Origin of the sequence: Stenotrophomonas sp. BIO128-Bstrain (genome assembly GCF_030128875.1) — a bacterium.
GTDB lineage: Bacteria > Pseudomonadota > Gammaproteobacteria > Xanthomonadales > Xanthomonadaceae > Stenotrophomonas > Stenotrophomonas bentonitica_A.
In genome coordinates this window covers 3,076,925-3,187,050 of the sequence record NZ_CP124620.1, presented here as the reverse complement: position 1 = coordinate 3,187,050, position 110,126 = coordinate 3,076,925, and the positions used below count along the sequence as shown (strand labels likewise).

General features: G+C 66.3%; 116 protein-coding genes and 5 tRNA genes (2 of these 121 running past the window's edge). 82 read left to right on the top strand and 39 right to left on the bottom strand.

Going from position 1 to position 110,126, the window contains the following annotated elements:
* The 3 genes from POS15_RS14660 to POS15_RS14650 form a co-directional block, all read left to right on the top strand.
* Window positions 1-742, top strand: the 3' portion of a protein-coding gene (locus POS15_RS14660; protein WP_019182449.1) for an aldo/keto reductase. It extends 227 nt beyond the left edge of the window; the window shows 742 of its 969 coding nt (coding positions 228-969); the start codon falls outside the window, past its left edge; it ends in the stop codon at window positions 740-742.
* Between the two features lie 267 nt (window positions 743-1,009).
* The gene (locus POS15_RS14655; protein ID WP_019182448.1) at window positions 1,010-1,207 is read left to right on the top strand and encodes a hemin uptake protein HemP; all 198 of its coding nucleotides are present in this window, start codon (window positions 1,010-1,012) and stop codon (window positions 1,205-1,207) included.
* Between the two features lie 172 nt (window positions 1,208-1,379).
* On the top strand, window positions 1,380-1,970 hold the full coding sequence (locus POS15_RS14650) for a hypothetical protein (RefSeq protein ID WP_019182447.1): 591 nt from the start codon (window positions 1,380-1,382) through the stop codon (window positions 1,968-1,970).
* Between the two features lie 92 nt (window positions 1,971-2,062).
* Here POS15_RS14650 and POS15_RS14645 read toward each other — a convergent pair whose 3' ends face one another.
* The 3 genes from POS15_RS14645 to POS15_RS14635 all read right to left on the bottom strand — a co-directional run bounded on the left by POS15_RS14645 (window position 2,063) and on the right by POS15_RS14635 (window position 5,575).
* Complete coding sequence (locus tag POS15_RS14645; protein ID WP_019182446.1) at window positions 2,063-2,416, bottom strand: DMT family protein; 354 nt, start codon at window positions 2,414-2,416, stop codon at window positions 2,063-2,065.
* A gap of 73 nt (window positions 2,417-2,489) precedes the next feature.
* Complete coding sequence (locus POS15_RS14640; RefSeq protein WP_284128355.1) at window positions 2,490-4,976, bottom strand: FtsX-like permease family protein; 2,487 nt, start codon at window positions 4,974-4,976, stop codon at window positions 2,490-2,492.
* Complete coding sequence (locus tag POS15_RS14635; protein ID WP_026069657.1) at window positions 4,973-5,575, bottom strand: ATP-binding cassette domain-containing protein; 603 nt, start codon at window positions 5,573-5,575, stop codon at window positions 4,973-4,975. Before POS15_RS14635 ends, POS15_RS14640 begins: the two co-directional genes overlap by 4 nt.
* A 120-nt stretch (window positions 5,576-5,695) precedes the next feature.
* Between POS15_RS14635 and POS15_RS14630 the strand changes: the two genes are divergently transcribed.
* The 3 genes from POS15_RS14630 (at window position 5,696) to POS15_RS14620 (ending at window position 8,575) form a co-directional block, all read left to right on the top strand.
* Complete coding sequence (locus POS15_RS14630; RefSeq protein WP_026069656.1) at window positions 5,696-6,346, top strand: arylesterase; 651 nt, start codon at window positions 5,696-5,698, stop codon at window positions 6,344-6,346.
* Window positions 6,347-6,423: 77 nt separating this feature from the next.
* On the top strand, window positions 6,424-7,137 hold the full coding sequence (locus POS15_RS14625) for a response regulator transcription factor (protein WP_019182442.1): 714 nt from the start codon (window positions 6,424-6,426) through the stop codon (window positions 7,135-7,137).
* A 166-nt stretch (window positions 7,138-7,303) separates the two neighbouring features.
* Window positions 7,304-8,575, top strand: a complete 1,272-nt coding sequence (locus tag POS15_RS14620) for a HAMP domain-containing sensor histidine kinase (RefSeq protein WP_019182441.1) — start codon at window positions 7,304-7,306, stop codon at window positions 8,573-8,575.
* Between the two features lie 31 nt (window positions 8,576-8,606).
* Here POS15_RS14620 and POS15_RS14615 read toward each other — a convergent pair whose 3' ends face one another.
* On the bottom strand, window positions 8,607-9,314 hold the full coding sequence (locus POS15_RS14615; RefSeq protein WP_019182440.1) for an SGNH/GDSL hydrolase family protein: 708 nt from the start codon (window positions 9,312-9,314) through the stop codon (window positions 8,607-8,609).
* A gap of 231 nt (window positions 9,315-9,545) precedes the next feature.
* Between POS15_RS14615 and POS15_RS14610 the strand changes: the two genes are divergently transcribed.
* The 8 genes from POS15_RS14610 to POS15_RS14575 all read left to right on the top strand — a co-directional run bounded on the left by POS15_RS14610 (window position 9,546) and on the right by POS15_RS14575 (window position 15,118).
* Window positions 9,546-9,926 carry a diacylglycerol kinase gene (locus POS15_RS14610; protein WP_019182439.1) on the top strand — a complete coding sequence of 127 codons (381 nt, stop codon included), beginning with the start codon at window positions 9,546-9,548 and terminating at the stop codon, window positions 9,924-9,926.
* A gap of 42 nt (window positions 9,927-9,968) precedes the next feature.
* Window positions 9,969-10,718 (top strand): TerC family protein, encoded by a 750-nt coding sequence (locus tag POS15_RS14605; RefSeq protein ID WP_019182438.1) that lies wholly within the window; start codon window positions 9,969-9,971, stop codon window positions 10,716-10,718.
* A 94-nt stretch (window positions 10,719-10,812) separates the two neighbouring features.
* The gene (locus tag POS15_RS14600) at window positions 10,813-11,463 is read left to right on the top strand and encodes a LemA family protein (protein WP_019182437.1); all 651 of its coding nucleotides are present in this window, start codon (window positions 10,813-10,815) and stop codon (window positions 11,461-11,463) included.
* A 4-nt stretch (window positions 11,464-11,467) separates the two neighbouring features.
* The gene (locus tag POS15_RS14595; protein WP_284128354.1) at window positions 11,468-12,361 is read left to right on the top strand and encodes a TPM domain-containing protein; all 894 of its coding nucleotides are present in this window, start codon (window positions 11,468-11,470) and stop codon (window positions 12,359-12,361) included.
* Entirely contained in the window at window positions 12,361-12,849 is a 489-nt protein-coding gene (locus POS15_RS14590) for a TPM domain-containing protein (protein WP_284128353.1), read from the top strand. Before POS15_RS14595 ends, POS15_RS14590 begins: the two co-directional genes overlap by 1 nt.
* Before the next feature lie 84 nt (window positions 12,850-12,933).
* Window positions 12,934-13,824, top strand: a complete 891-nt coding sequence (gene lgt / locus POS15_RS14585) for a prolipoprotein diacylglyceryl transferase (RefSeq protein WP_019182434.1) — start codon at window positions 12,934-12,936, stop codon at window positions 13,822-13,824.
* A complete protein-coding gene (locus POS15_RS14580) occupies window positions 13,821-14,615 on the top strand; it encodes a thymidylate synthase (protein WP_019182433.1) in 795 nt (264 codons plus the stop codon). The genes lgt and POS15_RS14580 overlap by 4 nt, the downstream gene beginning before the upstream one ends.
* Window positions 14,616-14,626: 11 nt before the next feature.
* Window positions 14,627-15,118 (top strand): dihydrofolate reductase, encoded by a 492-nt coding sequence (locus POS15_RS14575; RefSeq protein ID WP_019182432.1) that lies wholly within the window; start codon window positions 14,627-14,629, stop codon window positions 15,116-15,118.
* Window positions 15,119-15,161: 43 nt separating this feature from the next.
* Here POS15_RS14575 and POS15_RS14570 read toward each other — a convergent pair whose 3' ends face one another.
* From POS15_RS14570 to POS15_RS14530, 9 genes are all read right to left on the bottom strand, one after another.
* On the bottom strand, window positions 15,162-16,193 hold the full coding sequence (locus POS15_RS14570) for a symmetrical bis(5'-nucleosyl)-tetraphosphatase (RefSeq protein ID WP_284128352.1): 1,032 nt from the start codon (window positions 16,191-16,193) through the stop codon (window positions 15,162-15,164).
* 13 nt (window positions 16,194-16,206) lie between these two features.
* Entirely contained in the window at window positions 16,207-16,590 is a 384-nt protein-coding gene (apaG, locus tag POS15_RS14565; protein ID WP_284128351.1) for a Co2+/Mg2+ efflux protein ApaG, read from the bottom strand.
* Between the two features lie 120 nt (window positions 16,591-16,710).
* Window positions 16,711-17,547 carry a 16S rRNA (adenine(1518)-N(6)/adenine(1519)-N(6))-dimethyltransferase RsmA gene (rsmA, locus tag POS15_RS14560; RefSeq protein ID WP_284128350.1) on the bottom strand — a complete coding sequence of 279 codons (837 nt, stop codon included), beginning with the start codon at window positions 17,545-17,547 and terminating at the stop codon, window positions 16,711-16,713.
* Window positions 17,544-18,524 carry a 4-hydroxythreonine-4-phosphate dehydrogenase PdxA gene (pdxA, locus tag POS15_RS14555; protein WP_284128349.1) on the bottom strand — a complete coding sequence of 327 codons (981 nt, stop codon included), beginning with the start codon at window positions 18,522-18,524 and terminating at the stop codon, window positions 17,544-17,546. Before pdxA ends, rsmA begins: the two co-directional genes overlap by 4 nt.
* 3 nt (window positions 18,525-18,527) lie before the next feature.
* Window positions 18,528-19,874, bottom strand: a complete 1,347-nt coding sequence (locus POS15_RS14550) for a peptidylprolyl isomerase (RefSeq protein WP_019182427.1) — start codon at window positions 19,872-19,874, stop codon at window positions 18,528-18,530.
* Window positions 19,871-22,324 carry an LPS-assembly protein LptD gene (gene lptD, locus POS15_RS14545; RefSeq protein WP_019182426.1) on the bottom strand — a complete coding sequence of 818 codons (2,454 nt, stop codon included), beginning with the start codon at window positions 22,322-22,324 and terminating at the stop codon, window positions 19,871-19,873. The genes POS15_RS14550 and lptD overlap by 4 nt, the downstream gene beginning before the upstream one ends.
* Window positions 22,325-22,440: 116 nt before the next feature.
* Window positions 22,441-23,352: a histone deacetylase family protein gene (locus POS15_RS14540; protein WP_019182425.1), complete on the bottom strand. Its 912-nt coding sequence runs from the start codon at window positions 23,350-23,352 to the stop codon at window positions 22,441-22,443.
* 34 nt (window positions 23,353-23,386) lie between these two features.
* A complete protein-coding gene (locus POS15_RS14535; RefSeq protein ID WP_070426656.1) occupies window positions 23,387-23,941 on the bottom strand; it encodes a cob(I)yrinic acid a,c-diamide adenosyltransferase in 555 nt (184 codons plus the stop codon).
* An 18-nt stretch (window positions 23,942-23,959) separates the two neighbouring features.
* Window positions 23,960-24,544 carry a hypothetical protein gene (locus tag POS15_RS14530; RefSeq protein WP_284128348.1) on the bottom strand — a complete coding sequence of 195 codons (585 nt, stop codon included), beginning with the start codon at window positions 24,542-24,544 and terminating at the stop codon, window positions 23,960-23,962.
* Window positions 24,545-24,630: 86 nt separating this feature from the next.
* Here POS15_RS14530 and ubiH point away from each other — a divergent pair, with 86 nt between their 5' ends.
* Window positions 24,631-25,836, top strand: coding sequence for a 2-octaprenyl-6-methoxyphenyl hydroxylase (gene ubiH, locus POS15_RS14525; RefSeq protein ID WP_284128347.1), 1,206 nt, complete (start codon window positions 24,631-24,633; stop codon window positions 25,834-25,836).
* Complete coding sequence (locus POS15_RS14520) at window positions 25,833-27,008, top strand: UbiH/UbiF family hydroxylase (protein WP_284128346.1); 1,176 nt, start codon at window positions 25,833-25,835, stop codon at window positions 27,006-27,008. The genes ubiH and POS15_RS14520 overlap by 4 nt, the downstream gene beginning before the upstream one ends.
* A gap of 9 nt (window positions 27,009-27,017) precedes the next feature.
* Here the strand turns inward: POS15_RS14520 and POS15_RS14515 are convergent, their stop codons facing one another.
* The 4 genes from POS15_RS14515 to POS15_RS14500 form a co-directional block, all read right to left on the bottom strand.
* Complete coding sequence (locus POS15_RS14515) at window positions 27,018-27,413, bottom strand: hypothetical protein (protein ID WP_019182420.1); 396 nt, start codon at window positions 27,411-27,413, stop codon at window positions 27,018-27,020.
* A gap of 112 nt (window positions 27,414-27,525) precedes the next feature.
* Window positions 27,526-28,572, bottom strand: a complete 1,047-nt coding sequence (gene rlmM / locus POS15_RS14510) for a 23S rRNA (cytidine(2498)-2'-O)-methyltransferase RlmM (RefSeq protein ID WP_019182419.1) — start codon at window positions 28,570-28,572, stop codon at window positions 27,526-27,528.
* A gap of 24 nt (window positions 28,573-28,596) precedes the next feature.
* The gene (locus tag POS15_RS14505) at window positions 28,597-29,157 is read right to left on the bottom strand and encodes a nucleoside deaminase (RefSeq protein WP_019182418.1); all 561 of its coding nucleotides are present in this window, start codon (window positions 29,155-29,157) and stop codon (window positions 28,597-28,599) included.
* Between the two features lie 202 nt (window positions 29,158-29,359).
* Window positions 29,360-31,108 (bottom strand): glutamine--tRNA ligase/YqeY domain fusion protein, encoded by a 1,749-nt coding sequence (locus tag POS15_RS14500; RefSeq protein ID WP_019182417.1) that lies wholly within the window; start codon window positions 31,106-31,108, stop codon window positions 29,360-29,362.
* 145 nt (window positions 31,109-31,253) lie between these two features.
* On the opposite strand from POS15_RS14500, the gene POS15_RS14495 reads away from it, so the two are divergent.
* Entirely contained in the window at window positions 31,254-31,520 is a 267-nt protein-coding gene (locus POS15_RS14495) for a DUF2007 domain-containing protein (protein ID WP_019182416.1), read from the top strand.
* A 30-nt stretch (window positions 31,521-31,550) separates the two neighbouring features.
* A complete protein-coding gene (gene msrA / locus POS15_RS14490; RefSeq protein WP_284129654.1) occupies window positions 31,551-32,204 on the top strand; it encodes a peptide-methionine (S)-S-oxide reductase MsrA in 654 nt (217 codons plus the stop codon).
* 260 nt (window positions 32,205-32,464) lie between these two features.
* Here the strand turns inward: msrA and POS15_RS14485 are convergent, their stop codons facing one another.
* The 5 genes from POS15_RS14485 to ahpC all read right to left on the bottom strand — a co-directional run bounded on the left by POS15_RS14485 (window position 32,465) and on the right by ahpC (window position 37,381).
* A complete protein-coding gene (locus POS15_RS14485; protein WP_046271992.1) occupies window positions 32,465-33,427 on the bottom strand; it encodes a transaldolase in 963 nt (320 codons plus the stop codon).
* 53 nt (window positions 33,428-33,480) lie between these two features.
* Window positions 33,481-33,888, bottom strand: a complete 408-nt coding sequence (gene rnk, locus POS15_RS14480; protein ID WP_019182413.1) for a nucleoside diphosphate kinase regulator — start codon at window positions 33,886-33,888, stop codon at window positions 33,481-33,483.
* A 138-nt stretch (window positions 33,889-34,026) separates the two neighbouring features.
* Window positions 34,027-34,983 carry a DNA-binding transcriptional regulator OxyR gene (oxyR, locus tag POS15_RS14475; protein WP_019182412.1) on the bottom strand — a complete coding sequence of 319 codons (957 nt, stop codon included), beginning with the start codon at window positions 34,981-34,983 and terminating at the stop codon, window positions 34,027-34,029.
* A 91-nt stretch (window positions 34,984-35,074) separates the two neighbouring features.
* Window positions 35,075-36,667 (bottom strand): alkyl hydroperoxide reductase subunit F, encoded by a 1,593-nt coding sequence (gene ahpF / locus POS15_RS14470; RefSeq protein ID WP_019182411.1) that lies wholly within the window; start codon window positions 36,665-36,667, stop codon window positions 35,075-35,077.
* A gap of 150 nt (window positions 36,668-36,817) precedes the next feature.
* Window positions 36,818-37,381, bottom strand: coding sequence for an alkyl hydroperoxide reductase subunit C (gene ahpC / locus POS15_RS14465; RefSeq protein WP_019182410.1), 564 nt, complete (start codon window positions 37,379-37,381; stop codon window positions 36,818-36,820).
* 428 nt (window positions 37,382-37,809) lie between these two features.
* Between ahpC and prmC the strand changes: the two genes are divergently transcribed.
* A complete protein-coding gene (prmC, locus tag POS15_RS14460) occupies window positions 37,810-38,658 on the top strand; it encodes a peptide chain release factor N(5)-glutamine methyltransferase (RefSeq protein WP_019182409.1) in 849 nt (282 codons plus the stop codon).
* Between the two features lie 102 nt (window positions 38,659-38,760).
* A complete protein-coding gene (gene pip, locus POS15_RS14455) occupies window positions 38,761-39,705 on the top strand; it encodes a prolyl aminopeptidase (RefSeq protein ID WP_284128345.1) in 945 nt (314 codons plus the stop codon).
* Window positions 39,706-39,843: 138 nt separating this feature from the next.
* Here pip and POS15_RS14450 read toward each other — a convergent pair whose 3' ends face one another.
* Window positions 39,844-40,731: a LysR family transcriptional regulator gene (locus POS15_RS14450; RefSeq protein ID WP_046271989.1), complete on the bottom strand. Its 888-nt coding sequence runs from the start codon at window positions 40,729-40,731 to the stop codon at window positions 39,844-39,846.
* 110 nt (window positions 40,732-40,841) lie between these two features.
* On the opposite strand from POS15_RS14450, the gene POS15_RS14445 reads away from it, so the two are divergent.
* Window positions 40,842-42,287, top strand: a complete 1,446-nt coding sequence (locus POS15_RS14445) for an MFS transporter (RefSeq protein WP_019182406.1) — start codon at window positions 40,842-40,844, stop codon at window positions 42,285-42,287.
* Window positions 42,288-42,302: 15 nt separating this feature from the next.
* On the opposite strand, the gene POS15_RS14440 is transcribed toward POS15_RS14445, so the two are convergent.
* From POS15_RS14440 to POS15_RS14425, 4 genes are read right to left on the bottom strand one after another with little or no spacing between them, the layout of a single operon-like run.
* Window positions 42,303-43,112 carry an N-formylglutamate amidohydrolase gene (locus POS15_RS14440; protein WP_284128344.1) on the bottom strand — a complete coding sequence of 270 codons (810 nt, stop codon included), beginning with the start codon at window positions 43,110-43,112 and terminating at the stop codon, window positions 42,303-42,305.
* The gene (locus POS15_RS14435; RefSeq protein WP_019182404.1) at window positions 43,105-43,656 is read right to left on the bottom strand and encodes an NUDIX hydrolase; all 552 of its coding nucleotides are present in this window, start codon (window positions 43,654-43,656) and stop codon (window positions 43,105-43,107) included. Before POS15_RS14435 ends, POS15_RS14440 begins: the two co-directional genes overlap by 8 nt.
* A complete protein-coding gene (locus POS15_RS14430) occupies window positions 43,653-44,618 on the bottom strand; it encodes a 5'-3' exonuclease H3TH domain-containing protein (RefSeq protein ID WP_235318831.1) in 966 nt (321 codons plus the stop codon). Before POS15_RS14430 ends, POS15_RS14435 begins: the two co-directional genes overlap by 4 nt.
* Before the next feature lies 1 nt (window position 44,619).
* A complete protein-coding gene (locus tag POS15_RS14425) occupies window positions 44,620-45,195 on the bottom strand; it encodes a nitroreductase (protein WP_284128343.1) in 576 nt (191 codons plus the stop codon).
* A 331-nt stretch (window positions 45,196-45,526) separates the two neighbouring features.
* On the opposite strand from POS15_RS14425, the gene POS15_RS14420 reads away from it, so the two are divergent.
* Window positions 45,527-47,848: a DUF1631 domain-containing protein gene (locus tag POS15_RS14420; RefSeq protein WP_284128342.1), complete on the top strand. Its 2,322-nt coding sequence runs from the start codon at window positions 45,527-45,529 to the stop codon at window positions 47,846-47,848.
* A 72-nt stretch (window positions 47,849-47,920) separates the two neighbouring features.
* A complete protein-coding gene (locus POS15_RS14415; protein WP_019182400.1) occupies window positions 47,921-49,003 on the top strand; it encodes an NAD(P) transhydrogenase subunit alpha in 1,083 nt (360 codons plus the stop codon).
* A gap of 81 nt (window positions 49,004-49,084) precedes the next feature.
* Here POS15_RS14415 and POS15_RS14410 read toward each other — a convergent pair whose 3' ends face one another.
* From POS15_RS14410 to POS15_RS14400, 3 genes are read right to left on the bottom strand one after another with little or no spacing between them, the layout of a single operon-like run.
* Entirely contained in the window at window positions 49,085-49,510 is a 426-nt protein-coding gene (locus POS15_RS14410; RefSeq protein WP_152663641.1) for a DUF3106 domain-containing protein, read from the bottom strand.
* Window positions 49,511-49,512: 2 nt separating this feature from the next.
* Window positions 49,513-49,824: a hypothetical protein gene (locus tag POS15_RS14405; RefSeq protein WP_037552967.1), complete on the bottom strand. Its 312-nt coding sequence runs from the start codon at window positions 49,822-49,824 to the stop codon at window positions 49,513-49,515.
* A 20-nt stretch (window positions 49,825-49,844) separates the two neighbouring features.
* Window positions 49,845-50,420 (bottom strand): RNA polymerase sigma factor, encoded by a 576-nt coding sequence (locus POS15_RS14400; protein WP_019182397.1) that lies wholly within the window; start codon window positions 50,418-50,420, stop codon window positions 49,845-49,847.
* Window positions 50,421-50,550: 130 nt separating this feature from the next.
* Here POS15_RS14400 and POS15_RS14395 point away from each other — a divergent pair, with 130 nt between their 5' ends.
* Both POS15_RS14395 and POS15_RS14390 read left to right on the top strand, forming a co-directional pair.
* Window positions 50,551-50,859 carry an NAD(P) transhydrogenase subunit alpha gene (locus tag POS15_RS14395; RefSeq protein WP_019182396.1) on the top strand — a complete coding sequence of 103 codons (309 nt, stop codon included), beginning with the start codon at window positions 50,551-50,553 and terminating at the stop codon, window positions 50,857-50,859.
* Window positions 50,856-52,310 carry an NAD(P)(+) transhydrogenase (Re/Si-specific) subunit beta gene (locus POS15_RS14390; RefSeq protein ID WP_019182395.1) on the top strand — a complete coding sequence of 485 codons (1,455 nt, stop codon included), beginning with the start codon at window positions 50,856-50,858 and terminating at the stop codon, window positions 52,308-52,310. Before POS15_RS14395 ends, POS15_RS14390 begins: the two co-directional genes overlap by 4 nt.
* Before the next feature lie 267 nt (window positions 52,311-52,577).
* Here POS15_RS14390 and POS15_RS14385 read toward each other — a convergent pair whose 3' ends face one another.
* Entirely contained in the window at window positions 52,578-52,997 is a 420-nt protein-coding gene (locus POS15_RS14385) for a hypothetical protein (protein ID WP_019182394.1), read from the bottom strand.
* A 118-nt stretch (window positions 52,998-53,115) separates the two neighbouring features.
* Here POS15_RS14385 and sufT point away from each other — a divergent pair, with 118 nt between their 5' ends.
* The 3 genes from sufT to POS15_RS14370 all read left to right on the top strand — a co-directional run bounded on the left by sufT (window position 53,116) and on the right by POS15_RS14370 (window position 57,143).
* The gene (gene sufT / locus POS15_RS14380) at window positions 53,116-53,667 is read left to right on the top strand and encodes a putative Fe-S cluster assembly protein SufT (RefSeq protein ID WP_019182393.1); all 552 of its coding nucleotides are present in this window, start codon (window positions 53,116-53,118) and stop codon (window positions 53,665-53,667) included.
* Window positions 53,668-53,724: 57 nt separating this feature from the next.
* The gene (locus POS15_RS14375) at window positions 53,725-54,822 is read left to right on the top strand and encodes a branched-chain amino acid aminotransferase (RefSeq protein WP_019182392.1); all 1,098 of its coding nucleotides are present in this window, start codon (window positions 53,725-53,727) and stop codon (window positions 54,820-54,822) included.
* Between the two features lie 575 nt (window positions 54,823-55,397).
* Window positions 55,398-57,143: a S8 family peptidase gene (locus POS15_RS14370; protein WP_284128341.1), complete on the top strand. Its 1,746-nt coding sequence runs from the start codon at window positions 55,398-55,400 to the stop codon at window positions 57,141-57,143.
* Window positions 57,144-57,219: 76 nt separating this feature from the next.
* Here the strand turns inward: POS15_RS14370 and POS15_RS14365 are convergent, their stop codons facing one another.
* From POS15_RS14365 to wrbA, 3 genes are all read right to left on the bottom strand, one after another.
* Window positions 57,220-57,705 carry an asparaginase domain-containing protein gene (locus tag POS15_RS14365; protein ID WP_026070231.1) on the bottom strand — a complete coding sequence of 162 codons (486 nt, stop codon included), beginning with the start codon at window positions 57,703-57,705 and terminating at the stop codon, window positions 57,220-57,222.
* Window positions 57,706-57,808: 103 nt separating this feature from the next.
* Window positions 57,809-58,156, bottom strand: a complete 348-nt coding sequence (locus tag POS15_RS14360; protein ID WP_019186095.1) for a DUF2069 domain-containing protein — start codon at window positions 58,154-58,156, stop codon at window positions 57,809-57,811.
* The gene (gene wrbA, locus POS15_RS14355) at window positions 58,153-58,743 is read right to left on the bottom strand and encodes an NAD(P)H:quinone oxidoreductase (RefSeq protein WP_019186096.1); all 591 of its coding nucleotides are present in this window, start codon (window positions 58,741-58,743) and stop codon (window positions 58,153-58,155) included. The genes POS15_RS14360 and wrbA overlap by 4 nt, the downstream gene beginning before the upstream one ends.
* 132 nt (window positions 58,744-58,875) lie before the next feature.
* On the opposite strand from wrbA, the gene POS15_RS14350 reads away from it, so the two are divergent.
* A complete protein-coding gene (locus POS15_RS14350) occupies window positions 58,876-60,150 on the top strand; it encodes a YihY family inner membrane protein (RefSeq protein ID WP_019186097.1) in 1,275 nt (424 codons plus the stop codon).
* A complete protein-coding gene (locus POS15_RS14345; protein ID WP_019186098.1) occupies window positions 60,147-60,710 on the top strand; it encodes a TlpA disulfide reductase family protein in 564 nt (187 codons plus the stop codon). Before POS15_RS14350 ends, POS15_RS14345 begins: the two co-directional genes overlap by 4 nt.
* 86 nt (window positions 60,711-60,796) lie before the next feature.
* On the opposite strand, the gene ppk2 is transcribed toward POS15_RS14345, so the two are convergent.
* The 4 genes from ppk2 to hemA are packed head-to-tail and all read right to left on the bottom strand — an operon-like array spanning window position 60,797 to window position 65,723.
* Entirely contained in the window at window positions 60,797-61,576 is a 780-nt protein-coding gene (ppk2, locus tag POS15_RS14340; RefSeq protein WP_284129652.1) for a polyphosphate kinase 2, read from the bottom strand.
* Between the two features lie 50 nt (window positions 61,577-61,626).
* Window positions 61,627-63,336: a tetratricopeptide repeat protein gene (locus POS15_RS14335; RefSeq protein ID WP_284128340.1), complete on the bottom strand. Its 1,710-nt coding sequence runs from the start codon at window positions 63,334-63,336 to the stop codon at window positions 61,627-61,629.
* Between the two features lie 25 nt (window positions 63,337-63,361).
* Window positions 63,362-64,447, bottom strand: coding sequence for a peptide chain release factor 1 (gene prfA, locus POS15_RS14330; RefSeq protein ID WP_019186101.1), 1,086 nt, complete (start codon window positions 64,445-64,447; stop codon window positions 63,362-63,364).
* Window positions 64,425-65,723, bottom strand: a complete 1,299-nt coding sequence (gene hemA / locus POS15_RS14325; protein ID WP_019186102.1) for a glutamyl-tRNA reductase — start codon at window positions 65,721-65,723, stop codon at window positions 64,425-64,427. Before hemA ends, prfA begins: the two co-directional genes overlap by 23 nt.
* A gap of 65 nt (window positions 65,724-65,788) precedes the next feature.
* Between hemA and POS15_RS14320 the strand changes: the two genes are divergently transcribed.
* The 8 genes from POS15_RS14320 to ychF all read left to right on the top strand — a co-directional run bounded on the left by POS15_RS14320 (window position 65,789) and on the right by ychF (window position 72,712).
* Window positions 65,789-67,477 (top strand): tetratricopeptide repeat protein, encoded by a 1,689-nt coding sequence (locus tag POS15_RS14320; protein WP_174704368.1) that lies wholly within the window; start codon window positions 65,789-65,791, stop codon window positions 67,475-67,477.
* The gene (gene lolB, locus POS15_RS14315; RefSeq protein WP_284128339.1) at window positions 67,474-68,133 is read left to right on the top strand and encodes a lipoprotein insertase outer membrane protein LolB; all 660 of its coding nucleotides are present in this window, start codon (window positions 67,474-67,476) and stop codon (window positions 68,131-68,133) included. The genes POS15_RS14320 and lolB overlap by 4 nt, the downstream gene beginning before the upstream one ends.
* Complete coding sequence (gene ispE / locus POS15_RS14310; protein WP_284128338.1) at window positions 68,130-68,999, top strand: 4-(cytidine 5'-diphospho)-2-C-methyl-D-erythritol kinase; 870 nt, start codon at window positions 68,130-68,132, stop codon at window positions 68,997-68,999. Before lolB ends, ispE begins: the two co-directional genes overlap by 4 nt.
* A gap of 9 nt (window positions 69,000-69,008) precedes the next feature.
* A tRNA-Gln gene (locus POS15_RS14305) sits at window positions 69,009-69,085 on the top strand.
* 136 nt (window positions 69,086-69,221) lie between these two features.
* Window positions 69,222-70,181: a ribose-phosphate diphosphokinase gene (locus POS15_RS14300; protein ID WP_026070235.1), complete on the top strand. Its 960-nt coding sequence runs from the start codon at window positions 69,222-69,224 to the stop codon at window positions 70,179-70,181.
* Between the two features lie 112 nt (window positions 70,182-70,293).
* Window positions 70,294-70,908 (top strand): 50S ribosomal protein L25/general stress protein Ctc, encoded by a 615-nt coding sequence (locus POS15_RS14295; RefSeq protein WP_019186107.1) that lies wholly within the window; start codon window positions 70,294-70,296, stop codon window positions 70,906-70,908.
* 80 nt (window positions 70,909-70,988) lie between these two features.
* Window positions 70,989-71,567 (top strand): aminoacyl-tRNA hydrolase, encoded by a 579-nt coding sequence (gene pth, locus POS15_RS14290; protein WP_019186108.1) that lies wholly within the window; start codon window positions 70,989-70,991, stop codon window positions 71,565-71,567.
* 53 nt (window positions 71,568-71,620) lie between these two features.
* Window positions 71,621-72,712 (top strand): redox-regulated ATPase YchF, encoded by a 1,092-nt coding sequence (gene ychF / locus POS15_RS14285; protein WP_019186109.1) that lies wholly within the window; start codon window positions 71,621-71,623, stop codon window positions 72,710-72,712.
* A gap of 489 nt (window positions 72,713-73,201) precedes the next feature.
* Here ychF and POS15_RS14280 read toward each other — a convergent pair whose 3' ends face one another.
* Window positions 73,202-75,949, bottom strand: coding sequence for a TonB-dependent receptor (locus POS15_RS14280; protein WP_284128337.1), 2,748 nt, complete (start codon window positions 75,947-75,949; stop codon window positions 73,202-73,204).
* Window positions 75,950-76,177: 228 nt separating this feature from the next.
* Here POS15_RS14280 and POS15_RS14275 point away from each other — a divergent pair, with 228 nt between their 5' ends.
* From POS15_RS14275 to rpsD, 44 genes are all read left to right on the top strand, one after another.
* On the top strand, window positions 76,178-77,134 hold the full coding sequence (locus POS15_RS14275; RefSeq protein WP_284129651.1) for a cyanophycinase: 957 nt from the start codon (window positions 76,178-76,180) through the stop codon (window positions 77,132-77,134).
* A gap of 109 nt (window positions 77,135-77,243) precedes the next feature.
* Entirely contained in the window at window positions 77,244-78,254 is a 1,011-nt protein-coding gene (locus POS15_RS14270; RefSeq protein WP_284128336.1) for an isoaspartyl peptidase/L-asparaginase, read from the top strand.
* A 138-nt stretch (window positions 78,255-78,392) separates the two neighbouring features.
* Window positions 78,393-78,478, top strand: a tRNA-Tyr gene (locus POS15_RS14265).
* A 28-nt stretch (window positions 78,479-78,506) separates the two neighbouring features.
* Window positions 78,507-78,580 (top strand) — tRNA-Gly (locus POS15_RS14260).
* Window positions 78,581-78,627: 47 nt separating this feature from the next.
* Window positions 78,628-78,703: transfer RNA gene (locus tag POS15_RS14255), tRNA-Thr, on the top strand.
* 41 nt (window positions 78,704-78,744) lie between these two features.
* Window positions 78,745-79,935, top strand: a complete 1,191-nt coding sequence (tuf, locus tag POS15_RS14250) for an elongation factor Tu (protein WP_019186113.1) — start codon at window positions 78,745-78,747, stop codon at window positions 79,933-79,935.
* 102 nt (window positions 79,936-80,037) lie between these two features.
* Window positions 80,038-80,113: transfer RNA gene (locus POS15_RS14245), tRNA-Trp, on the top strand.
* A gap of 44 nt (window positions 80,114-80,157) precedes the next feature.
* Entirely contained in the window at window positions 80,158-80,565 is a 408-nt protein-coding gene (gene secE, locus POS15_RS14240; protein ID WP_019186114.1) for a preprotein translocase subunit SecE, read from the top strand.
* A 10-nt stretch (window positions 80,566-80,575) separates the two neighbouring features.
* A complete protein-coding gene (nusG, locus tag POS15_RS14235) occupies window positions 80,576-81,136 on the top strand; it encodes a transcription termination/antitermination protein NusG (protein ID WP_019186115.1) in 561 nt (186 codons plus the stop codon).
* Window positions 81,137-81,379: 243 nt separating this feature from the next.
* Entirely contained in the window at window positions 81,380-81,808 is a 429-nt protein-coding gene (rplK, locus tag POS15_RS14230; protein ID WP_019186116.1) for a 50S ribosomal protein L11, read from the top strand.
* Between the two features lie 4 nt (window positions 81,809-81,812).
* Window positions 81,813-82,511 (top strand): 50S ribosomal protein L1, encoded by a 699-nt coding sequence (gene rplA, locus POS15_RS14225; RefSeq protein ID WP_019186117.1) that lies wholly within the window; start codon window positions 81,813-81,815, stop codon window positions 82,509-82,511.
* A gap of 387 nt (window positions 82,512-82,898) precedes the next feature.
* On the top strand, window positions 82,899-83,432 hold the full coding sequence (gene rplJ / locus POS15_RS14220) for a 50S ribosomal protein L10 (protein WP_019186118.1): 534 nt from the start codon (window positions 82,899-82,901) through the stop codon (window positions 83,430-83,432).
* A 62-nt stretch (window positions 83,433-83,494) separates the two neighbouring features.
* The gene (gene rplL / locus POS15_RS14215) at window positions 83,495-83,863 is read left to right on the top strand and encodes a 50S ribosomal protein L7/L12 (protein ID WP_019186119.1); all 369 of its coding nucleotides are present in this window, start codon (window positions 83,495-83,497) and stop codon (window positions 83,861-83,863) included.
* Window positions 83,864-84,159: 296 nt separating this feature from the next.
* Window positions 84,160-88,314, top strand: a complete 4,155-nt coding sequence (gene rpoB, locus POS15_RS14210; RefSeq protein WP_019186120.1) for a DNA-directed RNA polymerase subunit beta — start codon at window positions 84,160-84,162, stop codon at window positions 88,312-88,314.
* An 89-nt stretch (window positions 88,315-88,403) separates the two neighbouring features.
* Entirely contained in the window at window positions 88,404-92,651 is a 4,248-nt protein-coding gene (gene rpoC / locus POS15_RS14205) for a DNA-directed RNA polymerase subunit beta' (RefSeq protein ID WP_046272763.1), read from the top strand.
* A gap of 346 nt (window positions 92,652-92,997) precedes the next feature.
* Window positions 92,998-93,372: a 30S ribosomal protein S12 gene (rpsL, locus tag POS15_RS14200; RefSeq protein ID WP_017356008.1), complete on the top strand. Its 375-nt coding sequence runs from the start codon at window positions 92,998-93,000 to the stop codon at window positions 93,370-93,372.
* A gap of 12 nt (window positions 93,373-93,384) precedes the next feature.
* Window positions 93,385-93,852, top strand: a complete 468-nt coding sequence (gene rpsG / locus POS15_RS14195; protein ID WP_019186122.1) for a 30S ribosomal protein S7 — start codon at window positions 93,385-93,387, stop codon at window positions 93,850-93,852.
* Window positions 93,853-93,988: 136 nt separating this feature from the next.
* Window positions 93,989-96,130, top strand: coding sequence for an elongation factor G (gene fusA, locus POS15_RS14190; RefSeq protein WP_019186123.1), 2,142 nt, complete (start codon window positions 93,989-93,991; stop codon window positions 96,128-96,130).
* Between the two features lie 53 nt (window positions 96,131-96,183).
* The gene (gene tuf, locus POS15_RS14185; RefSeq protein WP_019186113.1) at window positions 96,184-97,374 is read left to right on the top strand and encodes an elongation factor Tu; all 1,191 of its coding nucleotides are present in this window, start codon (window positions 96,184-96,186) and stop codon (window positions 97,372-97,374) included.
* Window positions 97,375-97,707: 333 nt separating this feature from the next.
* On the top strand, window positions 97,708-98,019 hold the full coding sequence (rpsJ, locus tag POS15_RS14180) for a 30S ribosomal protein S10 (protein WP_010341589.1): 312 nt from the start codon (window positions 97,708-97,710) through the stop codon (window positions 98,017-98,019).
* Window positions 98,020-98,030: 11 nt separating this feature from the next.
* On the top strand, window positions 98,031-98,681 hold the full coding sequence (rplC, locus tag POS15_RS14175; RefSeq protein ID WP_019186145.1) for a 50S ribosomal protein L3: 651 nt from the start codon (window positions 98,031-98,033) through the stop codon (window positions 98,679-98,681).
* A gap of 12 nt (window positions 98,682-98,693) precedes the next feature.
* Complete coding sequence (rplD, locus tag POS15_RS14170) at window positions 98,694-99,299, top strand: 50S ribosomal protein L4 (RefSeq protein WP_019186146.1); 606 nt, start codon at window positions 98,694-98,696, stop codon at window positions 99,297-99,299.
* Window positions 99,296-99,595 carry a 50S ribosomal protein L23 gene (gene rplW / locus POS15_RS14165; RefSeq protein WP_019186147.1) on the top strand — a complete coding sequence of 100 codons (300 nt, stop codon included), beginning with the start codon at window positions 99,296-99,298 and terminating at the stop codon, window positions 99,593-99,595. The genes rplD and rplW overlap by 4 nt, the downstream gene beginning before the upstream one ends.
* 10 nt (window positions 99,596-99,605) lie before the next feature.
* Window positions 99,606-100,433, top strand: a complete 828-nt coding sequence (gene rplB / locus POS15_RS14160) for a 50S ribosomal protein L2 (RefSeq protein WP_017355408.1) — start codon at window positions 99,606-99,608, stop codon at window positions 100,431-100,433.
* Window positions 100,434-100,439: 6 nt separating this feature from the next.
* Entirely contained in the window at window positions 100,440-100,709 is a 270-nt protein-coding gene (gene rpsS, locus POS15_RS14155) for a 30S ribosomal protein S19 (protein ID WP_019186148.1), read from the top strand.
* Window positions 100,710-100,721: 12 nt separating this feature from the next.
* Window positions 100,722-101,057, top strand: coding sequence for a 50S ribosomal protein L22 (gene rplV, locus POS15_RS14150; RefSeq protein WP_017355410.1), 336 nt, complete (start codon window positions 100,722-100,724; stop codon window positions 101,055-101,057).
* 17 nt (window positions 101,058-101,074) lie between these two features.
* Window positions 101,075-101,809, top strand: coding sequence for a 30S ribosomal protein S3 (gene rpsC, locus POS15_RS14145; protein ID WP_019186149.1), 735 nt, complete (start codon window positions 101,075-101,077; stop codon window positions 101,807-101,809).
* Window positions 101,810-101,814: 5 nt separating this feature from the next.
* The gene (gene rplP, locus POS15_RS14140; RefSeq protein WP_019186150.1) at window positions 101,815-102,228 is read left to right on the top strand and encodes a 50S ribosomal protein L16; all 414 of its coding nucleotides are present in this window, start codon (window positions 101,815-101,817) and stop codon (window positions 102,226-102,228) included.
* The gene (gene rpmC, locus POS15_RS14135) at window positions 102,228-102,413 is read left to right on the top strand and encodes a 50S ribosomal protein L29 (protein WP_019186151.1); all 186 of its coding nucleotides are present in this window, start codon (window positions 102,228-102,230) and stop codon (window positions 102,411-102,413) included. Before rplP ends, rpmC begins: the two co-directional genes overlap by 1 nt.
* A gap of 11 nt (window positions 102,414-102,424) precedes the next feature.
* Window positions 102,425-102,694 (top strand): 30S ribosomal protein S17, encoded by a 270-nt coding sequence (gene rpsQ, locus POS15_RS14130; RefSeq protein WP_019186152.1) that lies wholly within the window; start codon window positions 102,425-102,427, stop codon window positions 102,692-102,694.
* Between the two features lie 13 nt (window positions 102,695-102,707).
* The gene (gene rplN, locus POS15_RS14125; protein WP_019186153.1) at window positions 102,708-103,076 is read left to right on the top strand and encodes a 50S ribosomal protein L14; all 369 of its coding nucleotides are present in this window, start codon (window positions 102,708-102,710) and stop codon (window positions 103,074-103,076) included.
* A 16-nt stretch (window positions 103,077-103,092) separates the two neighbouring features.
* A complete protein-coding gene (rplX, locus tag POS15_RS14120) occupies window positions 103,093-103,410 on the top strand; it encodes a 50S ribosomal protein L24 (protein WP_017355416.1) in 318 nt (105 codons plus the stop codon).
* Window positions 103,411-103,421: 11 nt separating this feature from the next.
* Complete coding sequence (rplE, locus tag POS15_RS14115; RefSeq protein ID WP_019186154.1) at window positions 103,422-103,964, top strand: 50S ribosomal protein L5; 543 nt, start codon at window positions 103,422-103,424, stop codon at window positions 103,962-103,964.
* Window positions 103,965-103,982: 18 nt separating this feature from the next.
* Window positions 103,983-104,288 (top strand): 30S ribosomal protein S14, encoded by a 306-nt coding sequence (gene rpsN, locus POS15_RS14110; RefSeq protein WP_019186155.1) that lies wholly within the window; start codon window positions 103,983-103,985, stop codon window positions 104,286-104,288.
* A gap of 263 nt (window positions 104,289-104,551) precedes the next feature.
* Complete coding sequence (gene rpsH / locus POS15_RS14105) at window positions 104,552-104,950, top strand: 30S ribosomal protein S8 (protein WP_019186156.1); 399 nt, start codon at window positions 104,552-104,554, stop codon at window positions 104,948-104,950.
* An 18-nt stretch (window positions 104,951-104,968) separates the two neighbouring features.
* Window positions 104,969-105,496: a 50S ribosomal protein L6 gene (gene rplF / locus POS15_RS14100; RefSeq protein WP_019186157.1), complete on the top strand. Its 528-nt coding sequence runs from the start codon at window positions 104,969-104,971 to the stop codon at window positions 105,494-105,496.
* Between the two features lie 31 nt (window positions 105,497-105,527).
* Window positions 105,528-105,881, top strand: coding sequence for a 50S ribosomal protein L18 (gene rplR / locus POS15_RS14095; RefSeq protein ID WP_019186158.1), 354 nt, complete (start codon window positions 105,528-105,530; stop codon window positions 105,879-105,881).
* Between the two features lie 158 nt (window positions 105,882-106,039).
* On the top strand, window positions 106,040-106,579 hold the full coding sequence (rpsE, locus tag POS15_RS14090; protein WP_019186159.1) for a 30S ribosomal protein S5: 540 nt from the start codon (window positions 106,040-106,042) through the stop codon (window positions 106,577-106,579).
* Window positions 106,572-106,763 carry a 50S ribosomal protein L30 gene (rpmD, locus tag POS15_RS14085; RefSeq protein WP_019186160.1) on the top strand — a complete coding sequence of 64 codons (192 nt, stop codon included), beginning with the start codon at window positions 106,572-106,574 and terminating at the stop codon, window positions 106,761-106,763. Before rpsE ends, rpmD begins: the two co-directional genes overlap by 8 nt.
* Window positions 106,764-106,767: 4 nt before the next feature.
* Complete coding sequence (rplO, locus tag POS15_RS14080; RefSeq protein ID WP_019186161.1) at window positions 106,768-107,211, top strand: 50S ribosomal protein L15; 444 nt, start codon at window positions 106,768-106,770, stop codon at window positions 107,209-107,211.
* A gap of 3 nt (window positions 107,212-107,214) precedes the next feature.
* A complete protein-coding gene (secY, locus tag POS15_RS14075; RefSeq protein WP_019186162.1) occupies window positions 107,215-108,570 on the top strand; it encodes a preprotein translocase subunit SecY in 1,356 nt (451 codons plus the stop codon).
* Window positions 108,571-108,915: 345 nt separating this feature from the next.
* The gene (gene rpsM / locus POS15_RS14070) at window positions 108,916-109,272 is read left to right on the top strand and encodes a 30S ribosomal protein S13 (RefSeq protein WP_019186163.1); all 357 of its coding nucleotides are present in this window, start codon (window positions 108,916-108,918) and stop codon (window positions 109,270-109,272) included.
* A 12-nt stretch (window positions 109,273-109,284) separates the two neighbouring features.
* Window positions 109,285-109,674, top strand: coding sequence for a 30S ribosomal protein S11 (gene rpsK, locus POS15_RS14065; protein ID WP_017355427.1), 390 nt, complete (start codon window positions 109,285-109,287; stop codon window positions 109,672-109,674).
* A 14-nt stretch (window positions 109,675-109,688) separates the two neighbouring features.
* Window positions 109,689-110,126, top strand: the 5' portion of a protein-coding gene (gene rpsD, locus POS15_RS14060) for a 30S ribosomal protein S4 (RefSeq protein ID WP_019186164.1). Its footprint extends 192 nt past the window's final position; only the first 438 of its 630 coding nucleotides appear in the window; the start codon lies at window positions 109,689-109,691; its stop codon lies beyond the right edge, outside the window.

Genomic DNA, 110,126 nt, shown 5'->3' with positions numbered 1-110,126 from the left:
CTTCTGTGTCTCCAGCAAGGTGTTCTTCGGGGCGGTCGACGACCCGCGCCCGACCCAGCAGGGCCTGTCGCGCAAACACGTCACCGATGCCTGCCACGCCGCGCTCAAGCGCCTGCGGGTGGACTATCTGGACCTGTACTACTGCCATCGTCCGGATCCGGACACCCCGATCGCCGAGACCGTACAGGCCATGGATACCCTGATCCGCCAGGGCAAGGTGCTGTATTGGGGCACGTCGGAATGGTCGGCCGCGCAGATCCAGGAAGCGGTCGATATCGCCCGTGCACGCCATCTGCATGCCCCGTCGATGGAGCAGCCGCAGTACAACCTGTTGCACCGCGAGCGGGTCGAGCGCGAGTACGCGCCGCTGTATGCCGAGGCGGGGCTGGGCACCACGATCTGGTCGCCGCTGGCCTCGGGCCTGCTGACCGGCAAGTACAACGCCGGCGTCGACCCGCAGTCGCGGCTGGGCCAGGAACAGCTGGGCTGGTTGAAGGCGCAGGTGCTCGAGGACGGCAGCGACCGCCTGGAGCGGGTCCGCCGCTATACCGCGCTGGCCGCGCAGCTGGGGGTCTCCCCGGCGCAACTGGCGATCGCCTGGTGCCTGCGCAACCCCAACGTGTCCAGCGTGATCCTCGGCGCGAGCCGGGTCAGCCAGCTGGAAGAGAACCTGGGCGCACTGGCGCTGTTCGAGCAGCTCGATGAAAGCGTCTGGCAGCAGGTGGACGCGGTCTTTGGTTGATCGGCCAGTTGGGTGCAGGGCGCCGGCCAGCGGCCGGCGCTACGACCCGTGGCAGGGACATAGAGGTACCCGACCGGTGGAAGGTAGTGCCGGCGGCTGGCCGACTCCGCAATCCCGTATAGCGGGACGCTCCCCTCTGTTCGATTGACAAAACCTATTGATAGATGAAGTTCGATCATTAATGCCATCTATCAAATTGAGAATGGTTGTTGATTGTCAACTGAGAATCATTATCATTTGACTCGCCCCTCGCAACGAGTCCAGACGATGAACACTCAAGCTGCTGTACTGCTGCGCCCCGAAACGCTGACCCTCCGCGACCGTCCGGTCCGCGTGGTCCCGCCCGAAGAAGTGATCGACAGCGAAGCCCTGCTCAAGGGCCGCCGTGAAATCCTGATCCAGCACGGCGACCGCTTCTATCGCCTGCGCCATACCAGCAACGACAAGTTGATCCTGACCAAGTAACGGCGGTGCCTCCCCCGCGGGGAGGCACCGATGACCGCGTGGCTACGCGATCCGTGCCTTCCCTGGGCAGGCCGTTATCCCAGCTCTCTCCCCCTCGACACTCCGCCGTCGGCTCCGGCCCGCGGCGTGGGTCGAGGGTCTCCCCCGCAACCGCCGATTGCAGGTAGATCCCATGAGCCGCGCCCTTTCCGTCGGCCGCCCACCGGGCCGCCATCCCATCGCCGGCCTGCCATCGGCCGCACAGCTGGCCTCACTGGGCACCGTGCTGTGCCTGTACCGCCCGGACAGCAGTGAACTCGGCGGTTGGAAGCACGCCGTGTCTGCCCACGCCTGCCAGGGCATGGACAGCGAAGGCATCCGCGAAAGCCTGTGCTTCGTCGATGCCCGCGGCCGCTGCTGCTGGCGGCTGTACCTGCTGCCGGACAGCGATTTCCTCGCTTGGGACCGCCTGGTTTCCGCCTTCCCCGCACGCCCCGAGCCGGTCAACGACGCCGGCGTCGCCGAGCGCCTGTGGCGGCGACTGGCCGTGCGCCTGGGCAACGACGCCTGGCGCATGTGCGCACTGCGCCTACAGGTCGGCGAAGGCCGCGAACTCGCCGCCAGCCTGGCCTCGTTGTCGGCCCTGGGGGCGACCACCGCACGCCGGATCGGGCACGTCGAAGGGGCCGAAGGCGAGCTCTGGGTCGACGACTGCTGCTGCGCCACCGCCGCTCGCCGCGGCGGTGCGTGGGCAGCCGACGGCATGCCGGTGATCCAGCTGTAATCTGAAACGACGGGCCGGCCCGGCGACGATGCGGGGGCATCGCAGCTGTCACCGACTCGCAGCCGGTGGCGACCCGAATGCGGGCGTCGCCCTCATTCCTTGAACATCAGGAATGCCGCTACCAGGATCAGCCCGAACGCGGCCCAGTGGTTCCACTTCAGCGGCTGATCCAGGTAGAACGCCGAGAAGGCCGCGAACACCACCAGGGTGATCACCTCCTGCATGCCCTTCAGCTGCGGCGCCGAATACACCGCACTGCCCAGGCGGTTACCCGGTACCTGCAGGCAGTACTCGAAAAACGCGATGCCCCAGCTGACCAGGATCACCGTCATCAACGGCGCACTCTTGTACTTCAGATGCCCGTACCAGGCGAAGGTCATGAAAATGTTGCTGCCCAGCAGCAGTAGTACGGGATACAGATAGGCAGTGAACGGGGTGCCGGGCATCCGGGCGATCTCAGGGGGGCAGGGGCGTGCAGCATACCGAGGCACGCCCCGTGCCCGTGTCATCGCCGCGTGCTCATGCCTCCCGCAGGGCCAGCGCCGGCGGGGTATGCAGGATCCGCCGCGTGCCCCACCAGCCGGCCAGCATGCTCAACAGCACGCCCAGCCCACCGCCAAGCAGCAACGGCCCCCAGGGCGGACTCAGCGTCAACTCGAACACCTGCCGCGCCACCACGCTGCCCAGCAGCGCCGCCGTGCCCACCGCGAGCAACGCCGACAACAGGCCCAGCGCCCCGAACTCGACCAGCACCGCGCCCCGCAGCTGGCGCCGCGTGGCCCCCAGCGTGCGCAGCACCGCACTGTCATAGCGGCGCTCGCCGGCCGTGGCCTGCAATGCCGCCAGCAGCACCAGTAGACCGGCCAGCAGGCTGAAGCCCATGACCAGCTGCACCGCCTGCGTCACCCGGTTGATCACCTCGCGCACGCGCTCGAGGATGCCGTCGATGTCCAGCAGCGAAATGTTGGGGTACGCCCGGGTCAGCCCGGCCAGCGCCGGTGCCTGCGCGCGCGGCAGGTGGAAGGCGGTGATCAGGTTGTAGGGCGCATCGGCCACCGCACCTTCGTTGAGCAGCAGGAAGAAATTGACCCGGAACGAATCCCAGTCCGCCTTGCGGATGCTGGTGACCGTGAAGCTGCGCTCCTGATCGCCCATCTGCAGCGTGACCGTGTCGCCCAGCTTCATCCCGTAACGCTCGGCCCAGCCCTGTTCGATCGAGGCTTCCGCCGCGGTACTGCCGGCCTTCCAGAAGGTTCCGCCGAGCAGCGTGTTGGCCGGCGGGAAATCATGCCGCCACGAGAAGTTGACCGGGCGGTTGGCATCGTCGTCCTCGTTGCTGTTGTCCTCGCGCGCCTGCCGCTGCGGCGGCCGCGCGTTGACCGCCAGCAGACGACCGATACTGAACGGCTCGATGCCCGGCGAGACCACGCCCAGCCCGGCCAGGGTCGAGAGCACCGCATCGCGCTGCTCCGGCTGGATGTTCATCAGGAAGTAGTTCGGCGTATCGGTCGGCAGGCGGTCGCGCCACTGCGCCAACAACCCCGGGCCGATCACCGACAGCAGCAGCAGCGAACACAGCGACAGCGACAGGCCGACCAGCTGCATCACCGCCAGCCCGCGCCGCCGCGTCAGCGAGGCCAGGCCCAGTTTCCAGCGCCCGCGCAGGCGCGGTTGCACGCCACGCAGCAGCCACAGCAGCAGCGCACCGAGCGCACCGGCCAGTGCCGCCAGCGCGGCCAGCCCGCCCAGCACCCACGCAGCCAGCTTGACGTCGCCGGTGGCCTGCACCGTGAGCGCGACGGTGGCCGCCAGCGCGGCCGCATAGACCAGCATGGAACTCGGCGGCAACGCCGCGAAGCTGCGGTTGAGCACGCGCATCGGCGGCACGCTGCGCAGGCGCAGCAGCGGCGGCAGGCCGAAGCCGAGCAGCAGCACCAGGCCGATGCCGGCACCACTCAGCGCCGGCGTGGCCTGCGGCAGGGGCAGGCGGTTCGGAATCAATCCACCCAGCGCCTGCACCAGCCCGGCCTGCGCGGCCATGCCCAGGCCGATGCCGACCAGGCAGGCGGGTACGGCCAGCATGACCAGCTGCAGGGCCATCGCCGCGAGAATGTCGCGCTGGCGCGCGCCCAGGCAGCGCAGGATCGCGACCTGGTCGATGCGCCGCATCGCGAAGCGGTTGGCGGCCAGTGCCGTGGCGACACCGGCCAGCAGCACCGCCAGCAACGCGGCCAGCGACAGGAAACGGCCGGCCAGATCGAATGCGCCGCGCACCCCGCGCTGGGTATCGTCGATGCCGACGATCCGGTAGCCCTTGGCCTGCGGCGTCAGCCACTCGCGGAAGGCGGCGATCTGCGCCGGCTCGCCCGCGAACATCATTCGGTACGAGGCGCGGCTGCCCGGGCCGAGCAGGCCGGCACGGTCCACATCCATGCGATTGACCAGCAGCGGCGGCGACAGCTGCATCAGCTCACCGGAGGTATCCGGCTCGGCCTGCAGCACCCGCGTCACGGTCAACGTGCCTGCGCCGAATTCCAGGGCATCGCCCACCTGCAGGCCAAGCGCCTGCATCAGCCGCGGATCGGCATAGGCCTGGCCGGGCGGCGGCGTGCCCGCGGTCTCGCTGGCGGTGTCATGCGGGGTGCGGCTGACCCGTAGTTCGCCGCGCAGCGGATAGCCGTCGGCGACTGCCTTGATGTTGGCCATCTGGCTGTCATCGCCATGGAACAGCACGCTTGGGAAACTGACCATGCGCGTATGGGCCAGGCCGCGTTCGCGCGCTGCCTCGGCGAAATTCTGCGGCACATCCTCGCGTCCGCTCAGGCCCAGATCACCGCCAAGCATTTCCGCCGCGCTGCTGGTCAGTGCCAGCGTCACCCGGTTGACCAGCGTGCCCACCGCGGTCATCACCGCCACGCCCAGCACCAGCGCGGCGAACACGGTCAGCAGATCCCCCGCCAGGAACTCGCGGCGCAGCGCACGCGCCGCGTGGCGCACGACGTTCATGCGCCCACGCCGGCAACGGTATCGGCCAGGCGGCCACCGTCGAGCTGGTAGATGCGCTCGCAGCGCTGGGCCAGGCGCAGGTCATGGGTGACCAGCACCAAGGTGGTATCACTGGTGGCATTGAGCGCGAACAGCAGGTCGCTGATCTGCTGCCCGGTGGCCTGGTCCAGGCTGCCGGTGGGCTCATCGGCGAACAGGATGCGCGGCCGTGCCACGAAGGCGCGGGCGAGCGCCACACGTTGCTGCTCGCCACCGGAAAGCTGGCGCGGGTAGTGACGCGCACGGTGGCCCAGGCCGACCTGCTCCAGCACCTCGCGTACCCGCGCGGCATCCTCGCGGCCGGCCAGCTCCAGCGGCAGCGCGATGTTCTCTTCGGCGGTCAGGGCCGGCAGCAGATGGAAACTCTGGAAGACGAAACCCACTTCGCGCGCGCGCAGCTGCGCGCGGGCTTCCTCATCGAGCGTGTTGAGATCGGCACCGGCCAGCGCGATGCTGCCGTGGCTCGGCAGGTCCAGCCCGGCGAGCAGGCCGAGCAGGGTGGTCTTGCCCGAACCTGAAGCGCCGACGATGGCCACGCTCTCGCCTTCATGGACGGTCATGTCAATGTTGTCCAGTATGTGGACTTCACCCTCCGGGCCACGTGCGGACTTGCCCACGTTGTGGGCGGCGATGGCGACGGGCGCGCTGCGGGGGGACAGGCTGTCGATGAGGATTCTCCAATGAACCAAGCAAGTGGAAAGGGCCGTGCGGCCCCGATGGGCTGGCTGCTGGCATGGTTGCTGCTGATGCCGATGCTGGCCTGTGCCAAAGGTCCGGACACCCGTGCAGCGGTGCTGGTGGTCGGCGACAGCCTCAGTGCCGCCCACAATATCCCGGCCGCGTCGGGCTGGGTAAACCTGCTTCAGCAGCGGGTCAAACAACAGATCAAGCCGCCGCCGGCGATCATCAATGCCAGCATCAGTGGCGAAACCACCGCCGGCGCGCTGACCCGCCTGCCGGGCCTGCTGGAGAAGCACCGCCCTTCGGTGGTGGTGATCGAGCTGGGTGGCAACGATGCGCTGCGCGGGCTCACTCCGGCCCAGCTGCGCGGCAACCTGGAAAAGATGATCGTGGCCAGCCAGAAGGCCGGCGCCAAGGTGCTGCTGCTGGGCATCGACGTGCCGCCCAACTACGGGCCGGCCTACCGCCAGCGGCTGAAGCAGACCTACGCCGAGCTGGCCAGCCAGTACAAGGTGCCACTGCTGCCGTTCCTGCTCGAGGGCGTGGCGCTGAAGCCCGACCTGATGCAGGCCGACGGGCTGCACCCCACCGCAGCTGCGCAGCCGCAGGTGCTGGACAACGTCTGGCCGCTGCTCAAACCCCTGCTTTGATCGGTGTGTGAGGAACTTCACGCCGCGTCCACTGGTGATGCGGCATGTTTCACAAAGCTGAAGAAAGAGGGAATCCCATGCGTCAGACAAAGGAGACCTCCGGCCTGGTGCTGGTGGTCGAAGACAACCGTAATATTTCCGAGATGATCGGCGAGTACCTGGAAGGGCGCGGCTTTGAAGTCGACTACGCCCAGGATGGGCTGGACGGTTATCGTCTGGCGGCCGAGAACAGCTACGACGTGGTCGTGCTGGACCTGATGCTGCCGCGTCTGGACGGCATCGAGGTCTGTCGCCGCCTGCGCAACGACGCCCGCAAGTCGACGCCGGTGCTGATGCTGACCGCGCGCGACACGCTGGACGACAAGCTCACCGGCCTGGGGTTCGGCGCCGATGACTACCTGACCAAGCCGTTCGCGATCCAGGAACTGGAAGCCCGCCTGCGCGCGCTGATCCGCCGCGAGCGTCGCCAGGTCGGCTCGGAAGTGCTCAAGGTCGCCGACCTCGTGCTCGATCCGGTCAGCATGCGCGCCACCCGTGCCGGGACCGAACTGCAGCTCTCGCCGATCGGCCTGCGCCTGCTGACGATCCTCATGCGCGAATCGCCGCGTGTGGTGACCCGCCAGGAAATCGAACGCGAGATCTGGGGCAATGGCCTGCCCGACTCGGACACCCTGCGCAGCCATCTGTACAACCTGCGCAAGATCATCGACAAGCCGTTCGACCGCCCGCTGCTGCACACAGTGCAGAGTGCCGGTTACCGCATTGCCGATATCGCCCAGCCGATGAGCTGACAGGGGATCCATCGCCGCTCGGCCACCTGCCGGTGACCTGGGCGGCGATCCTCCGGCACCCTCTGGAGCATGACGGCCCGGCGCTTGCCGGGCCGTTGTCATGGTTTGCACGATGGAATCACGGCAAGCTTTCCTATAATCGCCGCGAACCGCCCTGGACCCCGTAATGCCGCACGGTCTGCCGCGCAAGATCCGCATCGTCTTCATCCTCCAAGCCGTGCTCGCCAGCCTGGGCATCCTGCTGGGCGCATGGCTGGTGTCGTTGGTGATCAAGCACAGCCTGGTCAGCAGCGCGCTGCAGGAAGAGGCCAGCTATTACTGGCAATTGCACGAGGCCTCGCCGGTGCAGCCGCCGCCCAACACCCAGAACATCCGCGGGTATCTGCTCGAGACCGGGCAGTCGCCGCTGAGCCTGCCAGCCAACCTTCGCACGCTCCCTCCCGGCTTCCACGAGCTCAAGGACGACGACCAGCTGGTGCTGGTCGATGCGCGTCCGGAAGGCCGCCTGTACCTGGTGTTCCTGCGCTCGCGCGCGGAGATGCTGGCGTTCTGGTTCGGCGTGGTGCCGGTGCTGCTGACCCTGCTGGCCGTCTATGGCGCCTCCTGGATCACCTACCGCGCCTCCAAACGCCTGGTCTCGCCGGTCAACTGGCTGGCCAGGCGCGTGTCGCGCTGGGATCCCGGGCACCCGGAGGCGGCCGATCTGGCGCCGGCCAAACTGCCGGCCGACATGCAGGGCGAGACCCGCCAGCTGGCCGCCGCGCTGCACTCGTTGGCGACCAAGGTCACCGCGCACGTCGCGCGCGAACGCAACTTCACCCGCGATGCCAGCCACGAGCTGCGCACCCCGCTCACCGTGATCCGCGTGGCCAGCGACATGGCACTGGGCGACCAGGACATGACGCCACGCCTGCGCCGTGGCCTGCAGCGCATCCAGCGCGCCGGGCGTGACATGGAAGCGGTGATCGATGCCTTCCTGATCCTGGCCCGCGAGGCCGATGTCGAGCCGCAGGTCGAGCTGTTCGACGTCAATGAGATCGTCCGCTACGAGGTCGACAACGCCCGCGAGCTGATCGCCGGGCGACCGGTCGAGATCCACCTGCACAGCCACGGCCCGGTGATGCTGCACGCCCCGCCGCGGGTACTGCAGGTGGTGGTCAGCAACCTGCTGCGCAACGCCTGCAGTTACACCGACGAAGGCCGGATCGATGTCGATGTCGAAGACGACCGGGTGGTCGTGCGCGATACCGGCATCGGCATGTCGCCCGAAGCGCTCAGCCGCGCGTTCGAGCCGTTCTACCGTGCCGAACCCAGCCGCCCGCAGGGCACCGGGCTGGGGCTGTCGATCGTGCGCCGGCTGTGCGACCGCTTCGGCTGGAAGATCGGCCTGAGCAGTGCGCCCGGGCAGGGCACCCAGGCCACGATCCACTACCGTTGAGTCGGGGAGGCGTGGCGCCTCCCCGCCTGGTTCAGTCGCACTGCACCTTGGGCGCCAGCGCCTTGCGCCAGATCGCATAGCCTTCCGGGGTCATGTGCAGCATGTCCTCGCGGAACAATGCGGCGCGTGGCTGGCCATCGGCACCGAGCATCGGCGTGTAGACATCGGTGTAGCCGGTGTTGGGCAGCGAGGCCAGGGCCTTCTGGATCAAGCCGTTGGCTTCCACCACCGCGGGTAGCAGGTTCGCGCGCGACGGGCTGGGCTTGATCGAGATGATCTCCACCGTCGTCTTGGGCAGGTCGCGGTGCACGCGCTGCACGAAGGCCACCACGTCATCGCGGACCTGGGCGGGGCTGCGGCCGCTGTTGAGGTCGTTGTCGCCGGCGTAGAAGAACACCTTGCACGGCGCATATGGAATCACGATGCGGTCGGCATACCAGGTGCTGTCGCGCACTTCCGAGCCGCCGAAGCCGCGGTTGAACACCGGCTGGCCCGGGAAATCGGTGGCCAGGCTCTCCCACATGCGTACCGAGGAGCTGCCGATGAACTCGATGCCGCCGCGCGGCGGTGGGCTGGCCGCGTCCTGCGCCGCGAACTGCGCCATGTCGCCGGCCCACGCCACGTTGGAGACCTGGGTCGGCACCTGCGGTGCGGCAGGGGCGGGGGAGCGCGCCAGCGCGGGCAGGGCGGCCCCCAGGGCAAGAGCGAGCAGAAGGGGGCGGGCACGACGGTGCAGCATGGACGACTCCTGTGGTGGGGCGCCTGGGGCGCCCGGACGGGTAGACGTTCATCATAGAAGTTGCGGCCCGGCCGCGCTTTACCACGGACGGGCGTTGGCCGCCTTCGACAATGCCCCGACCGGCTTATGGCAAAATGAGGGATTGCCTGCCCCATTCAGCGATGCCCATGACTGTCTGCCGTGTGCTGTTCCTGCCGTTCCGGCGTGCGTTGCCGACCGGGGTGCCTGCCCATGGCCGATGAAATCGGCCACCTGCCGCGCGGCCCCAAGCGCATCTTCAAGGCCGCGGTGTGGTCCTGGCAGGGGTTGCGTGCAGCCTGGCTGCACGAGTCCTCGTTCCGGCTGGAGGTCTACCTGCTGATCGTGCTCGCGCCGCTGGCACTCTGGCTCGGCCAGACCCCGGTGGAACGCGCGCTGATGATCGGCTCGGTGCTGCTGGTGCTGGCCATGGAACTGGCCAATTCGGCGATCGAGGCGGTGATCGAGCGCTACGGCGCGGAGTTCCACGAGCTCGCCGGTCGCGCCAAGGACATGGGCTCGGCCGCGGTCTTCGTGCTGATGATGAACGTACTGGTGTGCTGGGTCCTGATCCTGCTGCCGCAAATCTTCTGACGCGGGCCTGCCGCGTCATCCCCCCTGTAAGGATGGAAGTCCATGTTCCTTGAGTTGTTGTCCGACCCCAATGTCTGGTTGACCCTGTTCACGCTGAGCGCGCTGGAAATCGTGCTGGGCATCGACAACCTGGTCTTCATCTCGATCGCGGTGAGCAAGCTGCCCGAAACGCGCCGCCCGTTCGCGCGCAAACTCGGCATCGCGGTGGCCTGCATCACCCGCATCCTGCTGCTGGTCTCGCTGGCCTACCTGGCCCACATGGAAGCCAACCTGTTCACCATCGCCGGCATGGGCATCTCCATCCGCGATCTGGTGCTGATCCTCGGTGGCCTGTTCCTGATCATCAAGGGCACCATGGAGATCCGCGAGCTGATCACCGGCGGCGAAGACGAAGACCCGACCACCACCAAGGCCTCGGCCGTGTTCGGCATGGTGATCGCGCAGATCGCCGTGATCGACATCGTGTTCTCGCTGGACTCGGTGATCACCGCCGTCGGCATCGCCGACCACATCCCGGTGATGGTCGCCGCGATCCTGCTGTCGGTGGCCGTCATGCTGCTGGCCGCCAACCCGCTGGGCCGCTTCATCGACGCCAACCCGACCGTGAAGATGCTGGCCCTGGCCTTCATCCTGCTGATCGGCGTGGTCCTGATCCTGGACGGCCTGGGCGTGCACGTGCCCAAGCCCTACATCTATGCCGCGATGGGCTTCTCGGTGCTGGTGGAATGGCTGAACCTGCTGATGCGCCGCCGCGCCGTGGCGCACAACGTGCCGGGTGCCGGCAACTGGTAAGGGGGTAGGTGCCGACCTTTGGTCGATACCCACATCCGCTTTACCCGGAACATGGCATGCTCCGGATCCCGTTCATCGAGATCCGGAGCCGGCCATGCGATCGTTCTCCCGTTTGTTGTGCCTGGCCGTGCTGGCCTCCCTGTTGTCCGGTTGCGGCTACAACGCCATCCAGCAGAAGGATGAGCAGGTCAAGGCGGGCTGGGCCGAGGTGCTCAACCAGTACAAGCGCCGCGCCGATCTGATCCCCAACCTGGTGCAGACCGTGGAAGGCTATGCCAACCAGGAACGCCAGGTCCTGACCGACGTCACCAACGCCCGTGCACGCGTGGGGCAGGTCAACGTCAACGCCGACGATGCCGACTCCCTCAAGCAGTTCCAGCAGGCCCAGGGTGAGTTGAGCGGTGCGCTGTCACGCCTGCTGGTGGTCACCGAGAATTACCCGAACCTGAAGTCCGACCAGGGTTTCCGCGATCTGCAGGCCCAGCTGGAAGGCACCGAGAACCGGATCACCGTGGCGCGCGGCCGCTATATCCAGATGGTGCAGGACTACAACACCTACATCCGCCAGTTCCCGCAGGTGATCACTGCCAAGCTGTTCGGCTATGCGACCAAGCCGAACTTCACGGTGGAGAACGAAGCGCAGATCTCGCAGCCGCCGGCGGTCAAGTTCGGTTCGCAGCAACCGGCCCCGGCGCCTGCGCCGCAGCCGCAGGCCCCGCAGCAGCAGCCACAGCCGGCGAACTGAGCCCGTGACCATGCGCCTGCTGCGCTGCCTGTTGCTGCTCTGCCTGGCGCTGGCGCTGCCTGCCTGGGCGCAGACCCAGGCGGCGATCCCGGCGATGTCCTCGCCGGTGGTGGATACCACCGGCACATTGGATGCAGCGCAGATCCAGGCGCTGGAGGCGCAGGCGCTGGCGCTGCAGCAGCGCAAGGGCAGCCAGCTGCAGATCCTGATGGTGCCGAGCACCGCGCCGGAAACCATCGAGCAGTACACCCAGCGTGTGTTCGAGCAGTGGTCCATCGGCCGCAAGGGCGTGGACGACGGCGTCCTGCTGGTGGTGGCCAAGGACGATCGCCGGGTCCGCATCGAGCCGGGCTACGGCCTGGAAGGCGCGATTCCGGATGCGATCGCCAACCGGGTGATCCAGGAATACCTGGCCCCCCGGTTCCGCAGCAACGACTACGCCGGTGGGCTCACCGATGCCAGCGCTGCACTGGTCAAACTGATCGACGGCGAGGCCTTGCCCGCGCCGGTCAGCACGCATCGCGTCCAGGACGCCCCGGCGGGGGGCAACTGGACGATGGCGCTTGGCATCGGCCTGTTTGCCGGCCTGTTCCTGCGCGGCATGCTGGGCTGGCTGCCGCGACCGCTGCGCGCGCTGGCCAGCGGTGCCGGGGCCGGGGTGGCCGCGTTCCTGTTCACCTCGCTGGTGGTCGCCAGTGGCGCGGCCGCCGTGGTGGGCCTGCTGGTCGGCCTGACGTCGGCCGGTCGCGGCGGCGTGTTCGCGCGCAGTGGCGGCTGGGGTGGCGGTGGCTGGGGCGGTGGCGGCGGGTTCGGTGGTGGCGGTGGCTTCGGCGGCGGTGGCGGCTGGGGCGGTGGTGGTGGGCGTTCGGGAGGCGGTGGCGCCTCGGGAGGCTGGTGATGCGCTGGCTCCGGCACGTGTTTTCTCCTTCGGTGCGGCGCGCCTTCCCACCGGCACATCTGCAGGCGATCACCGATGCGATCAGCGCCGGCGAGCGGCGCCACGGTGGCCAGGTGATGTTCGCGGTGGAAGCGGATCTGCCGCTGGCCGCGTTGTGGCAGGGCGTCTCGCCCCAACAGCGCGCCGAACATGCCTTCGCCCAACTGCGCACCTGGGATACCGAACACAACAACGGTGTACTGATCTACCTGCTGCTGGCCGACCATGCCATCGAGCTGGTCGCTGACCGCGGCCTGCGCGGGCGCATCGGCGAGGCGCAGTGGCAGGCGATCTGCGCGCACATGCAGCAGCGGCTGCGTGAGGGGGCCCTGCAGGCGGGCGTGCTGCTGGCGATCGAAGAGGTGTCGGACCTGCTGGCCGGGCACTATCCGCCCCTTCCGGGGTCACAGGAGGACGGCCTGCCGGACACGCCGCAGATCCTGGGCTGAAGCCTGGCAATCGCGCGGTCGGGGCCGCCGCGAGGCCGCTCCCGGGCGGCGCTAGAATATCGGCATCCCTGCAAGGCGCCCTTCATGATCTATTTCCACGACATCGACCCCATCGCCATCTCGCTCGGGCCGATCAAGGTGCATTGGTACGGCATCATGTACCTGCTCGGCTTCACCGCTGCCTGGTGGCTGGGGCGCAAGCGGATCGCCGCCGGTCGCCTGCCCGGGGTCGATGCCAACGGCTTCTCCGACCTGCTGTTCTACGCGATGCTCGGCGTGGTTGTCGGTGGCCGCGTGGGCTACATGCTGTTCTACGCGACCGCCGAATTCCTGCACAACCCGCTGCTGTTGTTCAAAGTGTGGGACGGCGGCATGAGCTTCCATGGCGGCCTGCTCGGCGTGCTGTTCGCCTCGTGGTGGTGGTCGCGCAAGCACCGCCTGCACCTGTTCGACACCCTCGATTTCATGTCCCCGCTGGTGCCGCTGGGCCTGGGCTTCGGCCGCATCGGCAACTTCATCGGCGCCGAGCTGTGGGGCAAGTACACCGACGGCACCTGGGGCGTGGTGTTCCCGAGCGGCCTGCCGGCGCCGTTGAACGGTCTGGACCTGGCCACGCTCAAGGCCGAGTTCGCCACCGGCGCGCTCAACCAGTACGCGCGCCATCCTTCGCAGCTGTATGAAGCGCTGCTGGAAGGCCTGGTGATGTTCGTGGTGCTGTGGGCGGTCTCCGCCAAGCCGCGCCACCGCTATGTGATCGCCGGCCTGTTCGCGCTGATGTACGGCATCTTCCGCTTCGCAGTGGAGTTCGTGCGCATGCCCGACAACGGCGTCTACCTCGCCTTCGACTGGTTCACCCGTGGCCAGCTGCTCAGCCTGCCGCTGGTGGCCTTCGGCCTGGTCCTGCTGGCGCTGTCGCGTCGCGCGCCGGTGCTGCAGCCGGTGCTGCCGGTCGCCCCGGCAGGAGCCAAGGCATGAAGGCCTACCTGGCGCTGCTCGAGCACGTGCTGGAGCACGGCACGGAAAAATCCGACCGCACCGGCACCGGCACGCGCAGCGTGTTCGGCTGGCAGATGCGCTTCAACCTCAATGACGGCTTTCCGCTGGTCACCACCAAGAAACTGCACCTGCGCTCGATCATCCATGAGCTGCTGTGGTTCCTGAAGGGCGATACCAACATCGGGTACCTGAAGGACCACCAGGTGCGGATCTGGGACGAATGGGCCGATGCCAACGGCGACCTCGGCCCGATCTACGGCAAGCAGTGGCGCAGCTGGGGCACTGCCGATGGCGGGGCGATCGACCAGATGCAGTGGCTGGTGGACGAGATCAAGCGCAACCCCGATTCGCGCCGGCTGGTGGTCAGTGCCTGGAACGTGGGCGAGCTGTCGCAGATGGCGTTGATGCCGTGCCACAACCTGTTCCAGTTCTATGTGGTGGACGGCAAGCTCAGCTGCCAGCTCTACCAGCGCAGCGGCGACATCTTCCTGGGCGTGCCGTTCAACATCGCCAGCTACGCGCTGCTGACCCACATGGTGGCGCAGGCCACCGGGCTGGGCGTTGGCGATTTCGTGCACACCCTGGGCGATGCGCACCTGTACTCGAACCATGTCGAGCAGGCCCGCGAACAGCTCGCCCGCGAGCCGCGCGCGCTGCCGACGCTCTGGCTGAACCCCGAGGTGACCGATCTGTTCGGGTTCCAGTTCGAGGACATCCGCATTGATGGGTACGACCCACACCCGGCGATCAAGGCTCCGGTGGCCGTGTGAGTGGCCCGCGCATGAAGCTCTCGCTGATCGCCGCGCTCGACACCCGCCACGGCATTGGCCGTGACAACGACCTGCCGTGGAAGCTGCCGGATGATCTCAAGCGCTTCAAGGCGCTGACCGTCGGCAAGCCGATCCTGATGGGGCGCAGGACCGCGCAGTCGCTCGGTCGCGCCCTGCCGGGCCGCCTGAACCTGGTGCTGACCCGCCGTGGCCAGGTGCCGTTCGAGGGCATGCAGGCGGTGGCTTCGATCGAGCAGGCGCTGCAGGCTGCAGGCGATGCGGGGGCACAAGAGTTGTGCGTCATTGGTGGCGGCGAAATCTATCGCCTGGCCATGGACCAGGCCACCGATCTGCACCTGACCTGGGTGAACACCACCGTCCCTGCCGATACCCACTTCCCGCCGGTCGATCCGGCGCTATGGGTGGAAGTGGCGCGGGAACACCACGCGGCCGATGAGCGGCACGCGTTCGCGTTCGATTTCGTCGATTACCGCCGCGCCTGAGCCGGCGGTGCAGGCAGGCCGGTCGTGTTGACCGGCCTGCGGATCACTCCGCGTCGCTGGTGACGTCGCTGTGCTGCGGCTGCGATTGCGGCTGTGTGCTTTGTGCGGGCCTGGTGCCGCCGCCTTGGCGGCCTTGGCCGCCCCGGCCACGGTCGCGCCCCTGGCCTTGGCCCTGGCGCGGCGGGCGCCCGTTCGGCGGCGTGCCCTCGGCGGCCGGCCGGCGTGCCGGCGGACGCGGCGCGGAGACCGGCTTGGGCACGTCGCGGCCCGGCACCTGCACCACGCGCAGCTCGTCGGTATCCAGCTGAAGGGCGGTGAGCTTGCCGCCCCACACCGCGCCGGTATCGATGGCGTGCACGCCCTGGGTGATGGTCAGGCCCAGGGCGGACCAGTGCCCGCAGACGATCTTCAGATCGCGCTCGGCGCGACCCGGCACTTCGAACCAGGGATACAGCCCCTGTTCCTGCGTACCCGGCGTGCCTTTGTCCTCGATCCCGATCCGGCCACGCGGCGTGCAGTAGCGCATGCGGGTGAACAGATTGATGATCGCGCGGGAGCGGTCGTAGCCGGCCAGGCCGGGCGACCAGCTCGGCTTGTCGCCGTACATGTTGCGGAACAGCTTGCGGTAGCCGCTGCCATGCAGCTGCTGCTCGACCTCGCGGGCGTGCTTCTCGGCCAGCTGAGTGGTCCATTTCGGGGCCAGGCCGGCGTGGATCATCATCCAGCCCAGCTCACGGTCCACATGGGCCAGCTTCTGCATGCGCAGCCATTCCAGCAGCTCGTCGCGGTCCTCGGCCTGCACGATGCGCAGCAGGTCCGGGTTGACCTTGCGCTGCTCTTCCTCGGTGCGTGCACCGACCGCGAGCAGCGACAGGTCATGGTTGCCCAGCACGATCACGCTGCTGTCGCGCAGCGAATGGACCAGGCGCAGGGTTTCCAGCGACTGCCCACCGCGGTTGACCAGGTCACCGCAGAACCACAGTTTGTCGACCGCGGGGTCGAAGTTGATCTTTTCCAGCAACCGCTGGGTGACGTCGTAGCAGCCCTGCAGGTCGCCGATGGCCCAGACACTCATGCGTGCGCCTCCATCAGTGCAGTGTGCGCGGAACGGTCAGGACGAACGGCGCGATGGGGGCGGCGAACTCGGTGCCATCATCGGCCACCATGTCGTAGTGCCCCTGCATCGTGCCGTGCTCGGTCTCCAGCATGACACCGGAGGTGTAACGGAAGTCTTCACCGGGGCGCAGCCGCGGCTGCTCGCCGATCACCCCGTCGCCGTCGACCCGCTCGGTGCGGCCATTGGCATCGGTGATCCGCCAGTGGCGGGCCACCAGGCGTGCGGCGACGTGCCCCTGGTTGAGGATGCGGATCGTGTAGGCGAACGCGTAGCGCCCGTCCTCCGGCGTGGACTGGTCATCGAGGAAGCGGGGGGCGACCTCGACGGAGATCGCGTAATTTGCAGCGTCGTTCATGCAGGCAGTGTAGTAAAAGTTGTGCACGATGAGATGAGTGCTGCCCGGCTGGCAGCGCCCCGTCATGAAGGTCAGGCGGTTCCACGTGCGCGCGGCGCCCGGGGGCCGCGGGCGAGGCGCTCATCCCTGCGCGGCGTCGTCAACGTCGGTGTACGGCACGTTCGCCAGCGCGATGAACTGCGCCACGTCCAGCTGCTCGGCACGGGCATCGCTGCGCACCCCGGCTGCTTCGAACTGCTCGGGCGTGCATACGTTCTGCAGTGCATTGCGCAGCGTCTTGCGGCGCTGCCCGAAGGCGGCCTTGACCACGTGGGCAAATCGCTTGCGGTCCAGGATGCCGACCGTGGCCGGATCGCGCGGGACCAGCCGCACCACGGCCGAATCGACCTTCGGCGGCGGCCGGAACGCACCCGGCGGCACCACGAACAGCGAGGTCACCTTGCAGAACGCCTGCAGCATCACGCTCAGCCGGCCGTAGACCTTGCTGCCCGGATCGGCGGCCATGCGGTCGACCACTTCCTTCTGCAGCATGAAGTGCATGTCGGTGATCACCGCCGCGTGGTCCAGCGCATGGAACAGGATCGGCGAGGAGATGTTGTAGGGCAGGTTGCCGACCAGGCGGATCGGACTACCGGCGGCCAGCTCGGTGAAATCCACCTGCAGCACGTCGCGGTGGATGATGGTCATCTCACCCAGCGGTTCGGCGGCGGCGGCCAGCGGCCCGACCAGGTCGCGATCGAACTCGATCACGGTCAGTTTCGGGTGGCGGCGCAGCAGTGGCAGGGTGATGGCGCCCTGGCCGGGGCCGATTTCGACCAGGCGGTCGCCGTCCTTCGGGTTGACCGCCAGGACGATCTTGTCGATGTAGCTGCGGTCGGCGAGGAAGTGCTGGCCGAGCTGCTTCTTGGCGGGGCCGGAGAAACCGGGCGCGCCGGAGGAGGAATACGAAGAAGTCATGGCACCAGTGTACGTTGGCGCGCCAGCCGGGCACACAGCGCGGTGGCAGCGAGGAGGCTGGAGGGGTCGGCGATGCCGCGGCCGGCCAGGTCCAGGGCGGTGCCGTGGTCGACCGCGACGCGCGGGTAGGGCAGGCCCAGGGTGATGTTGACGGCCTGCTCGAAGCCGCTGTACTTGAGCACCGGCAGGCCCTGGTCGTGGTACATGGCAAGCACCGTGTCGAAACCGGCCAGCTTGGCCGGCAGGAACGCGGTATCGGCCGGCAGCGGGCCGACCAGGTCCATGCCCCGGGCGCGCAGGCGCTCCAGCAGCGGGATGATCAGGTCCAGCTCTTCGCGGCCCAGATGGCCGTCTTCGCCGGCATGCGGGTTGAGCCCGAGCACGGCGATGCGCGGCGAGGCCAGGCCGAAATCGCGCTGCAGGGCGTCGTGGACGATCTGCAGGGTCAGGGCCAGGCCCTCGGCGGTGATCGCATCGGCGACCGAGCGCAGCGGCAGGTGGGTGGTCGCCAGGGCGACCCGCACGATCTCGTTGGCCAGCATCATCACCACCGGGGTGCGGGCCTGGTCGGCCAGCAGTTCGGTGGTGCCGCTGTAGGCGATGCCGCCTTCATTGATGACCGCCTTGTGCACCGGGCCAGTGACCACGCCCGCCAGCTCACCGGTCAGGCAAGCCTGGCCGGCCTGGCGCAGGGCGCCGATCACCGCGCCGGCATTGGCCGGGTCGGGGGTGCCGAAACGGGATGGCACTGCATTGGGCACCACCCGCAAGGGCAGATCGCCCGGCTGGCGGGCGATCGCGTCTTCAGGCAGGAGCTGCAGCGGCAGCGACAGCGCCGCGGCGGCGGCGTGCAGGGTATCCGGGTCGGCGAAGGCCAGCAGCCGGCAATCGGCGCGCGGCTGCTGGATCAGGCGGAGGCAGAGCTCCGGGCCGATCCCCGCCGGCTCGCCCGGTACCAGCGCGAGCTGCGGGAGCATGGTTCAGGACTGCGGCGGCGTGGTCGCCGCGGCACCCGGCGCATAGCCGCGCATGTCCACGTAGGCTTCGCCACGCAGTTCCTGCAGGAAGCGGTTGTACTCTTCCTCCAGCTTGCGACGGCCGATCGTTTCACGGATCTGGGCACGCTGGTTGTCGGTGGTGGCATCGGTCTGGCGCGTGGCAACGCGCTGGACGATATGCCAGCCGGCATCGGTGCGGAACGGCTGGCTCACGCCGCCGTCGGCCACGCCTTCGACCTGCTTGCCGAAGTCCGGGCCGAATGCATCGACCGGGAACCAGCCCAGATCGCCGCCCTGGCCCTTGCTGTTGTTGTCTTCCGAGGATTCCTTGGCGACCGCGTCGAACTCGGCGCCACCGGCGATGCGGGCGCGCAGCGTGTCGATCTTGGCCTTGGCCGCCGCGTTGTCCTGCTGGTCGGTGATGCGGACCAGGATGTGACGGGCGTGGTACTCGGTGATGGTGTGACCGCCGGCGGCGGCCGCGCTGGCATCACGCACCTCCACCAGCTTCAGCAGCTGGAAGCCGCTGGGGCCACGCAGCGGACCGACCACGTCGCCGGTCTTCATTTCCTTCATCATCTGCGCGAAGGCATTGGGGATCTCATCCAGCGAACGCCAGCCCAGGTCGCCGCCTTCCAGCGCGTTCGGGCTGTCCGAATAACGGACCGCCGCGGCGTTGAAGTCGATCTCACCCTTGTCCAGCAGTGCCTTGACGCCATCGGCCTTCTTCTGGCCGGTGGTGATCTGCTCGGCGGTGGCACCTTCGGGCAGGCCGATCAGGATGTGGGCCAGGTGATACTGGGTGCCCACGGTGGCCTGCTGCTTGAGCGCGCCGTCCACTTCGCCTTCGCTGACGGTGATGCGGCTCTGCGCGAAGCTCTGGCGCAGGCGCTGGACAGTGATCTCGTCACGCACCGAATTGCGGAAATCGTTGAAATCCAGACCGTCGCTGGCCAGACGCTGGCGCAGGGCATCCAGGGTGGAGCCGTTCTGCTGGGCGATGGCGTTGATGGCCTGGTTCAGTTCCTGGTCGCTGACCTTGATGCCGCTGCTCTCGGCACGCGCCACCTGCAGCTTGACCAGGACCAGACGCTCCAGCACCTGGCGGCTGAGCACATCATCGGGCGGCAGCTGGTTTTCGCGACCGGCGTACTGCGCCTTGATGTTCTGGACGGCACGGTCCAGTTCGCTCTGCAGCACGACGTCCTCATCGACGATCGCCGCGATGCGGTCCAGCGGCTGACTCTGCTGGGCCAGCACCTGCAACGGGGCCGTCGCGGAGGAGACCGCCAGCAGGGAGGCGAGGAGTACGGGAAGGGTCTTGGTCATGGGATCTGATTCGGATCGTAGTCGTCGCGGGCTGCACCGGTGTTGCTGGGCGGCACCAGATAGAGGTCGTCTCGGTAGTACCCGAGAATAGCACGGCGCAAGGTGCGGTCCGTGTTCTGGCCGATGGAGCTCAGGCCCTTGAGCACGAACTCGATCTGGAAGGAGTTGTTGAGTTCACCCTCGCGGTTGCGCACGTAGCGGCGGGCAATGGCGCGAACGGCGAGGCAGCAGCTGTCCCACTGCACACCGCCGATGATTTCCAGCGGGGCGCGGTCCTGGATGGAGTAGTAATAGCGGCCGACCAGGCTCCAGCGCTCATTGAGCGGGTACAGGAAGGACAGGTCGGCCTGCTCCAGCAGGGTCCGGTCACGGCGGGTCGCCGTGGTCGAGGCCTGCGGATTCAGACGGCTGCGGTAGGTCAGATTGACGATGCCGTCGTTGGACATCAGGTAGCGCGCGCGCACGCTGGCCAGGTCCTCACGCTTGTACTTGGGGTCCCACTGGTAGGTGGCGCCCAGCGTCCAGCGGTCGTTGATCATGTAGTTCGTATCGGCGATCCAGGCCGACTTGCCCTGCTCGACCGGGGTTTCACTGCTGTTGAGCGTGACCCGCGAATCATCGAAGTACAGGATCTGGCCGATGCTGCCCGAGAAGCGCTCTTTGCCGGTGTCCTGGTCGATGAAGCGGGTGCTCACCGCCATGGTCAGCTGGTTGGCATCGTTCTGCCGATCGGCGCCGGAATAGCGCGAATCGCGGAACAGCTGGCCCCAGCTGAAGGTGAAGTCACGCGTATCGAACACCGGCAGATCGCTCTGGTCGCGGTACGGCGTGCGCAGGTAGAACAGGCGCGGTTCCAGGGTATGCAGGAAGCGGGTATCGCCGATTTTGGTCTCGCGATCGAAGAACAGGCCGGCGTCGATGGTGCCGATCGGCAGGCTGCGGCTTGGCGAGGTATTGCCGCGCAGCTGGTCCGGGGTGGCGGTGGCCGGATCGATACCGGCGGCGATCAGGTTCTGCCGGCGGATGTCGTCGGCCAGGCCGCGCTCCAGGTCGTACCCGGTGTAGCGGTAGGCCAGGGTCGGGGTGACGTACCAGGCCGCGCCACTGAAGGGCATGGACACATACGGCTTCACGTCCAGGCGCGAACCGCCGTCCATGCTGCGTGACACGCCGGTGCGCTCGTACTCCTGGTCGGCGCCGAACTTCTCATGCACATCCAGGTGCGTGAAGTTGACGGCTTCGGCGTACACGCCGGTTTCCAGCCAGGGCAGCAGCGGCTTGTCCCAGTTGACGAACAGGCGCGGCTGGCGGGCGTAGGGCAGGGACGCTTCGGTCAGGGTGTAATCGGTGAGCTGCCAGTAATCGGCCATCAGGCCGCCGGTCCAGTTCTCGCCGGTGCCGTAGATGCCGATCTGGCTCTGCAGGTTGGAGGTGGTCACGCCGAGCAGCCGGTTGGAGAAATCCTCCAGATAGCGCTCATCGCTGACCCAGGCCAGGCTGGCACGGGCCTGCCAGTTGGCGTTGATGTTGTGGTACCCGCTGAACTCCACGCGGCCGCGATCCTTGTCGCGCAGCTTGTCGTTGGGCAGGTAGGCGGTCAGCAGTTCGCCGCGGCCACCGTCGTAGAGGTAGCGGAATTCGTTGTCGAGCATGAAACCGCGCTTGCTCATGTAGCGCGGCATCAGGGTGTCGTCGAAGTTCGGCGCCAGGTTCAGATAGATCGGCTGGGTGTAATCGAAGCCGTTGCGCCCGGACAGGCCCACCTGCGGATAGAGGAGGCCGGTCTGGCGACGATCATCGATCGGGAACTTGAAGTAGGGCGCCCACAGGATCGGCACCTTGCCGATCCGCAGCACCGCGTTGCGTGCGGTGCCGAAACCGGCGTCGTTATCGACCTCGATCTGCGGTGCCGACAGCTTCCATACCGGCTGCGAGGGATCGCAGGTGGTGTAGGTGGAGCGGTGCATCTGGCCGACCGCACCCTGCAGGTCGATCGACTCGGCGCCACCATTGCCGCGGCGGGACACCAGCTGATACTGGATATCGCTGATCTTGTGGGTGTCGCTTTCCTGGTTGCCCTCGGCGCGACGGGCCTTCATCCGGATCGAGGAGTCCTGGTAACGGACATTGCCCTCGGCGATGTAGTTGCCGCTTTCGGTATCGAAGCTCAGGTTGTCGGTGCCCAGGAACTGGTCGCCGCGTTTGAGCGCGACATTGCCCTGGTAGTTGGGCACCACGGAGGTACCGGTCAGTTGGTCGCCTTCGATGTCCGTCGGCTGCTGGTCACGCGTCGCGGCCGCGGCTTTGTCGGCCTTGGGCGCGTCGTCGAACACGGGCAGCACGTCGGTCACCGGGCACAGGCCCCAGTTCACCGGCTTGTCGTCGGCCAGGGCCGGCAGGCAGATGGCGATACTGAGGGGGAGGGGCAGCAGGCGGAGGGCTCGGCGCACGCGGTATCGGATTCGGACGAAAACGGATCGTAGCTTGCCCCATCCCTTGCATAGGGGCAATGAAGGTCCGGCCCAGGCAGGGGGCCGGGTTCATTCGCCGGGCGGCCCCGCGCGGCTCAGCGCAGCTGGCCGACGTGGGCCACGCTGCACTCGGCCAGGGCCTGCAGGTCGTAACCGCCCTCGAGCATGGAGACGATCCGGCCGGCCCCGTGGCGCCGGGCCAGGCCGCGCAGCTCGGTGGTGATCCAGGCGAAATCCTCGGTTTCCAGCATCAGGTCGGCCTGCGGATCGCGCATGTGCGCATCGAAGCCGGCCGAGATCAGCAGCAGTTGCGGGCGGAAATCATCGATGGCCGGCAGCATCTCGTCGGCCCAGGTGTTGCGGAAGCGGAAGCCGCCGCTGCCCGGCGGCAGCAGGATGTTCATCAGGTTGCCGGCCCCGCGGTCGCGGCGCAGGCCGGAGTTGGGGAACAGCCCGGCCTGGTGGGTGCTGTAGTAGGCCACGCCGGGATCGGCGATGAAGATGTCCTGGGTGCCGTTGCCGTGGTGCACATCGAAATCGACGATGGCGATCCGCTCCAGCCCATAGCGGTCACGCGCGTAGGCCGCGGCGATGGCGATGTTGTTGAACAGACAGAAGCCCATGGCGGTGCTGGCGCTGGCGTGGTGGCCGGGCGGGCGCACCGCGCAGAAGGCGACCGGGTCGTCGCCGAGCATCACCGCATCCACGGCGGCGACGCCGGCACCGGCTGCATGCAGGGCCGCGCTGGCCGAGCCGGGCGAGGTCATGGTGTCCATGTCGATCAGGCGCAACGGCTCGGTCTGCGGCTTGAGCACCAGGTCGATCAGTTCGCTGTCGTGGACCCGGGCCAGCTCGCCGAGCTTGGCGGGCGGTGCTTCGCGCCAGTCCAGCTGGTCCGGATAGGCCGCCTTCAGCGCATCAAGTACCCCCTGCAGGCGCGCCGGGCATTCGGGATGGCCGCGGCCGGGATCGTGTTGCAGACAGGCGGGGTGGGTGAAAACCAGCATGCGGGCAGGATATCCGGTGGGGCGGCGGGGCCGCTCAGGCGTGGCGGCGCTCGTGGCGCCAGAGCACCTCGCCGTGGCCGTCGGCACGGGCCAGTACGCGCGCAAGCACGAACAGCAGGTCCGACAGGCGGTTGAGGTAATGCAGCGCTTCCGGGCGGACCGTCTCCCGGCGCGCCAGGGTGACGGTCTCGCGCTCGGCGCGGCGCACGATGGTGCGGGCCAGGTGGCAGCGCGCGGCGGCTTCGCCACCGGCGGGCAGGATGAACTCCTTGAGCACCGGCAGATCGGCGTTGTAGTGATCCAGCTGCTGCTCCAGGGCCTGGATATCGGCGGCGTGGATGGCGGCATGGCCGGGGATGCACAGCTCGCCGCCCAGATCGAACAGCTGGTGCTGGATCACCGTCAGCAGGGTACGCACATCGGCCGGCAGCGGCACCGCAAGCAGCACGCCCAGCGCCGAGTTGGCTTCATCGACGGTGCCGTAGGCGGCCACCCGGGCGTCGTCCTTGGCCACGCGGCTGCCATCGCCCAGGCCGGTGCTGCCGTCGTCACCGGTGCGCGTATAGATGCGGGACAAGCGGTTGCCCACGGTCGCCTCCGGCCGCGGTCAGCGCAGCACGTCGCGGCGCGCCTGCAGCAGCTTGCCGACCTGTTCGGTCGCCAGCTGCAGGGCGGCGGCCAGACCGACGTAGACCGCGGCGGTACGCAGGTAGGGCAGGAACCAGTCGCCGTAGTTCTTCGCCCAGCCGCTGAAGGTGGGCGTGGCGACGTTGTCGCTGGTCCAGTAGAAACCGCCCTGGGCGAACAGGTGGCAGACCGCTACTGCCGCGACCAGCAGCAGCGCGCCCTTGCCCAGCGCGGCCCAGCTGGCGCCGTGATAGCCGGCGCGCAGGAGCATGCCGCCGCTCCACATGGCGAAATAGGCCGGCAGCAGCATCCAGTAGCCCGGTGACACGCAGTAGTGCTGCCAGAAGTCCAGGCCGCTGCGGCGGATGACGATCCAGTCGACCAGCACCGCCACCGCCATCAGCAGCGGAAACGCCCCGCGGGTCCACGCGCGCAGGTAGAAGCCGCCGATGAAGAATACCGCCCAGGACGCATCCGGAATCGCCGCGAAATGGTTGACCCGCGTGGCCGCCATCAGCAGCACGAGCACGGACAGGACGAAGGCGCGGTGGGCAGTGGAGGTCATGGCGGTGACGGGTGGGGGCAGGCATTCATTCTAGCGCCTGCTGCGGCACCCCGCCGCACGCCGCCCGAACCCTTATCATGGCGGGCATGAGTGAACGACATGATGTAGTGATCGTAGGCGGCGGGCTGGTCGGTGCCAGCCTGGCCATCGCCCTGGACCGTGCCGGCCGTGATGTCGGCCTGGTCGAGGCTTCGCCGCTGGGCACGCTGCCGGCAGTGTTCGACCAGCGCAACCTCAGCTTCGCGGCCGCCACGGTCAACGCGCTGACCGCACTGGGCGTGATGCAGAAGCTGGCTACTGCGCCCGGCCCGATCACCCGCATCCATGTCAGCCGCGCAGGCGATTTCGGTCGGGTGCAGATGGCGGCCGCGCAGTACCAGCGCCCGTGGTTCGGCCAGGTCGTGGTCGCCCGCGATTTCGGCCAGGCGCTGGAGGCGCGGCTGGACACGCTGGCCCACCTGACCCGCTATCGCCCGGCCCGGTTCGTGCGCCTGGGCGCCACGGTGGACGGGTATCGCCAGGTCTTCATCGCCGATGACAGCGGTGAGCGCTGCCTGCTGGCGCGCCTGGTGGTCGGTGCCGACGGCACCCGCAGCGGCGTGCGCGAGGCGCTGGGGATCGAGGTGGACGAGCATGATTTCGAGCAGACCCTGTTCGTCTCGCGGGTGCGCGCCGCACGTGCGCCGGACGGCGCCGCGTACGAGCGCTTCACCGACACCGGCCCGACCGCGTTGCTGCCGCGTGGCGACCGCCACTTCGGTGCGGTGCACGGCGTTGCCCGCGAGCAGGCCGAGGCGGTGATGGCGCTGGACGATGCGGCCTGGGTGAGCCGGCTGCAGGGGGCCATCGGCTGGCGTGCCGGCCGCCTGCTGGAGAGTGGGCCACGCAGCGCGTACCCCTTGATCCAGGTGCTGTCGCGCGCGCTGGTCGGTGAGCGCACGGTCCTGCTGGGCAATGCCGCGCAGACCATCCATCCGCTGGGCGCACAGGGCTTCAACCTGGGCCTGCGCGATGCGCTGACCCTGGCCGAACTCGTGGCCGACGCCGACGATGCCGGCAGCGATGCGCTGCTGCGCGAACACGTGGCCCGACGTCTTGAAGACCGCGAGCAGACCATCGCCTTCTCCGGTGGGCTGGCGCGCCTGACCAGCAACCCGGCGCCGCTGATGCGGCCGCTGCGGTCGCTCGGCCTGCTGGCGGCACAGGCGACGCCGATGCAGTCGATGCTGGTGGGGGGCGCGATGGGCTTCCGTGGTCAGGTGCCGGCGCTGTGCCGCGGAGCCGGCCTGTGAGCCGGCGCCCGCAGGACGTGGTGGTGGTCGGCGGCGGCGTGGTCGGTGCGGCCTGCGCCCTGGCCTTGGCCGATGCCGGATTGACGGTGACGCTGGTCGAAGGCCGCGAGCCCGCCGCGTGGCAACCGCAGCAGCCGGACCTGCGCGTGTATGCGTTCGCGCCGGACAATACGCAGCTGCTGGCCTCGCTCGGCGTGTGGCCGGCGGTGAGCACGGCGCGGGCGTGTGCCTACCGCCGGATGCGGGTCTGGGATGCGGCCGGTGGCGATGAACTGCGCTTCGATGCCGACACGCTAGGCCGCGAACAACTGGGCTGGATCGTGGAGAACGATCTGCTGGTGGACCGCCTGTGGGCGGCGCTGCCGGCGGCCGGCGTGCAGCTGTGCTGCCCGGCGCGGGTGGAAGCCCTGGAGCAGGACGCCAACGGGGTGCGCCTGCGCCTGGATGACGGCCGCAGGCTCGAGGCGTCGCTGGCGATTGCCGCGGACGGGGCCGAATCCACCCTGCGCCGGCTGGCCGGGCTGGAGGTCACGCGCCAGGAGTACGGCCAGCGTGGCGTGGTCGCCTACGTGGATACCGAAAAAGCCAACGAAGCCACGGCCTGGCAGCGCTTCCTGGTGACCGGCCCGCTGGCGGTGCTGCCGATCGGCACGCACCGCAGCTCGATCGTGTGGACCCTGCCCGACGCCGAGGCCGAGCGCGTGCTGGCGCTGGATGATGCGGCGTTCGGTCGCGAGCTGACCAACGCCTTTGCCGGCCGCCTGGGCGCGATGACGCTGGCCTCCAGGCGCGCGGCCTTCCCGCTGCGCCGACAGCTGGCGACCGGTTACGTCGCCGGCCGCGTGCTTGCGCTGGGGGATGCGGCCCACGTGGTGCATCCGCTGGCCGGGCAGGGCGTCAACCTCGGCCTGCGTGATGTGGCTGCGTTGCGGGCAATGGTGCTGGCTGCACAGCAGCGCCGCCAGGACTGGATGTCACCGCACCGCCTGCAGCGCTGGGCGCGCGAGCGCCGCAGCGAGAACACCGTCGCTGCGTACAGCTTCGATGCGATCAATACGGTGTTCTCCAACGATGAAATGCACCTGACCCTGGCGCGCGGGCGCGCGCTGGGCTGCGCCGGCAAGCTGCCGCCGCTGGTGTCGATGTTCTGGAAGCGCGCCGCGGGGCTGTGACCCGCGCGCTCAGTCGATCAGCCAGCCGGCCAGGTCGGCGCGGTCCAGCTTGCCGCGCCGCTTCACGTCCAGCGCGTTGAACTCATCGGCCAGGGTCGGGTTGGCCTGCGCTTCGGTACGGCTGATGAAGCCGTCGCCGTCGACATCCAGCGCCGCGAACGCGATCCGGTACTGACCGACCACGCTCACCGGCTGCACCGAACGCACCGTTACCGCAGCTTCGCCTGCCGGCGCCGCCAGGGTGACCTGATGGGTCACCTCGCCCTGCGACAACGGCTGTGCGCGCACGCTCGCGGGGACCTCGCGCAGCGGTTCGCTGACCGCCGGTGACGGCGGGCGGACCTGGGCCAGGGCAAGCGTGGGCAGCAGCGTCAGCAGCAGGATGAGGTTTGATCGGCGTCGCATGGAATCTCCGTTCTTGACGTAGTGGCGCCGGGCGACCGGCGCGTGCTTCGATCATTGCCGCGCGTTGCGCGCCAGCCGGGCATGGCCCGGCTCTACCGGCGGTGCGCGTGGGTCAGCGCAGCGGCGAGGCCAGCACCGTGATTTCTTCGCGGTCGTGGTACAGCTGCTTGGCGCGTAGATGCAGCGGCCTGCCGGCCTGTTCCTGGAACAGCTCCAGGCACATGCGGGTTTCATCCCAGCGCTTTTTCATCGGCAGCTTGAGGTTGAAGATCGCATGCTTGCACCAGCCCTCGCGGAACCAGGTGGCCATGCGTTCGGCCACGCGGCGGGGCTGTTCGACCATGTCGCAGACCATCCAGTCCAGCGGGGTCTCCGGCTGCCAATGGAAGCCATCGGCGCGCAGATGCTCAACCAGCCCGGTCTCCAGCACGTGCTCGCGCAGCGGGCCGTTGTCCACGCTGATCACCTTCAGGTGCTGGCGGGTCAATACCCAGGTCCAGCCGCCCGGCGCAGCGCCCAGGTCGGCCGCGCGCATGCCCGGCTTGACCAACAGTTCGCGCTCTTCGGGCGTCATCAGGGTGAGCAGGGCTTCATCGAGCTTCAGCGCCGAGCGCGAGGGCGCGTCGGGCAGCAGCTTCAGGCGAGGAATGCCCAGCGGCCAGGGCGCGCTGTCGCGGGTGTCGGCCACGCACACGAAGGCATGACGGCCATCCACGAACACGATGTGCAGGCGCGGCAGGCCGGTGTTCGGCTTGTCGGTCAGCAGGCCGGCCTTGCGCAGCGCCGGGCGCAGCGCATTGCCGAACGCGCGGGCCAGGCCGGCCAGCGGCTTGCCTTCGTCCGAGTCCGGATGTTCGACCCACATGTCGCCGAAGCGTTGCTGCCCCTGCAGGGCGGCGAGGATCGGGGTGATGCGGTCGGCAGCATCCAGCTGCGGCAGTTCGGCCAGCACCTGCAGCTTCTGCCGGGCGAAGATCAGCGAGCGCCAGGACAGGGCCTTGGACAGCGCCGCACCTTCGTCGGTGACGAACACCACGTAACCGTCATTGCGCTGGGTGCGCACATAGCCGGCCACGTTGGCATAGGCCGCACGCTCGGACAGCTCGGCGGCCAGTTCCGGTTCAAACCCCTGGCGGCACAGACACAGCAGGCCGCTCATCGCATCGCGCCCGAAGCGCGGATATCAGTAATGGGCACCGTTGATCTCTCCGTACTGGCGCAGCACCGCGCGCGCGGCGTCGCGCTCGATGTCGCGCACGACCTCGATGCCACGCTTGTTGAGTTCGCCGATCCAGTCCGCCGGCAGCGGGCCTTCATCGAACGGGGTTAGTTCTTCCACGTCCTGTGCGCTGGCACCGATCAGCAGCCGATCGATGCCGGCCCAGATGGTGGCGCCGTAGCACTGGCAGCACGGCTGCGAGGAGGTGGCCAGGGTGATCGGTGACAGCACATCGTTCAGGCGCGGGGTCTGCAGGCGCTGCTGGGCCAGCATGTAGGCCATGTTCTCGGCATGCGCCAGCGAGGTCGTATGCGGCACCACGCGGTTCACGCCGGCGGCGATCACGCGATGATCCGGCCCAAACACCACGGCGCCGAACGGGCCGCCGCTCTGTGCCTCGACATTCAGGCGCGACAGTTCAATCGCCAGCGCGACCTTGTCGGCGTCCTCGGGATAGACACGGCCCAGATCGATCTGGTCGTGGATCCAGGCGGGCAGGGTGAGATGGACTTGCGCGTACAGCATCGGGACATGAACCTCTTCAAAGATGGAGCAGCGGCAGTGTATCGGGCCGCGCCCGGGGATGCCGTGCCCGCGCTGAACGCGGCCACGCGCACGCCGGCGCAGGGCTGCGCCGGTCGCAGGGAATCTGGAGCGCAGGCCCTGCCGATGCAGGGCCGCGCCGGGGTCACGCGGTGGCCGGTGCCTGGCACCGGCCGGGTGCAGCTTACGCCGACCAGGTATCGCGCAGGGTCACGCTGCGGTTGAACACCGGCTTGGCGGCGGTGTGGTCGCGGCGGTCGGCCACGAAGTAGCCGGTCCGTTCGAACTGGAACGACTGCTCCGGCGCGGCGCTGGCTGCGGCCGGCTCGACATAGCCGGTGACGGTGCGGCGCGAGTCCGGATTGAGGTAATCGCGATAGGTCCTGCCGTCGGTTTCGTCGTCCGGGTTCGGCACCGAGAACAGACGGTCGTACAGGCGGATCTCGGCGGGCACCGCATGCACGGCGCTGACCCAATGGATGGTGCCCTTGACTTTGCGGTTGGCGCCTTCCATGCCCGGGCGCGATTCCGGATCCAGCCAGCCGCGCAGTTCGGTGATGGTGCCGTCGGCGTCCTTGATCACTTCATCGCAGCGGATGATGCCGGCGCCGCGCAAGCGCACTTCGCCGCCCGGCACCAGGCGCTTCCAGCCCTTGGGCGGAACCTCGGCGAAATCCTCGCGCTCGATCCACAGCTCGCGGGCGAACGGCACCTCGCGGGTACCGAAGGCCTCATCCTTGGGATGGTTGGAGAAGGTCAGGGTTTCTTCGTGGCCATCGGGCAGGTTGGTCAGCACCAGCTTGACCGGATCGACCACCGCCATGCGGCGCGCGGCGGCGCTGTCGAGGTCTTCGCGCAGCGCGCCTTCGAGCACGCTGAAATCGATCAGCGAATTCTGCTTGCTGATGCCCACACGCTCGGCGAACAGGCGCATCGCCGCCGGGGTGTAGCCACGGCGACGCAGACCCTGCAGGGTCGGCATGCGCGGGTCTTCCCAGCCATCCACCAGCTGCTCGGTGACCAGCGCCATCAGCTTGCGCTTGCTCATCACCGTGTAGTTGATGTTCAAACGCGAGAACTCGATCTGGCGCGGCTTGGCCGCCTCACGCGGCAGGCCGCGATCGACCAGCGGCTGGGTCAGCGCGTCGTTGTGGGCGAAATCGACGTTGTCCACGCACCAGTCGTACAGCGGGCGGTGGTCTTCGAACTCCAGCGTGCACAGCGAGTGGGTGATGCCCTCGATGGAATCGCCCAGTGCATGCGCGAAGTCGTACATCGGGTAGATCGGCCATGCATTGCCGGTGTTCTGGTGTTCAACGTGCTTGATCCGGTACAGGGCCGGGTCGCGCAGGTTGATGTTGCCGCTGGCCATGTCGATCTTGGCCCGTACGGTGCGCGCACCGTCCGGGAACTCGCCCGCGCGCATGCGGCGGAACAGGTCCAGGTTTTCCTCGACGCTGCGGTCGCGGAACGGCGACGGGCGACCCGGTTCGGTCAGGGTGCCGCGGTAGGCACGCACTTCCTCGGCCGAGAGGTCGCACACGTAGGCCTTGCCGTCGCGGATCAGCTTTTCGGCAGCCAGATAGTACGCATCGAAATAATCCGAGGCATGGCGCAGCTCGTTCCACTCAAAGCCCAGCCAGCGCACATCGTCCTGGATCGCGGCCACGTACTCCGGGTCTTCCTTGGCCGGGTTGGTGTCGTCGAAACGCAGGTTGCACACGCCGTTGAACTCGCCGGCGATGCCGAAGTTCAGGCAGATCGACTTGGCGTGGCCGATGTGCAGGTAGCCGTTCGGCTCGGGCGGGAAGCGCGTCTTGATCGCGGCATGCTTGCCGCCGGCCAGGTCCTCGCGGACGATCTGACGGATGAAATCCCGTTTTTCCTGGGTTTCCGGAAGGGCGTCGGTGGGGGCGGCGGTAGACTCGGACATGATGCGCGGTCGCAGTTAAAAGGTAGAAAGACCAACAGTTTAGCCTGTCGTAAGGCGACAGGCTAAACGGGTAGGTGCCGACCGTTGGTCGGCACGCCTTCAGCCCCCGGGCGTATGCTGGCCCCATGCCCTCCGGAGCCCGCCCATGCACGTGATCTACCAGGCCGACAACCTGTTCGACGCCCATCTGGTCAAACACGCCCTGGAGGATGCGGGAATCCCCGCGTTCGTCTTCGGCGAATCCCTGCTGGGCGGCATGGGCGAACTCCCGTTGTTCGGCGTCCTGCGCGTGTGCGTCCCCGACCTGGCCCGTCCCGAAGCCGAAGACATCGTCGCCCAGCTGGACTTGGGCGCGGCCCCGGACGCCCCCATGTTCGATGGAGACGAAAGCGCCGGCCTGTTGCCGGCCTAGGAGAACGCCATGTTGGGTATTGGAAACGGTCTGTTGGGCATCGGCGCCTTCAAGCAGCGCCTGCCGCGCCCGGAAGAGGCGTTGCCAGGCCGCGAGCACCCGCTGCCACTGCTGCACAACCAGCATTACGTCAACAGCCACCCGCTGAAAGACAGCTTCACCGGCCTGGAGCGCATCCGCTTCGCCATAGGCTGCTTCTGGGGCGCTGAACGCAAATTCTGGACGATCCCCGGCGTCTACTCGACCTCGGTCGGCTACGCCGGCGGCGTCACCCCGAACCCCACCTACGAAGAAGTCTGCTCCGGCCTTACCGGGCACACCGAAATCGTCGAGGTCGTCTACGACCCGGCCATCGTCCCGCTCGAGCGCCTGCTCCAGGTCTTCTGGGAAAGTCACGATCCCACCCAGGGCATGCGCCAGGGCAACGATACCGGCACCCAGTACCGCTCCGCGCTCCACGCCACTACCCAGGCCCAGCTCGACGCCGCCCTGGCCAGCCGTGATGCCTACCAGCAGCGCCTGAACGACAGCGGCTACGGCGCGATCACCACCGATATCGTTTTTCCGGCGCCCGAGTACTACTACGCCGAGGATTACCACCAGCAGTACCTCGCCAAGAACCCCAACGGCTACTGCGGCATCGGTGGCACCGGCGTCAGTTGCCCGATCGGTGTGGGTGCCTGATCACGTGGGAGCCGACCAACGGTCGGCTCTACCCGGTCCAATAGACGGCCTTGGGTTCACTGCTGTACTGCGCACCCGGACGCACCCGCCATGTGTCGACGGCGCGTCCAGCAATCGCGCCCACATCGCGCCAACCCCGACGAAAGTGAGCGGTTGCGGTTGCGGTTGCAGCTGCAGTTGCAGTTGCAGTTGCCGCAAGCGCCAAAAACGAAAGGCCCCGCAGTGCGGGGCCTTTTGTATAGCGAGCCAATCGCCAGCGCTTACAGGCGCTCGCGGATCGTCTGGCGCAACGCCTCCAGATCCTTGGCGAACGCATCGATACCGCTTGCCAGCTTCTCCGTCGCCATCGGGTCGGCCGCCAGATCCGCCGCGAAGCGCGCCGCATCGATCGGCGTCACCTGCACCGGCTCCGCCGCACCGGCCACCAGCTTGCGCGGCAGCTCGCCATGATCGGCGTCCAGCTTCTCCAGCAGGTCCGGCGAAATCGTCAGGCGATCGCAGCCGGCCAGCGCCTCGATCTGCGCCGTCGAACGGAACGAGGCACCCATCACCACCGTCGGCGAACCACGGCGCTTGAACTCGGCATACACGCCGCGCACGAACACCACGCCCGGGTCTTCATCGATGCTTGCCGGCGCCTGTCCGTTGGCCACATACCAATCCAGGATGCGGCCCACGAACGGCGAAATCAGGAACGCACCGGCCTCACTGCAGGCCAGCGCCTGGGTGGGATTGAAGATCAACGTCAGGTTGCAGTCGATCCCTTCGGCCTGCAGCTGGCGCGCTGCCTCCACGCCTGCCCAGGTGGCTGCGATCTTGATCAGCACCTTGCTGCGCGGCACGCCGGCCGCCTCGTACATGGCGATGAACTGGCGCGCCTTGGCGACCGTCGCTGCGGTGTCGTGCGCCTGGTCGGCATCGACCTCGGTCGAGACCCGGCCCGGCACCAGGGTGCTGAGCAGGGTGCCCACGCCCACGGTCAGGCGATCGGCCACCGCGTGGACAACCGCCTCGCGCTCGCCACCCTGCTCGCGGCCCCAGGCCAGCGCGCTCTCGATGAGATCGGCGTACACCGGCAGGTCCAGCGCTTTCTTCACCAGGGTGGGATTGGTCGTGCAGTCGACCGGCTTCAAGCGCTTGATCGCCTCGTAATCGCCAGTATCGGCAACCACCACGGACAGATCACGCAGCTGGGAGAGTTTGGACAGCGAAACGGTGCTCATTGCAACTCCTGGGACGAAACGGTGGAACCTGCGCGACGACGCAGCAGGCGGGGTCAGGCGTGGGGCTGGTGGTGGACGGCGGTCACCCGCAGGCGCAGCTTGCGGCCGCCCGGTGCCACCCAATCCATGGTCTGGCCGATCGACAGGCCCAGCAGGGCGGTGCCCACCGGTGCGAGGATCGATACCTTGCCCTGTTCAACATCGGCCTCGCGCGGATAGACCAGCGTCAGAACGTGCTTTTCGTTCTGCAGCTCATCTTCGCACTCCACGCGCGAATGCATCATGACGGTGCCCTCGGGAACCTGGTCCGGCGCCACAACGGTCGCCCGGTTGAGTTCTTCGGCCAGGGCGATCCCGGCGGGGGTCTGGCTGACAGCGGGAGACTCGAGCATGGCGTCCAGGCGGTCCATGTCGTGGCTTGAAACAATGATGGAAGGGGGCAGTCCGCTGGAAGTGGACATGGTGTAGCTCCTTGCGTTTGTGGAAGACCCATGCAAAAAGGCGGCGCCTGCTGGCACCGCCTCGTCCTATTGTGCTGACAATCGTGGACGGATGCGACCCGTCCGGCGTATCGGCCCCGCCGGCCGGTTCAGCCAGGCTCAGCCAGCGCGTTGCAGCGGCGTGGCCGTGGCACCCGGAACGTCGGTGGACTCCAGCGCGAGCAGGCCCTGCGGCAGCCGTTTGAACTGCTGGGCCAGCTGTTCCAGGAACCCGGTCATCGCCGAACTGCGGCGCCAGGCCATCGCGATGCGGCGGCTGGGGCGGTCATCGCCGCTGAAGTCCAGCAGGCGTATGTTGTCCGAGCGCGGAACCGGGGGCTTGACCGACAGCGTCGGCAGCAGGGTGATGCCCACATCGGCAGCCACCATCTGCCGCAGCGTCTCCAGGCTGGTGGCGCGGAACTCCGATTTCTCGTTGGCGCCAAACAACCGGCAGACGGCCAGCGCCTGGTCGCGCAGGCAGTGTCCATCCTCGAGCAGCAGCAGCTTCTGCGACGAGAGCTCCTGCACGTCCAGATGCTGGCGGCGTGCCAGCGGGTGCTGCTGGGAAACCGCCAGCAGGAAGGGCTCTTCGAACAGGAACTCGGCGTGCAGCTGGTCATCGTCCAGCGGCAGTGCCAGCAGGGCGGCATCGAGCTTGCCCTCGCGCAGCCGGGTCAGCAGCTCATCGCTCTTTTCCTCGACCAGCAGCAGTTCCAGCTGCGGGAAACGCTCGCGGATGTTGGGGATCACATGCGGCAGCAGATACGGGCCCAGCGTCGGGAAGATGCCGAGCCGGACGGTGCCGGCTTCGGGATCGCGGCTGCGCCGTGCGGCTTCCTTCATCTGCTCCACCTCGGCCACGATGGTGCGCGCGCGCGCGGCCGCTTCCACCCCGGCCGGGGTGAGCATGACCTTGCGCGGGGCACGTTCCACCAACGGCAACCCCAGCTCGTCCTCGAGCTTGCGGATCTGGGTGGACAGGGTGGGCTGGCTGACGAAGCAGGCGGCGGCCGCCTTGCCGAAATGGCGGTGGTCGGCCAGCGCCACCAGATACTTCAAATCACGTAGGTTCATTTCCTTGGACCTCTTGCGGCAATGGACCGGGTGATGGCGTGGCTACCCAGCAGACAGACAAGGATCCCGGCGAACCGGGAACCGAAACGTTTCAGGCAGCTTCGGCGACAGCGCCGCTGCTCTTGGGAACGGAGGTGCGGATCAGGTGATCAAAGGCGCTCAGTGCCGCAGTGGAACCGGCGCCCATCGCGATGACGATCTGCTTGTACGGAACGGTCGTGCAATCGCCTGCGGCGAAGACACCCGGCACGCTGGTCTGGCCGCGGTCGTCGATCAGGATCTCGCCACGCGGTGACAGCGCCACCGTGTCCTTCAACCATTCGGTATTGGGCAGAAGACCGATCTGCACGAAGATGCCTTCCAGTTCCACCCGGTGCGAATCGCCGCCGACGCGGTCCTGGTAGACCAGGCCCGTCACCTTCTGGCCATCGCCCAGCACTTCCTGGGTGAGGGCGCTGGTGATGATGGTGACGTTGCCCAGGCTGCGAAGCTTCTTCTGCAGTACTTCATCGGCACGCAGTTTGTCATCAAATTCCAGAAGGGTCACATGCGTCACAAGGCCCGCCAGATCGATCGCAGCTTCCACGCCGGAGTTGCCGCCACCGATCACCGCCACGCGCTTGCCCTTGAACAACGGACCGTCGCAATGCGGGCAGTACGCCACGCCCTTGTTGCGGTACTGATCTTCGCCGGGCACGTTCATCTGGCGCCACCGTGCACCGGTGGAAAGGATCACCGAACGCGATTTCAGCGATGCACCGTTTTCCAGTTTGATTTCGACCAGGCCATCATCGCCGGCGGGCACCAGGGCGGTGGCGCGCTGCAGGTTCATGATGTCCACCTCGTACTCGCGCACGTGCTGTTCCAGCGCGGCGGCCAGCTTCGGACCTTCGGTTTCCTTGACCGAGATGAAGTTCTCGATCGCCATGGTGTCCAGCACCTGGCCACCGAAGCGTTCGGCGGCCACACCGGTGCGGATGCCCTTGCGTGCGGCGTAGATCGCTGCCGCTGCGCCGGCCGGACCACCACCCACCACCAGCACGTCGAACGGTGCCTTGGTGCTGAGCTTTTCGGCATCGCGCTTGGCCGCGCCGGTATCGAGCTTGGCCACGATCTGTTCCAGCGTCATGCGGCCCTGGTCGAACACTTCGCCGTTGAGGTACACGGTCGGCACGGACATGATCTGGCGCGCTTCCACCTCGGCCGGGAACAGGCCGCCATCGATCGCCACGTGCTGGATGCGCGGGTTCAGCACCGCCGCCAGGTTCAATGCCTGCACCACGTCCGGGCAGTTCTGGCAGGACAGCGAGAAGTAGGTTTCGAAGCGGTACTCGCCTTCCAGGTTGCGCACCTGCTCGATCAGCTCGGCCGTGGCCTTGGACGGGTGGCCGCCGACCTGCAGCAGGGCCAGCACCAGCGAGGTGAACTCATGGCCCATCGGCAGGCCCGCGAACACCAGATGGATGTCCTGGCCGGGCGTGGTCAGCGCGAAGGAGGGCGTGCGCTCGCTGCTGTCGCGACGCACGTCCACGCTGATCTGCGCCGACAGCGTGGTCAGCGTGTTCAGCAGCTCGAGCATCTCCTGCGACTTGGCGCCGTCATCCACGTGCGCCGTGATCTGGATCGGACGGGTGACACGTTCCAGATAGGTCTTCAGCTGGGACTGGAGGTTGGCATCCAACATCGAAAACTCCTTGATTCAGGCAAGGGAACAGCGTCGACGAACCCCGCGGGTGCATCTGCGCGACATGGGGGTGAACCGAAACCGGCGCGTGGGGCACCGGCTTGGGTTCACCCCCATCCCCGGCGGGCGGGGATGGGGATGGGATACGGCTTAGATCTTGCCGACCAGGTCCAGCGACGGGGTCAGGGTCTTCTCGCCTTCCTTCCACTTGGCCGGGCAGACCTGGTTCGGGTTGGCGGCGGTGAACTGGGCAGCCTTCAGCTTGCGCAGGGTCTCGGAGACGTCACGGGCGATCTCGTTGGAGTGGATCTCCAGGGTCTTGATCACGCCTTCCGGGTTGATGATGAAGGTGCCGCGCAGGGCCAGGCCTTCTTCTTCGATGTGCACGCCGAAGGCGCGGGTCAGCTGGTGGGTCGGATCGCCGACCAGCGGGAACTGGGCCTTGCCGACGGCCGGCGAGGTTTCGTGCCACACCTTGTGCGAGAAGTGCGTGTCGGTGGTGACGATGTAGACCTCGGCGCCAGCCTTCTGGAACTCGGCGTAATGGTCGGCGGCGTCTTCAATCTCGGTCGGGCAGTTGAAGGTGAACGCGGCCGGCATGAAGATCAGCACGGACCAGTGACCCTTCAGGGTGCTGTCGGAGACCTTGATGAACTCGCCGTTCTGGTAGGCGTTGGCTTCGAACGGCTGGATCTGGGTGTTGATGAGCGACATCGTTGTTCCTCTTGGTGAAGGGGGTGGGTGAAGCGACCAACACAGGTTAGCGGCTCCGTTCCCATAAGGACAATCCATTGATTGCATCTATGCGATAGTCATAGGCTATCAAAAAGGTCTGATCCTGCGATGAATGGTGATGGCCATGGCCGTCAAAAGCGTTGCAGCGCAATGACCAGCGGGCGGTGGCGAATGATCGCTTCAATAGCTTCTGCATATGCGCCGCGGTGGCAACCTGAACGGCGCGGGGCGCCTCAGTGCCGGAACGCCCGGTTTTCCCACGGAATTCGATAGCGGCTACGAATCTATATATGTAGTGGCGATGCGTAGTTTCAATCGCGTTGCTGCCGCCGAAGGCCCCTGGCGCACGCCTGGCCGACCGCTGCCGGTGCACTACACTGCGCGCCCCGACGTTGCTCCGATCCGCCATGACCGCCGCCCCGCCAGACGTCCGCCAGCTGCTCGCCGATGCCGCCACCCGCCTGCCCGGTGTGGAGGGCAGGCACGACGCCGAACTGCTGCTGCTGCAGGTGCTGGAGCGTGAGCGCAGCTGGTTGTTCGCCCATGCCACCGATCCGGTCGCGCCCGCGCAGGTGGCCGCGTTCGAGGCCCTGCTCGCCAAGCGCCTGGCCGGCGAACCAGTGGCCTACCTGCTGGGCCGCCGCGGCTTCTGGACCCTGGACCTGGAGGTCAGCCCGGCCACCCTGATCCCGCGCCCGGAGACCGAACTGCTGGTCGAGCTGGCGCTGGCGCGTTTGCCCGCGGATACCCCGCTGCGGGTCGCGGATCTGGGCACCGGCAGCGGCGCGATCGCGCTGGCCCTGGCCAGCGAGCGGCCGTTGGCGCAGGTGATCGCGACCGACCTCAGTGAGGCGGCCCTGGCCGTGGCAGCGCGCAACGCGCAGCGCCACGCACTGGACAATGTCAGCTTCCGGCAGGGGGCGTGGTACGCGCCCCTGGCGGGCGAGCGCGTCGAGCTGATCGCCACCAACCCGCCGTACATCGCCAGCGACGACCCGCACCTGGCGCAGGGCGACCTGCGTTTCGAACCGGCCACCGCGCTGGCCTCCGGCCCCGATGGGCTGGACGACATCCGCCTGATCATCGACGGTGCGGCAGCGCACCTGCTTCCCGGCGGCTGGCTGCTGATCGAACACGGCTGGGACCAGGGCGAGGTGATCCGCGCGTTGTTGCAGCAGGCCGGTTTCCAGTCGGTCGCCACCGAGCGCGACCTGGAGCAGCGCGACCGGGTGAGCCTGGGCTGTCTGGCGGCCTGACCGCGTGCCGGCCCCGCGCCGACCCCGGGGCTAGAATGACCTGTCCACCGGGCCGCCGCGCAGCGTGATGCGGCGACTGTCATTCCACATGGAGTTCCTGTCATGCGTACGCTGTACCCCGCCATCACCCCTTACGACGTCGGCACCCTGAAGGTCGATGACCGCCACACGCTGTATTTCGAGCAGTGCGGCAATCCCGATGGCAAGCCGGTGGTGATGCTGCACGGTGGCCCGGGCGGCGGCTGCAGCGACAAGATGCGCCAGTTCCACGACCCGGCCAAGTACCGGATCATCCTGTTCGACCAGCGCGGTGCCGGCCGTTCCACGCCGCATGCGGACCTGGTCGACAACACCACCTGGGACCTGGTGGCCGACATCGAGACGCTGCGCGAGCACCTCAAGGTGGATCGCTGGCAGGTGTTCGGCGGCAGTTGGGGCTCGACCCTGGCACTGGCCTACGCGCAGACCCACCCGCAGCGCGTGACCGAACTGGTCCTGCGCGGCATCTTCATGCTGCGCCGCTGGGAGCTGGAATGGTTCTACCAGGAAGGCGCCAACCGCCTGTTCCCGGATGCGTGGGAGCATTACCTCACGCCGATCCCGGCGGTGGAGCGCCACGACCTGATCTCGGCCTTCCATCGCCGCCTGACCAGCGATGACGAGGCCACCCGCCTGGCGGCAGCCAAGGCGTGGAGCGTATGGGAAGGGGCAACCAGCTTCCTGCACGTGGACGACGACTTCGTGAACAGCCACCAGGACCCGCAGTTCGCGCTGGCCTTCGCCCGTATCGAGAACCACTACTTCGTCAACGGCGGTTTCTTCGAGGTGGAAGACCAGCTGCTGCGCGACGCGCACCGCATCGCCGACATTCCGGGCGTGATCGTGCACGGCCGCTACGACGTGGTCTGCCCGCTACAGAGCGCGTGGGAACTGCACAAGGCGTGGCCGAAATCGACGCTGGAGATCAGCCCCGCCTCGGGGCATTCCGCGTTTGAAGCGGAGAATGTCGACGCACTGGTGCGTGCGACCGATCGCTTCGCGGGTTGATGGAGACGTGCCGACCAACGGTCGGCACCTGCCGGGTCACCCCCTGACGTCGCGCGGTGGATCACGACCGTTGGTCGTGATCGCCATCGCCCCGTGCACCATGCGGTGGATCACGACCGTTGGTCGTGATCCGGCGGGTTACCAATCACCACCCAACAACGCCTCCGCCAACACCTGCAGCTTCGGTGAGGCCTGCCGCGAGGGCGGGTAGACCAGCGACAGCACCCGGCTGCGGCCCTCGAACGGTTGCAGCACCCGCTGCAGCCGGCCGTCGGCCAACGCATCGGCCACCGCGAAATCCATCACCTGCACGATGCCGATCCCGGCCAGGGCGCCCTCGACCAGCGGGTCGCCGCTGTCGAACACCATCCGCGCCGGCGGGGTGAACTCGCGCAGCTGGCCCTCGGCCTCGCGGAACTGCCAGTCCACCAGCCGCCCGCTGCGCAGATTGCGCACCGCCAGGCAGGCGTGATCGTGCAGCGCATCCACCGTGGCCGGTTCACCGTGCTGCGCGAGGTAGGCGGGGGAGGCGACGGTGACCCAGTTCAACGGCCGCAGGGGGCGCGCCACCATGCGCACATCGCTGATCGGCCCGGTGCGCAATGCGGCGTCGAAGCCTTCCTCGACCAGATCGACCAGCCGGTCGTTGAGCACCAGCTCGAACTGCAGTTGCGGGTGTGCCGCCATCAACTGCCCGGCCAGCGGCACCAGCACCTTGCGCCCGAACATCGACGGCGCCGTCAGTTTCAGCACGCCCGACGGCGTGGAGGGGCGATCACCCAGCCGACGCTCGGCATCCTCCAGCCCACTCAGCAGCGGCGCGCAGTGCTCGACGAATTGGCGGCCATCCGGGGTCAGGCTGACGTTGCGGGTGTTGCGGTGAAGCAGGCGCACGCCAAGCGCGCTCTCCAGCCGTCCGATCGCCCGCGACAACCCGGATTGACTGATCCCCAGCTGACCGGCGGCGAGGGTGAAACTGCGCGCCTCCGCCACCTGCACCAGCATGCGCACGGCGTTGAGATCCATGACGTCCTCCGATTCATGCGGATATGCATGACAGATATCGAAGTATCCGGGTTTATTTATGAAGCGTCATCAATGAGACTGCCCACCTTCTTACGCAGTACCGAGTCGGCATGACCTCCCCCCTGTCTCCCGCTGGCGCGCCGGCGCCCGCATTTCCACGCCTCGCCCTGGCTTTGCTGGCGATGGCCCAGCTGATCATCGCGCTGGATTCCACGATCATCTTCGTCGCCCTGCACGAGATGGGCACGCAGCTGCAGATCAATGCCCAGCAGCTGCAGTGGATCGTCAGTGGCTATACGGTGGCCTTCGGCGGCTGCCTGCTGCTTGGCGGCCGCGCGGCCGATCTGCTGGGCCGACGCCGTATCTATCGGCTTGGCATGGCGCTGTTCGCGCTGGCCTCGCTGGTGGGTGGGTTCAGCAGCAGTGCGTGGCTGCTGATCGCCGCCCGCGCGGTGCAGGGCATCGGCGCGGCGCTGCTGTTCCCGGCCACGCTGGCGCTGATCAACACGATCTACGCCGAAGGCGCGCCGCGCAACCGCGCGCTGGCGATCTGGTCGATGGCCAGCGCCGGCGGCCTGGCCTTGGGCACCCTGCTCGGTGGCGTGCTCACCCAGAGCTTCGGGTGGGCCTCGGTACTGCTGGTGATCGTCCCCTTCGCCGGTGGCTGCGCGCTGCTGGGCGGCTGGTGGCTGCCGCGCGATCCCGCGCCGCTGGCGGGCCGCTCGTTCGATCTGGCCGGCTGTGTCACGGTGACCCTCGGCGGCAGCCTGCTGGTGACCACGCTGGTGCAGGGCCCGGAGTGGGGCTGGCTGGCGCCGCGCACGCTGATCTGTCTGGTGGTATCGACGGTGATGCTGGCCGCCTTCGTGCACATCGAACGCCGCAGCCGCGACCCGCTGATGCAGTTCTCGCTGCTGCGCCTGCGCAGCCTGCGTGCGGCGATGCTGCTGACCATGCTGTTCATGAGCAGCTACGGCGTGCAGTACTACTTCCTGGCGCTGTATTACCAGGATGGCTACGGCTGGAGTGCGCTGCAGGCTGGCCTGGCGTTTCTGCCCCCCACCCTGGTGTGCACCTTCGGCATCCGCATCGCCGAGCGCATGCTCGCGCAGCGTTCGCCGCGCCAGGTGCTGGCGGTGGGCATGCTGGCCGGAGCGATCGGCATCGCCGCGGTCGCCGTTGCATTGCCGTATGGCGCGACCTACTGGGCGCTGCTGCCGGGCATCGTGGTGCTCAGCCTCGGCCAGGGCATCACCTGGACCTCGATGTGGATCGTGGCCGGGCAGGGCGTGCCGGCCGCGCAGCAGGGCGTGGCCTCGGGCATGGCCGCCACCGCGCAGCAGATCGGCGGTGCGCTGGGCCTGGCGCTGCTGGTGATGGTGGCCAACGCCGGTCGTGGCAGCGCCGGTGCCAGCAGCGACGCGGCCCTGCAGGGCATGATCCACGCGCAGTACGGTGCGGCACTGTTCGCGTTGCTGGGCGTGGGCGTGGCGCTGTGGCTGCGGCCGCAGCAGGATCGTGCAGCGCCCACGCCGGTGTGCGCGGGCGAAGGGTGAATCGATCACCAAGCCTTACGCAGGCGGCAGTGCGTCCAGTTGCGGCTGCAGGGCGGTGAAGATCCGCGCCAGGCGCTGTGCCCACGCCTGCTGGCCAGCGGCATCGGCAATCAGGTCCTGGCGGATCTCCAGCTCCACGTGCACCAGCCCGCGGCCTTCGCCATGCACCGGCACGGCGTAGTCGCTGGTGCTGCTGACGGCGTAGGGCTGGTTGTCGCCCACCACCAGGTCGCCTTCATCGCGCAGCGCCTGCAGCAGGGGAAGCGCGAATCGCGTGTCGCGGTGGTACAGCACCCCGGCATGCCAAGGCCGCGCAGCGTCATTCATCACCGGGGTGAAGCTGTGCATCATCACCAGCACCGTCGGCCGGGCCTGCGCTTGGCGGGTATCGAGCTCGGCATCGATGCGCGCATGGTAGGGCGCGTGGATCGCGTCGATGCGCTGCTGTCGCTGCGCCGCTGTCAGGTGCTGATTGCCGGGAACGACGGTAAGGTCACTGACCGCCGGCATCAGCGTGGGCGAAGCCAACGGCCGGTTGCAGTCGATCACCAGCCGCGAATATGTCTGCGTGATCGCCCAGGCATCCAGCAGCCGTGCCAGTTCCACGGTGACCCCGGCGATGCCGATGTCCCAGCCGATGTGGCGGCCCAGCTCGGCCTGCGGCAGGCCGAGCTCGTCCAATGCGGCCGGCACCTGCCGGCCGGCGTGGTCGGCGATCAGCACGAAGGACGAACGGCCCTGCGCCTGATGCACGGTAAACGCGGCCGGGTCGGCCGGCCCGAGCAGTGATGCGCCGGTATGTGGATGGAACAGCGAATCAGCCACGCGGGGTCCCGTCCAGGTGGTGTTCGATCATCCACAGCCCGGCCCACAGCTTGGCATCCAGCTCGTAGCCCTGACCCATCTTTTCGACCAGCCACGCCGCGGCGCGGGCGCGGGGAATCTCGTGCACGGTGATGTCTTCGCTGGCATCGCCGCCGCCTTCACCGACCTTGCGCAGGCCGGTGGCACGCACGAAGGCGATCTTCTCGCTGCTGGCACCGGAGGAGGTCGGGCCGATCATCAGCACTTCAGCGTGGTCGGCGGTCCAGCCGGTTTCTTCCTCCAGCTCGCGCACCGCCGAGACCTCGATGGATTCACCGGCATCGATGTCGCCGACCAGACCGGCGGGCATCTCGATGGTCCTGGCCTGCAGCGGTATGCGGAACTGCTCGACGAACAGCACGGTGTCTTCGGGGGTGACCGCAATGATGATCGCGGCCAGGCCACCGGCGTGGGTACGCTCGCTGTATTCCCACGTGCCGCGCACGACCATGCGCTGGTACTTGCCTTCAAAAACGACCTTGGGGGCTTGCGTATCGGGGCTCATGCGAACTCGCTGGCAACGGAAGAGGAATCGGACAGGCCGGCGGCGGCGAACAGGCGGCGCCGGGTCAACGGGCCGAAACGCAGCGCATCGCACAGGCCCTGCAGCATCTGTGCATCGGCCACGCCCCGGCTGAAATCGGCAGCGGCGCCCTCCAGCGGCGCATCCAGCGCGATGGTGGTCAGCTGACGCCACAGCAGCGCATGCTCGCGTTGTTCGCGCAGGCGCACGGCCATCTGCGCGGCACCGCGCAGGCGCAGGAACGGCACTTCATCCAGGCGCTCATACAGCACGTCCAGGCTGCCGAAGTGGGCCAGCAGCACGGCGGCGGACTTGGCACCCACGCCGGTCACGCCCGGGATGTTGTCGACCGCATCGCCGCACAGCGCCAGGTAGTCGGCGATCTGGTGCGCATGCACCCCGTGGCGCGCCTTGACCCCGGCCATGCCCCAGCGCTGGTTGCGTGCGTAGTCCCACTGTTCGTCATGCTCGAACAGCAGCTGCGAAAGATCCTTGTCGGCGGAGATGATCACCCCGCGCATGCCGGCGTCGCGGCGTGCGTGCAGGGCGCTGCCGATCAGGTCATCGGCCTCGTATTCGTGGTGGGCCAGCACCGCCAGGCCCAGCGCGGTGCACAGCGCCTTGCAGTGCGCGAACTGGCGGCGCAGCGCATCGGGCGCGGGATCGCGGTTGGCCTTGTAGGCAGCGTAGATCCGGTGGCGGAAACAGCTGTCCAACGCTTCATCGAAGGCGATGGCGATGTTGGCCGGGCGCTCGCGTTCGAGCAGGTCGAGCAGGAAGCGCGCGAAGCCGTGCACGGCATTGGTCGGCCAGCCCTGCTGGTCCTGGAATTCGTCGGGCATCGAGTGCCACGCGCGGAACACATACAGGCTGGCATCGACCAGATACAGCGGCGCACGCAGCGGCGGCGGGGGCATGCCCGGGCCGGCGGGAAGGGCAGGCATCTCAGCCCTCCCAGTCCTGCAGCAGCGCGGCCGGGTCCGGACGCTCACGCTCGGGTACCTCGGTTTTCGGGGTGCCGATATGGATGAAGCCGGCGATCTGCTCGCCCTCGGCCAGGCCCAGGCGGGCATGCACGGCTGGGTCGAACGCCATCCACGCGGTCAGCCACTGCGCCCCGAAGCCCAGCGCCTGGGCGGCCTGCAGCAAGGCAAAGCAGACGCAGCCGGCGGTCATCAGCTGCTCTGCCTCGGGCACCTTGGGGCTCGGGCGCGGGCTGGCGATGACGGTGATGATCAGCGGGGCATGGGAGAAACGCTGGCGATCCTTGTCCAACTGGGCCGGCGAGACCTGGGGGTCGCGCTCGACGGCGCGCTCGGCCAGGAACGCACCCAGACTGTGACGCGCATCGCCGGCGATCCGCAGGAAGCGGTAAGGCACCAGCTTGCCGTGGTCGGGCACCCGCACGGCCGAGGTCAGCATCCGCAGCAGGGTGGCCGGGTCGGGGCCGGGTTCACCCAGTTGCTTGGCGGGGACCGAACGGCGTGCATCCAGGGCGTGCAGGGCGGAGGAGACGGACATGGGTTCTCAATCAGACTTAACGATGCCCCGATTATAGTCGCGACCGTTTGTGACACGGCCTCGGACGATCTCGGTGCAATTTGCGACAAAACGTGATGAACATCACCTAATTAGCGGACTTCCTTCACGTGGCTGTACTCGCTTCCACGGCCTGCTGCGCTTACGATACAAAGCCTGCCGGGCCACCGGTGATGAGGTTTAAAGTGTCGACTGCTTCACTGTCTTTGATCGGTCGGCCGGCCTACCATCCGAGCGTGGGCGCATGGGGTGCGCCGGCGTTCGTTGTATCCATGTTGTACTCAGTGCCTGCGAGGGTGGGGAGCCTTTTCGCATGATCGCCACGCCCAATGTAGGGGGGCACCCGGGCCGTGACCCGGCGTTGTTGAAGATGGCCCGCGAGGCCGTGCTGCCAGGGCTGGTCGAGTCGTTCTCGACGGTGCTGGCGCGCTTTGACGATGTGTTGTTCGACCGTGCCGGTGACGCCGGCGCGTCGCAGTTGCTGTTCCTGGATGGCATGCGTGAGCTGCGCCGCCGCCGGGACGACATCGTGGCCGGCTTCAGCACCCACCTGGCCCAGGCCTGGGAAGCGCTGGAGCGGGGTGAACCGCTGTCGGCCGAGGCCACCCTGGCCGGGCAGGTCGAGGACGGGCTGAGCCTGGTGCCCGAGCATGTCCTGGAATCCCGGTTGGCGGTGCGCAACTTCGCCACCGTGCTGCTGCGTGACTTCAAGCCGGTGCTGTCGCGGCTGGACCGCCGCCTCGGCCTGATCGCCGGCGCGCTGGAGCTGCAGGCCGATACCAACCCGATCAGTCCCGAGCATCTGGGCGTTGCCATCCATGAGGCCTTCGCCGACTGTGAACTGGCCCCGGAAGTGCGCCTGGTGTTGATCAAGCTGTGCGAGCGCGATCTGCAGCAGCCGATCGGCAAGCGTTACGAGTACCTGGATGAACAACTGGCCGCTGCGGGCGTGATGCCGCAGATGGCCGCGCGCCGGCCGGCGCCGCGCGCACCCTCTCCGCCGCCGCGCGACGAGCGCGATGCATTTGATGGCTTCCAGGCCGAGGCCGGGATGGGATCGGCAGGCGAAGAGAGCCAGGCACCGGCCTGGGCGCGTCGCTTTGCCGACCGCTGGGCCGAGAGCCGGGGCCGCCTCCAGGGTGGCGGACAGGCCGGGTACGAAGGGCCGGGCGAGGGCGGTGACAGCCTCGGCGGCAACCAGGGCATGCTGCTTGATGCCCTGCACGAACTGCTGCAGCAGACCCGCCATGTGCGCGAGGACGCCACCTCGGCGGCCAGCGTCGCGGTGGGCCAGCAGCGCCCGTTGAGCCAGCGCGAGATGATGTCGGTGCTGTCGCTGCTGCAGGCCACGCCGAGCGCGACCCTGCGTGCGGCGATCGGCGAAGACGGCGAATCGCTGGCGCAGCGCCTGAAAAGTGAAGTGCTGTCCGGTGCGACCCGGCTGGGGGTCGACCCCGCGCAGGCCCGGCTGGACCCGCAGGACGAGGACGCGATCGATCTGGTCGGCATGCTGTTCGATGTGATGCTCGACGAGCGCGACCTGGAGGGCCGCTCGCGCGAGCTGATCGGCCGGCTGGTGGTGCCCTTCGTCAAGGTCGCCATGCTCGATCGCCGCATGTTCGTGCAGAAGACCCACCCGGCGCGCAAGCTGCTCAACTCGCTGGCCGAAGCCTGCGAGGGCAATACCGGCGAGAGCCAGGCCGAGCGCGTGCTGATGGGCAAGGTCGAAGAAATCATCGAGCGGCTGGTGGCCGAGTTCAATGAGAACCTGGCGATCTTCCTGACCCTGGAAGAAGAATTCCGCGAGTTCCTGACCCAGCATCGTCGCCGGATCGAGATCGCCGAGCGCCGGGCCGCCGAGACCCAGCGCGGCCAGGAAAAGCTGGAGATGGCGCGCCAGCGCGCCACTACCGAACTGGACCGCCGTATTGGCGATACCACGTTGCCGCAGGCCATCGGCGAGTTCCTGCGCCAGCCCTGGCAGCACCACCTGACCCTGACCGTGCTGCGCGAAGGCGAAGACGGGGCGTCGGTCGGTGAGGCGCTGAGCCTGGCCGATGGCATGCTGGAGGAAGTGGCCGAGGCCCGCCGCCATATCGTCGGCAAGCCGTGGCTGCAGGCCTGGCATCCCGCGCTGCGCAAGGTGTTTGCCAGCGTGGGGGTACACGCCGATGCAGCCACCAGTGCCATCGACGCGCTGCACGACACCCTGCAGGGCATCGCCGAATCGCGCCCGGAGCTTGAGCGCGCGCTGCCCGAACTGCCGCAGGTCGCGCTGCCCTCGCCACCGGCCCAGGAATCGCCGTCGGTGGAGCTGGGCAGCAAGGTGGATGTCAGCGATTTCGACAATGCCGATGCCGACCGCTTCCGCGGCCTGGAGATCGGCAGCTGGCTGGATTTCATCGACAAGGACGGCAAGGTCCAGGCCGGCAAGCTGTCCTGGGTGAGCCCGATTTCCCAGCGCCTGCTGTTCGTCAACCGGCGCGGGGTGCGCTTCTGCGTGGCCTCGCCGGAAGAACTGGCCGTGATGGTGCGCTTGGGTCGCCTGCGTGCGCATATCGACGATGGCGCCTTCGACAGTGCCATGCAGGGCGTGATCGATCGGCTGGATACCAGGAAGGCCACCGTGCATTGAGCCCGGAGGGCCACCTTGGCCTGACGATCAGGTTACGATCAGCCCACAATCCGCTGATCGTCGGGGACAGGCATGGCTGTCGAGGTGTTGGTGGTAAAGGAGCACGCGCCGGGGGAACGGCGCGTGGCGATGACGCCGGAAACGGCGCGCAAGCTGATCGCGCTCGGCGCTGGCGTGTCATTCGAACCGGGTGCCGGGTTGTCGGCCGGCTTCCCCGATGCGCTGTATCAGGAGGTGGGCGCGCAGCCCGCCGATGACACCCGCCTGGCCCAGGCCGACCTCGTGCTGTGCGTGCAGCCACCCGCCAATGACCGCCTTGCCCGGTTGAAACCGGGCGCCAGCCTGATCGGCATGCTGCATCCGCAGGCCGATGCCGAGCGCGCCGGGCTGATCCAGTCGCGCGGCCTGCAGGCGTTTCCGCTGGAGCGCTTGCCGCGTACCACGCGGGCCCAGTCCATGGACGTGCTCAGTTCGCAGGCCGGCATGGCGGGCTACAAAGCCACCCTGATCGCGGCGCAGCGTGCGCCGCGGTTCTTCCCGATGCTGACCACCGCCGCGGGCACGATCCGCCCCTCGAAGGTACTGGTGGTCGGCGCCGGCGTGGCCGGCCTGCAGGCCATCGCGACCGCCCGCCGTCTCGGCGCGCAGGTGGAAGGCTTCGATGTGCGTCCGGAAACCCGCGAGCAGATCGAATCGCTGGGCGGCAAATTCCTTGACCTGGGCGTGAGCGCGGTCGGCGAGGGCGGTTACGCGCGGCCGTTGACCGATGAGGAACGCGCCGAGCAGCAGCGCCGCCTCGGCGAGCACCTGCGCACGGTGGACGTGGTGATCTGTACCGCCGCCGTGCCCGGCCGCCCCGCGCCGAAAATCGTCAGCACCGCGATGGCGCGTGGCATGAAACCGGGCAGCGTGATCGTCGATCTGGCCGCGGAAACCGGCGGCAACTGCGAAGCCACCCAACCGGGCGAGGTGGTGGATCTGGACGGCGTGCTCATCGACGGCCCGCTCAACCTGGCCAGCCAGGGCGCGGTGCATGCCAGCGAGATGTACGCCCGCAACGTCTACAACTTCGTCGCGCTGTTCCTGAAAGACGGCGCCGTCACCTTCGACTGGGACGACGAACTGCTCGCGAAAACCCGCTGGGTCGCCGCCTGAAAAAACGGGGACGGGGGTAATTGATGACGACTCCCGTCCCCGTTGTTGGTCGTTGCTCCAGTGCTTCGGCGCTTCGGCGCTTCAGCGCTTGGACGGCGGCGCAGCAGGGGCGGGATTGGCCTTCAGCCATGCCTTGCGTTCGTCCGGCGTCATCCGCGCCCAGCGGTCGCGCAGCTCCTGCCGTTGCGCCGGGCTCATGCTGCGCATCTGACCGAACAATGCGCGCGCCTGCTCGCGCTGCTCCGGCGTCATGTTCTCGAAACGGTGGCGGCCGCGGTGCGCCTGCGCGCGCTGCTCCGGGGTCATGGTCAGCCAGCGCTGGCCGTGCTGCAGCATGCGCTCGCGCTGCGGGGCAGGCGCATCGTTCCAGCGGTCACGCACGGGCGCGATCAACGCCTCGCGCTGCTGCGGGCTGAGCGCGTCCCAGTCCGGCAGCGGGGCGGTCTGCGCCCAGCCCGCCGCACTCAAGGTCAGCCATACCAGCCCCAGGGACAGTCGCAGTTTCATCATCACTCCATTGCCAGGTCGGTGCCGCCCAGCCACAAATACAGATCGGGATTCTCGTCGAGGACATCGCTGCTGTCATCGGTGGCGCTCGCCATCACCGGTGCCGGCGGGGCGCTCGATTCGCCCAGGAGGAAACTGTAGCCCAAGGCGAGGGCGACCACTGCCGAACAGGCCGTCGCCATCCACCACGACGGCGCATGCCGCTTGGCCGGTGAGGCCGCATGGCGCGCGCTGCGCAGCCGCGCCAGCGTGGTCGGCGAGAGCGTATCCAGCGCCTGCGCATGCAGCTGCCGCAGGGCGACATCGTCAGGCATCGAAGGGGGCAGGGGGCGGTTCACAGGGCGATCTCCAGAGACTGCTGCAGCGCCTGGCGGGCGCGCGAAAGATGGGTTTTGACCGCGCCTTCGCTGCAGCCCATGGCCTTGGCCGTGGTGGCGCCATCCAGGTCCTGCAGCACGCGCAGGGTGAAGGCCTCACGCTGGCGCGCGGGCAGCTCCCGCAGCGCCTGCACCAGTTGCGCGTACTGGTCGCGCCGCTCATGGGCCTGGGCCGGACCGGGAGCGCTGTCGGCCCAATCGATATCGTGGTCGCTGCCGGCCTCGTCGCTGCTGCGCCAGAACTTCAGGCGGAAGCCACGGCGGCGCTGCAGGTCGACCACGCGGCGGCGCAGGATGCTCCAGAACAACGGCGCCCATTCGGCGGCGGGTTTGTCGCGATAGCCGAGCATCTTCAACATGCTGTCCTGCACCGCATCCAGCGCGTCCTCGCGCTGGCGCAGGCCCGCTTCGGCGAAGCGGAACGCGCGCGGGCCGATGCCGGCCAGGAAGGCGTCCAGCGACACCGGCAGCGCCACCTCGGGCGTGGCGGGCAGGTCGGCATCCGTCGACGGTAGGGGAGAGCTCACCAGCACAGGGTAGCGTTCCGGCAGGGGGATACCGTGAGAACGCCCCAGGGCGGGCGCGGTTGACCGGCCTGCCCGATTGGTTCAGCGCATGGTTATGATGCAGGGGACGGGATGACCGCCTGGGAGAGTGACTGCAATGAGCGACGGGTTCGTGGCGTTGTATATCTTCATGCTGGCCGCCATTGCCGGCCACGTGATCATTTCGCGGGTGCCGGTGATCCTGCATACCCCCCTGATGTCCGGGTCCAACTTCATCCACGGCATCGTGCTGATCGGCGCGATGGTGGTGCTGGGGCACGCGCAGACGCCGCTGGAGAAGATCATCGGGTTCATCGCGGTGGTCCTGGGCGCCGGCAACGCAGCCGGCGGCTACGTGGTGACCGAACGCATGCTGGACATGTTCAAGCCCAGCGCCAAGCGCGACGCCGGGGAGAAGGCGCCTTGAACGTGACCACCGCGCAGCTGCTGCAGTGGCTGGTCCAGGTGAGCTACCTGGTCGCCGCGACCCTGTTCCTGCTTGGCCTGCAGCGCATGGCCTCGCCGATGACCGCGCGCAGCGGCATCCGCTGGGCCGGGCTGGGCATGCTGATCGCCACGGTAGCCACGTTCTTCCTGCCCGAGCTGCACAACATTCCGCTGATCCTGGCGGCGGTGGCGATCGGCACCGGCGTGGCCTGGTGGTCGGCCAAGCGCGTGGCGATCACCGACATGCCGCAGATGGTGGCCCTCTACAACGGCATGGGCGGCGGTTCGGCGGCAGCGATCGGTGCGGTTGAACTGCTGCGTTTCTCCTTCCTGGCCAACCGCGATACCACCCATTGGAGCGAGCAGGCGCTGGCCGATCTGGCCGCGCGCCAGCCGTCGGCGACGGTGCTGGCGCTGGCCGTGATCGGCTCGGCGATCGGTGCGGTGTCGCTGTCCGGCTCGATCATCGCCTGGGCCAAGCTCGACGGGCGATTGGACCGCCGCGTCACCTTCCCGGGGCAGCAGGTGTTCAACTTGCTGGTCGCGCTGGCGATGGTGGTGCTGGGCATCTGGGCGGCAGTCACGCTGAGCCCGGTGGCGATCATCAGCTTCTTCGTGGTCGCACTCGCACTGGGCGTGCTGATGACGCTGCCGATCGGCGGCGCCGACATGCCGGTGGTGATCTCGCTGTACAACGCGTTTACCGGCCTGGCGGTGGCGTTCGAAGGCTATGTGCTCGGCAACGAGGCGCTGATCATCGCCGGCATGATGGTCGGCGCGGCCGGCATCCTGCTCACACGCCTGATGGCCAAGGCGATGAACCGGCCGATCAGCGGCGTGCTGTTCTCCAACTTCGGCGGCGGCGGTGTCGCGCAGGAAATCAGCGGCGCGCAGAAGCCGATCGAGGCCAGCGACGTGGCCGCGATGCTGGCCTTCGCCGAGCGCGTGGTGATCGTGCCCGGCTACGGCATGGCCGTGGCCCAGGCGCAGCACAAGGTGTGGGAGTTGGCGCAGCGGTTGATCGATCGCGGCATCAAGGTGAAGTTCGCGATCCACCCGGTGGCCGGGCGCATGCCGGGGCACATGAACGTGCTGCTGGCCGAAGCGGGCGTGCCGTACGACCTGATCGCCGACATGGACGACATCAACCCCGAGTTCCCGAACACCGACGTGGTGCTGGTGATCGGCGCCAACGACGTGGTCAACCCGGTCGCGCGTACGGATCCGGCCAGCCCGATCTACGGCATGCCGATCCTGGACGTGGTCAACGCCCGCAACGTGGTGGTGATCAAGCGCGGCAAGGGCACCGGCTTTGCCGGCATCGAGAATGCGCTGTTCTATGCCGACAACGCCCGGATGCTGTACGGCGATGGCGCCGGTGCGGCCAGCGCGCTGGTCAGCGAACTGAAGGCCCTCGACGGCGGCCATTGAATACAGAGGTAGTGCCGGCCGCTGGCCGGCTCCCGCGATGCATCAGTGACCCGGTAGTGCCGGCCGCTGGCCGGCTCCCGCGATGCATCAGCAACCCGGTAGTGCCGGCCGCTGGCCGGCTCCACGCAACGCGTGAATACCAATGCGTTTCCGCCCAGGCGTCATGAAGAGCCGGCCAGCGGCCGGCACGACCAATACACGGGATTCAGCGACCCGGAGCATCCGTCGATACCCGGGATGCGGCGACCCGAAGCAGCCGTGGGGCGGTTACTTCGCCACCCACCAGCCGATCACCAGCGCCACGCCCAGCCACAGCCATTCCACCGCGCCGTTGGCCAGGCCGCTCAGGGTCCAGGCCAGATAGGGCCCCATGCGCAACGCTGATTCCCACGGGGTGAGCCCCATCGAGCCGCCCAGGTAGGCCGAAGCGATCCCCCAGTTGGCCGCCAGCGCAACCAGCACGGTGGCCAGCACGGTCAGCACCACCCGGGGGGCACCGGCGCGCAGGGTGCCCAGGCGCAGCATGAACGCGATCTCCAGCGCGGCTACAACCGCCATCCAGCTGGCTTGGCGGCCGGTGAGCAGGGCGATGAACAACCAGGCCAGCGTGGCCGTGACAACACCAAGCAGAAACAGCGGGGGCCAGAGCCAGTGGCGGCTCCGGACAGGCACGGACGTGGGCGACATGCAATCTTCCTGTAAGTCCCCACAGGATACCGGCTTGCGGGGTGACCGGCGCGTGGGCGGCCACTGGGCTAAAATGGTCGCCTTGCGGGAATTGGCCGCGACCCCCATATCGATCCACATGTATTCCCGTAGCAGTGAACCTGTCCACTTCGAACGCGACTGCGAGGCCGTCATGGTCCCGCAGGGCGAAACGGTCACGCTGCCCGCTGGCAGCTATGGCTATATCACCCAGGCCCTGGGTGGCAGCTATACCGTCTTTGTCGAAGGCAATCTGTTCCGCATCGCCGGCAAGGATGGCGATGCCATCGGCAAGGAAGCGCCCCCGGCGCTGGAACTGCCCGCCGATGCCTCCGACGAGGAGGTCGAAAAACTGGTGTGGCAGCAGCTGCGCACCTGCTTCGATCCGGAGATCCCCTTCAACATCGTCGATCTGGGGCTGGTCTATGAAGTGGACCTCAAGCACCTGGACGACGGCCAGCGCGAGGTCGACATCAAGATGACCCTCACTGCGCCCGGCTGCGGCATGGGCGAGATCCTCGTCGATGACGTGCGCAGCAAGCTGGAAATGATCCCGACGGTGGCCGAGGCCGACGTCGAGCTGGTGTTCGACCCGCCGTGGGGCCGTCACATGATGTCCGAGGCCGCCCGGCTCGAAACCGGCATGCTGTAACCGCCCATCGCCAGCCGGCGTCACGGCGTTCCCCGTAACCAGAACAGGAAATATCCGGTGTCCCAGTCTTCCGTGAGCTTCAACACCACCCGTTCCGCCCAGCCGCGCAGCAGCGAGGAGCGTGAGCGCATCCTGGCCGCCCCCGGTTTTGGTCTGCACTTCACCGATCACATGGTGGAAGTGCGTTGGGACAAGGACACCGGCTGGCACGATGCCGTGGTGCGCCCGTACGGTCCGCTGCAGCTGGACCCGGCCGCCGCGGTGCTGCATTACGGCCAGGAAATCTTCGAAGGCATCAAGGCCTACCGCCACGCCGACGGCTCGATCTGGACCTTCCGCCCGGAGGCCAACGGCCGCCGCCTGCAGCGTTCGGCCCAGCGCCTGGCGCTGCCGGAACTGCCGGTGGAGATCTTCGTCGAATCGCTCAAGCAGCTGATCGCCGTGGATGCGTCGTGGGTGCCCTCGGCCGACGAATCCAGCCTGTACTTCCGTCCCTTCATGATCGGCGATGAAGCCTTCCTCGGCGTGCGCGGCGCGCACAAGGCCGGCTACTACGTCATCGCCAGCCCGGCCGGCCCGTACTTCGCCAAGGGCGTGGCGCCGGTCGCGATCTGGCTGTCCACCGAGTACGCGCGCGCAGGCAAGGGCGGCACCGGCGCGGCCAAGTGCGGTGGCAACTACGCCGCCTCGCTGCTGCCGCAGCAGAAGGCGCAGGCACAGGGCTGCTCGCAGGTGCTGTTCCTGGACCCGGTCGAGGGCAAGTACCTGGAAGAACTGGGCGGCATGAACGTGTTCCTGGTCTACAAGGACGGCACCCTGGTGACCCCGGCGCTGTCGGGCAGCATCCTGGAAGGCATCACCCGTGAAAGCATCCTGCAGCTGGCCCGCGACCGCGGCATGAAGGTCGAAGAGCGCAAGGTCACCCTGGAGGAGTGGAAGGATGGCGTGACCTCCGGCGAGATCGTGGAAGCGTTCGCCTGCGGTACCGCTGCGGTGGTCACCCCGATCGGCCAGCTCAAGGGCGAAGGCTTCTCGGTGGGTGACATCAACGCCCCGGCCGGCGAAGTGACGATGTCGCTGCGCAAGGAACTGACCGACATCCAGTACGGCCGCCTGCCGGACCGTCACGGCTGGCTGGTCCGCCTGGACGCCTGAGTCCTCGGGGTCTGAGCGCAAGCATCGAAAACCCGCCTGGCGACAGGCGGGTTTTTTGTTGCCCGTTCGCCACCGCGCCGGTGATGCTCCCCAAGACAGGCCGCGCAGCGTTCGACATCGGTAGTGCCGGCCGCTGGCCGGCTCTGCAGCATTCCGCGGAGCCGGCCAGCGGCCGGCACTACGGGCTGGTCGGGAGCCGGCCAGCGGCCGGCACTACTGTCCTGCGGTGGCAGTGGCGTAAGTGATTGATGCGCAAGTGTTGTCCCGGATTTGTCGGCCGCGACAGCCATTTCAGACAATCCGTGGCGCAATCGGACCACCCGAAAGGCCGTGAGCGCCTTCACTTTCACAAACCCTCGACCCGTAAAGTCTCAGATCCGACATTTCATGTCACTGAAGTGCAGCTGAAACATTGTTGATCGGCCAGTCAGCCACTAGCGTCGCGATGGGCGGTTTGATTCAGGGGAACCGATCCACTCACCGGGCCGATCCGCGCCATCGATTGCAGCAGCCCCCGGATCGGACCTGGATTCTCCGCCGCGACGACGGCATTCACTGTCTGAAAGGGAAATCCGATGTCTCATGTCTCGCAACACCGTTTGCGTCAGCGTGCATTGGTTGTACTGGGCGCGTCCGTTCTGTCGACCCTGCTGCTGGCTACCCCGGCCTTCGCCGGCGATGTGCAGTTGAGCGGCCTGTCCTCGGCGCCGACCCATCAGCGCTTCATCGTGAAGTACAAGGATGGCAGCACCGAGGTCGCCACCCCGACCGCGCTGGCCAGTTCGCTCAAGGCCGCCGCGGCGGCGGTACCGGCCGCCCAAGGCCGCGCGCTGGGGCTGCAGAAGCTGCGCCAGCTGGCGATCGGCCCGACCGTGGTCAAGGCCGACCGGCCGCTGGACCGTGCCGAAGCCGAACTGCTGATGCGCCGCCTGGCCGCCGACCCGAGCGTGGAATACGTCGAGGTCGATCAGCTGATGCAGGCCACCCTGGTGCCCAATGACACCCGGTTCTCCGAACAGTGGGGCTTTGGCACCAGCAATGCCTCGATCAACGTACGCCCGGCCTGGGACAAGGCCACCGGCGCCGGCGTGGTGGTGGCGGTGATCGACACCGGCATCACCAACCACCCCGACCTCAACGCCAACCTCCTGCCCGGCTACGACTTCATCAGCGACGCGGCGATGGCGCGCGACGGCGGTGGCCGCGACAACAACCCCAACGACGAAGGCGACTGGTACGCCGCCAACGAATGCGGCTCGGGCATTCCGGCCTCCAATTCGAGCTGGCACGGCACCCACGTGGCCGGCACCGTCGCGGCGGTGACCAACAACAGCACCGGCGTGGCTGGCACGGCCTTCAATGCCAAGGTCGTGCCGGTGCGCGTGCTCGGCAAGTGCGGCGGCTACACCTCCGACATCGCCGACGCCATCGTCTGGGCCTCTGGCGGCACCGTCAGCGGCGTCCCGGCCAACGCCAACCCGGCCGAAGTGATCAACATGTCCCTCGGCGGCGGTGGCAGCTGCTCCACCACCTACCAGACCGCGATCAACGGCGCCGTCTCGCGCGGCACCACGGTGGTCGTGGCGGCCGGCAACAGCAACACCAACGTCTCCTCCTCGGTACCGGCCAACTGCGCCAACGTCATCGCGGTGGCCGCGACCACCTCGGCCGGCGCCCGCGCCAGCTTCTCCAACTACGGCACCGGCATCGACATCTCCGCGCCGGGGCAGGGCATTCTTTCCACCCTCAACAGCGGCACCACGGTACCGGGCACCGCATCGTATGCCTCCTACAACGGCACCTCGATGGCGGCACCGCACGTGGCCGGCGTGGTTGCGCTGATCCAGTCCGTCGCGCCCACCGCGCTGAGCCCGGCCGCCATCGAAAGCCTGCTCAAGAGCACCGCACGGCCGTTGCCGGGCGCCTGCTCCGGCGGCTGTGGCGCGGGCATTGTCGATGCCGATGCGGCGGTGACCGCGGCCCTGGGCGGGACCAACCCGAACCCTGGCACTGGCAACGTGCTGCAGAACAACGTGCCGGTCACGGGCCTGGGCGCTGCCAGCGGTGCCTCGCTGGCCTACACCGTGACCGTGCCGTCGGGCAGCAGCCAGTTGAAGGTCACCATCGCCGGCGGCAGTGGCGATGCCGATCTGTACGTCCGCAACGGCAGCGCGCCGACCGATACCGTCTACACCTGCCGCCCGTACCTGAGCGGCAACAACGAAACCTGCACGATCAGCGCCCCCGCGGCCGGCACCTGGCATGTGCGGGTGAAGGCCTACTCGACCTTCTCCGGGGTCACCCTGACCGCGCAGTACTGATCGTTTTCCCATCGCACCAACGCAGAACGCCCCGGCATGCCGGGGCGTTCGTTCGATCAACACGCTGCGCCAGGGGTTACGCCGCTTCGAACCGGTTCGCGGCGACGTTCTTGCGCACCTGCTCCGGATTCCAGATCCGGCCGTTCATCGCGATGTACACACCGCTCGGCAAGGACTGCACCGCACCGATCGCGCAGCCGATGTTGAACTCGGCATCCGAACCGCGGAACCGTGCCGGGCTCAGCGCGCCGGTCATGACGATGGTCTTGTCGGTGATCGACTTCAGCACCTGGCCCGTCTGCACCATCGAGTCGGTGCCGTGGGTCACCAGCACATGCCGGGTCGGCTGCGCGGCGATCGTCGCCCGGATCAGCTCGCGGTCCTCGTCGGTGATGTGCAGCGAATCCTTGCGCAGGATCGGAATCACGTTGAAACGGAAGGTCACGCCCAGCTCGCGCAGGATCATCCCGATCTGCGGATCACCGATCTGATAGTCCGACTTGTCGTCGAAGTAGATCTTGTCGATCGTGCCACCGGTGGTGATGATCAGTAGTTCTTCCATTGCAAGCATCCTGGGTACCAGACAGAAGGGCACGGAACCGCCGCGCCGACCGGTAGATGATACGGCTGACGCCCGCCCGATGCAGGCTTGCGACGCCACACGGTCAGCCGGTTGTGCTCTTGCGCCCGAAGCGCCGCCGCAGCCCCGGCGTGCTCGCCACCCCGATCACCGCCAGCGCCAGCGCCAGCTCGAGCCACCCCCACAACGCGACCTCCGGGTGGCTCCAGGCGCTCATCACCCCGTGGCTGAACCAGAACAGCGCCAGCACCCCGGCCCAGAACATTGCCTTGCCCCGCCGCACCAGCACGCCCAGCGCCAGCAGCAGCGGCGGCAGGGTGAAGACCAGCTGGGTGGCCAGCCAATGCTTGTCCTGCGCGAACCAGACCGCGAACAGCACCGCCAACGCCACCAGCAGCAGGGCCAGCACGATCTCCTGCGCCCGGGTGCTCACGCCAGCCGCCGTGCGATATCGGCCACCCGCCGCCCCAGCGCCCGCGCCAGGATGCTTTCATCCTCGCTCGGCACCGGGTTGTCGTCCGCTCCGGCCACATGGCTGGCGCCATACGGCGTGCCCCCGGTCGTGGTATGGCTCAGTGCCGGCTCGGTGAAGGGGATGCCCACGATCAGGCAGCCGTGGTGCAGCAACGGTACCTGCATCGACAGCAGCGTCGACTCCTGCCCGCCGTGCAGCGAGGCCGTGGAGGTGAACACCCCGGCCGGTTTGCCGGCCAGCGTGCCGTTGACCCATTCCGCGCCCAGCCCGTCCAGGAAGTGCTTCACCGGCGCGGCCATGTTGCCGAACCGGGTCGGGCTGCCCAGCAGCAGCCCCGTGCACTCGGCCAGATCGGCCACGCTCACATATGGCGCACCGTCTTCGGGCACCGGGGGCAGGGCCGTCTGTGTCACCGCGGCCACCGGCGGCACCGTGCGCAGCCGCGCGCTCATGCCCGGCACCTCGCCGATGCCGCGCGCAATCTGGCGGGCAAGCCGTGCCACTGAACCGCCACGGCTGTAATACAGCACCAGGATCTCCGCCATTTCGCTTTCATCTCGTTGCGTCCGATGCAGGCAGTATGGCAACGCAGCCCGCTCAGGGCGAGGTCCGTGGCGGGCCGGCCGCCGTGAGCAGGCGTGCATGCCGCACACCCGTCATCGGGTACCCTTGCGCCGATGGAACCTCTCGATACGATCAACCTGTGGATCGAACGCGTCCGGGACCGCGCGCGCACGATCAGCTTCGGCCGCTTCCTGTGGCGCCGTTTCCTTGATGACCGTCTGTTCCAGGCGGCCGCCTCGCTGGCCTACACCACGGTGTTCGCGCTGGTGCCGCTGGCCATCGTGGTGTTCGGGGTGCTCTCCGCGTTCCCGGTGTTCGACCGCTGGAGCGACACCCTCAGCGACTACGTGTTCTCCAACTTCGTGCCCAACGCCGCGCGCGCCGCCGAAGGCTACCTGCGCCAGTTCTCGGCCAGCGCCGGGCAGCTCACTGCCGCCGGCTTCATCGCGCTGGTGGTGTCGCTGCTGATCACTCTCAACAGCGTGGAGGAAACCTTCAACCAGATCTGGCGGGTGAGTTCGACCCGACCGAAGCTGACCCGCTTCCTGGTCTACTGGACCGTGCTCACCCTCGGCGCCATGCTGGCGGCGGCGTCGCTGGCGGTCTCGGCGCGGGTGTTCGCGTTGCCGCTGTTCGGCACCAGCGAAGGCCGCTGGCTGGCCAACGTGTCACTGACCGTCGCCCCGATCCTGATCGAATTCCTCTGCATCATGCTGGTCTACCGCGTGGTGCCGCACCACACGGTCAAATGGCGGCATGCCATTCCCGGCGCGATCCTGGCCGCGATCATGCTCGAGCTGGTGAAGTGGGGCATGGGCGCCTACCTGGGCAGCTTCCAGTCCTACCAGAAGCTCTACGGCACGGTCGCCTTCGTGCCGATCCTGCTGCTGTGGATCTACCTGTGCTGGGTCTCGGTGCTGCTCGGCGCCTCGCTGGCCTCCTCGATCGCCGCGTTCCGCTACCAGCCGGCCGACCTGCGCCTGCCGGTGGGCTACGAGATCTACGGCCTGCTGCGGCTGATCGGCCGCTTCCACCAAGCGCGCGCCGATGGCCGCAGCCTGGATGACGACGAGATCCTGCGGCTGGAGCCGATGCTGACCGATTCGCTGCTGCATACCCTGCTGTGCGATCTGGAAGCGATCCGCGTGGTCCGCCGCGACGAGCAGGGCGAATGGCTGCTGGCGCGCGACCTGGACAAACTCACCCTGGCCGACCTGTACGAGACCACGCAGATGCGGATCCCGATCAAGGAAGCCTACCTGCCGTATCGCGACGACAGCCTGGGCACGGCCTCGGTGGCCGCACTGGACACGCTGCGCCTGCCGCTGCGCGAACTGCTCAAACGCCGCGTCAGCGATATCTATTCGACCCCCGGAGACAAACCATGACCGCCAAGCCCCTGCTGCTGGCCCTGGGCCTGCTGACGCTGGCCGCCTGCAACAAGCCCGCTGCACAGAGCGAGGCCACTGCGCCCGCCGCCCCGGCCCCGATCGATGAACCGGCTGTGCCGCCGACCGACGCGGTGCCGGCCACCGAGCGCAGGACCGTCGAACAGCCAACGCTCAAGGCCAAGGCGCTGGATGGCACCGACTACGATCTGGCCGCGCACCGTGGCAAGTGGGTGGTGGTGAACTTCTGGGCGACCTGGTGCGCGCCGTGCCGCAAGGAAATGCCCGAGCTCTCCGCGCTGCATGCCATGCGCAATGAGATTGAAGTGGTCGGGCTGGCCTTCGAGGACATCGAGCCGGCCGAAATGAAGGCCTTCCTGGAGAAGCGGCCGGTCACCTACCCGATCGTGATCGTGGACACCTACAACCCGCCGGAAGACTTCGCGATCCCGCGCGGCCTGCCGATGACCTACCTGATCGCACCGGACGGCAAGGTCGCCAAGGAATTTCTCGGCCCGGTCACCGCGCATGACATCGAGGCGCGGATCAAGGAAGGCTGAGCCTGACGGGCGTGCCGGTGGATGGTCGGCACGCCTTTGCCCCGTTGCGCGCGGTAGACCCAAAAGCATCCACGCATGGCGTGGATCTACGTGGTGACGAACGCCTCGATCGGCTTCAGCACGCCAAAGTGCTCCTTGTGCAGCTTGCCCTTCAACGTTGGCAGCGCCAGTACCGGTTCGTCCACGCGGGTATCGGGCAGGCGGTCGAGCAGGTTGCGGATCAGACCCAGCCGCCCGCGCTTCTGGTCATTGAAGTCCACCAGCGTCCACGGCGCATCGTCGTTGTGGGTGGCGCGCAGCATCGCTTCGCGGCTCTCGGTGTAGGCGCTGTACTTGCTGCGCGATTCCAGGTCCACCGGTGAGAGCTTCCAGCCCTTGAGCGGATCGAGGTGGCGTTCGGCGAAACGCTTTTCCTGCTGCGCCTGGTCCACGCTGAGCCAGTATTTGAACAGCACGATGCCGTCATCGATCAGCAGCTTTTCGAACACCGGCGCCTGCGCCAGGAAGCTGCGGTACTGCGCCTCGGTGCAATAGCCCATCACGTGCTCGACCCCGGCACGGTTGTACCAGCTGCGGTCCATCAGCACGATCTCACCGGCCGCCGGCAGGTGCGAGACGTAGCGTTGGAAATACCATTGCGTGCTCTCGCGGTCGGTCGGCTTGGGCAGCGCGACCACCTTGCACTGGCGCGGATTGAGATGCTCGGCGATGGCCTGGATCGCGCCGCCCTTGCCGGCGGTGTCGCGGCCTTCGAACAGCACCAGCACGCGCTGCCCGGTGTGCTGCACCCAGCGCGCCATTGCCGCCAGTTCCAGTTGCATCGGTTCCAGCAGGGCCTGGTAGTCCTTGCGCTTGAGCTTGCCCATCAGCGTGCCTCGGTCATCCACGGGAGGCCCGAGCCTAGCGCAGCCGATGCTCAGGCGATGTGTGGGCCCTGCCAACCACGCTCGCGTGCGAGCGCCTCGACCACCGCACTGAAATCGCGCGCGAAGCCGGCCATGTCGAACAGCCCGCTGTCCTCACGACGCTGGGCCAGCGTCGCGCGCGCGGCCTGCAGCGCGGCCGGGTCATTGCCCAGGCGCACTGCGGTGGCCACGAACGCGGCATCATCGGCGACGTTGAAATCGTGCATGCCCAGGTGATGATTCAGGCTGCCGGCCACGCGCGAGGCGAACGTCGTGCCGGGGCAGGTCAGTACCGGGCAGCCGGCCCACAGCGCATCCGAAGCGGTGGTGTGGGCGTTGTAGGGATGGGTGTCCAGGAACAGGTCGGCGTGCTGATAGCGCGCCAGGTAGTGCGGGTGGGGCAGGCGCGGCATGAACACCAGCCGCGCCGGATCCAGCTGCGCCTGGCGTGCCGCGCTGCGCAGCCGCGCGTCGGCATTGCCCGGGCCGGAGAGCAGCCACAGCACGCTGCCCGGTATGCCCTGCAGCACCGCCAACAGCCGCTGCATGCTGCGCGGGTTGAGCTTGTAGCTGTTGTTGAAGCAGCACAGCACCATGCCCTGCGCCGGCAGGCCGCAGTCCTCGCGCGACGGTGCCGGTTCCAGCACGCGGGTGTTGTCCGAGGGCTGGAACGCGCGCGGCAGGCGCCGCACGTTCTCACTGAAGGCCGGCACCAGCGCGTCGGGCAGCACGAAGGCATCGGCCAGCACATGATCGATCCACGGCGCGCCGGAGGTGCCCGGGTAGGCGAGCCAGTTGACCTGCACGGGCGCCGGCCGCATCGCCAGCACCTGCGGCGTTCCGCCACCGCCCCAGCCGCGCAGATCGAACAGCACATCGATGCCCGCCTCGCGGATGCGTCGGGCGATGTGCTGATGCGGCTGCGCGCTGACATCGTGCAACGTGTTTGCCGCCTGCTGCAGGCGCTGGCGGATGGGGCTGCCGTCGTCCCCGGTGAGCGCGAACAGATGCAGCTCCAGCATGCCCTGCGCGCGCAGCTGTTCGAACAGCGCCACGGTCAACAGGCCGGTGGGATGTGCGCCGAAGCCGTTGGAAAGAAAGCCGACCCGCAACCTGCCCGCGTGGCGCACCCCGGAAGGCGCCAACCGCGCGATTCCCTCGGCCAGCGCCGCCGCACGTTGCCGCGCACAGGCGAGCTGCTCGGCGGCGCTGCTGTCTTCGCTGAGGAAGGCGAACGGCTCGACCACGGCCTGGCCCTGGGCGACGGCCTGGCGTACCCGCGTCGATAGCCGATCCAGGTCGCGCCAGTCGCACAGGCGGCGTTGCCAGTTGAGCAGCTGCGCGGTGATGTAGGGCTCGCTGGGCAGCAGACGGTGCGCATGGCGATACGCATCGGCGGCCGCTTCGGGCTGACCGGCGTCTTCCAGTGCGTGGCCAAGCCACAGCGTGATCCCGGGGTGCTGCGGCGAGCGATCGGCGGCCTGGCGCAGCAGGGTGGCCGCTTCATCATGGCGACCCTGCATCCAGCGTGCGCGACCGAGCCGGGCCAGTGCCTCGGGATGGTCGCCGCGCAGCTGCAGCGCGCGCGCTGCAGCCTGCTCGCCGGCACGCACGTCGCCGGCCTCCAGCTCGGCGTCGGCCAGCATCACCCAGGCAATGAAATCCGTCGGTTGGCGCTGGACGGCCTGACGCAGCTGCAGACGCTGCGGATCGGCACTCATCGTGGCCGCTCCGCGGCGGGCATGCTCAGCTGCCTTCCGCGAGCCGGGCCAGCTCGTCGGCCTGGTGTTCGTGGGTCAGGCGGCTGACCAGTGCATCCAGATCGCCGGTCAGGATGTTGGGCAGGTCGTACAGGGTCAGCCCTTCCACGCGGTGGTCGGTGATCCGGCCCTGCGGGAAGCTGTAGGTCCGGATGCGCTGGCTGCGGTCGCCACTGCCGACCTGCAGCCGGCGGCTTTCGGCCTGGGCGGCGGCCTGCTTGCTGCGTTCGGTGTCCAGCAGCTGCGCTTTCAGGCGCTTCATCGCCTTGTCGCGGTTGGCGTGCTGGCTGCGCTCGGTCTGGCACTCCACCACCACGCCGGTCGGCAGGTGGGTGATGCGGATCGCCGATTCGGTCTTGTTGACGTGCTGGCCGCCGGCGCCGGAGGAGCGGTAGGTGTCCACGCGCAGGTCGGCCGGGTTGATCACCACGTCCTCCACGTCGTCTGCCTCGGGGATGATCGCCACGGTCGCCGCGGAGGTATGGATGCGCCCCTGCGACTCGGTCGCCGGCACGCGCTGCACGCGGTGCGTGCCCGATTCGAACTTCAGCCGCGAGAACGCCCCCCGGCCGACCACGCGCGCCACGACTTCCTTGTAGCCGCCATGTTCGCCGGGGTTGTCCGATTCGATCTCGACCTTCCAGCCCTGGCGCTCGGCGTAGCGGGCGTACATCCGGAACAGATCGCCGGCGAAGATCGCCGCCTCGTCACCGCCGGTGCCCGCGCGGACTTCCAGGAACAGGTTGCCGTCGTCGCGCGGATCGCGTGGCACCAGCAGCAGGGCCAGTTCCTCGTCCAGCTGCTGCAGGCGCTGCTGGGCGGCCGTGATTTCCTCGTCGGCCAGCTCGCGCAGGTCCGGGTCTTCGCGCATCGCTTCGGCGGCGGCGAGATCGGCCTTGGCACGGGCTTCGTCGGCCAGCGCGTTGGCGACCGGCTCCAGCTGCGAAAACTCGCGCGAGAGCGTGCGGAAGCGGTCGTTGTCGCCGACCACGGCCGGGTCGGACAACAGGCGTTCCAGTTCTTCGCGGCGCTCGGCCAGCGCTTCCAGCTTACGGCGCAGGGTCGGCGTCATCATTCCTCGCTACATCGGTACGCACGGCAGGGTGCTGGTAACCCGGCTTGGCCGGGAACAGGCGCTCGGCGGCGCGGGTGAGTTCAGTATCGCCGCTGAGCGCGGCCGCGCGCAGGGCGGCGGTCGGCGGGTGCAGCAGGCGGTTGGTCAGGCCGTGCGCGAGCAGTTCGAGCACTTCCTCGGGTGATTTGCCATGGGCCAGCTGCTGGCGGGCTTTCTCCAGCATCTCCACCCGGGTCGCTTCGCCGTAGGCGCGCAGCTGCCGCAGCGGGGCCTGGTGCACGCTGGCCTGCAGGGTTTCCACGAACCGGGCGACCTGCAGCTCGATGATCGCTTCGGCCTCGGCCGCGGCTTCCCGGCGGCTGCGGCGGTTGTCTTCGACCGCCCGCTCCAGATCGTCCACGGTGTACAGGAAGGCATCGGCCAGTTCACCCACGCCGGCCTCGATATCGCGGGGCACGGCCAGATCGAACAGCAGCATCGGCTTGTGCTTGCGCGTCTTCAACGCGGCAGCGACGTGCGCACGGGTGATCACCGGCTCGCGCGCGGCGGTGGCCGAGAACACCACGTCGGCCTCGCCCAGGTGGCGGTCCAGTTCGCTCAATGGCAGGGCGACGCCGCCATGCCGGCTGGCCAGCTCCTGCGCATGGGCGAGGGTACGGTTGGCGATCAGCAGCCGGCGCACGCGCCCTTCGCTGAGATGGCGTGCGGCCAGTTCGATGGTCTCGCCGGCGCCGACCAGCAGCACGGTGGAATCTTCCAGCCGTGCGAACGAGTTCTGCGCCAGCCGCACCGCGGTGGAGGCCACCGAGACCGGGTTGGCACCGACGCGGGTATCGGTGCGGGCGCGCTTGGCCACCGAGAAGGTCTGCTGGAACAACCGGTCCAGGCGCTGGCCGAGCAGGCCGTGGTCGCGGGCGAGCGCCCAGGCGTCCTTCACCTGGCCCAGGATCTGCGGCTCGCCCAGCACCATGGAATCCAGCCCGGTGGCCACCCGGAACAGGTGGCGCACCGCATCGGCGTCGGCGTGCTGGTAGAGATACCCATGCAAGGTGCCGGCGTGCGACTCCAGCCACTGCGCCAGCGCATCACCGGATTCGGCCACCGCATACAGCTCGGTGCGGTTGCAGGTGGAGAGCAGGACCGCCTCGGCCACCTGCGGGGTATCGCGCAGCGACGCCAATGCCTGGGGCAGGGCGTCGCCGCCAAAGGACGCGCGTTCGCGCAGTTCCACCGGCGCGGTCTGGTGATTCAGTCCGAGCACCCACAGGGTCATTGTTCAGTTGCTTGCGATAAGCTGCTGGCCATTCAAGTCGTCATTTTAAGGCTCAGATGCCCCCGATGCCCGCATTGATTCGCATCTCCAGCGTTCTGCTGCTGTCTTTGTTCACCGCCAACGCCCTGGCCGCCCCCCCGGCAGCCCCGGCCAAAGGCAGGAACAGCACGGCCGAGGCGGTCCCCCTGGCCCCGGTCATGGCGGGCGAATTCGCCCTGCAGGCAGGCAAACTGGGCGACGCCGCGCGCTGGTACCTGGAGGCGGCGGAGGCCAGTGAAGGCGATGCCGGCCTGGCCGAGCGCGCCTCCCGGATCGCCATGCTGGCCAACGATGACAAGCGCGCCGCCCGCGCGCTGGCCCTGTGGGAGCAGCGTGCGCCGCGCTCACTGGCCATGCGCAGCAGCACCGCCGCGCTCGACATGCGCCAGAACAAGGTGAAGGCCGCCCGCACCGAACTGCAGGCGCTGCTCAAGGACCCGGACCCCACCGCCTGGAAGTTCGCGATCGGCGCCCTGATCAGCGGCGGCAGCGATCCCAAGGTGCCGGCCCAGGTGCTGGGCGAGCTGGTCGATGCCAACGCGATCCCCGACCGCCTGGAGGTCTGGCAGGAGTTCGGCCGGCTGGCGATGCGCATGGAGCAGCCCGAGCTGGCCCGGCGCATGGTCGACGAGGTGGTCAAGCGCTTCCCCGATGAACCACGCGTGGCCCTGCTGCATGCCAGCCAGCTCAACCAGGCCGGCAAGACCGATGAGGCCCTGGCCCTGCTGAAGGGCGTGGAGCCCAGGACCACCCAGGACCCGGAGCTGCGCAATGCGGTCGCGATCTCCTACGACCTGATGGGCCAGCCTGCTGCGGCCGAGCGCGTACTGGCGGTCGGTCCACAGGATGTGCAGACCTACGGCATGCGTGCGTCGCTGCTGGCCAAGCAGAAGGACGACCCGGGCCTGCTGGCCCTGTATACCGACATCTCCCGGCAGGCGACCAAGCCGGACCCGGCCCAGCGCCTGCTGCTGGGCAAGATCGCCGAGTACCTCAAGCGCTACGAGGAAGCGGTCAACTGGTACCACAGCGTGCCCGGTGGCCCGGAGCGCGATGAGTCGCGGCTGCGGGCGGCCAATGCGCAGAACGAGCTGGGCCGCACCGACAAGGCGCTGGCCGAAGTGCACGCCATCCAGTCCGATGCCACCGTCGATGACGATGCCCGCCGCGATGCCTATCTGCTCGAGGCCGAGCTGCGCCAGCGTGGCAACGACGATGCCGGTGAACTGGACGCGCTGGCCCGTGGCCTGGCGGCGTATCCGGATGAGAACGCGCTGTTGTATGCCCGGGCACTGGCCTGGGAGCGCCGCGATGACATCCCGCGCGCCGAGGCCGACCTGCGCAAGGTGCTGGTCACCGATCCGGAGAACATCGCCGCGCTCAACGCGCTCGGCTATACCTTGGCCGACCGCACGCAGCGTTATCAGGAAGCCTTGGAACTGATCGACCGCGCGCGCGTGGCCGAGCCGGACAACGCCGCCATCGTCGACAGTTACGGCTGGGTGCTGTATCGCCTGGGCCGCAACGAAGAAGCACTGGTGCAGCTGCGCCGCGCCTGGACGCTGGCCAAGGATGCGGAGATCGCCGCGCATGTGGGCGAGGTGCTGTGGGTGTTGAACAAGAAGGACGAGGCGCGCCATTTCTTTGAAGAGGCGCGCAAGCTGGACCCGGACAACCGCGCCCTGCAGCGCGTGATCGAGAAATACGGCGTATGAATCTGCTCTCCCTGAAGGCCGCGTTTGCCGCGGCCGTGGCGTTGTCGCTCTCCGCCTGTGTATCCCTGGATGAGCGCAAGGCGCCCTCCGCCCCGACCGTGGTCACCGCTGTTTCGCCCGCTGCGCAGCAGGCCGAGGCCGAGCGCGTCGCCGCCGTGCGCGCCTCGCCGGCATGGTCGTTCCAGGGCCGGGTGGCGATCAGCAAGGGCAAGAACGGTGGCAACGGCCGCATCGACTGGCAGCAGCAGGCCCAGGGGTACGTGGTCGAACTCAGTGCCCCGGTCACCCGGCAGAGCTGGAAGCTGACCGGCGACAGCCAGCACCAGGGCGGGCGGTTGGAAGGCCTGGAGGGCGGCACGCGCGAAGGCGAAGACGCCCAGCAGGTTCTGCTGGAGGCCACCGGCTGGGATATCCCGGTCAACCAGCTGCCCGAGTGGGTACGCGGCCTGGTGGCCGACGCCGCGCCGGCGGGGCTGATCGAGCGCGACGGCGAAGGTCGTCCGCGCCGTGTGCGGCAGCTCGGGTGGGAGATCCAGTATCTGGACTGGTACCCGGCCGACGCCGGTCGTCCGGTGCTGCCGCGGCGCATCGAAGCGGTCAATGGCGACGCCAAGGTCCGTCTGGTGGTCGACAGCTGGGTGCTGGCCAGCCCATGAGTACGTTGGATGCGCGCGAGGGTTGGTCGAACTGGCCAGCCCCGGCCAAGCTGAACCTGTTCCTGCACATCACCGGCCGCCGCCCGGACGGTTACCACGCGCTGCAGACCGTGTTCCGCCTGCTCGACTGGGGTGACCGGATCCGGCTGCGGGTCCGCGAAGACGGCCGGATCCGCCGCGAAGGCACCTCGGTGGCGGGGGTGGCCGAAGCCGATGATCTCGCCGTGCGCGCGGCGCTGTTGTTGCAACGTGCCGCGAACGTCGCCCAAGGCGCTGATATCGGCATCGAAAAACATGTGCCTGCCGGCGGTGGTTTCGGGGGAGGGTCGTCCGATGCCGCCACCGTCCTGGTCGCCTTGAACCGTCTCTGGAACGCCGGCCTGGACGTGGATGCGCTGGCCGCGCTGGGGCTCCAGCTGGGCGCGGACGTGCCGGTCTTCGTCCGCGGGCACAACGCCTGGGCCGAAGGCGTGGGCGAACTGCTCACCCCGATCGCACTGCCGCCGGCCTGGTTCGTGCTGGTCCACCCGGGCGTTCACGTGCCCACCCCCGCACTTTTCGCATCACCGGATTTGACGCGGGATGCCCCAGTGGCGAAAATAGCGGACTTCGCTTCCGGGTCTTTGCTCGGGAATGCGTTCGAGCCGGTCCTGCGCCGCCGCGAACCTGCCGTAGAGGCAGCGCTCGCAGCGTTGAGCAGTATCGGCCGGGCACGACTCACCGGGTCGGGAAGCGGTTGTTTCGTCGAATTCGCCACGCGCGCTGCTGCAGAGCAGGGCCTGGCGCAATTGCCGAAGGAACTGCAGGCATGGGTGGCTGCGGGCATGGAGCGCTCGCCACTGCTTGATGTACTCGAGCGTTACTGATTTTGATGCAGGGGCGTCGCCAAGAGGCCCAAGGCACCAGGTTTTGATCCTGGCATTCGGAGGTTCGAATCCTCCCGCCCCTGCCACTAGCGGATATCTGCCGCGACTCCATGCGCATGTCTGCGCGGGCGCGGTGCATACGCCGCGGTGTTGTCACCGCAGACACCTCCCGGTGCCAGCGGCCCAGTTCTCCGCCAATCGCTCCCGCCCGAGACCGTCATGATGCAAGAACACCCCAACCTGCTGGTATTTTCCGGCAACGCCAACAAGCGCCTTGCGCAGAGCATCTGCAAGGAACTGGGGGTGCGGCCTGGCAAGGCGTTGGTGTCGCGCTTCTCCGATGGTGAAGTGCAGGTCGAGATCGAGGAAAACGTCCGCAAGCAGGACGTGTTCGTGATCCAGCCGACCTGCGCGCCCAGCGCAGAGAACCTGATGGAACTGCTGGTCCTGATCGATGCGCTCAAGCGCGCCTCGGTCAACAGTGTCACCGCCGTGGTGCCGTATTTCGGCTACTCGCGCCAGGATCGCCGCATGCGTTCCTCGCGCGTGCCGATCACCGCCAAGGTGGCGGCAAAGATGTTCAGCGCTGTCGGGGCTGACCGGGTACTGACGGTGGATCTGCATGCCGACCAGATCCAGGGCTTCTTCGACATGCCGGTGGACAATGTGTACGCCTCGCCGCTGCTGCTCGCCGATATCTGGCGCGCCTACGGCACGGAGAACCTGATCGTGGTGTCCCCGGACGTGGGTGGTGTGGTGCGTGCGCGCGCCGTCGCCAAGCGCCTGGATGATGCCGATCTGGCGATCATCGACAAGCGCCGGCCGCGCGCCAACGTCTCCACCGTGATGAACATCATCGGTGACGTCGAAGGCAAGACCTGCGTGATGGTCGATGACATCGTCGATACCGCCGGCACCCTGTGTGCGGCCGCTGCAGCCCTGAAGGCGCGTGGCGCCCTCAAGGTCGCCGCGTACTGCACCCACGCCGTGCTCTCGGGCCCGGCGGTGGACAACATCAACAACTCCCAGCTCGATGAGCTGGTGGTGACCGACACCATCCCGCTGCGTGAAGAGGCGCGGGTGTGCAGCAAGATCCGCCAGCTCAGCGTGGCGGAAATGCTGGCCGAGACGATGCGCCGCATCGCCTTCGGTGAGTCGGTCAGCTCGCTGTACGTGGATTGATTTTTTCCGCCCGCCGGCAACGGTGGGTGGTTTCCCGGGGACATCTGGTCGCGGATGTCCCCTCATCGCTTCGCCATCACGGCGTGGCAAACAACGAAGGTAGTAAACCAGCATGGCCAAGAATCATGAAATCAAGGTCGTCCAGCGCGAACTGCAAGGCAAGGGTGCGAGCCGCCGCCTGCGTGGCGCTGGCCAGATCCCGGCGATCATCTACGGCGGCGACGTCGAGCCGAGCGTCATCCAGCTCAACCACAACGAAATCTGGCTGGCCCAGCAGAACGAGTGGTTCTACTCGTCCATCCTGGACCTGAACCTGGACGGCAAGGTCACCAAGGTGCTGCTGCGTGACATGCAGCGCCACCCGTTCAAGCAGCTGATCCTGCATCTGGATTTCCTGCGCGTGAACGAGAACGAAGCGCTGACCGCCAACGTCCCGCTGCACTTCATCAACGAAGACAGCTCGCCGGCCGGCAAGGCTGCCGACGTCGTGGTCACCCACGAACTGAAGGAAGTGAGCATCACCTGCCTGCCGAAGGACCTGCCGGAGTCGATCGACGTCGACCTGGCCGACCTGAAGGCTGGTGACGTGATCTACCTGTCGGACATCAAGCTGCCGAAGGGCGTCGAGATCCCGGCCCTGGCCCAGGGCAAGGACCATGACGACGCGATCGTCACCGCCAAGCTCGGCAAGGAAGAAGCTGCCGACGAAGCGCCGGCTGCAGAGTAAGTGATTGCGGCGCCTGTCCTTCGGGGCAGGCGCCGTTTCTGTATGTACCGGCACAGGGCGGGTACCGACGAAGAAGAGTGATGACAGGATTGCGATTGATCGTTGGCCTGGGCAACCCCGGACCCGAGCACGCCCAGACCCGGCACAATGCCGGGTTTCGTTTCATTGACGCCCTGGTGGAACAGGCCGGCGCGCGCTGGAGCGTGGACAGCAAGTTGTTCGGCGAGACCGCCAAGGTCGACATCGCCGGCCAGCCGGTGTGGCTGCTCAAGCCCGCCACCTTCATGAACCTCAGTGGCAAATCGGTCACCGCCGCACAGCGCTTCTGGAAGATCGAACCGGAACAAACCCTGCTGGCGCACGACGAGCTGGACCTGCCGCCCGGCGTGGCGCGGCTCAAGTTCGATGGCGGCCACGGCGGCCAGAATGGCCTGCGCGACACCATCCGCCTGCTCGGCCATGGCAGATTCCATCGCCTGCGCATCGGCATCGGCCATCCCGGTCACAAGGACCGCGTGGTCCCGTGGGTACTGGGCCGTGCCGGCAAAGACGATGATGTGCTGATCGGTCGTGCCATCGAAGATGCGATCGACGTGCTGCCGCTGGCGGTATCCGGCGATTACAGTGAGGCGATGAAGCGCCTCCACACCCCGAAATAACCACGGTGTACCGACCAACGGTCGGTACCTACCACCCCCAGAGGTTGTCAAAGATGGGTATCAAATGCGGCATCGTCGGTCTGCCCAATGTCGGCAAATCGACCCTGTTCAATGCGCTGACCAAGGCGGGCATCGCGGCGGCCAACTTCCCGTTCTGCACGATCGAACCGAACGTCGGCATCGTGCCGGTGCCCGATCCCCGTCTGAACGAGCTGGCCGCGATCATCAACCCGCAGAAGGTCATCCCGACCGCAGTGGAGTTCGTGGACATCGCCGGCCTCGTCGCCGGCGCGGCCAGCGGTGAAGGCCTGGGCAACAAGTTCCTGGCCCACATCCGCGAAGTCGATGCGATCACCCATGTGGTGCGCTGCTTCGAGAACGCCGACGTCATCCACGTCAACAACAAGGTCGACCCGCTTTCGGACATCGACACCATCGATACCGAACTGGCCCTGGCCGATCTGGACAGCGTCGAGAAGGCACTGAACCGCGCCGAGCGCGCGGCCAAGGGCGGCGACAAGGATGCGGCCGCCCGCAAGCCGGTGCTGGCCAAGCTGCAGGCCGCACTGGCCGATGGCAAGGCAGGCCGCACCGCCGGCCTGGACGAGGAAGAGAAGGCGCTGGTCCGTGACCTGTTCCTGCTGACCCTCAAGCCGGTGATGTACATCGCCAACGTGCTGGAAGACGGCTTCGAGAACAACCCGCACCTGGATGCCGTGCGCGCCCGTGCCGCCGAAGAAGGTGCGCAGGTGGTGCCGGTGTCGGCGGCGATCGAAGAAGAGCTGTCGCAGCTGGATGACGAAGACCGCGATACCTTCCTGGCCGATCTCGGCCTGACCGAGCCGGGTCTGAACCGCGTGATCAATGCGGCCTACAGCCTGCTCGGCCTGCAGACCTACTTCACTGCCGGTGTGAAGGAAGTCCGCGCATGGACCGTACGCAAGGGCGCCACCGCCCCGCAGGCCGCTGCCGTGATCCACACCGACTTCGAGAAGGGCTTCATCCGCGCCGAAACCATCGCGTATGACGACTTCATCAAGTACAAGGGCGAAGCCGGTGCCAAGGAAGCCGGTCGCCTGCGCCTGGAAGGCAAGGAATACCGCGTCCAGGAAGGCGACATCCTGCACTTCCGCTTCAACGTCTGAGTCGCTCGCACGTTGATGCCCGCAACGCCCCGCCCCGCGCGGGGCGTTTGCGTTTCCGGCGCGCGTGATCCGCGCCTTTGGACAGGCTGGACAAAAAATGACCAGGCCTCGAAACGCTTGCCTGGTATGCCTCCGGCTCACTTGTCCACAACAAACTCCCACGCCTCTCCACGTACCGTGTGGAAAACCCCTGGGCGCTGGTGCCGGCCGCTGGCCGGCACTCCGTCAGACCCGCCCGCAAGCGACGTGGACAATTTCTGACCACCACTGAAAACCGTTGCAGTGCATCGCTCACCCGGGGTTGTCCACAGCAAACCCCCATCGCTTTCCACGGTGTGTGTGGAAAACCGCGATCCGCGGCTGGACAAAATATCGCCACGCCCTGAAGGCGTTGCGCTGCATGGCTCGCATGCACTTGTCCACACCAAACCCCCATGGGTTTCCACGGGGTGTGTGGAGAACACGAAGGGCGTCCCGCAGAAACCGGGCTTACAGCGCCGTACCACCAAACTTGTGCGTGTACTGCAGGTTGATCGTGCGGCCCACCGTGTCGAACCAGGAGACGTCGTAGTACGGGTACGGCGTATAGGTCGCGTCCTTCGGCGGCATTTTGTTGGCGATGTTGACCACCGACAGAGACAGGCGCGAATGATCATCGAAGCGGTACTGCAGCGACACGTTGTAACGGTACGTGGCGCCGATCCACGGGCTGTCGCCGCTGTCCGGATCGAAGCTCTGGTCGTAGCTGTCGTAAGTCGGCAGCCTGCCCAGGCGCGAGCCGTACAGCGTGGCCGACCACGCCGCGTTCTCCCAGGTCACGCTCGCACTGGTCTTGGTGCGCGGGATATCGAAACCGCTGTTGACCGCGAACTGGTCTTCGACCACATCGCCCTCGAACTGCTGGAAATCGTGCGTCTTCACCCAGGTGTGGTTGCCGCTGAAGATGAAGTCGCCGATCCCGGTGCCCAAGCGGTAGCGCAGGCCCACATCGATGCCGCGCGTGGTTTCGCGCGCGATGTTGATCGGGCTCACATGCACGCCGTAGAGGCGGCCATCGCTGGTGCGGGTGACCCGGCTGATCGCATCCACGCAGGTCGGCGAGGCCGCATCGGCGCCGCCCAGGCGGCAGGCCGCCTCATCGCGCAGGATCGTGCTCACGTCCATGTCCTGCACCTGGTCGCGCATGTCGATGTCGAACCAGTCCATCGACAGGTCCAGCCCCAGTGCAGGCGACCACACAACGCCGGCACTCCACGAGGTGCTGGTTTCCGGATCCAGCCTGCGGTTGCCCTCGCGGGTGCGGATCAGGTTCTCTTCGTAGTCCGAGCAGTCATCGCCGCCGTCCACCGCGCAGGTGTAATAGTCGTTGGCACTGGTTTCGTCGTTGCCCGGGCCGGCATACACGTAATGCAGGTCCGGCGCGCGGAAGGCGGTGCCGTAGGAGCCGCGCACCAGCAGGGTCTCGATCGGGCGCCATTCCAGGCCACCGCTCCAGGTCGCCTTGCCGATCGTGTTGCCCGAGTAGCGGTACTGGTCGAAGCGGCCGGCCACGCTGAGGTTGAACGTGTCGTGCAGCGGCAGGCGCAGCTCGGCCGCGGTCGCCCAGCGGTTGCGGCTACCGTGGCCGTCCGAGTCCTTCCAGCTGTAGTAGTAGTACTGCGTCGCCAGCGGGTCCGGATTCAGCGCGTAGGACTGGTTGCCGAACTCGGCCGTCGCCGCGAAGCCGGCCTTGCCGCCCGGCAGCTCGAACAGCTCGCCGTTGGTCAGGGTCAGCGCGGCGGTATCGGTGCGCGACTTCGGCGTATAGGTGGTGCGTGCGGCGATCGAGTCGTACTCGCTGCGGCTCAGCGGCCGGTACAGGCGCGCCGGGTCGGCGTTGAACACCGGGAACACGTTGTCATCGTCATCGGTGTACTCGCCCAGCTGCTCGCCCAGGAACAGGGCATTGGCCTTGGCGGCGATGATCTGCGGCCAGCGGATGCTGGACTGGTACTGCGAGTGGCTCAACGAGGCCTCGTATTCCCAGTCCGCGCCGAGCGCGCCCTTGAAGCCAGTGGTCACGCTGAAGGTCTTCTGCGTGCTGCGCACCATGCCGTTGTTGAGCCCGCCCATTTCTTCCGGGGAGAACTGGCGCTGCCAGAACTCCACCTGGTCGGTGGCCTGGTTGTAGAAGTAGCCGTCCTCGTTGCCATCGGCGGCCATGCGGCCCCACTGGGTCACATCGCGCATCAGCGCCAGGTCGTGGTAGCCCATCTGCACATCGGCGAACCATTCGGCGCCATTGTCGAAGGCATAGCGCAGCGAGGCGTAGCCGTTGGCGCCGCGGCGCTTGCTGAGGATCGTGCCGTAGCCGATCGACCGGTCGCTGCCGCAGTAGAAGCCGTAGCGCGCACGCTCGGCGTACCGGGTGCTGCCGTTGTTCTGGCCGGCCAGCGCATCGCAGGTGGCCTGGCCCGGATCGAGGTAGTCGTCGTTGTAGTCGGTGCGCAGGTAGGCGCGGCGCGCGGCGCGGGCGCTCTCGGTGGGCGCGTCGAGGGTGGAATCCTGCTGGCTGCGCTCATACGCCCACAACGGCGTCTGCGACTGCAGTTCCAGGCTGTAGACCGCGCTGAAACGGCCCGCATCGAAACCGCTGGCGATGCTCATGTCGAAGGACTCACCGCCGCCTTCGCTGGTGGTGCCCATGCGCATGTCCACAGTGGTGCCATCGACCTGCTTCTTCAGGATGAAGTTGACCACCCCGGCGATCGCGTCCGAGCCGTAGATCGCCGAGGCGCTGCCGGTCAGCACTTCGATGCGCTCGATCATCCCGATCGGGATGTTGGAGACATCGGTGAAGTTGCTGCGGCCCTGGAACGGCATCGGGAAATCGGCGATGCGGCGGCCGTTGACCAGCACCAGCGTGTGGTTGGGGCCGAGGCCGCGCAGGTCGACCTGCTGCGCACCGGGCGAGAAATCAGCGCCGCTGGAGGACTGCTGGCTCTGGGTCTCACCGCCGTTCTGGGTCATCGACCGCAGCACGTCGGGCACGCTGGTGAAGCCGCTGGCCTGGATCTGCTCGGCGGTGATGACGGTCACGGGCGCCGGCCCTTCTACCTGCGCGCGTGGAATGCGCGAGCCGGTGACCTGCACCGTATCCAGTTGCTGCACCCCGGGGGCGGGCGCCTGGGCACCCGCGGTCGCGGCCACACCCATCAACGCCAGCTGGATCGACCACGCCATCGCCTGTTTACGCATGAGAATTCTCGAGAAGAAAGTGTCGGCCTCTAGGGAGGCCTGTCCCCCATTCACATTTCGCGAATGGACGGCGCGCATTTAACGCCTTTTTTACGGGGTTGACCACTGCCAATTTCTCTGGCAAAGAGTGGAAGCGCTTACACCCTCGTTTCATTCAGGGAGGTCAACGTGCACAAGGGTTTCCGGCCGCTCCACGCCTTCCTGTCGCTGCTGCTGGCAGCGCTCTCGATGCCCGGCCACGCGCAAGGGATGCGCAGCCTGCAGGACCCGGGCTATCGCTATTACGAGATAGGTGCGGTGGGCGCGCCCCGGGCAGCCCGCACCGAGCCGGCGATGATGCTGATGGGCGGCGGCGAGTGGGTGCCCGCCGCCTTCCAATGGTGGCTGGGGCGCGCCGGCCACGGCCGGGTGGTGATCCTGCGCGCTTCCGGCGCCGATGAGTTGCAGAACCGCCTGTACCGGGACGTCGGCGGGGCGGTCTCGGTCCAGACCCTGGTGTTCAACAGCCGGCGTGCAGCCGATGACCCCGCGGTGCTGGGCGTGATCGCCGCCGCCGATGCGATCTTCATCGCCGGCGGCGACCAGTCGCGCTATATCCGTTTCTGGAAAGGCACGGCGGTGAACGAGGCGCTCAACGCACATGTACGTGCTGGCCGGCCGATCGCCGGCACCAGCGCCGGGCTCGCCATACTGGGCGGCTACAGCTATGGCGCGATGGATGGTGGCAGCGTCACCTCCCGTCGTGCCCTGCGCGACCCCATGGGCAGCGCGGTGACCCTGGACAGTGATTTCCTGGCCATGCCGTACCTGGCCAACGTGGTCACCGATACCCATTTCGGCAAGCGCGACCGGCTCGGGCGCCTGATCGTGTTCGTGGCCCGGGCGGCACAGCGCAGCGGGCAGCAGGACATGGTCGGCCTGGGCGTGGACGAGGACACCGCGCTGTGCGTGGAGGCGGACGGCACCGGCCAGGTGTTCAGTCGGGACGGCGGCTACGCCTGGCTGGTGATGCCGCAGCGCGCCGCCGATCGCCTGCGCGGCGGCAGCCCGCTGGAGTTCCGCGCCATTCCGGTGACCGGGGTGGGGGAGGGCAGCCGCCTGCATCTGGATGGCTTCCGGGTGGACGATGCTGCCTTCCGGATGACGGCCGATATCCGGGAAGGCCGCCTGCAGTTGCACCCGTAGACCCACGCACGCCGGGGGCGTGCGGGCGCTGTCGCGTGCGGGTCACGCGCGCGGGTGATCCGTGGCGCATGCCATGATGCGGGCACCTCCGGATCCGAGTGCGTTGCCCATGTCCCGTCCACGCGCATTGCTGCTGTCCCTGTGTCTGCTGAGCCCGCTTGTCCATGCCGCCGAACCGGTGCTGGTCATCCATGGCGGCGCCGGCGTGGAGCGCAAGGATCTATCGCCGGCCGAGGAAAAGGCGGCGCGCGCGGCCCTGCAGCAGGCCCTGGTGAAGGGGCATGCCGCCCTGGCAGCCGGGAAGCCGGCGCTGGAGGCCGTGACCGCGGCGATCACCGTGCTCGAGGACGATCCCACCTTCAATGCAGGCAGGGGCGCGGTGTTCACCCACGATGGCCGCAACGAACTGGATGCCTCGCTGATGGATGGCGCCACCCTCAAGGCCGGCGCGGTGGCCGGCGTGCAGCGCGTGCGCAACCCGATCCTGCTGGCCGAGGCCGTGATGCAGCATTCCCCGCACGTGATGATGGTCGGGCAGGGCGCCGAAGCCTTCGCCACGGACCAGGGCATCACCCTGGTGGACCCGTCGTACTTCCGCACCGACAAGCGCTGGCAGCAGCTGCAGAAGGCTCTCAAGGAAGAAGCCAGCGGCCAGGCCCATGCGGATCTGGAAACGGCGCGCCACTTCGGAACGGTGGGTGCGGTCGCACTCGACAAGGACGGCAGGCTCGCTGCAGGAACCTCCACCGGTGGCATGACGAACAAGCGCTACGGACGTGTCGGCGATTCGCCGATCATCGGTGCCGGCACGTATGCCGATGCCGGTTGTGCGGTATCGGGCACGGGCTGGGGCGAGTACTACATCCGCACCGCGGCCGCGCACGATATCTGCGCGCGCATGCGCTACCTCAAGCAGGGCCCGGAGGAGGCGGGACGCGCGGTGATCAACGAGCGCATTCCCGCGCTCGGGGGCGATGGCGGTGCGATCGTACTCGCGGCCGACGGCCGCGTGGCGACACCGTTCAACACGCAGGGCATGTATCGCGGCTGGATCGGCGCCGATGGCGTGCCGCATGTGGCGATCTTCGCCAGCGAAACCCTGCCGTTACCGGGCCAATAGCCTGTCCCGGCAAGGCAATTCGAAATTCGTGTGAAAAAATTCAAAAAGGTTGTTGACAGAACCCCCGTTTATCCCCAAAATTCACGGCTCTTCCACCCCACACCGAAAACGCTTCGGCGCCACGGGACAGGGTGGTAAGGAGGGATACCCAAGCGGCCAACGGGGGCAGACTGTAAATCTGCTGGCTTACGCCTTCGGTGGTTCGAATCCACCTCCCTCCACCAGTTTCATGTTGTGGCAAGAGCTTCCGATGCGGGAGTAGTTCAATGGTAGAACCTCAGCCTTCCAAGCTGATGGTGCGGGTTCGATCCCCGTCTCCCGCTCCATTGAATGAATTTGAATATATTCAAATTCGTGCCATAATACAAAACTCGCTCACGTAGCTCAGTCGGTAGAGCACCTCCTTGGTAAGGAGGAGGTCGAAGGTTCGATTCCTTTCGTGAGCACCATCTAAGTGCTACCAATTCAGACGATTTCGAGATAAGCAGCCATGGCCAAGGGTAAGTTCGAGCGCACCAAGCCGCACGTCAATGTCGGCACCATCGGTCACGTTGACCACGGCAAGACCACGCTGACCGCCGCACTGACCAAGATCGGTGCCGAGCGCTTTGGCGGTGAGTTCAAGGACTACTCCGCGATCGACGCCGCGCCGGAAGAAAAGGCGCGTGGCATCACGATCTCGACCGCGCACGTCGAATACGAATCCACCGTTCGTCACTACGCCCACGTCGATTGCCCGGGCCATGCTGACTACGTCAAGAACATGATCACCGGTGCTGCCCAGATGGACGGCGCGATCCTGGTCTGCTCCGCTGCTGACGGCCCGATGCCGCAGACCCGCGAGCACATCCTGCTGTCGCGTCAGGTCGGCGTGCCGTACATCGTCGTCTTCCTGAACAAGGCAGACATGGTCGATGACGCCGAGCTGCTGGAACTGGTTGAAATGGAAGTCCGCGAGCTGCTGAGCAAGTACGACTTCCCGGGCGACGACACCCCGATCATCTCGGGTTCGGCCCGCCTGGCGCTGGAAGGCGACCAGAGCGAGATCGGCGTGCCGGCCGTGATCAAGCTGGTCGAAGCTCTCGACAGCTGGATCCCGACCCCGGAGCGTGACGTCGACAAGCCCTTCCTGATGCCGGTGGAAGACGTGTTCTCGATCTCGGGCCGCGGCACCGTGGTGACCGGTCGTATCGAGCGCGGCGTGATCAAGGTCGGCGAAGAAATCGAAATCGTCGGTATCCGTCCGGTCCAGAAGACCACCGTGACCGGCGTGGAAATGTTCCGCAAGCTGCTGGATCAGGGTCAGGCAGGTGACAACGCCGGTCTGCTGCTGCGCGGCACCAAGCGTGACGACGTCGAGCGTGGCCAGGTCCTGGCCAAGCCGGGTTCGATCAAGCCGCACACCAAGTTCGACGCCGAAGTCTACGTCCTGTCCAAGGATGAAGGCGGCCGCCACACCCCGTTCTTCAAGGGCTACCGTCCGCAGTTCTACTTCCGTACCACCGACATCACCGGCGCTTGCGAACTGCCGGAAGGTGTGGAAATGGTGATGCCGGGCGACAACGTGAAGATGGTTGTCACCCTGATCAACCCGGTGGCAATGGACGAAGGTCTGCGCTTCGCCATCCGTGAAGGCGGTCGTACCGTCGGCGCCGGCGTGGTCTCCAAGATCCTCGAGTAACAGCGTTATACCGGCGGTTGCATTGCGCTGCCGGTCTCGCGAGTGGCGGGCCGGGAACCTCGGTCCGCCTTCGCCGTCTTAGGGAAGGCAAGTTTTTTCAGTACGCCAGTAGCTCAATTGGCAGAGCAGCGGTCTCCAAAACCGCAGGTTGGGGGTTCGAGTCCCTCCTGGCGTGCCACTTCTCCCTTCCAGCGGCTATGCCGCCACAGCAGCCAGAGCCGGATGAACAGCAAGATCGAGCATTCCAAAGACAACGCCTCCACTGGAGGTGACATCGTCAAGTACGCCGCCGCAGCGATCCTCGTGCTGGCGGGTCTTTTTGCTTGGTATTGGTTCGGTGCTCCTGAGCACGCCTCACAGAGTGCATGGGCCGGTCCGCTTCGCGGTCTGGCCGTTGTCGTTGGCCTGGTGGCCGGCCTCGGCGTGTTCCTGCTGACCGGCAAGGGTCGCGACACGCGGGAATTCCTTTCCGAATCGCGTTTCGAACTGCGCAAGGTGGTCTGGCCGACGCGCCAGGAAGCCATTCGCATGACCTGGGTGGTGATCGTTGTGGTGATCATCCTCAGCCTGCTGCTGGGCGGATTTGACTTCGTGATTCAGAAATTGACCCAGTGGTTCCTGGGTCGATAAGGAGAAACCAGTGAAGCGTTGGTACGTCGTTCACGCCTATTCGGGCTTCGAAAAGTCGGTGGCGCAGGCTCTGCGCGATCGCATCGTGCGTGACGAGATGCAGGAGCGCTTCGGTGACGTCCTGGTCCCGACCGAGGAAGTGGTTGAAATGCGCGCCGGCCAGAAGCGCCGTTCCGAGCGCAAGTTCTTCCCGGGTTACGTGCTGGTCCAGATCGAGACCCACGAAGAAAACGGCATTCCGCGCATCGACAACGAAAGCTGGCACCTTGTGAAGGATACGTCCAAGGTGATGGGCTTCATCGGCGGCACCGCCGACCGTCCGTTGCCGATCCGTGACGAGGAAGCTGCCGCCATCCTGGACCGCGTTCAGGAAGGTGTCGAAAAGCCGCGTCCGAAGGTGCTGTTCGAGCCGGGCCAGATGGTCCGCGTCACCGAAGGCCCGTTCAACGATTTCAACGGCGTGGTCGAGGAAGTCAACTACGAGAAAAGCCGTCTGCGCGTCTCGGTGCTGATCTTCGGTCGTGCCACCCCGGTCGAGCTCGAGTTCGGCCAGGTCGAAAAGGCCGTCTGAGCCTGAGGGCAGTGGGTTCCGGGCGGCCGCCCGGAACCTGAACAGCCCGGTACCCTCTGCCATGCGGCAGGGGAAGAAAAAACCTGATATAGTGCGCGGCTTCCTGCCAGGAAGCTGGCAAAAAGCAAGGGCCGCCGCAAGGTGGCCTTCTGCGTGAATTCAAAACGCGATGCCGGGACGCGTGATTCCCGGTCCGATGGGGAGCCTGTTGTCGCAAGGCGCTAGCACCCGGAGAGCATACTCATGGCAAAGAAAGTTGTCGGTTATATCAAGCTGCAGGTGAAGGCCGGTCAGGCCAACCCCTCGCCGCCGGTCGGTCCTGCGCTGGGTCAGCGTGGCCTGAACATCATGGAATTCTGCAAGGCCTTCAATGCCGCCACGCAGAAGCTGGAGCCGGGTCTGCCGGTGCCGGTCATCATCACGGCCTACTCGGACCGTACCTTCACCTTCATCACCAAGAGCACCCCGGCTGCCGTGCTGCTCAAGAAGGCTGCAGGCATCTCGTCGGGCTCCAAGCGTCCGAACACCGAGAAGGTGGGCAAGGTGACCCGCAAGCAGCTCGAAGAGATCGCCAAGACCAAGGAAGCAGACCTGACGGCTGCCGATCTGGATGCCGCGGTGCGCACCATCGCCGGTTCTGCCCGTTCCATGGGCCTCGTGGTAGAGGGTTAAGAAGATGGCACAGACCAAGCGTGAGAAGGCCATCAAGGCCGCCGTCGTCCCGGGCAAGGCATATGCCTTCGAGGACGCCATCAAGATCCTGAAGACCGCTACCAAGGCCAAGTTCGTCGAGTCCTTCGACGTTGCTGTGCGCCTGGGCGTGGACGCCAAGAAGTCCGACCAGCAGGTGCGCGGTTCCACCGTGCTGCCGGCCGGTACCGGCAAGAGCGTGCGCGTTGCCGTCTTCGCCCCGGCCGGTGCCAAGGCTGACGAAGCCCTGGCCGCTGGCGCCGAAGCCGTTGGCATGGACGATCTGGCCGAGAAGATGCAGGCCGGCGATCTGAACTACGACGTCGTTATCGCGACCCCGGATGCCATGCGCGTCGTGGGTAAGCTGGGCACCGTGCTCGGCCCGCGCGGCCTGATGCCGAACCCGAAGGTCGGCACCGTCTCGGCCAACCCGGGCGAAGCCGTCAAGAATGCCAAGTCGGGTCAGGTGCGTTACCGCACTGACAAGGCCGGCATCATCCATTGCACCATCGGCAAGGCCGACTTCGCCGAAGACGCGCTGAAGTCGAACCTGCAGGCGCTGCTGATGGACCTGATCAAGGCCAAGCCGGCCACCTCGAAGGGCACCTACCTGCAGAAGGTTTCGGTCAGCTCGACGATGGGCCCGGGCGTCACTGTCGACCAGTCGTCGCTGTCGCTGAAGTAATCGTTTCAAGCGGGTACCGGGCTCCGGTCCGGTATCCGCGATATTTGAAGGCAATCCGAGTGGGGTCCGCCCCGCGAAGATAGCCGTCAAAGACCGCAGGCGCGGTCAGTACATACCGGCGACGGGCAGGGATGCTCGCATTGGCAGGGAGTCGCCGCCGGCGCAGTACCGAACGCTTAATCGATTCCCCCGGGAATCACCCTGCGTAGATGGTGCCCTTCTGGAGTTTTTCTGGTTTACGCACGTCTGGGTTCTCCCAGGTTGGCCATCCAGGTCTAGAACGGCCCACCCTTGGAACATCACCTGATGTTCCCGGCGTCCAGGACGGATGCCGCCCAGGACCGCACACGGCAGGAGCCGTAAGCGGAGTTCAATTGGAGGAGTGCAATGGCTCTCAATCTGTCCCAGAAGCAAGAAGTAGTCGCCGAGCTGGCAGACGTCGCCGCCAAGGCTCACTCCTTGATCGCAGCCGAATACGCTGGCACCACGGTCTCCCAGATGACCGCGATGCGCAAGCAGGCACGCGAAACCGGCGTTTTCTTGAAAGTTGTCAAGAACACGCTGGCGGCACGTGCAGTGGAAGGTACCGAATACGAATGCGCCAAAGACGCACTCGTCGGTCCGCTGCTGTACGCGTTCTCGCTCGAGGAGCCCGGCGCAGCCGGTCGCCTGATCAAGGATTTTGCCAAGACCAACGACAAGCTGCAGGCAAAAGTCGTGGCCATCGGCGGGGAACTGTTCCCGGCCGGTCATGTCGACGTGCTGGCCTCGCTGCCGACCCGTGATCAGGCCCTGGCCATGCTGGCCCGCGTCCTGTCCGAGCCGGCTGCCATGTTCGCCCGCGCCGTCAAGGCCGTGGCCGACAAGCAGGATGGCGGTGAAACCGCTGACGCTGCCGAGCCGGTCGCCGAAACCGCCTGAGTCGACGTTTCCGTGGTTCCGAACGGAACCTCAACCCAGAAAATTATCCAAAGGTAATCAAAATGTCCCTTACCAACGAACAGATCGTCGACGCCATCGCCGAGAAGTCCCTGATGGAAGTGATGGAGCTGGTCAAGGCCATCGAAGAGAAGTTCGGCGTCTCCGCCGCTGCTCCGGTCGCCGCAGCTGCTGCTGCTGGCCCGGCTGCCGCTGTTGAAGAGCAGACCGAATTCGACGTCATCCTGAAGTCGGCCGGCGACAAGAAGGTCGAAGTCATCAAGGCTGTCCGCGCCATCACCGGCCTGGGCCTGAAGGAAGCGAAGGATCTGGCAGAAGCTGGCGGCATGATCAAGGAAGCCGCTTCGAAGGACGACGCTGCCAAGTTCAAGAAGGACCTGGAAGCTGCTGGCGCGACTGTCGAAGTCAAGTAAGCAGTTCCTTGCCTCGCCATCGAAACACGGCGATGCAGCCAAGGCTGGGGGCGTAAGCCCCCGGCCTTTGGTCGTTTCACGCAACACCCGAAGTACGAGCCCAACACGGGCTGCGGTCATCCCCCGTCACAGCGGCGCACAAGCGCGCGGGCAGGGGAGTGGATGCAGACGAGTTGGCAGTTGGAAGTAGCGGGAGAAGGCGTGCTGGTGCCGGCAATACCAGCGACTTCCAACTGACAATTTCAGTTTCCCCTCGGGTCGTGGACGCACGATCCGCACAGCCAAGGTGATACCTCATGACGTCTTATTCGTTCACCGAAAAGAAGCGTATCCGCAAGGATTTCGGCAAGCAGCGCTCGATCCTCGAAGTGCCGTTCCTGCTTGCCATCCAGGTCGATTCCTACCGTGAATTCCTGCAGGAAAACGTCGATCCGGCCAAGCGCACGGACCACGGCCTGCATGCGGCCCTGAAGTCGGTGTTCCCGATTTCCAGCTACAGCGGCAATGCCGCCCTGGAATACGTCGGCTACAAGCTCGGCGACCCGGTGTTCGACGAGCGCGAGTGCCGCCAGCGTGGCATGAGCTACGGCGCGCCGCTGCGCGTGACCGTGCGCCTGGTGATCTACGACCGCGAGTCGTCGACCAAGGCCATCAAGTACGTGAAGGAGCAGGAAGTCTATCTCGGCGAAATCCCGCTGATGACCGACAATGGCACCTTCATCGTGAACGGTACCGAGCGCGTGATCGTCTCGCAGCTGCACCGTTCGCCGGGCGTGTTCTTCGACCACGACCGTGGCAAGACCCACAGCTCGGGCAAGCTGCTGTACAGCGCCCGCATCATCCCGTACCGCGGCTCCTGGCTGGACTTCGAGTTCGACCCGAAGGACGCCCTGTTCACCCGTATCGATCGTCGCCGCAAGCTGCCGGTGTCGATCCTGCTGCGTGCGCTGGGTTACAGCAACGAAGAGATGCTGGCCGAGTTCTTCGAGATCAACACGTTCCACATCAACCCCGATGAAGGCGTGCAGCTGGAGCTGGTCTCCGAGCGCCTGCGTGGCGAGACCCTGAACTTCGACCTGGCCGACGGTGACAAGGTCATCGTGGAAGCGGGCAAGCGCATCACCGCGCGCCACGTCAAGCAGCTGGAAGCCTCGGGCATCGCTGCCCTGGCCGTGCCGGACGAGTACATGGTCGGCCGCATCCTGTCGCACGACGTGGTCGATGCGAACACCGGCGAACTGCTGGCCCAGGCCAACGACGAAATCACCGACGAGCAGCTGCAGGCCTTCCGCAAGGCCGGCGTGGATGCCGTGGGCACCCTGTGGGTGAACGATCTGGATCGTGGCCCGTACCTGTCCAACACCCTGCGCATCGATCCGACCAAGACCCAGCTCGAAGCCCTGGTCGAGATCTACCGCATGATGCGTCCGGGCGAGCCGCCGACCAAGGACGCCGCGCAGAACCTGTTCCACAACCTGTTCTTCACCTTCGAGCGCTACGACCTGTCCACGGTCGGCCGCATGAAGTTCAACCGTCGTGTCGGCCGCAAGGAAGTCACCGGCGAAGCCGTGCTGTACGACCGCAAGTACTTCGGTGAGCGCAACGACGAAGAGTCCAAGCGCCTGGTCGCCGAGCACGCCGACACCTCCGACATCCTGGACGTGATCAAGGTCCTGACCGAGATCCGCAACGGTCGCGGCGTGGTCGATGACATCGATCACCTGGGCAACCGTCGCGTGCGTTCGGTCGGTGAAATGGCCGAGAACGTGTTCCGCGTGGGCCTGGTCCGCGTCGAGCGCGCGGTCAAGGAACGCCTGTCGATGGCCGAATCCGAAGGCCTGACCCCGCAGGAACTGATCAATGCCAAGCCGGTCGCTGCGGCCATCAAGGAGTTCTTCGGCTCCTCGCAGCTGTCCCAGTTCATGGATCAGAACAACCCGCTGTCGGAAGTGACGCACAAGCGTCGCGTCTCGGCCCTGGGCCCGGGCGGCCTGACCCGCGAACGCGCCGGCTTCGAAGTGCGCGACGTGCACCCGACCCATTACGGCCGCGTCTGCACCATCGAAACGCCGGAAGGCCCGAACATCGGCCTGATCAACTCGCTGGCCGTGTACGCCCGCACCAACCAGTACGGCTTCCTCGAGACCCCGTACCGCAAGGTTGCCGACGGCAAGGTCTCCGACGAGATCGAATTCCTGTCGGCCATCGAAGAAAACGAGTACGTCATCGCCCAGGCCAACGCCCTGACCGATGCCAAGAGCATGCTCACCGAGCAGTTCGTGCCGTGCCGCTTCCAGGGTGAGTCGCTGCTCAAGCCGCCGGCGGAAGTCCACTTCATGGACGTCTCGCCGATGCAGACCGTGTCGATCGCTGCCGCGCTCGTCCCGTTCCTGGAGCACGATGACGCCAACCGCGCACTGATGGGCGCCAACATGCAGCGTCAGGCCGTGCCGACCCTGCGTGCCCAGAAGCCGCTGGTGGGTACCGGTATCGAACGCGCCGTGGCCCGTGACTCGGGTGTGACCGTGAACGCCCGTCGTGGCGGCGAGATCGTGCAGATCGACGCCGGCCGCATCGTGGTCAAGGTCAACGAAGTGGAGATCACCGACGCGACCGACGCCGGCGTGGATATCTACAACCTGATCAAGTACACCCGCTCCAACCAGAACACCTGCATCAACCAGCGTCCGCTGGTGGAAGTGGGCAACGTGGTGGCGCGTGGCGACGTGCTGGCTGACGGTCCGTCCACCGACATCGGCGAACTGGCCCTGGGCCAGAACATGCTGATCGCCTTCATGCCGTGGAACGGCTACAACTTCGAAGACTCCATCCTGCTTTCCGAGCGCGTGGTGGAAGAGGATCGCTACACCACGATCCACATCGAAGAGCTGACCTGCGTTGCGCGTGACACCAAGCTGGGGCCGGAGGAAATCTCCGCCGACATCCCGAACGTCTCCGAGCAGGCCCTGAACCGCCTGGACGAGAGCGGCGTGGTGTACATCGGTGCCGAAGTCCGCGCCGGCGACATCATGGTCGGCAAGGTCACCCCGAAGGGCGAAAGCCAGCTGACCCCGGAAGAGAAGCTGCTGCGCGCGATCTTCGGCGAGAAGGCCTCGGACGTGAAGGACAGCTCGCTGCGCGTGCCGCCGGGCATGGACGGCACCGTCATCGACGTGCAGGTCTTCACCCGCGATGGCATCGAGAAGGACAAGCGCGCCCGTCAGATCGAAGAGTCTGAAATCAAGCGCGTCAAGAAGGACTTCGACGACCAGTTCCGCATCCTGGAAGGCGCCATCTACGCCCGTCTGCGTTCGCAGATCGTGGGCAAGGTGGTCAACGGCGGTGCCAACCTGAAGAAGGGCGACACCGTTACCGACGCCTACCTGGACGGCCTGAAGAAGGCTGACTGGTTCGTGCTGCGCATGAAGGACGAGGACGCCTCCGAAGCCATCGAACGCGCCCAGAAGCAGATCCAGGCGCACGAGAAGGAATTCGAGCGTCGCTTCGCCGACAAGCGCGGCAAGATCACCGCGGGCGATGATCTGGCCCCGGGCGTGCTGAAGATGGTCAAGGTGTTCCTGGCCGTGAAGCGTCGCATCCAGCCGGGTGACAAGATGGCAGGCCGCCACGGCAACAAGGGTGTGGTCTCCAACGTGGTGCCGGTCGAAGACATGCCGTACATGGCCTCGGGCGAAACCGTGGACATCGTGCTGAACCCGCTGGGCGTGCCGTCGCGTATGAACATCGGCCAGATTCTGGAAGTGCATCTGGGCTGGGCCGCCAAGGGCCTGGGTCGCAAGATCCAGGGCATGCTGGAAGCCCAGGCCGCGATCAACGACCTGCGCAAGTTCCTGGACGACGTCTACAACCACGACAAGACCCAGCACGCCAACCACGTCGACCTGACCCAGTTCAGCGACGAGGAGCTGCTGCGCCTGGCCACCAACCTGACCGACGGCGTGCCGATGGCAACGCCGGTGTTCGACGGTGCGACGGAAGCCGAGATCAAGCACATGCTTGCCCTGGCCGACCTGCCGCTGAGCGGCCAGACCCAGCTGTATGACGGCCGCACCGGTGAGGCATTCGATCGCCACACCACCGTGGGCTACATGCACTACCTGAAGCTGAACCACCTGGTCGACGACAAGATGCACGCCCGTTCGACCGGCCCGTACTCGCTCGTCACCCAGCAGCCGCTGGGCGGCAAGGCGCAGTTCGGTGGCCAGCGCTTCGGTGAAATGGAAGTCTGGGCGCTGGAAGCCTACGGTGCGGCCTACACCCTGCAGGAAATGCTGACGGTGAAGTCCGATGACGTGCAGGGCCGCAACCAGATGTACAAGAACATCGTCGACGGTGAGCACGAGATGGTCGCGGGCATGCCGGAATCCTTCAACGTGCTCGTGAAGGAAATCCGCTCGCTGGCCATCAACATGGAACTGGACGGCAACTGATCGCGCAGGCGCGGCTGCCCCGGCAGCCGCGCCGCCACATCTGAACCGACAGCCCCATCGACAAGATTTCCTCCTTTCGGAGAAACACCATGAAAGACTTGCTCAACCTCTTCAACCAGCAGCGTCAGACGCTGGACTTCGACGCGATCAAGATCGCGCTGGCCTCGCCGGACCTGATCCGTTCGTGGTCCTTCGGCGAAGTGAAGAAGCCGGAAACCATCAACTACCGTACGTTCAAGCCGGAACGTGACGGCCTGTTCTGCGCCGCCATCTTCGGACCGGTCAAGGACTACGAGTGCTTGTGCGGCAAGTACAAGCGCATGAAGCACCGCGGCGTGGTCTGCGAAAAGTGCGGCACCGAAGTCACCCTGGCCAAGGTGCGCCGCGAGCGCATGGGTCACATCGACCTGGCCTCGCCGGTCGCGCACATCTGGTTCCTCAAGTCGCTGCCGTCGCGCATCGGCCTGATGCTGGACATGACCCTGCGTGACATCGAGCGCGTGCTGTACTTCGAAGCCTACGTGGTGACCGAGCCGGGCCTGACCGCCCTGGAGCGCCGCCAGCTGCTGACCGAAGAACAGTACCTGCAGGCCCGCCAGGAACACGGCGACGACTTCGATGCCGCCATGGGCGCCGAGGCCGTGTACGAACTGCTGCGCACCATCGACCTGCAGTCGGAAATGACCCGCCTGCGCGAAGAAATCGCCAGCACCGGTTCGGAAACCAAGCTCAAGCGACTGACCAAGCGCATCAAGCTGGTCGAGGCCTTCCTCGAGTCGGGCAACCGTCCGGAGTGGATGGTCATGACCGTGCTGCCGGTGCTGCCGCCGGACCTGCGTCCGCTGGTGCCGCTGGACGGTGGCCGCTTCGCGACCTCCGATCTGAACGATCTGTACCGCCGCGTCATCAACCGCAACAACCGCCTGCGCCGCCTGCTCGAGCTGAACGCGCCGGACATCATCGTGCGCAATGAAAAGCGCATGCTGCAGGAATCGGTCGATGCGCTGCTGGACAACGGCCGTCGCGGCCGTGCCATCACCGGCACCAACAAGCGCCCGCTCAAGTCGCTGGCCGACATGATCAAGGGCAAGCAGGGCCGCTTCCGCCAGAACCTGCTGGGCAAGCGCGTGGACTACTCGGGCCGTTCGGTCATCGTGGTCGGTCCGTACCTGCGCCTGCACCAGTGCGGCCTGCCGAAGAAGATGGCGCTTGAGCTGTTCAAGCCGTTCGTCTTCGCCAAGCTGCAGCGTCGTGGCCTGGCCACCACCATCAAGGCCGCCAAGAAGCTGGTCGAGCGCGAAGAAGCCGAAGTCTGGGACATCCTGGAAGAGGTCATCCGCGAGCATCCGGTGATGCTGAACCGTGCGCCGACCCTGCACCGTCTGGGCATCCAGGCCTTCGAGCCGGTCCTGATCGAAGGCAAGGCCATCCAGCTGCACCCGCTGGTCTGCACCGCGTTCAACGCCGACTTCGACGGTGACCAGATGGCCGTCCACGTGCCGCTCTCGCTGGAAGCCCAGCTGGAAGCGCGTGCGCTGATGATGTCCACCAACAACATCCTGTCGCCGGCCAACGGCGAGCCGATCATCGTGCCGTCGCAGGACGTCGTGCTGGGTCTGTACTACATGACCCGCTCGCTGGTGAACAAGAAGGGCGAGGGCATGGCCTTCGCCAACATCGCCGAAGTCAAGCGCGCCTACGACAACCGCGTGGTGGAACTGCACGCACGCGTCAAGGTCCGCATCACCGAAGTGGTGACCGACGAGGAAGGCAACAAGCAGAACAAGACCTCGATCGTGGACACCACGATCGGTCGCGCCCTGCTGGCTGAAATCCTGCCGGAAGGCCTGCCGTTCGCGCTGGCCAACACCGAGCTGACCAAGAAGAACATCAGCCGCCTGATCAACTCCAGCTACCGTCAGCTGGGCTTGAAGGACACGGTCGTGTTCGCCGATAAGCTGATGTACACCGGCTTCGCCTACGCAACCCGCGCGGGCGTGTCGATCGGCATCGACGACATGCTGATCCCGGACGAGAAGCGCGGCATCCTCACCGAGGCCGAAGCCGAAGTGCTGGAAATCCAGGAGCAGTACCAGTCGGGCCTGGTCACCGCCGGCGAGCGCTACAACAAGGTGGTCGACATCTGGTCGCGCACCAATGAACGCATCGCCAAGGCGATGATGGACACCATCGGTACCGAGAAGGTGGTCAATGCCGAAGGCGAGACCATCGACCAGAAGTCGATGAACTCGCTGTACATCATGGCCGACTCCGGTGCGCGTGGTTCGCAGGCGCAGATCCGTCAGCTGGCCGGTATGCGCGGCCTGATGGCGCGTCCGGATGGCTCGATCATCGAAACGCCCATCAAGGCGAACTTCCGTGAAGGCCTGAACGTGCAGGAGTACTTCAACTCCACCCACGGTGCCCGTAAGGGTCTGGCCGATACCGCGCTGAAGACGGCGAACTCGGGTTACCTGACCCGCCGTCTGGTCGACGTGGCGCAGGACGTGGTCATCACCGAAGTGGATTGCGGTACCACCGAAGGCCTGACCATGACCCCGATCGTGGAAGGCGGCGACGTCGTGGAGCCGTTGAAGGACCGCGTGCTGGGTCGTGTCGTGGCCGAGGACGTGTTCCTGCCGGGCAACGACGAAGATCCGATCGTGACCCGCAACACCCTGCTCGACGAGCAGTGGGTGGCCAAGCTGGAAGACGCCTCGGTGCAGTCGGTCAAGGTCCGTTCGACCATCAGCTGCGCCTCGCCGTTCGGCGTCTGCGCACACTGCTACGGTCGCGATCTGGCCCGTGGCCACATCGTCAACATCGGCGAAGCGGTCGGCGTCATCGCCGCGCAGTCGATCGGTGAGCCGGGTACCCAGCTGACCATGCGTACGTTCCACATCGGTGGTGCGGCGTCGCGAGCGGCTGCGGTCGACAACATCACCGTCAAGACCACCGGTTCGGTGAAGTTCAACAACCTGAAGTCGGTCGAGCACGCCAGCGGTTCGCTGGTGGCGGTCTCGCGTTCGGGTGAAATGTCGGTGCTCGATGCCCACGGTCGTGAGCGTGAGCGTTACAAGCTGCCGTACGGTGCGACCATTACGTCCAAGGACGGCGATGCGGTCAAGGCTGGCCAGACCGTGGCCAACTGGGACCCGCATAACCACCCGATCGTGTCGGAAGTGGCCGGTTTCATCCGCTTCATCGACTTCATCGACGGCGTCACCGTCATCGAGAAGACCGACGAACTGACCGGCCTGGCATCGCGTGAAATCACCGATCCGAAGCGTCGTGGTTCGCAGGCCAAGGATCTGCGCCCGATCGTCCGCATCGTGGACAAGAACGGCAACGATCTGACCATCCCGAACACGGATCTGCCGGCCCAGTACCTGCTGCCGCCGCGCTCGATCGTCAACCTGCAGGACGGCGCCGCCGTCGGTGTGGGTGACGTGGTCGCCAAGATCCCGCAGGAAGCGTCCAAGACCCGTGACATCACCGGTGGTCTGCCGCGCGTGGCCGATCTGTTCGAAGCGCGCAAGCCGAAGGATCCGGCGATCCTGGCCGAGCGTTCGGGCATCATCAGCTTCGGCAAGGACACCAAGGGCAAGCAGCGCCTGATCATCAAGGACACCGATGGTTCGGAACACGAAGAGCTGATCCCGAAGTACCGTCAGGTGATCGTCTTCGAAGGCGAGCACGTGACCAAGGGCGAAACCATCGTGGACGGCGAGCCGAGCCCGCAGGACATCCTGCGTCTGCTGGGTGTCGAACCGCTGGCGGCCTACCTGGTCAAGGAAATCCAGGACGTGTACCGCCTGCAGGGCGTGAAGATCAACGACAAGCACATCGAGGTGATCACCCGCCAGATGCTGCGCAAGGTCGAGATCACCGACCAGGGCACCAGCAAGTTCCTGAATGGCGAGCAGGCGGAGCGCCAGCGCGTCATCGAGGAAAATGCCCGCCTGGCGACCCGCAACGAGCTGCCGGCCCGTTTCGATCCGGTCCTGCTGGGTATCACCAAGGCATCGCTGGCGACCGAATCGTTCATCTCGGCGGCGTCGTTCCAGGAAACCACCCGCGTGCTGACCGAAGCGGCCGTTCGCGGCACCTCGGACAACCTGCGCGGCCTGAAGGAAAACGTCATCGTCGGCCGTCTGATCCCGGCCGGTACGGGCCTGGCTTACCACGCCAACCGTCGTCGCAACGCCTCCGGGCTGACCGACTCGGAAATGCAGACCCTGTCCGGCAGCGCGCCGGCCGTGGCTGAGGTGGCCCCGGTGGCCGCCGTGGCGGTGGAATCGACCGACGCCGACCAGGCGCCGGGCAGCGACGAGTAATACGCAGGCCCGGCTCCGGCCGGGCCCGCGGCAGGGCAGGGCGCCGGCTCCGGTCGGTGGCCCTCCCGGCAAATCAGCAGGCACCGGCCACTGGTCGTCCGCCTGCCGATGAGGTAGGATGCCCGCCGGTCTTTCAACGGACCGGCTTGACAACCTGAACGGGGGGCATGGAAAAGGCTCCCCTGTAACGGCCCGGGATCAGGGCTGGCTTGGCGCGTGCGCATTTGACTGCGTTTTCGCCGGGTTGCTACAATCGTCTGTCTCAGCAGGCCGGTCTTTCGCCTGCTCGCACATTTCCGCATTCATGGCCAGTCTTTTCATTGGCCTCTCTCAGAAGAACATACTGATGGCGACGATCAATCAGCTTGTCCGCAAGCCGCGGCAGGCAACCACTTATAAGAGTGCCTCCCCGGCCCTCGATAAGTGCCCCCAGCGCCGTGGCGTCTGCACGCGCGTGTACACCACCACTCCGAAGAAGCCGAACTCGGCGCTTCGCAAGGTTGCCAAGGTTCGCCTGACCAACCAGGAAGAAGTGATTAGCTACATCGGCGGCGAAGGCCACAACCTGCAGGAGCACTCCGTGGTCCTGATCCGTGGCGGTCGCGTCAAGGATCTGCCGGGTGTGCGTTACCACACCGTGCGTGGCTCGCTGGACGCCTCCGGCGTTGCCAAGCGTCGCCAGGGCCGTTCCAAGTACGGCGCCAAGCGTCCGAAGAGCTAAGGGAAAGTACACATGTCTCGTAAAGGTAATACGCCGCAGCGCTCTGTCCTGCCGGATCCGAAGCACGGAAGTGAAACCATCGCTCGTTTCATCAACATGGTGATGCTGAGCGGCAAGAAGTCGGTCGCTGAAAAGATCGTCTACGGTGCCATGGACGTGATCGGCGAAAAGAACCCGAATTCCGTCGAGCTGGTTCAGAAGGCTCTGGAAAACGTGGCTCCGTCGGTCGAAGTCAAGTCCCGCCGCGTCGGTGGTGCCACCTACCAGGTGCCGGTCGAAGTGCGTTCCTCGCGCAAGATGGCGCTGGCGATGCGTTGGCTGATCGACTCGGCGCGCAAGCGTGGTGAGAACACCATGCCGAAGAAGCTGGCTGCCGAACTGCTGGACGCCTCGGAAAATCGTGGTGGCGCCATCAAGAAGCGCGAAGAAACCCACCGCATGGCCGAAGCCAACAAGGCCTTCGCGCACTACCGCTGGTGAGTTTGACGGCCTTGCAAAACAGGCACGGCAGCACCATCTAGGTGCTGCCCCGCGGCACCTGGGGTGCCGCGCCAATCCGAAGGCCGCCGAAAGGCGGCGTTCGGCCATCCGAATTCCAAGAAATTGAGAGGCTCCCGTGGCCCGCACCACTCCCATCGAGCGTTACCGCAATTTCGGCATCATGGCCCACATCGATGCCGGCAAGACCACCACGTCCGAGCGCATCCTGTTCTACACCGGCAAGAGCCACAAGATCGGTGAAGTGCACGACGGCGCTGCCACCATGGACTGGATGGAGCAGGAGCAGGAGCGTGGCATCACGATCCAGTCCGCTGCCACCACCGCGTTCTGGAAGGGCATGGACAAGTCCCTGCCGGAGCACCGCTTCAACATCATCGACACCCCCGGGCACGTCGACTTCACCATCGAAGTGGAGCGCTCGCTGCGCGTGCTCGACGGTGCCGTCTTCGTGCTGTGCGCCGTCGGTGGCGTGCAGCCGCAGTCGGAAACCGTGTGGCGCCAGGCCAACCGTTACAAGGTGCCGCGCATCGCGTTCGTCAACAAGATGGACCGCACCGGCGCGAACTTCACCAAGGTCGTTGGCCAGCTGAAGGCCAAGCTGGGTGCTGTCGCCGTCCCGATGCAGCTGCCGATCGGCGCGGAAGACAACTTCAAGGGCGTGGTCGACCTCATCAAGATGAAGGCCATCCATTGGGATGAAGCCTCGCAGGGCATGAAGTTCGAGTACCTGGAGATCCCGGCGGACATGCAGGCGGAGGCCGAAGAGGCCCGCACCTACATGATCGAAGCTGCGGCTGAAGCCAGCGAAGAGCTGATGGAAAAGTACCTGGGCGGCGAAGAGCTGACCGAGGCCGAAATCGTCGAAGCCCTGCGCGTGCGCACCCTGGCCACCGACATCGTGCCGATGTACTGCGGCTCGGCGTTCAAGAACAAGGGCGTGCAGGCCATGCTGGACGGCGTGGTGCAGCTGCTGCCGTCGCCGATCGACGTGCCGGACGTGACCGGTACCGACGTCGACGATGAAACCGTTGCGCTGAGCCGCAAGTCCGATGACAAGGCGCCGTTCTCGGCCCTGGCCTTCAAGATCATCACCGACCCGTTCGTCGGCGCGCTGACCTTCTTCCGTGTCTACTCGGGCACGCTGAACGCCGGCGACCAGCTGCTGAACTCGGTGAAGGGCAAGAAGGAGCGCATCGGCCGCATCCTGCAGATGCACTCCAACGATCGCGAAGAAATCAAGGAAGTGCTGGCCGGTGACATCGCCGCGGCGGTGGGTCTGAAGGACACCACCACCGGCGACACCCTGTGCTCGCAGGACCACCCGATCATCCTGGAGCGCATGGTGTTCCCGGAGCCGGTGATCTCGATGGCCGTCGAACCGAAGACCAAGTCCGACCAGGAAAAGATGGGTCTGGCCCTGGGCCGTCTGGCGCAGGAAGATCCGTCGTTCCGCGTCAAGACCGACGAAGAATCCGGCCAGACCATCATCTCGGGCATGGGCGAGCTGCACCTGGACATCATCGTGGACCGCATGAAGCGCGAGTTCAACGTTGAAGCCAACGTCGGCAAGCCGCAGGTGGCCTACCGCGAAACCATCCAGGCCGCGGACGTCAAGTCGGACTACAAGCACGCCAAGCAGTCCGGTGGTAAGGGTCAGTACGGTCACGTCGTGATCGAGCTGTCGCCGATCACCGCCGAAGATCGTGCCGACCCGAAGATCGGGCCGCTGATCAAGGACGACTTCCTGTTCATCAACGACATCACCGGTGGCGTGATTCCGAAGGAATTCATTCCGTCGATCGAAAAGGGTCTGCGCGAAACCATCACCAGCGGTCCGCTGGCGGGCTTCCCGGTCGTGGACGTCAAGGTCAAGCTGGTGTTCGGCTCGTACCACGACGTCGACTCCTCGGAAATGGCGTTCAAGCTGGCCGCCTCGATGGCCTTCAAGCAGGGCTTCTCCAAGGCCAAGCCGGTCCTGCTGGAGCCGATCATGAAGGTCGAGATCGTGACCCCGAGCGATTACCAGGGTGACGTGATGGGCGACGTGAGCCGTCGTCGCGGCATGCTGCAGGGTTCGAGCGTGACCGGTGACGGTTCGGCTGAAATCATCAATGCGATGATTCCGCTGGGTGAAATGTTCGGCTACGCGACCTCGCTGCGTTCGCAGACCCAGGGTCGTGCAACGTTCACGATGGAATTCGACCATTACGAGCCGGCTCCGTCGAACATCGCCGAAGCCGTGGTCAAGAAGTCCTGAGCATAAGCTCAGGACTCCACCTCATTCTTTTCTGATATCCAAGGTATACAACAATGGCAAAGGGTAAGTTCGAGCGCACCAAGCCGCACGTCAACGTCGGCACCATCGGTCACGTCGATCACGGCAAGACCACGCTGACCGCTGCACTGACCAAGATCGGTGCCGAGCGCTTCGGTGGCGAATTCAAGGATTACTCCGCGATCGACGCCGCGCCGGAAGAAAAGGCACGTGGCATCACGATCTCGACCGCGCACGTCGAATACGAATCCACCGTTCGTCACTACGCCCACGTCGATTGCCCGGGCCATGCTGACTACGTCAAGAACATGATCACCGGTGCTGCCCAGATGGACGGCGCGATCCTGGTCTGCTCTGCTGCTGACGGCCCGATGCCGCAGACCCGCGAGCACATCCTGCTGTCGCGTCAGGTCGGCGTGCCGTACATCGTCGTCTTCCTGAACAAGGCAGACATGGTCGATGACGCCGAGCTGCTGGAACTGGTTGAAATGGAAGTCCGCGAGCTGCTGAGCAAGTACGACTTCCCGGGCGACGACACCCCGATCATCTCGGGTTCGGCCCGCCTGGCGCTGGAAGGCGACCAGAGCGAGATCGGCGTGCCGGCCGTGATCAAGCTGGTCGAAGCTCTCGACAGCTGGATCCCGACCCCGGAGCGTGACGTCGACAAGCCCTTCCTGATGCCGGTGGAAGACGTGTTCTCGATCTCGGGCCGCGGCACCGTGGTGACCGGTCGTATCGAGCGCGGCGTGATCAAGGTCGGCGAAGAAATCGAAATCGTCGGTATCCGTCCGGTCCAGAAGACCACCGTGACCGGCGTGGAAATGTTCCGCAAGCTGCTGGACCAGGGTCAGGCAGGTGACAACGCCGGTCTGCTGCTGCGCGGTACCAAGCGTGACGACGTCGAGCGTGGCCAGGTCCTGGCCAAGCCGGGTTCGATCAAGCCGCACACCAAGTTCGACGCCGAAGTCTACGTCCTGTCCAAGGATGAAGGCGGCCGCCACACCCCGTTCTTCAAGGGCTACCGTCCGCAGTTCTACTTCCGTACCACCGACATCACCGGTGCTTGCGAACTGCCGGAAGGTGTGGAAATGGTGATGCCGGGCGACAACGTGAAGATGGTTGTCACCCTGATCAACCCGGTGGCAATGGACGAAGGTCTGCGCTTCGCCATCCGTGAAGGCGGTCGTACCGTCGGCGCCGGCGTGGTCTCCAAGATCCTCGAGTAATCTGCTAGAATCTGCGCCCCGATGTTGCCTGGGTAGGGCATCGGGGCGTAATTAAATGGGAAAAGAGGCGCAGGATGCTCCTCGTGTTCCCCAGACCAGGAAGGGTCGCGCCATTCAGGCTTTGTCAACAGTGACCCTGTTGACTGCCAACTTGTATGCGCGCTATACTTTTTGTCTGGGCAGATCGGGAAACCGGTCTGCCTCGATTTTTGAGGTCTACGGAAAGATCTTGTCGCCGCGCAGGAATGTGCGGCGTCTGCATTCAGGATATTCATGGGACAAGGCAACCCAGAGGCCTTGTCCGTCGCTCTTTTAACGAAGGAACCCACCGTCATGGCGGACCAAAAGATCCGGATTCGGCTGAAGGCGTTCGATCATCGTTTGATCGACCGTTCGGCCAGCGAGATCGTAGAAACGGCAAAGCGGACCGGCGCGCAAGTGCGTGGCCCGATCCCCCTGCCGACCAAGATCGAGCGTTACACCATTCTCGTCTCCCCGCACGTCGACAAAGACGCGCGTGACCAGTACGAGACCCGCACGCACAAGCGCGTGCTCGATATCGTTGACCCGAACGACAAGACCGTGGACGCGCTGATGAAGCTCGAACTGGCTGCCGGCGTCGACGTTCAGATCAAGCTGACCTGAGGACTACGACCATGACGAAGAAATATTCGTTGGGCTTCGTGGGCCGCAAGGCTGGCATGAGCCGCGTGTTCACCGAAGATGGCCAGGCCATCCCGGTAACCCTGATTGAAGCCACCCCGAACCGCATCGCGCAGATCAAGACCGTCGAAGCTGACGGCTACAGCGCCGTGCAGGTGACCGTCGGCGCGCGTCGCGCTGCCCTGGTCAACAAGCCGGAAGCCGGTCACTTCGCCAAGGCGAAGGTCGACGCGGGCCGTGGCCTGTGGGAATTCCGCGTTGAAGACGCGCAGCTCGGCGATTTCGCCGTCGGCGGCGAAGTCAAGGCGGACATCTTTGAAGTTGGCCAGAAGGTCGACGTCCAGGGTGTCACCAAGGGTAAGGGCTTCCAGGGCACCATCAAGCGCTACAACTTCCGTATGGGCGATGCAACCCACGGTAACTCGCTGTCGCATCGCGCGCCGGGTTCCTTGGGCCAACGCCAGACCCCGGGTCGCGTTTTCCCGGGTAAGAAGATGTCCGGCCACATGGGTTCGGTGCAGCAGAGCACCCAGAACCTGGAAGTGGTGAAGGTCGATGTCGAGCGTGGTCTGATCGCGATCCGTGGTGCCGTTCCGGGCGCAGCGGGTGGTGACGTGATCGTTCGTCCGGCTAGCAAGGCATAAGGAGAGATGACGATGGAACTCGTTATCACGGGTAGCAACAACAAGGTCTCGGTCTCCGATGCCGTGTTCGGTCGCGATTTCAGCGAAGATCTGGTTCACCAGGTCGTCGTTGCTTACCGTAACGCCGGTCGCGCCGGCACCAAGGCACAGAAGACTCGCTCTGAAGTGGCTGGTACCACCAAGAAGTCGAAGAAGCAGAAGGGCGGCGGCGCGCGTCATGGCGCACTGACGGCTCCGATCTTCATCGGCGGCGGTGTCACCTTCGCGGCCAAGCCGCGCAGCTTCGAGCAGAAGGTCAACCGTAAGCAGTACCGTGCAGCCATGTGCGCGATCCTGTCCGAGCTGAACCGCCAGGGCCGTCTGACGATCGTGGAGTCCTTCGATGTCGAAGCGACCAACACCAAGTCGTTGATCGCCAAGCTGGCCGGCCTGGAAGTGGGCAAGCGTCCGCTGATCGTCACCGAAGATGCTTCCGAGCACCTGTACCTGTCGGCCCGCAACATTCCCTACGTGGAAGTGCGTGACGTGCAGGGCCTGGACCCGGTGTCGCTGGTCGGTGCCGACACGGTCGTCATCACCGCTGATGCGGTCAAGAAGGTCGAGGAGTGGCTGGCATGAGCAGCAACGAAAAAGTCTTCAGCGTGCTGCGCGCTCCGCGAGTCTCCGAAAAGACCGCGCGCCTGCAGGAACATTCCAACCAGTATGTCTTCGAAGTTTCGAACGAAGCCACCAAGGCCGATGTAAAGGCCGCGGTCGAGCAGCTGTTCGACGTCAAGGTCGAGTCGGTCAACGTGCTGAACGTGAAGGGCAAGAACAAGTCCTTCCGTAACCGCACCGGCCGCCGCGGCGATTGGCGCAAGGCGTACGTGCGTCTCGCCGATGGCCAGTCCATCGATGTAACGGCCAAGGCCTGAGGTACATCCCATGCCATTGATGAAATTCAAACCCACTTCTCCCGGCCGTCGTTCGGCCGTGCGCGTGGTCACGCCCGATCTGCACAAGGGCGCGCCGCATGCCGCGCTGCTGGAGCCGCAGAGCAAGTCCGGTGGTCGTAACCACCACGGCCGCATCACCACCCGTCACGTGGGTGGTGGTCACAAGCAGCACTACCGTGTCATCGACTTCAAGCGCAACAAGGAAGGCATTCCGGCGCGCGTGGAACGCATCGAATACGATCCGAACCGCACCGCCCATATCGCCCTGCTGTGCTACGTCGACGGCGAGCGCCGCTACATCATCGCACCGAAGGGCCTGAAGGCCGGTGACCAGGTGATCGCGGGTTCGGATGCGCCGATCAAGACCGGCAACACCCTGCCGCTGCGCAACATCCCGGTCGGTACCACTGTCCACGGCATCGAACTGAAGCCGGGCAAGGGTGCACAGATCGCGCGTGCCGCCGGCGCTGCCGTGCAGCTCGTCGCTCGTGAAGGCATCTACGCCACCCTGCGCCTGCGCTCGGGTGAAATGCGCAAGGTGCCGGTCGAGTGCCGTGCCACCATCGGTGAAGTCGGTAACGACGAACACAACCTGGAAAAGCTGGGCAAGGCTGGCGCCAAGCGCTGGCGTGGTGTCCGCCCGACCGTTCGTGGTGCTGCCATGAACCCGGTTGACCATCCGCACGGTGGTGGTGAGGCGAAGGCCGGCCAGGGCAACCCGCATCCGGTCACCCCGTGGGGTGTCCCGACCAAGGGTTACAAGACGCGCCATAACAAGCGCACCCAGCAATTCATCGTCCGCGATCGTAGGGGCTAATCGACCATGGCACGTTCACTCAAGAAGGGCCCGTTTGTCGATCACCACCTCATCAAGAAGGTGGAAGCCGCTGCGGGTAGCAAGAAGCCGATCAAGACCTGGTCGCGCCGTTCGATGATCCTGCCGGAAATGGTAGGCGTCACCATCGCCGTTCATAACGGTAAGAACCACGTTCCGGTGCTCGTCAACGAGAACATGGTCGGCCACAAGCTCGGCGAATTTGCCATCACCCGGACCTTCAAGGGTCACGGTGGTGACAAGAAGTCGGGCAAGTAAGGAGAGATGACAATGGAAGCGAAAGCAATCCTGCGCTCCGCGCGCATCTCTGCGCAGAAAGCCCGCCTGGTCGCTGACCAGGTGCGTGGCCTGCCGGCCGAGCGTGCGGTCAACCTGCTGAAGTTCTCGGACAAGAAGGCTGCCCACCTGATCAAGAAGGTGGTGGAGTCGGCTATTGCAAACGCCGAGAACAACCAGGGCGCCGACGTCGACGAGCTGAAGGTACAGACCATCATGGTAGATGAAGGTCCGACCCTGAAGCGTTTCATGGCGCGGGCGAAAGGCCGCGGCACCCGCATCCTCAAGCGCACCAGCCACATCACTGTGGTTGTGGGCGCCGGCAAGTAAGCGGAAAGGAAAACACCATGGGTCATAAAGTTCATCCGATTGGTATCCGCCTCGGCATTTCCAAGGACTGGAACTCCAAGTGGTACGCCAACAAGGCCGAGTTCGCTGGTTATCTGGCAGCCGACCTGAAGGTGCGGGACATGCTGCGCAAGAAGCTTGCGCAGGCCGGCATCAGCAAGATCCTGATCGAGCGTCCGGCAAAGACCGCTCGCGTGACGATCCACACCGCCCGTCCGGGCGTGGTGATCGGCAAGCGCGGTGAGGACATCGAGAAGCTGCGCAAGGAAGTGAGCGAAATGATGGGCGTCCCGGCGCACATCAACGTCACCGAAGTGCGTAAACCCGAGCTGGACGCACAGCTGGTTGCCGAGTCGATCGCGCAGCAGCTGGAGCGTCGCATCATGTTCCGCCGCGCAATGAAGCGCTCGGTCGGCAACGCGATGCGCCTCGGTGCCCTGGGCATCAAGGTCAACGTCGGTGGCCGCTTGAACGGCGCGGAAATCGCCCGTTCGGAGTGGTACCGCGAAGGCCGCGTGCCGCTGCATACGCTGCGTGCCGACATCGACTATGGCTTCGCTGAAGCCAAGACGACCTACGGCATCATCGGCATCAAGGTCTGGATCTACAAGGGCGAAGTCTTCGATTTCTCCCAGGTTGGCCAGGAAAAGCAGGACGACTCCCCGCGCAACGATCGTAACGATCGCGGCGACCGCGGTGACCGTCCGTCGCGCCCGGCTCGTGAAGCGAGGTAACGACAATGTTGCAACCCAAGCGAACCAAATACCGCAAGGTACACAAGGGCCGTAACGATGGTCTGAGCTGGAGCGGCAACGCCGTCAGCTTCGGCGAGTACGGCCTGAAGGCAACCGCTCATGGTCAGCTGACCGCGCGTCAGATCGAAGCGGCCCGCCGCTCGATCAGCCGCTACGTCAAGCGCGGCGGCAAGATGTGGATCCGAGTGTTCCCCGACAAGCCGATCACCAAGAAGCCCATCGAAGTCCGAATGGGTTCTGGTAAGGGCAACGTGGAGTACTGGGTAGCCCAGATCCAGCCCGGCCGCATGATCTATGAAATCGAAGGCGTCGCAGAAGACGTGGCACGTGAGGCGTTCCGCCTGGCTGCCGCCAAGCTCTCCGTGACCACCACTTTCGTGACCCGGACGGTGCTCTGATGGATATCAAACAACTTCGCGAAAAGTCGGCTGACGACCTGAAGAGCCACCTGATCGACCTGCGTAAGGAGCAGTTCTCGCTCCGTATGCAGCAGGTCACTGGCCAGCTGCCGAAGACCCACGAAACCCGCCGGGTTCGTCGCGAGATCGCTCGCGTCAAGACCCTGCTCGGCAGCACCAAGTAAGGATGGCCGCGATGAGCGATAACAACGACAGCAAGACGCTGCGCACGGTCGAAGGCCGTGTCGTCAGCAACAAGATGGACAAGACGGTCACCGTGTTGGTGGAGCGCCTGGTCAAGCACGCCCTGTACGGCAAGTACATCAAGCGTTCGACCAAGCTGCACGCACACGACGCCGACAACACCTGCAACGAAGGTGATGTCGTGCGCGTGGCCGAGATTGCTCCGATGTCCAAGACCAAGAACTGGCGCGTGGTGGAAGTCATCACGCGTGCGGCTGAATAAGGAGATCTGAATCATGATCCAGATGCAGAGCTACCTCGACGCCGCGGACAACTCCGGTGCCAAGGAACTGATGTGCATCAAGGTGCTGGGTGGTTCCAAGCGCCGTTATGCCCACATCGGCGACATCATCAAGGTCACCGTGAAGGACGCAATCCCGCGCGGCAAAGTCAAGAAGGGTGAAGTGTATGACGCCGTCGTGGTGCGTACCCGCAAGGGTGTGCGTCGCGCCGATGGCTCGCTGATCCGTTTCGACGGCAACGCCGCGGTCCTGCTCAACAACAAGCAAGAGCCGATCGGCACCCGCATCTTCGGACCGGTGACCCGTGAACTTCGTTCCGAGAAGTTCATGAAGATCGTCTCGCTCGCTCCCGAAGTTCTGTGAGCGCCAGGAGATAATCATGGCTAACCGTATCAAGAAGGGCGACCAGGTCGTCGTCAACACCGGCAAGGACAAGGGCAAGCAGGGCGAAGTCGTCCGCGTCGACGGCGATCGTGTGATCGTCGCCAACGTGAACATCGTCAAGCGCCACACCAAGCCGAACCCGCAGGCAGGCGTTGCCGGCGGCGTGGTCGAGCGTGAAGCGTCGATCCATATCTCCAACGTGAATGTGCTGAACCCGGCTTCGGGCAAGGGCGAGCGCGTTGGCTTCAAGGTGCTGGAGGATGGACGCAAACTGCGTGTGTTCCGCTCCAGCGGTGAGGCGCTCGACGCCTGAGGAATGAGCTGATGAATTCCCGTCTCGAAAAGTTTTACAAGGAAGAAGTGGTGCCGGCGCTGATGAAGCAGTTCGGCTACACCAATCCGATGCAGGTTCCGAAGCTGGTCAAGGTCACCCTGAACATGGGTGTCGGCGAAGCAGCCACGAACAAGAAGATCCTGGAAAATGCCGTCGCCGATATGGCCAAGGTCTCCGGTCAGAAGCCGATCGTGACCAAGTCCCGCGTCTCGGTGGCATCGTTCAAGATCCGCGATGGTTGGCCGATCGGCTGCAAGACCACGCTGCGTCGTGAAAAGATGTACGAGTTCATGGACCGTCTGATCAACATCTCGTTGCCGCGCGTGCGCGACTTCCGTGGTGTCTCGGGTCGTTCCTTCGACGGTCGCGGCAACTTCAACATGGGTGTGAAGGAACAGATCATCTTCCCGGAAATCGACTTCGACGCTGTCGACGCGATCCGTGGCATGGATATCGCCATCACCACCACCGCCAAGACCGATGCGGAAGCGAAGGCGCTGCTCGCAGCGTTCAAGTTCCCGTTCCGTAACTGATACGTCGAGGAATCCGAAATGGCAAAGACCTCCATGGTCAACCGCGACCTCAAGCGTGCGAAGCTGGCCGTCAAGTACGCCGGCAAGCGTGAAGAGCTGAAGAAGATCATCTCCAGCACGACCGCGTCGTACGACGAAAAGGCCGAGGCCGTCATCAAGCTGCAGAAGCTGCCGCGCGACTCGTCGCCGAGCCGTCACCGCAACCGTTGCGAGCTCTCGGGCCGCCCGCGTGGCGTGTACAGCAAGTTCGGCCTGGGCCGTAACAAGCTGCGTGAAGCCACCATGCGTGGCGACGTGCCGGGCCTGCGCAAGGCCAGCTGGTAAGGGATTCGTCCCTTCCACTGCCTCGCGCCTTCACGGCACGGGGCAGGGGAGAGGGGTCGGTTTTCCGGCCCTGATCCCGGATTAAGGGAGCCCGACGCAAGTCGGGCTCTTTTTGCCGTATACTCCCGCGTCTTGCTCCGTCACGGGGGCTGGCGTAGAGCGGGCCGTTGGTCCGCTGAACAGGCAACAAGGGCCCTGGCCCATCCCAGGTAGACACAAGATTTTCGCGAAAGCGGATATCGGTGCACTCAAAGGTATCGACTATGAGCATGACTGATCCCATCGCCGACCTGCTGGTACGCATCAAGAATGCGGCCGCGGTTGGCAAGCAGACGGTGAAAGCACCGTCGTCCAAGATCAAGGTGGCAATCGCAGAGGTGTTGAAGGCCGAAGGCTACATCACCGATCTGCGCGTGACCAAGATCGAGAACAACAAGGCCGAGCTTGAAATCGTCCTGAAGTATTTCGAAGGCAAGCCGGTCATCGAGACCCTGAAGCGCTTCTCGCGTTCGGGTCTGCGCCAGTACCGTGGCAAGTCCGAGCTGCCGAAGGTCCTCAACGGCCTGGGTATCTCCATCATCTCCACCTCCAAGGGCATCATGACTGATGCGCAGGCGCGCCAGTTGGGCGTCGGCGGCGAAGTCCTGTGCTTCGTGGCCTAAGGCGAGAAGGAAACAACTATGTCCCGCGTAGCCAAGAAGCCAGTCAACCTGCCCAAGGGCGTTGAACTGAACATCCAGCCGGAATCCGTCAGCGTGAAGGGCCCGAAGGGCACCCTGTCGCTTGCCAAGGTTGCTGGCGTTGAAATCACTGTCGACAACGGCGTTGCCACCCTGGCCGCCAACGATGCCTCGCTGGTCGCCCTCACCGGCACCGTGCGCGCCATCCTGGCCAACATGGTCCACGGCGTGACCGAAGGCTTCGAGCGCAAGCTCGAGCTGGTCGGCGTCGGTTACCGTGCCGCCATGCAGGGCAAGGACCTGAACCTGTCGCTCGGGTTCTCGCATCCGGTCCTGTTCGTGGCGCCGGAAGGCATCACCATTTCGACCCCGACCCAGACCGAAGTGCTGGTCCAGGGCACCGACAAGCAGCGCGTTGGCGAAGTTGCCGCCAAGATCCGTGGCTTCCGTCCGCCGGAGCCCTACAAGGGCAAGGGTGTGAAGTACGCCGGCGAAGTCATCATTCGTAAGGAAGCCAAGAAGGCGTAACTCACGCCCTCAGCTTTCAAGGAAAAAGATCATGAACAAGAACATCGCTCGTCTGCGTCGTGCCAAGTCGACCCGTGCCCACATCCGTGTGCTCGGCGTGCCGCGTCTGTCGGTGCTGCGCACCGGTCAGCACCTGTACGCCCAGGTCTTCACCGCCGACGGCTCCAAGGTGCTGGCAGCTGCCAACACCACCCAGGCCGACGTCAAGGAAGGCCTGAAGAACGGCAAGAACAGCGACGCCGCCGCCAAGGTTGGCAAGCTGGTCGCCGAGCGCGCCAAGGCTGCGGGCATCGAGAAGGTCGCTTTCGACCGCTCGGGCTACCGCTACCACGGCCGCATCAAGGCACTGGCTGATGCAGCCCGCGAAGGCGGCCTGCAGTTCTAAGGGATAAGGAAGCGGGGCTGGTCCCCGCTTCCGCCTGCCTGCCGGCGCGGGTTGCGCCGGGCGACGTCCTTCTTCTGCAGGGGCGCTCGAATCACCGCTCCATCTCACAGCTATAAGCGGCCCTGAGCCGTACATACTCAATCAATCAAGGAATCAACATGGCAGAAGAACGTCAGCAGCGGGGTCGCGATCGCGATCGCCGCGAAGAGAAAGTCGACGACGGCATGATCGAAAAGCTGGTCGCGGTCAACCGCGTCAGCAAGACCGTCAAGGGCGGCCGCCAGTTCACCTTCACCGCACTGACCGTGGTCGGTGACGGCGCAGGCAAGGTCGGCTTCGGTTACGGCAAGGCGCGTGAAGTGCCGGTCGCGATCCAGAAGTCGATGGAACAGGCTCGCAAGAACCTGGCCACCGTCGATCTGAACAACGGCACCCTGTGGCACCCGGTGAAGTCCGGCCACGGCGCAGCCCGCGTGTTCATGATGCCGGCCTCCGAAGGTACCGGTGTGATTGCCGGTGGTGCCATGCGCGCCGTCCTGGAAGCCGTTGGCGTCAAGAACGTGCTGGCCAAGGCCGTCGGTTCGCGTAACCCGATCAACCTGGTTCGCGCCACGCTGAAGGGTCTGACCGAAATGCAGTCGCCGGTCCGCATCGCGGCCAAGCGCGGCAAGAAGGTGGAGGATCTCAACCATGGCTAATGAAACCGTCAAGACCGTCAAGGTCCGCCTGGTGGCTGGCCTGCGTGGCACCCAGTCGCGTCACCGCCTGTCGGTGCGTGCCCTGGGCCTGAACAAGCTCAACGATGTGCGTGAACTGAAGGACAGCCCGCAGGTTCGCGGCCTGATCAACAAGGTCCACTACCTCGTCAAGGTTGAGGAATAATCCAATGACCATGCATCTGAATGAATTGAGCCCGGCACCGGGCGCTCGTAAAGAGCGCACCCGCGTCGGTCGTGGTATCGGCTCCGGCCTGGGCAAGACCTGCGGCCGCGGCCACAAGGGTTCGTTCGCCCGTAAGGGTGGCGGCAAGATCAAGGCAGGCTTCGAAGGCGGTCAGACCCCCATGCAGCGTCGTCTGCCGAAGGTCGGTTTCCGTTCCAAGATCGCCAAGGACACCGCTGAAGTGCTGTCCTACCAGCTGGAACGCCTGGAAGCCGGCGAGATCGACTTTGCCGCGCTGCGCGCTGCCAAGCTGGTCCCGAGCACCGCCAAGCGTGCCAAGATCGTCATGAAGGGTGACCTGACCAAGGCCTTCACCCTGAAGGGCGTCGCTGCAACGGCCAGTGCCAAGGCCGCGATCGAAGCTGCCGGCGGCAGCGTACAGGAGTAAGACATGGCGCAAGCTGGCATTGGTAACCTCGGCGGCGGGCTCGGCAAGTTCACGGAACTCCGCCAGCGCCTGCTGTTCGTCATCGGGGCATTGATCGTCTACCGCATCGGCTGTTATGTGCCGGTGCCTGGCGTCAATCCCGATGCCATGCTTGCGCTCATGCAGGCGCAGGGCGGCGGCATCGTGGACATGTTCAACATGTTCTCGGGCGGCGCCCTGCACCGTTTCAGCATTTTCGCGCTGAACGTGATGCCGTACATCTCGGCATCCATCGTGATGCAGCTGGCGGTCCACATCTTCCCGGCATTGAAATCGATGCAGAAGGAAGGTGAATCGGGTCGTCGCAAGATCACCCAATATTCCCGCATCGGCGCCGTGTTGCTGGCGGTGGTGCAGGGCGGCAGCATCGCGCTGGCGCTGCAGAACCAGGTCTCCCCGGGCGGTGCCCCGGTCGTCTACGCACCGGGCATGGGCTTCGTGCTCACCGCCATCGTCGCGCTGACCGCCGGTACCATCTTCCTGATGTGGGTCGGTGAGCAGGTCACCGAGCGCGGCATCGGCAACGGTGTCTCGCTGATCATCTTCGCCGGCATCGTGGCCGGCCTGCCGGGCGCGGTCATCCACACCGTGGAAGCCTACCGCGACGGCAACATGAGCTTCATCGCCCTGCTGCTGATCGTGCTGGTGGTGCTGGCCTTCACCTACTTCGTGGTGTTCGTCGAGCGGGGCCAACGCCGCATCACGGTGAACTACGCACGTCGCCAGGGTGGCCGCAACGCGTACATGAACCAGACCTCGTTCCTGCCGCTGAAGCTGAACATGGCGGGCGTGATCCCGGCCATCTTCGCCTCGAGCATCCTGGCGTTCCCGACGACGCTGGCGATGTGGTCCGGCCAGGCCAGCTCGGCCACGTGGCTGCAGAAGGTCGCCAACGCCCTCGGCCCGGGCGAGCCGCTGCACATGATCGTGTTCGCTGCGCTGATCAGTGGCTTTGCGTTCTTCTACACCGCGCTGGTGTTCAACTCGCAGGAAACCGCCGACAACCTGAAGAAGTCGGGCGCGCTGATTCCGGGCATCCGTCCGGGCAAGGCCACCGCCGACTACGTGGATGCCGTGCTGACCCGCCTGACGGCTGCCGGTTCGCTGTACCTGGTGATCGTCTGCCTGCTGCCGGAAATCCTGCGCACCCAGCTGGGCGCCTCGTTCTACTTCGGCGGCACCTCGCTGCTGATCGTGGTGGTGGTGGTGATGGACTTCATCGCCCAGATCCAGGCGCACCTGATGTCGCACCAGTATGAGAGCCTGTTGAAGAAGGCCAACCTGAAGGGCGGCAACCGCGGCGGTTTTGCCCGCGGCTGATTGACCTGTTACACTAGTCTTCTTGTTGTGAAGGCCCTCCGGTTCCCGGACTGGCCTTCCAAATCGAAGGGCGGCCCCTGCAGCGGTTTCGGGTGGGGGTGTGATGTGGTGGTCCCGCGCGGGAGTAGCGCGGGCGGCGGCGAGGGCAACCTCTGCAGTCAACGACATCCGGCGCCGGAGCATGGGCACACTCCCCACGCCGGGTCCATGGAACCTCAAGGTTCCACGGGCTTCCCAGTAAACCGAGACCTTGATAGAATCGCTAGTTCACTTTTTTGATCCATCCTGCCGGATTGGCGCGCCCATGGTGCGCTGTCGGCCATCACTCAGCTGGAGAACCGCGTCATGGCGCGTATTGCAGGCGTCAACCTGCCAGCCCAGAAGCACGTCTGGGTCGGGTTGCAAAGCATTTACGGCATCGGCCGTACCCGTTCGAAGAAGGTCTGCGACGCCGCAGGCGTGACCTCGACCACCAAGATCCGCGATCTGTCGGAGCCGGAAATCGAGCGTCTGCGTCTCGAAGTCGGCAAGTACATCGTGGAAGGCGATCTGCGCCGTGAAATCGGTATCGCGATCAAGCGCCTGATGGACCTGGGCTGCTACCGCGGTCTGCGTCACCGTCGCGGTCTGCCGCTTCGTGGCCAGCGCACCCGTACCAACGCCCGCACCCGCAAGGGCCCGCGCAAGGCGATCAGGAAGTAAGGGACCTAAGAAATGGCTAAGCCCGTCGCTAAGACCAAGAAGAAGATCAAGCGCGTCGTCACTGACGGCGTCGCCCACGTCCATGCTTCTTTCAACAACACCATCGTGACCATCACCGACCGTCAGGGCAACGCTCTGTCGTGGGCGACCTCCGGTGGCGCTGGCTTCCGCGGTTCGCGTAAGTCCACCCCGTTCGCTGCCCAGGTGGCTGCCGAGAAGGCCGGCCGTGCCGCGCTCGACTACGGCGTCAAGTCCCTGGAAGTCCGCATCAAGGGCCCGGGTCCGGGTCGTGAGTCGGCCGTGCGCTCGCTGAACAACGTGGGCTACAAGATCACCAACATCATCGACGTGACGCCAATCCCGCACAACGGGTGCCGTCCGCCGAAGAAGCGTCGCGTCTAAAGGAGCGATAAGAAATGGCTCGTTATATCGGTCCTACCTGTAAGCTCGCCCGCCGCGAAGGCGCCGACCTTTCCCTCAAGAGCCCGGCCCGTGCGCTGGACTCCAAGTGCAAGCTGGAGCAGAAGCCCGGCCAGCACGGCGCCACTGCCCGTAAGGGCAAGCTGTCCGACTACGCTACCCAGCTGCGCGAAAAGCAGAAGGTCAAGCGTATCTACGGTCTGCTGGAGCGTCAGTTCCGCAACTACTACAAGAAGGCCTCGACCAAGAAGGGCAACACCGGCGAGAACCTGCTGCAGTTGTTGGAAACCCGTCTGGACAACGTCGTCTATCGCATGGGCTTCGCTGTGACCCGTCCGGCTGCCCGTCAGCTGGTCTCGCACCGCGGCGTCACCGTGAACGGCAAGTCGGTCAACCTGGCTTCGTACCAGGTCAAGGCTGGCGACGCCGTCGCT

Excerpts from the sequence above, each read along its gene's own strand:
- POS15_RS14540 (WP_019182425.1), bottom strand. The coding sequence starts at position 23,352 with ATGCTGGTTTTCACCCACCCCGCCTGTCTGCAACACGATCCCGGCCGC.
- pth (WP_019186108.1), top strand. The coding sequence starts at position 70,989 with ATGACAGGATTGCGATTGATCGTTGGCCTGGGCAACCCCGGACCCGAG.
- POS15_RS14600 (WP_019182437.1), top strand. The coding sequence starts at position 10,813 with ATGCGATCGTTCTCCCGTTTGTTGTGCCTGGCCGTGCTGGCCTCCCTG.
- POS15_RS14655 (WP_019182448.1), top strand. The coding sequence starts at position 1,010 with ATGAACACTCAAGCTGCTGTACTGCTGCGCCCCGAAACGCTGACCCTC.
- POS15_RS14365 (WP_026070231.1), bottom strand. The coding sequence starts at position 57,705 with ATGGAAGAACTACTGATCATCACCACCGGTGGCACGATCGACAAGATC.
- rpsG (WP_019186122.1), top strand. The coding sequence starts at position 93,385 with ATGTCTCGTAAAGGTAATACGCCGCAGCGCTCTGTCCTGCCGGATCCG.
- POS15_RS14495 (WP_019182416.1), top strand. The coding sequence starts at position 31,254 with ATGCACGTGATCTACCAGGCCGACAACCTGTTCGACGCCCATCTGGTC.
- POS15_RS14625 (WP_019182442.1), top strand. The coding sequence starts at position 6,424 with ATGCGTCAGACAAAGGAGACCTCCGGCCTGGTGCTGGTGGTCGAAGAC.
- rpmD (WP_019186160.1), top strand. The coding sequence starts at position 106,572 with ATGGCTAATGAAACCGTCAAGACCGTCAAGGTCCGCCTGGTGGCTGGC.
- rplR (WP_019186158.1), top strand. The coding sequence starts at position 105,528 with ATGAACAAGAACATCGCTCGTCTGCGTCGTGCCAAGTCGACCCGTGCC.
- rsmA (WP_284128350.1), bottom strand. The coding sequence starts at position 17,547 with ATGACTTCTTCGTATTCCTCCTCCGGCGCGCCCGGTTTCTCCGGCCCC.
- apaG (WP_284128351.1), bottom strand. The coding sequence starts at position 16,590 with ATGAACGACGCTGCAAATTACGCGATCTCCGTCGAGGTCGCCCCCCGC.
- POS15_RS14650 (WP_019182447.1), top strand. The coding sequence starts at position 1,380 with ATGAGCCGCGCCCTTTCCGTCGGCCGCCCACCGGGCCGCCATCCCATC.
- POS15_RS14500 (WP_019182417.1), bottom strand. The coding sequence starts at position 31,108 with ATGTCCGAGTCTACCGCCGCCCCCACCGACGCCCTTCCGGAAACCCAG.
- POS15_RS14610 (WP_019182439.1), top strand. The coding sequence starts at position 9,546 with ATGGCCGATGAAATCGGCCACCTGCCGCGCGGCCCCAAGCGCATCTTC.
- POS15_RS14345 (WP_019186098.1), top strand. The coding sequence starts at position 60,147 with ATGACCGCCAAGCCCCTGCTGCTGGCCCTGGGCCTGCTGACGCTGGCC.
- rpsN (WP_019186155.1), top strand. The coding sequence starts at position 103,983 with ATGGCAAAGACCTCCATGGTCAACCGCGACCTCAAGCGTGCGAAGCTG.
- hemA (WP_019186102.1), bottom strand. The coding sequence starts at position 65,723 with ATGACCCTGTGGGTGCTCGGACTGAATCACCAGACCGCGCCGGTGGAA.
- POS15_RS14530 (WP_284128348.1), bottom strand. The coding sequence starts at position 24,544 with ATGACCTCCACTGCCCACCGCGCCTTCGTCCTGTCCGTGCTCGTGCTG.
- POS15_RS14605 (WP_019182438.1), top strand. The coding sequence starts at position 9,969 with ATGTTCCTTGAGTTGTTGTCCGACCCCAATGTCTGGTTGACCCTGTTC.
- prmC (WP_019182409.1), top strand. The coding sequence starts at position 37,810 with ATGACCGCCGCCCCGCCAGACGTCCGCCAGCTGCTCGCCGATGCCGCC.
- rplD (WP_019186146.1), top strand. The coding sequence starts at position 98,694 with ATGGAACTCGTTATCACGGGTAGCAACAACAAGGTCTCGGTCTCCGAT.
- POS15_RS14370 (WP_284128341.1), top strand. The coding sequence starts at position 55,398 with ATGTCTCATGTCTCGCAACACCGTTTGCGTCAGCGTGCATTGGTTGTA.
- POS15_RS14645 (WP_019182446.1), bottom strand. The coding sequence starts at position 2,416 with ATGCCCGGCACCCCGTTCACTGCCTATCTGTATCCCGTACTACTGCTG.
- POS15_RS14580 (WP_019182433.1), top strand. The coding sequence starts at position 13,821 with ATGAAGGCCTACCTGGCGCTGCTCGAGCACGTGCTGGAGCACGGCACG.
- POS15_RS14275 (WP_284129651.1), top strand. The coding sequence starts at position 76,178 with ATGCCCGGCCACGCGCAAGGGATGCGCAGCCTGCAGGACCCGGGCTAT.
- rplB (WP_017355408.1), top strand. The coding sequence starts at position 99,606 with ATGCCATTGATGAAATTCAAACCCACTTCTCCCGGCCGTCGTTCGGCC.
- POS15_RS14295 (WP_019186107.1), top strand. The coding sequence starts at position 70,294 with ATGGCCAAGAATCATGAAATCAAGGTCGTCCAGCGCGAACTGCAAGGC.
- POS15_RS14405 (WP_037552967.1), bottom strand. The coding sequence starts at position 49,824 with ATGCCTGACGATGTCGCCCTGCGGCAGCTGCATGCGCAGGCGCTGGAT.
- POS15_RS14640 (WP_284128355.1), bottom strand. The coding sequence starts at position 4,976 with ATGAACGTCGTGCGCCACGCGGCGCGTGCGCTGCGCCGCGAGTTCCTG.
- POS15_RS14445 (WP_019182406.1), top strand. The coding sequence starts at position 40,842 with ATGACCTCCCCCCTGTCTCCCGCTGGCGCGCCGGCGCCCGCATTTCCA.
- POS15_RS14515 (WP_019182420.1), bottom strand. The coding sequence starts at position 27,413 with ATGCGACGCCGATCAAACCTCATCCTGCTGCTGACGCTGCTGCCCACG.
- POS15_RS14430 (WP_235318831.1), bottom strand. The coding sequence starts at position 44,618 with ATGCCTGCCCTTCCCGCCGGCCCGGGCATGCCCCCGCCGCCGCTGCGT.
- POS15_RS14395 (WP_019182396.1), top strand. The coding sequence starts at position 50,551 with ATGAGCGACGGGTTCGTGGCGTTGTATATCTTCATGCTGGCCGCCATT.
- POS15_RS14570 (WP_284128352.1), bottom strand. The coding sequence starts at position 16,193 with ATGAGTGTCTGGGCCATCGGCGACCTGCAGGGCTGCTACGACGTCACC.
- ispE (WP_284128338.1), top strand. The coding sequence starts at position 68,130 with ATGAGTACGTTGGATGCGCGCGAGGGTTGGTCGAACTGGCCAGCCCCG.
- POS15_RS14270 (WP_284128336.1), top strand. The coding sequence starts at position 77,244 with ATGTCCCGTCCACGCGCATTGCTGCTGTCCCTGTGTCTGCTGAGCCCG.
- oxyR (WP_019182412.1), bottom strand. The coding sequence starts at position 34,983 with ATGAACCTACGTGATTTGAAGTATCTGGTGGCGCTGGCCGACCACCGC.
- rpsE (WP_019186159.1), top strand. The coding sequence starts at position 106,040 with ATGGCAGAAGAACGTCAGCAGCGGGGTCGCGATCGCGATCGCCGCGAA.
- rplA (WP_019186117.1), top strand. The coding sequence starts at position 81,813 with ATGGCACAGACCAAGCGTGAGAAGGCCATCAAGGCCGCCGTCGTCCCG.
- POS15_RS14425 (WP_284128343.1), bottom strand. The coding sequence starts at position 45,195 with ATGTCCGTCTCCTCCGCCCTGCACGCCCTGGATGCACGCCGTTCGGTC.
- tuf (WP_019186113.1), top strand. The coding sequence starts at position 96,184 with ATGGCAAAGGGTAAGTTCGAGCGCACCAAGCCGCACGTCAACGTCGGC.
- POS15_RS14410 (WP_152663641.1), bottom strand. The coding sequence starts at position 49,510 with ATGAAACTGCGACTGTCCCTGGGGCTGGTATGGCTGACCTTGAGTGCG.
- POS15_RS14615 (WP_019182440.1), bottom strand. The coding sequence starts at position 9,314 with ATGCTGCACCGTCGTGCCCGCCCCCTTCTGCTCGCTCTTGCCCTGGGG.
- ubiH (WP_284128347.1), top strand. The coding sequence starts at position 24,631 with ATGAGTGAACGACATGATGTAGTGATCGTAGGCGGCGGGCTGGTCGGT.
- rpsJ (WP_010341589.1), top strand. The coding sequence starts at position 97,708 with ATGGCGGACCAAAAGATCCGGATTCGGCTGAAGGCGTTCGATCATCGT.
- POS15_RS14350 (WP_019186097.1), top strand. The coding sequence starts at position 58,876 with ATGGAACCTCTCGATACGATCAACCTGTGGATCGAACGCGTCCGGGAC.
- ychF (WP_019186109.1), top strand. The coding sequence starts at position 71,621 with ATGGGTATCAAATGCGGCATCGTCGGTCTGCCCAATGTCGGCAAATCG.
- POS15_RS14620 (WP_019182441.1), top strand. The coding sequence starts at position 7,304 with ATGCCGCACGGTCTGCCGCGCAAGATCCGCATCGTCTTCATCCTCCAA.
- rpsL (WP_017356008.1), top strand. The coding sequence starts at position 92,998 with ATGGCGACGATCAATCAGCTTGTCCGCAAGCCGCGGCAGGCAACCACT.
- rplP (WP_019186150.1), top strand. The coding sequence starts at position 101,815 with ATGTTGCAACCCAAGCGAACCAAATACCGCAAGGTACACAAGGGCCGT.
- POS15_RS14630 (WP_026069656.1), top strand. The coding sequence starts at position 5,696 with ATGAACCAAGCAAGTGGAAAGGGCCGTGCGGCCCCGATGGGCTGGCTG.
- rplO (WP_019186161.1), top strand. The coding sequence starts at position 106,768 with ATGACCATGCATCTGAATGAATTGAGCCCGGCACCGGGCGCTCGTAAA.
- rplC (WP_019186145.1), top strand. The coding sequence starts at position 98,031 with ATGACGAAGAAATATTCGTTGGGCTTCGTGGGCCGCAAGGCTGGCATG.
- secE (WP_019186114.1), top strand. The coding sequence starts at position 80,158 with ATGAACAGCAAGATCGAGCATTCCAAAGACAACGCCTCCACTGGAGGT.
- POS15_RS14280 (WP_284128337.1), bottom strand. The coding sequence starts at position 75,949 with ATGCGTAAACAGGCGATGGCGTGGTCGATCCAGCTGGCGTTGATGGGT.
- POS15_RS14320 (WP_174704368.1), top strand. The coding sequence starts at position 65,789 with ATGCCCGCATTGATTCGCATCTCCAGCGTTCTGCTGCTGTCTTTGTTC.
- POS15_RS14575 (WP_019182432.1), top strand. The coding sequence starts at position 14,627 with ATGAAGCTCTCGCTGATCGCCGCGCTCGACACCCGCCACGGCATTGGC.
- rplL (WP_019186119.1), top strand. The coding sequence starts at position 83,495 with ATGTCCCTTACCAACGAACAGATCGTCGACGCCATCGCCGAGAAGTCC.
- POS15_RS14385 (WP_019182394.1), bottom strand. The coding sequence starts at position 52,997 with ATGTCGCCCACGTCCGTGCCTGTCCGGAGCCGCCACTGGCTCTGGCCC.
- ppk2 (WP_284129652.1), bottom strand. The coding sequence starts at position 61,576 with ATGGGCAAGCTCAAGCGCAAGGACTACCAGGCCCTGCTGGAACCGATG.
- pdxA (WP_284128349.1), bottom strand. The coding sequence starts at position 18,524 with ATGCTCCCGCAGCTCGCGCTGGTACCGGGCGAGCCGGCGGGGATCGGC.
- secY (WP_019186162.1), top strand. The coding sequence starts at position 107,215 with ATGGCGCAAGCTGGCATTGGTAACCTCGGCGGCGGGCTCGGCAAGTTC.
- rplE (WP_019186154.1), top strand. The coding sequence starts at position 103,422 with ATGAATTCCCGTCTCGAAAAGTTTTACAAGGAAGAAGTGGTGCCGGCG.
- rplF (WP_019186157.1), top strand. The coding sequence starts at position 104,969 with ATGTCCCGCGTAGCCAAGAAGCCAGTCAACCTGCCCAAGGGCGTTGAA.
- rplX (WP_017355416.1), top strand. The coding sequence starts at position 103,093 with ATGGCTAACCGTATCAAGAAGGGCGACCAGGTCGTCGTCAACACCGGC.
- rpsM (WP_019186163.1), top strand. The coding sequence starts at position 108,916 with ATGGCGCGTATTGCAGGCGTCAACCTGCCAGCCCAGAAGCACGTCTGG.
- rpmC (WP_019186151.1), top strand. The coding sequence starts at position 102,228 with ATGGATATCAAACAACTTCGCGAAAAGTCGGCTGACGACCTGAAGAGC.
- rplJ (WP_019186118.1), top strand. The coding sequence starts at position 82,899 with ATGGCTCTCAATCTGTCCCAGAAGCAAGAAGTAGTCGCCGAGCTGGCA.
- POS15_RS14550 (WP_019182427.1), bottom strand. The coding sequence starts at position 19,874 with ATGACCAAGACCCTTCCCGTACTCCTCGCCTCCCTGCTGGCGGTCTCC.
- rplK (WP_019186116.1), top strand. The coding sequence starts at position 81,380 with ATGGCAAAGAAAGTTGTCGGTTATATCAAGCTGCAGGTGAAGGCCGGT.
- rpsK (WP_017355427.1), top strand. The coding sequence starts at position 109,285 with ATGGCTAAGCCCGTCGCTAAGACCAAGAAGAAGATCAAGCGCGTCGTC.
- wrbA (WP_019186096.1), bottom strand. The coding sequence starts at position 58,743 with ATGGCGGAGATCCTGGTGCTGTATTACAGCCGTGGCGGTTCAGTGGCA.
- ahpC (WP_019182410.1), bottom strand. The coding sequence starts at position 37,381 with ATGTCGCTCATCAACACCCAGATCCAGCCGTTCGAAGCCAACGCCTAC.
- POS15_RS14635 (WP_026069657.1), bottom strand. The coding sequence starts at position 5,575 with ATGACCGTCCATGAAGGCGAGAGCGTGGCCATCGTCGGCGCTTCAGGT.
- POS15_RS14420 (WP_284128342.1), top strand. The coding sequence starts at position 45,527 with ATGATCGCCACGCCCAATGTAGGGGGGCACCCGGGCCGTGACCCGGCG.
- POS15_RS14335 (WP_284128340.1), bottom strand. The coding sequence starts at position 63,336 with ATGAGTGCCGATCCGCAGCGTCTGCAGCTGCGTCAGGCCGTCCAGCGC.
- POS15_RS14300 (WP_026070235.1), top strand. The coding sequence starts at position 69,222 with ATGCAAGAACACCCCAACCTGCTGGTATTTTCCGGCAACGCCAACAAG.
- rpsS (WP_019186148.1), top strand. The coding sequence starts at position 100,440 with ATGGCACGTTCACTCAAGAAGGGCCCGTTTGTCGATCACCACCTCATC.
- lolB (WP_284128339.1), top strand. The coding sequence starts at position 67,474 with ATGAATCTGCTCTCCCTGAAGGCCGCGTTTGCCGCGGCCGTGGCGTTG.
- ahpF (WP_019182411.1), bottom strand. The coding sequence starts at position 36,667 with ATGTTGGATGCCAACCTCCAGTCCCAGCTGAAGACCTATCTGGAACGT.
- POS15_RS14590 (WP_284128353.1), top strand. The coding sequence starts at position 12,361 with ATGCGCTGGCTCCGGCACGTGTTTTCTCCTTCGGTGCGGCGCGCCTTC.
- pip (WP_284128345.1), top strand. The coding sequence starts at position 38,761 with ATGCGTACGCTGTACCCCGCCATCACCCCTTACGACGTCGGCACCCTG.
- rpsQ (WP_019186152.1), top strand. The coding sequence starts at position 102,425 with ATGAGCGATAACAACGACAGCAAGACGCTGCGCACGGTCGAAGGCCGT.
- rplN (WP_019186153.1), top strand. The coding sequence starts at position 102,708 with ATGATCCAGATGCAGAGCTACCTCGACGCCGCGGACAACTCCGGTGCC.
- lgt (WP_019182434.1), top strand. The coding sequence starts at position 12,934 with ATGATCTATTTCCACGACATCGACCCCATCGCCATCTCGCTCGGGCCG.
- prfA (WP_019186101.1), bottom strand. The coding sequence starts at position 64,447 with ATGACGCCGACCCTGCGCCGTAAGCTGGAAGCGCTGGCCGAGCGCCGC.
- POS15_RS14485 (WP_046271992.1), bottom strand. The coding sequence starts at position 33,427 with ATGAGCACCGTTTCGCTGTCCAAACTCTCCCAGCTGCGTGATCTGTCC.
- rnk (WP_019182413.1), bottom strand. The coding sequence starts at position 33,888 with ATGTCCACTTCCAGCGGACTGCCCCCTTCCATCATTGTTTCAAGCCAC.
- rpoC (WP_046272763.1), top strand. The coding sequence starts at position 88,404 with ATGAAAGACTTGCTCAACCTCTTCAACCAGCAGCGTCAGACGCTGGAC.
- POS15_RS14415 (WP_019182400.1), top strand. The coding sequence starts at position 47,921 with ATGGCTGTCGAGGTGTTGGTGGTAAAGGAGCACGCGCCGGGGGAACGG.
- rpoB (WP_019186120.1), top strand. The coding sequence starts at position 84,160 with ATGACGTCTTATTCGTTCACCGAAAAGAAGCGTATCCGCAAGGATTTC.
- rplV (WP_017355410.1), top strand. The coding sequence starts at position 100,722 with ATGGAAGCGAAAGCAATCCTGCGCTCCGCGCGCATCTCTGCGCAGAAA.
- POS15_RS14450 (WP_046271989.1), bottom strand. The coding sequence starts at position 40,731 with ATGGATCTCAACGCCGTGCGCATGCTGGTGCAGGTGGCGGAGGCGCGC.
- sufT (WP_019182393.1), top strand. The coding sequence starts at position 53,116 with ATGTATTCCCGTAGCAGTGAACCTGTCCACTTCGAACGCGACTGCGAG.
- tuf (WP_019186113.1), top strand. The coding sequence starts at position 78,745 with ATGGCCAAGGGTAAGTTCGAGCGCACCAAGCCGCACGTCAATGTCGGC.
- POS15_RS14505 (WP_019182418.1), bottom strand. The coding sequence starts at position 29,157 with ATGCTGTACGCGCAAGTCCATCTCACCCTGCCCGCCTGGATCCACGAC.
- rpsC (WP_019186149.1), top strand. The coding sequence starts at position 101,075 with ATGGGTCATAAAGTTCATCCGATTGGTATCCGCCTCGGCATTTCCAAG.
- rpsH (WP_019186156.1), top strand. The coding sequence starts at position 104,552 with ATGAGCATGACTGATCCCATCGCCGACCTGCTGGTACGCATCAAGAAT.
- rplW (WP_019186147.1), top strand. The coding sequence starts at position 99,296 with ATGAGCAGCAACGAAAAAGTCTTCAGCGTGCTGCGCGCTCCGCGAGTC.
- rlmM (WP_019182419.1), bottom strand. The coding sequence starts at position 28,572 with ATGAGCGGCCTGCTGTGTCTGTGCCGCCAGGGGTTTGAACCGGAACTG.
- POS15_RS14435 (WP_019182404.1), bottom strand. The coding sequence starts at position 43,656 with ATGAGCCCCGATACGCAAGCCCCCAAGGTCGTTTTTGAAGGCAAGTAC.